This window comes from Flavobacterium rhamnosiphilum (assembly GCF_004349195.1).
Lineage (GTDB): Bacteria > Bacteroidota > Bacteroidia > Flavobacteriales > Flavobacteriaceae > Flavobacterium > Flavobacterium rhamnosiphilum.
This window is the reverse complement of record NZ_SMLG01000008.1, coordinates 57,672-173,014: the sequence shown is the minus strand read 5'-3', so window position 1 is coordinate 173,014 and position 115,343 is coordinate 57,672. Positions and strand designations below refer to the sequence as shown.

Genomic DNA, 115,343 nt, shown 5'->3' with positions numbered 1-115,343 from the left:
GTATGGATTATGCGAAAGCACAAATTGCAAAAAAAGGTTATCAAATATCAAACTATGGATCAGTAGGACAAACATTTCAAATATATACTGAACAGAATGGAGTTAATCAGACGAATCTTTTAAAAGGTTTAAATTATTTAAAGTATGCTTTAAATAATAATATACCTGTCGTTGTAGGAATTGATGATAATCCAGGGCACCCTGGTAATCCGGATAATTCAACCGATCATTTTGTAGTAATAGTAGGAATGGGAAGTAATAGCAATGGTAATTATTTTCAGTTTTATGATAATGCTTCTGGTAATATAAGTGAAGGGACTAGTCCCTTAAATCTACTATATTATAATTCATCAACCGGTAAAATTAGCGGAAAATCGCAATGTAATGGTTATTTTAGTTCTGTAGCCCACGATTATGTAATAACCCAAATTAGAAAAAGTAAAACTAAACTATAATGAAAAAAATATTTCTAATGTTGATAATCTTCAATAGTTGTTGTTCTCAAAGTAAAAAAATAATGGAGAAAAGAACAATTGAGGTTGTTTTAAGCAGTGTGGGGAAAACAAACATAGATAAAAAAACAACTTCTAAGTTAACAGGAATCAATGAAGGTAGTTTAACAACAAGCCTATATTACTATTCTGAAAAGTCTAAAAAAATTATTGGCTTACCAATAAATGATAAAACTTTTAATTATGATTATTTTAATTCAAAAATTTATAATAATCTTGAAAATAGAAGAGTTAAACTTTTTTTAGATATTTATAAAAATAAATCGAAAGAAATTTTGATTATTTATAAAATCGAATGATACTAAAAAAGTTTAAATTGTATGACTGTAAATCTCAACCGTGCTATTATTTCACCCCGAACGCTCGAATGTCTTAACGGTTCGATAGCGCGTAAATGCTGTCCGTTAGCCTTTAAATTAAGCTTAGCTTCTGATTCTGATGCTTACAATTGGCTTGTAAATACCGCAACTATTGATGAATATAATGTTTTAGGATCTTACCTTGAAAAAAATCTTTTCTCTGATGAAGCTAAAGCTTTTGCTTTGGAGATGATTAAGGCATTTATAAATAATCCACAACACACTTATTTTGATTTTGTAAAACCTCCATTTACATGGACATACACAGGAGATGATGGAAGTGCATTTACGGACTTAAATCCATTAAAGGAACCAGATTTTAAATTTAATTTCGCGGATAATTACGAAACACTTTATCCGAGATTTGTTAACATGGTTAAAAAACTGAAAACATTTGTGAAAAACAATCCAAAAGTATTGGCTGCACTGCAAACTTATTCAAATTTTAGGAAAGAAGAAATTTTAGACCATTTAACATTTGGTCAAGGTCCAATCATTAAAATCGAAGAAATGTATGGAAGATATGGGTTTTATAATAAGGAAAAAGGGATCAATACTTTACATATTAGTGCCAGTTATGTGAGAGGCTTGGAACAAGCATTTTTAGAAAGCACTCAAGAAGCAACAGCATTTTTATTAGCAGTAACCCTACTACATGAATATGTGCATTTGGCCACTCAACAAAATAAAATAAGTGAAGGGGTTTATGATTTTGGTAAAGGTTTTGAAAGAGATGCTTTTAATGTTATTATAGATTATGACAATGCAGGAAGTGTTGTGATTAAGTTTAGCAAATATTTTTAATTTTTTTTTATGAAAAAGTATATATATGGCTGTCTTGCCCTAATTACTATGTTGAGTTGCAAAAAAAGTCAAGATGATGTTTTTTATGCTATTTTGGACGATAATTTTCTGACGTTAACAGATACGATTGCCTATGAGTATCATACGTTTTTTTTAACCCCAAATGACACAACAAAACCAGACAAGAATACCTTTGATGGTTATAAAATTTGTATAGATAGAAAATTTGCAGAATCAAAAGAATTTCGAAATGGAGTAGTCGAAGTATTAAAGACTGGTAACTATAAAGAGTATTTAAAATTATTGCACGAACAACCAAATTTTGAATTAAAATTAATAGATTTAAATAGATTAAAACAAACTGGAAAGTATGAAATAGTTGATTTCATAAATTACAAGATGGATAGAATATCTAGAACTAAATATGTAGGAATATTAAAGTTTTATAAGCCCTATATTAATGACCATCATGCAATAATTTTTTTTTTAAAGCAATCTTCGCCAAAAGACGGAGTTGTTAATGCCTTTCTTTTCCACAAAGTAAATAATAAGTGGCAATTAGAAAAAAAAATAGAATTAATGCGCATTTAATGTAAAGGCAGCCCCATTTGATTGGAATGAATTTATAGAAAATCTATCATTAACTGGTTTACAAAATTGCGATTTTTTTAAAAATGAGATTGGGACTTTTAATAATGATGGAACTGTAAACAATATTATTGAAGCTACGAAAATGGCAAAATACAATCAATACAATATTATTAGGTAGAAAATCTTTACGTAATGTTTGTAATTAAAATTAAATCATTATGAAAAATATATTATTAACCATTATTACATTTACATTAAATACTATAAACGCTCAAAACATAGACAAAATCAAAAAAAGTGATACGCTTTATGTCTATTTTGAAAAAGATCATAAGCAATATCATAAAGTTGATATTAATCCTGAAAACAAAAGAAAAACAGAAAATTATTATTACATTTTTTATGGAAAAACTATAGCTGACAATGGTTATGTTGTATTTGGGAGGACAGAATTTAGCGAGACACGAAAAGAAAAAAAGTCATTTCTAAAATTGAATAAAGACACTATAATAACTTTCGAATTTCTTACACAATTTGATTTAATTCAAGCAATAAATATCATAAACCCTAACAGAAAAACTATATTTTTAATTGATAAAAAAGATATGAAATGCGGTAAAATTCTCTTAAAAGAAGTTAGGGCAGCGTCAACTTTACAACTTGAAGATTAATTTTAGATAGTTTGAATATCAATCCTGACCGCTCGGTATCTAAACGATTCGATAGCCCAATCTTATCCAAAGTTAACCCTGATAGGGTTAACTGTAGTAATTTTAAAAACAAAAAATGAACCAAATAATTCTCAAAACAGAACGATTAATTCTAAGACCAATTGTACTATTGGATTTGGATTATATTCACGAATTACATTCTTTGAAAGAAACAGATGAATTCAATACGTTAGGAATTCCGGCAGCTATCGAAGAAACAAAACTACTTTTAGAAAAGTGGATTTTTGAAAACAACAAAGCGCTTACGACCCATTTTACTTTTGCGGTCGAATTAAATACCGGAAACCAAATTATAGGATTAATAGGAATCAATTTGGGAAAAGTAAAATATAAAAATGCCGAAGTTTGGTTTAAATTCCGCAAAGACCATTGGAACAAAGGCTACGCTACAGAATCTTTGAAAGAAATTCTCCGTTTTGGTTTTAATGAACTGAATCTGCATCGTATTGAAGCAGGTTGTGCGGTGGAAAATATTGGTTCCATCAGTGTTTTGGAAAAAACAGGAATGACAAGAGAAGCCCACACCCGAAAATTATTGCCATTGTCATCCGGCTGGTCAGATAATTACGGTTACGCTATTTTAGCAACTGATTAATAAAATTAAACAAAAAGATAATATGAAATTTACCACAATCAATCTTGGAGACAACAAAATAGAAGTTTTTAATTCTTTTATGGCAAAAGAAACTATAGTATTAAACGGAAAAGTAGTTTCGGAGAAACGTTCCATAACAGGAGCAACGCATCATTTTAAAATGATTGAAAATGATCAAGAAGTAGCTTGTAAATTTATTCTAGGGTATGGTCAAAACGGAGTGGTAATGAGTTTATACAAAGATAACAAACCAGTAATTGAGTCTCAAAAAAGTATGTTCTTTGGATTCGTATTTATTACGCTTCTTATGTTTGGATTTGTATTTTTCTATAACTTAATCAGTAACTAAGGACGTTAAATGTAAAAAGCAACTTTTATATGATTCCAAGAATTGAAACACTATCGGAGAAAAAGCTAATTGGAAAAAGAATTACACTTTCGTTATCCAATAATAAAACAGCGGAACTATGGAAAAGCTTCATGCCAAGGCGAAAGGAAATTAAAAATAATATTGATACGGATTTATATTCCATACAAAAATACGACGCGTCGTATTTTAATACTTTTAATCCCAATACTGAATTCGAAAAATGGGCAGCCGTTGCTGTAACTGATTTCAATCAAATTCCAGAGGCAATGGAACCGATTACTTTGGCTGGAGGATTGTATGCGGTTTTTGTTCATAAAGGCGATGTGACGACTGCCTCAAAAACATTTCAGTATATTTTTGGAATCTGGTTGCCCAACTCTGAATACGTTTTGGATGATAGAATGCATTTTGAATTATTAGGAGAAAAATACAAGAATAACGATCCGAGTTCCGAAGAAGAAATTTGGATACCAATTCAACTGAAAGTATAAACCTTCTTATCAAAATTTGCTGCTTTTTTGGTCAAAAAAATGAACGATGAACCCAATACATTTTGAACTGCTGTTTTTACTTTGTAAAAAAAAGTATTAAATAATTGGTTTTCAGATAGTAACGATACTATTTTTAGCAAAATCTATAAATTTATTTATTAACTTTATATCTTGTTTCATTAATTAAATTAAAAAAATGGAAAAAGATATCAAAGGGTATGCCTACGGGCAAGTAGGGCAATCACCTGTAAGCATTGCCGATTTAGAGCTCCTTAAAAAAACGGTATTGTTTACAGAAGAAGATGAAAAAAATCTGCGTCTTGCAGGCGAAGTATTGAAAGACCAAACCAATGAGATACTTGACCTTTGGTATGATTTTGTTGGCGGTAACGAACACTTGGTTCATTATTTTTCTAAGAACGGACAGCCCAATATGGACTATCTCACAGCTGTTAGAGCAAGATTCGGACAATGGATTATGGACTTATGCAACAAACCGTATGACCAAACTTGGCTGAACTATCAACACGAAATTGCTTTGAGACATCACAGTAGTAAGAAAAATAAAACGGATGATGTGGACACCGTTCCTATTATTCACTACCGTTATATGGTAGCATTTATTTTTCCAATCACGGCAACGATCAAAGGATTTTTAACTAAAAAAGGACACGATGCCGAAACAGTGGAAGCAATGTATTCCGCTTGGTTTAAAGCCGTAACGCTTACTGTAATTCTTTGGACGTATCCTTATATCAACAAAAATGAATTCTAATTGAAAATCCTGTCTCGAAAAAATTGGAATAGCCGGATTTTTGTTTTTTCTCATCAAAAGACTAATCGGGTTATTTTTTTTGTTTTTCAATGAATACAAAATAAAGACAAAATCTCCCGACTTTAACTTCCTAATAAGTTAGATTAAATAATCTCTTAGAAGTGAAAAGCAAAAAAACATTATTTTAACAAGAGTAGTTTTGTTGTTTTATATATTTTTAGGATATTTTTCAGGATTTTGCGAAGTATGGAAAACGGCGTTGAGAAAAACGGTTTTCGAGGGTTCGTCAACTATAAAAAAGGCAATATACGGAAACTTCTTAAAAGGTAAAAAGCGGTAATTATTATCATGAAACTGATACAAGGGATTTTTTTGGAGTGCTTTGTATGTTGTCCTGAAATCCTCTAAAAAAGTAACAGCCACTTTTTTGCTTACTTTTTCTATATAATATTCAAGAGCATCTTCAATGTTTTTAGAAGCAATAGGAGAAATAATAATTTTATAATTCATATTTGCTTTTTAAATCCGCATATAACTTATCTGCATCAGTATATAATTTAGGATCTAAACCTATTTGACTATCGAGTGTTTCTTGTTGTTCAGTTGTTAAAGTATAGAATTCATTCGATGAACTCATTAAAGATTTTATCTTTTCAACAAGCGCATAATCCTGTAACTGGGTAATCCAGTTTATAATGTTTAGTTTATCGTTTTGCAATTGTTGTGCGTCCATGATTTCTTAATTTTAGCAGTACCTTATGGTGAACCTTTCTTTAGCAAATTTACGAAAAAAAGAGTTTTGATTTTTAAAAATCAAATTGCAGACATCTGTTCAAAAAAACCTTGTTTTTATTGTCTTTTAAACGATTCTGATTTTAAAATCTAATTTCATTATATTTGTTGACCAAAACAAGTTACAGTGAGTCAAATCAATAAGCTGAAAATATTCAATGATCCCATTTACGGGTTTATTACCATTCCTAACGCCTTAATTTACGATTTAATCCAGCATCCCTATTTTCAACGACTGCGACGTATTTCCCAGATGGGATTGTCGTATTTAGTCTATCCGGGAGCCAATCACACTCGTTTTCATCATGCTTTGGGTTGTATGCATTTGATGCAAAAAGCAGTCGAGGTATTGCGATTCAAAGGTATTTCGATATCTTCCGAAGAGGAAAATGCATTGTATATTGCGATTTTGTTGCACGATATTGGTCACGGTCCGTTTTCACATGCTATGGAAAAAAGCATTGTTGAAGATGTGCATCATGAAGAAATATCGCTATTATTCATGAACCAATTGAATGTAGAATTTAACGGTCAGTTAAGTTTAGCCATTCAGGTTTTTAAAGGAGAATACAATAGAAAATTCATGTTGCAATTGATTTCCAGTCAATTGGATATGGATCGAATGGATTATTTGAAACGCGATAGTTTTTATTCGGGAGTGGCAGAAGGAAATGTCAATTCGGAGCGATTGATTCAAATGATGAATGTGGTGGACGATTACTTGGTAATTGAAGAAAAAGGAATTTACTCTGTAGAGAAGTTTTTGATGTCCAGACGATTGATGTATTGGCAGGCGTATTTACACAAAACTAGTTTAGTGGCAGAGTTGATTTTGATGAAAATCTTAAAACGCGCCAAAGAATTGACGCTAAAAGGAGTACAATTGCCTTGCAGTGAACCATTATTATTTTTCATGCAAAACAAAGTGACTATAGAGACTTTTGACGCTGAAACGTTGGATTTGTTTGCTCAATTAGATGATTTTGATATTATTGGTGCTTTAAAATCTTGGCAAAAACAAGATGATTTTATTTTGTCATCATTAAGTAAAATGATTGTCAATCGAGATTTACTAAAAATAAAATTAACGAGTGACAAAGTGGCGATTGAAGAATTACAGCCGCTAAAAGAACGTTTTGCGATGGAGAATAATATTTCATTATTGGAGACCAATTATTTTATTTTTAAAGGTAAAATAAAAAACCAAGCTTACAGTAAAGAAGCCGAACCAATACGAATTTTGAAAAAAGACAGCACAATCGAAGACGTTATAGAATCTTCTGACCAGCTGAATTTAAAATCGTTATCTAAATTGGTGACCAAATATTATATTTGTTTCCCAAAACAACTGTTATAAAAAGGCCATTTAAAATCTATTTTTTTATATTTTTGTCGCAATGAAATTTACAGCAGAACAAATAGCAGGGATTTTAGAAGGAGAAGTTGTTGGGAATCCCATGGCAGAAGTTTTTAGATTGTCAAAAATCGAAGAAGGTGCTGAAGGATCACTTACTTTTTTATCAAATCCTAAATATCTTAATTATATATATTCCACAAAAGCGTCAGTAACAATTGTTAATGAGACTTTTGTGCCGGAATCACCTTTAACTACCACATTAATAAAAGTACAGGATGCGTATGCCGCATTTTCTAAATTATTAGAGTTTTACAATCAGGTGAAGTTGAATAAAAGTGGAATAGAGCAGCCTTCTTTCCTTTCGCAGAGTGTAAAATACGGAGATAATTTATATCTTGGTAGTTTTAGTTATGTGGGACAGAATGTAGTTTTGGGTGAAAATGTAAAAATATATCCTAATTGTTTCGTTGGAGATAATGTGGTAATAGGGGATAATGTAATTTTATTCGCTGGCGCAAAAATTTATTCGGAGACCGTAATCGGGAATAATTGTACAATACATTCCGGAGCTATAATAGGTGCTGATGGTTTTGGTTTTGCACCAAATCCGGACGGAACGTATACTAAAATTCCGCAAATAGGAAATGTGATTATTGAAGATAATGTAGATATTGGCTCTTGTACTACTATCGACAGGGCTACAATGGGTTCTACCATTATCAGAAAAGGAGTAAAGCTTGACAATCAAATTCAGATTGCGCATAATGTTGAAATTGGTGAGAACACCGTAATTGCCGCTCAAACCGGTGTCGCAGGTTCTACAAAAATTGGAAAAAGTGGCATGATTGGCGGACAAGTTGGAATCTCTGGACATTTAACTATTGGAAATAATGTTCGAATCCAAGCGCAATCAGGTGTGGGCCGAAATATAAAAGATGATGAAATCTTGCAAGGAAGTCCTGCATTTGGATACAATGATTTTAGTAAATCGTATGTTCATTTCAAAAATTTGCCTAAAATTGTTGCAGAAATAGAAGAATTAAAAAAACAAATATTAAACCAAAAAAATGGAAACAATGGTTAAACAGAAGACCATCAAAACAGAAATTTCGCTAACTGGAGTTGGATTACACACAGGAAAAGAAGTAAAAATGACTTTCAAACCTGCTCCAGTCAATAATGGTTTTACTTTTGTTCGAGTAGATCTGGAAGGACAACCTATTATTGAAGCTGATGCAAATTATGTTGTGAACACTCAAAGAGGAACCAATTTAGAGAAATTAGGGGTGAAAATTCAAACACCTGAGCATGTTTTGGCAGCACTAATTGGTTGTGATTTAGATAATGTTATTATAGAGCTAGATGCTTCAGAGCTGCCTATAATGGATGGTTCGTCTAAATATTTTGTTGAAGCGCTTGAAAAAGCAGAAATAGAAGAACAGAACGCTAAAAGAAATGTATATGTAGTAAAAGAAGTAATTTCTTTTACGGATGAAGCTTCTGGTAGCGAAATATTGGTAATGCCAAACGATTATTATTCAGTTACTGCAATGGTAGATTTTGGTACTAAAATACTAGGTACTCAAAATGCTACAATGAAAAGCATTGCTGATTTCAAAACTGAAATATCTGAGTCCAGAACCTTCAGTTTTTTACATGAATTAGAATCTCTTTTGGAAAACGGTTTGATAAAAGGAGGTGATTTAAATAATGCCATTGTTTATGTAGACAAAGAAATTTCTGCATCAACCATGGAGAGTTTAAAAGTAGCTTTTGGAAAAGACGAAATAACCGTTAAGCCAAATGGTATTTTAGACAACCTTACGTTGCATTATCCAAATGAAGCGGCAAGACACAAACTGCTTGATGTAGTGGGTGATTTAGCATTGATTGGAACAAGAATTCAAGGAAAGGTAATTGCTAATAAACCAGGTCATTTTGTGAATACACAATTCGCAAAAAAAATGGCTAAAATTATAAAAATAGAACAAAGAAATCATGTTCCTGTTTATGATTTACATCAAGAGCCTTTAATGGATATTCATAAAATAATGGCGGTTCTTCCTCACAGACCCCCATTTTTATTGATTGACAGAATCATTGAGATGTCTGAAACCCATGTTGTGGGTATGAAAAATGTAACAATGAATGAAAATTTCTTTGTTGGACATTTTCCGGAAGCTCCAGTTATGCCAGGCGTTTTAATTGTTGAAGCAATGGCACAAACAGGAGGAATTCTTGTATTGAGTACCGTTCCTGATCCAGAAAATTATTTGACTTATTTTATGAAAATAGACAATGTCAAATTCAAACATAAAGTGTTACCTGGTGATACTTTAATTTTTAAGTGTGATTTAATTACTCCTATCAGAAGAGGAATTTGTCACATGCAAGCAAATGCTTACGCAAATGGAAAACTAGTTGCTGAAGCAGAATTAATGGCTCAAATTGCCAAAAAACAATAGATTTAGATTAAAACTAAAATCCTCCATTTGAAAAAATGAGAGTAACGTTTGTATTCTGAAAAATAAAAAAATAAAAAAAGCAGATGAATCAACCACTAGCCTATGTTCATCCAGGCGCTAAAATCGCCAAAAATGTTGTCATCGAGCCATTTACCACCATTCACAATAATGTAGTTATTGGGGACGGAACTTGGATAGGTTCGAATGTTACCATTATGGAAGGCGCAAGAATTGGAAAAAATTGTAATATATTCCCTGGCGCAGTTATTTCGGCGGTTCCACAGGATTTAAAATTTGGTGGAGAAGATTCTTTAGCAATAATTGGAGACAATTGTACTATTAGAGAATGTGTAACGATCAATAGAGGAACAATAGCATCCGGACAAACTACTTTAGGTAATAATTGTTTGGTAATGGCAACGGCACACATTGCTCATGATTGTCACATTGGCGATAATGCTATTATTGTAAACGGAGTAGCCTTGGCTGGTCACGTGACAGTTGGAAATTTTGCTGTTATTGGCGGTTTGGCAGCAATCCATCAATTTATCCACATTGGAGATCACGCGATGATATCAGGTGGATCTTTAGTAAGAAAAGATGTTCCGCCTTTCACAAAAGCAGCAAAAGAGCCTTTGTCTTATGTTGGGATTAATTCTGTCGGATTAAGAAGACGCGGTTTTACAACTGAAAAAATAAGAGAAATTCAGGATATTTATAGAATTCTGTATCAAAAAAATTACAATACAACTCAAGCTTTAGGTATTATTGAAGCAGAGATGGAAGCGACACCGGAAAGAGATGAAATCATTGATTTTATTCGAAATTCATCAAGAGGAGTAATGAAAGGATATTCTGGGAACTACTAAAAAATTAAAGTAGTTTTCAGTTACCAAAAATAAAAATAGTAATAAAAATAAAAAAATAATGGCATCTACATCAGATATTAAAAACGGATTGTGTATTAAATACAACAACGATATTTACAAAATCATTGAATTTCTTCATGTAAAACCAGGAAAAGGTCCTGCTTTTGTTAGAACAAAACTTAGAAGTTTGACTAACGGAAAAGTATTGGATAACACCTTTTCGGCTGGTCATAAAATCGAAGAAGTTAGAGTAGAAAACCATAAATTTCAATTTTTATACCCAGAAGGAGATGAATTTCATTTTATGAATACTGAGACTTTCGAACAAATTACTTTGAATAAAAACATCTTGGATTCGCCAGATTTATTGAAAGAAGGAGAAAATGTAATGGTAAGTATCAATACAGAAACTGATTTACCGCTTTCTGTAGATATGCCGGCATCTGTTATTCTTGAAGTGACTTATGCAGAACCAGGAATTAAAGGAAATACTGCTACAAATGCAACTAAATCAGCAACTGTTGAAACTGGTGCAACTGTAAATGTCCCTTTGTTTATTAATGAAGGAGATAAAATTAAAATTGATACTGCATCAGGTTCTTACATGGAACGTGTAAAAGAGTAGATTACAATGTTCAGTATTCAGCTTGAAAATGGGCTGAATACTGAATATTGAAACCGAATATTAAATTTATGAAATTCCAAAAAGTTTACACTTTAGAAGAAATTGCAAGTATCATTGACTGTGAATATGTTGGTGATAAGAATTTTCCAGTGACTGGAATGAATGAAATTCATGTTGTTGAATCAGGCGATATTGTTTTTGTGGATCATCCTAAGTATTATGATAAAGCATTAAACTCAGCAGCAACTATTGTTTTAATCAATAAAAATGTAGCTTGTCCGGACGGAAAAGCGTTGTTGATTTCAGACGATCCTTTTAGGGATTTTAATAAATTAACAAATTATTTCAAGCCATTTCAATTTTCGAATGTTTCAATAGCTACTTCAGCTTCAATAGGTGAAGGAACTGTAATACAGCCCAATACATTTATAGGAAATCATGTTGTTATTGGAAAGAATTGTTTGATTCATTCTAATGTTTCGATTTATGATTATACTGTAATTGGCGATAATGTAATGATTCACGCGGGAACTATTCTTGGTGCTGATGCGTTTTATTATAAAAAACGTCCTGAAGGATACGATCAATTACTTTCCGGTGGGAGAGTTGTCATCAAAGATAATGTTGGTATTGGAGCTCTTTGTACGATTGATAAAGGAGTTACTGGCGATACCACTATTGGGGAAGGCACAAAAATTGACAATCAAGTGCATGTAGGTCATGACACCGTTATTGGAAAAAAATGTTTAATTGCTTCACAAACCGGAATTGCAGGTTGTGTTGTTATTGAAGACGAAGTTACTATTTGGGGACAAGTAGGAACGACCAGCGGAATCACGATAGGAGCAAAGGCAGTTATTCTTGGTCAAACCGGAGTTACAAAATCAGTAGAAGGAGGAAAGTCCTATTTTGGTACACCAATAGAAGAATCAAGAGAAAAATTGAAACAATTGGCTAATATCAAGAAGATACCAGAAATTCTAAATAAACTAAAATAATATGTCTGCTAAAGAAGTCGTTCAGAAATTTTACAAATCAGATGCTCTTATCGATAGCGAAGTCATAAAAGATTTTTTGCATCCTGAAGTAATCGTTGAATGGAACAGTAGTAAGGGATTTATCCAATTGGATTACGATTCTTTATTGAGCCTGTCTAATGATTTAAGTAAAGCCTATGTTCGTTCAAAGGTTAGAATTAGTCATATTATGTCTGAAAATGATTTAATTTCGGTACGGTACTCTCATTTTGTGAAAACGATTGAGAATCCAAGAGAAGAAATGTTATTGGCGCATTTTATGGTTATTTGGCAAATAAAAGACAATAAACTATTTCGAGGGTATCAAATGAGTCAATTATCATAATTTAGTATCAAAAAACTGAATACTGAATACTGATTACTGATTACTATTTTATACTTTTGCATTACAATTTTAAAAACTACATAAAAAATATATCATGAGTGTTTTAGTTAATAAAGATTCCAAAATAATTGTTCAAGGTTTTACAGGAAGCGAAGGAACTTTCCATGCTTCTCAAATGATTGAGTACGGTACTAACGTTGTTGGTGGTGTAACTCCAGGAAAAGGGGGAACAACTCACTTAGACAGACCAGTTTTCAATACTGTAAAAGATGCTGTAGAACAAGCAGGAGCTGATACAACTATCATTTTTGTACCGCCTGCTTTTGCTGCTGATGCAATTATGGAAGCTGCAGATGCTGGAATTAAAGTAATTATTGCAATTACTGAAGGAATTCCTGTTGCTGACATGATAAAAGCAAATAGTTATGTTAAAGAAAGAAATTCCAGATTAATAGGTCCAAACTGTCCGGGTGTAATTACTCCGGGTGAAGCTAAAGTTGGTATTATGCCAGGTTTTGTTTTCAAAAAAGGAACTGTTGGTATTGTTTCTAAATCGGGTACATTAACGTACGAAGCTGCTGACCAAGTTGTAAAACAAGGATTAGGAATCACTACTGCTATCGGTATTGGTGGAGACCCAATCATCGGAACTACTACAAAAGAAGCAGTTGAATTATTGATGAATGACCCTGAAACGGAATGTATCGTAATGATAGGTGAAATCGGTGGACAATTAGAAGCTGATGCTGCTCATTGGATTAAAGCGGATGGTAACCGTAAACCAGTTGTAGGATTCATTGCAGGAGTTACCGCTCCAGCAGGACGTACAATGGGACATGCAGGTGCTATCGTTGGTGGATCAGATGATACTGCTGAAGCTAAAAAACAAATTATGAGAGAATGTGGAATTCACGTGGTAGATTCTCCAGCTGAAATTGGTAAAAAAGTAAAAGAAGTTTTAGGTTAATCTAAACTCTAATTAAATATTTTAAAAGCCTCACAATTTGTGGGGCTTTTTTATTATAAATTGAATTAAAGAAATATCTTTGCACTTTATTAAATGCAGCTGTTTTTCAGATGTAATCCTAATAAGAACAAACATAAACGAATGGTTTCTAATGGGCCTCACGATTTTGTGGGGTATTTTTTTGCCGAAGCCAGTTCAAATAAAAATAAAATAATATGTACAAAGAGTTAAAAAAATTCAAAGTTACCAATCAGTTTTCATTTACTACAGAGGACAGTCTAGCAGAAGTTTGTAATGCTTCAGAAGGATCTGGAGTGTTTTTAGTGTATTCTGTAGGGGAGGAAAAAGAGTTGATTATGGTTGGTTCTACTGGAACTGTTCAAAATGATGGAACTTTGAAAATTAAAAATGGTGGTCTAAAAGAAAAAATTGTAGAAGGACACCAATTTGCAAAAACAGGAAGAAAATATTCTTGGCCAGCACAAATGAAAATCGAAGATATCAGCACGCTAGAAGTGGTTTGGTATGAGACATTCAACGATAAAACAAAAGCAATCCCAACATTTGTAGAAGGACAAGTTTTACAAAACTTCCTTGACGAAAATGGAAGATTGCCAAAATGGAATGTAGCTTTTTAATTATTTAAAGTCTGTTTTTCAATATCTTAATTATAATTGCGTCACATTTTTATGTGACGCTTTTTTTTGAATTATTATTTTTTTTGAATGAAATTCAAATTATTTCATAAATAATTAATTACTTTTGCACCCGTTATCACGAATCCTTTAATAGGATAGCAACCTGCAACAACAAGCAAGGTGCTAAAACGATAAGCCAAATCCTTTGGAAAAAATGTTGTTTTAATCATTTTTATATTTTGGGTTGTATTGTAGTCGTGGTAATGAATTCATTTTATACCATTATTTATGACAAAGAAAATTCAACAAAAAGGAAATGCATTGGCATTACTTCCGTTATTCATTTTTATTTTAACCTTTTTAGGAGCTGGAATTTGGCTTAATGATTTTTATGCATTCCCATCTCCAGTAGCAGTTTTATTAGGGATTATAGCTGCTTTTTTGCTTTTCAAACAATCAACAGAAGACAAAGTAAATACTCTGATTTCCGGTTGTGGCGAGAGTAAAATTGTCACGATGTGCTTAATTTATTTGCTTGCAGGCGCTTTTGCCACTGTCACTAAAGCCATGGGAGGTGTCGATTCAGTGGTGAATTTAGGAATCAACAATATTGATGTTGCTTATTTTCCATTAGGAATTTTCCTGATTGCTTCTTTTCTTTCGACTGCTACAGGAACTTCGGTTGGTGCAATTGTGGCTTTAGGACCAATTGCAGTGAGTCTTGCGGAAAAAAGCGGTTCTCCACTTGCATTAATTGCAGGTTCTTTATTGGGAGGCGCCATGTTAGGGGATAATCTATCGATGATTTCAGATACAACCATTGCGGCCACTCAGTCTTTGGGATGCGAAATGAAAGATAAATTTAAAATAAACCTGTTCATCGCTTTTCCGGCTTCGGTAATTACTATTTTTTTACTTTTCTATTTAGGATTGAATTCAGAAGTTACGGCAGTTGCTATTCCAAAATCGAGTTATGAACTAATTACTATTTTACCGTATTTGTTAGTGATTATCCTTGCTATAATTGGGATTAATGTTTTTACAACTTTAATAATCGGAATTGTGGTAGCAGGGATTATCGGAATTGTTGGCGCTGATTTTACCATTTTAGTTTTCGCACAAAAAATATACGAAGGATTTACGAGTATGACCGATATATTCTTGTTATCTATGCTTACTGGTGGTTTAGCTGCATTGGTAGAAAAAGCAGGTGGAATTGATTTTGTCATTCACAAAATTAAATCCAGAATAAAAAACAAGAAATCGGCTCAAATGGGAATTGGAACTTTAGTGAGTTTTACAAATATGGCTATCGCCAATAATACCGTTTCCATTGTTATTACAGGTGCCATTGCCAAAGAAATTAATGATGAATATAATTTAAGCTCCAAAAAAACGGCAACATTACTAGATATTTTTGCTTGTATTGTTCAGGGGATTTTGCCTTATGGTGCACAAGTATTATTAATTTTAAGTTTTGCTAATGGCAAACTGAACTTCTTAGATTTACTCAGTAACGCTTGGTATCTCTTATTTTTGTTTTTAGTTACTTTAATTGCCATTTACAGTAATTATTGGGATAAATCGATAAATAGATTTTTGAAAGTTTAAGCTTTTGACATAAAATTTTTGAATTGAATTGTTATATTTGTCTTATAAAAAAATATACAAACGAACGATAGAATATGAAATTACTAGAAGGAAAAGTAGCCATAATTACAGGTGCGAGTCGCGGAATTGGAAAAGGAATTGCTGAAGTTTTTGCAAAACATGGTGCAAATGTTGCATTTACATATAGCTCATCTGTAGAATCAGCTTTGGCATTAGAAAATGAATTGAATGCTCTTGGAATTAAAGCCAAAGGATATCAATCTAACGCAGCCGATTTTAATGAAGCGCAAACGTTTGTTGATGCGGTTTTAGCTGAATTTGGAACGGTTGATATTCTAATAAACAACGCCGGAATTACTAAAGACAACCTTTTGATGCGTATGTCTGAAGGAGATTTCGATCAAGTAATTGATGTCAACTTGAAATCGGTTTTTAATATGACCAAAGCAATTCAACGTACTTTCCTGAAACAACGTTCTGGTTCTATAATCAATATGAGTTCAGTTGTAGGAGTGAAAGGAAATGCAGGACAAACTAATTATGCTGCTTCTAAAGCAGGGGTTATCGGTTTTTCTAAATCCGTAGCATTGGAATTAGGATCTCGCAACATTCGTTGCAATGTAATTGCTCCAGGATTTATAGAAACAGAAATGACGGCTAAATTAAATGAAGATGTTGTAAAAGGATGGAGAGACGGAATTCCGTTGAAACGTGGCGGAACGACTGAAGATGTTGCCAATGCGTGTCTTTTCTTTGCTTCAGACATGAGTGCTTACGTAACGGGACAGGTTATGAATGTTTGTGGAGGAATGCTTACCTAAAAAAAATAGTGATCAGTCATCAGTGCTCAGTTGCTGAATACTGATGACTGAACACTACTAAAATATGACAACAAACACTTTACTATTATTACTTCTTTCTTTACTAATAGCTGGCGGTTTGTCATTTTTTCAATATATCTACAAAGCCAAAAACAAATCGAAAATCGGTTGGTTTTTGGCTTTTTTGCGCTTTTTATCCATTTTTGGAATTTTATTGTTATTGATTAATCCAATAATGACGAAAAACACCTTAGAAACCGTAAAAACGCCTTTACCGATTGTTGTTGACAATTCGAGTTCTATTTCGTTTTTGAATTCCAATGAAAAAGCATTGGAATTGTATAAAAAAATACAATCAAACTCAGATTTACAAGAGAAATTTGACGTGCAATCGTTTCAATTTTCAGATGATTTTGAACCTACAGAAACATTTGATTTTAAAGGAACCCAAACTAATATTGATGTTGTTGCCAAAAATCTAAAAAGCATTTATAAAAACACAATCTACCCAACAGTTTTAATTACGGATGGAAATCAAACTTCCGGAAATGACTATGTCTACAGTTTTGATGCTGCGAATAAAGTACATCCAGTAATTGTAGGTGATACAACAACTTTTTTAGATTTTAAAATCAATCAGCTGAATGTTAATAAATATGCTTTTCATAAAAATAAATTTCCTGTAGAAGCTTTTTTACAGTATTCAGGAACAAAAAGCGTAACAGCTGATTTCATCATTTCGCAAGGAAATTCGGTATTCAGTAAACAATCCATTACCTTTTCGCCTTCCAAAAAAACGGCAACTGTAAGTGTACTTTTACCGGCTGATAAAATAGGATTACAGGTTTTTAAAGCCTCTATTTCATCGAAAGAAAAGGAAAAAAATACGTATAATAATACCAAGAATTTTGCGGTTGAAGTTATAGATCAAAAAACAAATATTGCTATAGTATCTGCTATAAATCATCCTGATTTAGGGGCGCTAAAAAGGGCCATTGAATCCAATGCACAACGTAAAGTAATAATTGTTAAGCCAAATGAAATCAAAGCATTGCAAGATTTTAATGTTTTAATTTTATATCAGCCAACAACCGAATTTAAAACCATTTTTGAGAGTAATAAAGGTGCCGGAATCAATACGTTTATTATTACTGGAAATAATACTGATTTCAATTTTTTGAATCAATATCAGGATAATTTGAGCTTTAAAATGAGCGGACAAAAAGAAGATTATTTGTCGGTTTTTAATGCTCAGTTTAATTTGTTTGCAGTAGACAATATCGGGTTTGAAAATTTACCTCCTTTACAAAATGCTTTTGGAACCGTAACAACAAAAGGAGCGGTGTCTGTTTTGCTTTCATCGAAAATTAGAACAATAGATACTAATGCGCCTTTGCTGGCTTTTACAGAAAAACAAGGTAGGCGAGCCGCTTATCTTTTGGGAGAAAACACATGGAAATGGCGCTTGCAAACACATGTCAATAATCAATCTTTTGAAAAATATGATATTTTCATGGATAAGATTGTTCAATTTTTGGCTTCCAATAATTCTAAAAAATCATTAGTGGTGGAACATGAAAGTTTTTATAATTCAGGTGAAGCCATTGAAATAACTGCGCAATATTTCAATAAAAATTATGAGTTTGATGAAAAAGCCCGTTTGACTATTGCGGTAACAAATACCAAAACCAAGCAAACGAAAAACTACGATTTATTAAAAGGAAATAATTCCTATAAAGTTAATCTTGACGGATTGAAAGCCGGCCCTTATGCGTTTACGGTAAAAGAATTGAATTCTAAAACGACGTATTCCAGTAGTTTTGAAATTCTTGATTTTGATATTGAAAAGCAATTTGTCAATCCCGATGTAGAGAAATTGACACAATTAGCGACGCAAACACAAGGAAAAGCATTTTTCCCGGATCAAGTAGATGCATTGATTAAAACGCTTTTAGAAAATGAAGAATATAAAGCGATAGAAAAGAACATTGTTACAAAAACGCCTTTGATTGATTGGATTTGGTTATTGGTTTTGATTTCAATTTTACTGGCAACCGAATGGTTTGTTCGAAAATACAACGGATTACTGTAATACAATTAAACAACATGGATTTTAGACTGAAAGTATTTTATACCGTTGCCAATCGTTTGAGTTTCACTAAAGCTGCAACGGAATTGTTTATTACGCAACCTGCGATTTCCAAACATATTCAGGAATTAGAAGAACAATATAAAATCAAATTGTTTGATAGAAATGGTTCTAAAATCGCATTGACAACTGCCGGTGAAGTATTATTAAAACACACCAAAAACATTTTTGAAGTATACCGAGAAATTGATTTTGATATGAGCACGCTGATTAATCAACGTTCCGGATTGTTGCGATTAGGAGCCAGTACGACTATTTCTCAGTATATAATTCCGCCACTTTTAGCTCGTTTCCATCAAAAATTGCAAGATGTAAAAGTGAATTTACTGAATGGAAACACGGAACAAATAGAAAACGCTTTATTAAAACAGGAGATTGAAATAGGAATAGTTGAAGGACAATCAAAAAATAAGTCCATTAAATATACGGAGTTTTTAAAAGACGAATTGGTTTTAGTATGTAACAGTTCCAATCCATTAGTCAGTCTTGATGAAGTGACTCAGGAGGATCTTAAAAGGATGCATTTTTTAATGCGGGAACAAGGTTCTGGAACACTTGAAGTTATTGAACATGCGTTGAAACCATTTGAAATTAAACTATCAGAATTAATAATTGAAATGCAATTGGGAAGTACGGAAAGCATAAAATCCTATTTGATGAACTCTGATTGTGTGGCTTTTATATCCATTCATGCGGTAAAAAAAGAACTTCAAAACAATGAATTGACTATACTGGACATTAAAGACCTGATTATAGAACGTTTCTTTTATATCATTACGTTACAAGGAAAAACGGATTCACTATCGGATTTGTTTATCCAGAACATTTCGAATCATTATAATTTAAAGTTATAGCAGATTATAATTTTCGATTGGCATAAATAGATTTATCTCTCCACCTTTGTATTGTAATAATTCAACAACTTTACATTGGAAACGCATCAAAAAGTAATTCAAAAAGAATCTTTTATTTTTTTTAAAGTAAATGCCAAATGGCAGCAACTCATTTTTGTTACATTGTTATTGTTCTGCACATCAACTTTTGTTTCTCCGCCAATTGCTTTAGTGTTAGGATTGATTGTAGCCAACCTTTTTGGGCATCCTTTTTTAGAATTGAATCATAAGGCAACTCATTTTTTATTGCAGTTTTCGGTAATAGGACTGGGTTTTGGGATGAATGTCCACAGTGCTGTTTCTGCTGGTAAAGAAGGCTTTTTGTTTACTGTCATTTCTATTTTCAGTACTTTAGTTTTAGGGACTTTTCTGGGGAAATGGTTTAAAACGGAAAAGAAAACATCTCATTTAATTTCTTGCGGAACGGCAATTTGTGGCGGAAGTGCAATTGCAGCGATTGCGCCCGTAATCAAATCAAATGAAAAACAAACTTCAGTTGCTTTGGGAGTGATATTCATTCTGAATTCGGTGGCTTTATTTTTGTTTCCCGCCGTGGGTGATTGGTTGGATTTGTCTCAAAAAGAGTTTGGATTATGGTGCGCCATTGCCATTCATGATACGAGTTCTGTGGTAGGAGCAGCCAGTAAATATGGTCCGGAAGCATTACAAATTGCCACAACGGTAAAATTAGCCCGTGCGTTATGGATTATTCCTGTAGCATTGATTACTGCTTTTATTTTTAAAAATAAATCGGGGAAAATAAAAATTCCTTATTTTATCGGATTATTTATTATGGCGATGATTACCAATACATATCTGCCACAAATTAAGATAATAGCACCGCATTTGGTTTCTGTTGCCAAAATTGGTCTGACGGTGACTTTGTTTTTGATTGGAGCCGGATTAAATAGAACTGTTTTAAAATCGGTGGGATTGAAACCGCTTGTACAGGGAATTTTGCTTTGGACATTTATAGCAATCGCTACTTTGGTTTCGATTATTTATCTAAAATAGTTTTATGATGAAAGGTTTTTCGTTTGATAACATGAAATTGCAATCGGATGTAATCATACAAAAGCGCAATTAATAAAAAAGTTGCCGCAACAAAAAGGGTTTTCATTTCCAATAAATTATAAAGAAAACCTCCTGAAAAACAGCCGATAAAAAAGAACGCAATAATGGATAATCTCAGATAGATACTGGTTTTTAATTTTTTCTTTTCTTCTGGTTTTTTATAGAAAAACAATTGAGACAATTCGATTCCTAAATCAGTAAAAAGCCCCGTTAAATGGGTTGTTCTAACTGTTGATTGGGAAATTTTTGTCACCAAAGAGTTTTGTATTCCCATCGCAAAAAGCATCGAAAAAGCAATCCATTTTCCTTCAATGCTGGATAATGCTGATTGTGCTCCGAACATCCCAACACCAATCAAAACAATCATTTCCAGAGAAATAGGAATGAGATGAGATAAATTTGGATGTTTCTTGGAAATCAATTCTGCTAAAAAATTAGAGGTAAAAGCGCCAAACAAAAAGAAAATAGTGAATACAAAAAAGGTAATTGCGGCTGCATAATCCCGCTTCATGATTTCTTCGGCAAAGTAGGCGAAATGACCCGTAACATTGGTAGTTAATGTTTGTATCGATAAAACTCCGGTAACATTTACAATTCCGGCTACAAAAGATAATAAAGTGGCTAAACGAAGATTGTGAATAAAAGTTCTGTTTTTTCCTTGATGTCGAAACATATTTGTAGTTTTCTTTTTTAATTAACAGAATCTTAAACCCAATTTTTTCTAATAACGATTTAAAGAAATACATTTGCACTTCAAAAAAATAAATTTAATGAAAAATTTTAAAATTAGACCTACACTTATCGCGTTATCTACTCTTGGAGTTGCTTTTTTTATTTTGTCATGGGGAGTTATTGGACATGAACGAATCAATAGAGCGGCGGTAATGGCACTTCCAAAACCATTGCAGACTTTCTTTTACAATCATATTGATTTTATTACACAAGAATCTACGGTTCCTGATTTAAGAAGAAATGTTTTGAACGATAAAGCAGAGCCGCCTCGCCATTATTTTGACATGGAGAATTTTGGTGCTGTGGAGACTTTTCCTAAAAACATGGAAGAAGCGAAACTAAAATACGATGAGAGGTTTTTGACTAAAAACGGAATATTGCCTTGGTACATTCAGGATATGATGGTCAAATTGACTAAGGCTTTCAAGGACAAAAGAAAAAACGAAATATTATTTATTGCAGCTGATTTAGGTCATTACATTGCAGATGCGCACATGCCGTTGCATACATCAGACAACCATGATGGACAAAATACCAATCAAAAAGGAATTCATTCGTTGTGGGAAAGTCGCTTGCCGGAACTGTTTGCTAAAGATTATAAATTAAACGTAGCGCAAGGAAAATATTTAGAGAATGTGGATAAAGCAACTTGGGATATCATTTTTGATACACACAGTTTAGTGGAGCCTTTATTGGCCGCTGATAAAAAACTAAGAACTGCAACTGCTGAAAACAAAATGTATGTAACAGATGCAACTGGAAATATTGTAAAAAACAAATACGGTGGAATGTTATATTCTGATGAATATGCCGGTAAATTCCATACGGAGTTGAATGGTATGGTTGAAAAACAAATGAAAAAAGCCATTACTGCAACGGCAAGTTTTTGGTATACGGCTTGGGTAAATGCTGGAAAACCAGATTTAAGCAATCTTGACGCTACTGAACTTACAAAACGCAACAGCAAAACTTTGAAAAAGGATTTGAAAACTTTTGAAAAAGGAAATCTTTTTGGTTTGACAAACGAGAAAGAGTAACGTTATATTTTCAATTAAAAAACGGGTGAAATTTTAATTTCACCCGTTTTTTTTATGTTAATTAATTTTTTGATATTTCTTTTTCTTCAACATATCCGAGGCAGTTTGATAGTATGAAATCGTTTCGTTTACTAAATCTGTTCGTTCTTTTGTCAACGGTATTTGATCGTGAAAAATTTGGAAATCAGGAGCCACTTTCTGGTTTGGTCTCAAAGTCAATTGAAATTGCTTTACTTTTTGTTTTGGTGAAATAATCGTTAAAACATTATCTTTTATGAATCCTAAATCCTGATAGGTTGCAATCAAAGCTCGAGGTTTATAGTCTGGTTTTAAAACATCCTGTCCGTAAAATTTACTTTGGTAATCAAAATTCAATAGTCCAAATACCGTTGGCATAATATCTATTTGAGACATCAGATTAGTATAGTTTTTTGGCTGAACAAAACCAGGACTATAAATTAAGGCAGGAATCCTATATTTATCTGCTGGAAGCTCTGTTTTTCCTGCACTTGAAGCACAATGATCGGCAATAATTACAAAAACAGTATTGGCAAACCAAGGCTGTTTTTTTGCCATTTCAAAGAATTTTTTTATCGCAAAATCAGTATATTTTACCCCGCCATCGCGCGATTTGACATCACCCGGAATATCAATTTTATTATTCGGGTAGGTAAAAGGCCTGTGGTTGCTTACGGTCATCCAATGATTGAAAAATGGTTTTCCTTGTTTTGCTTCTTCATTCATCACCTTGATTGCTTTGTTGGCCATATCCTCGTCACAAACGCCCCATACATTCGAAAAAGTGATTTCTTCAGGAGTAAATGTTTTTTTGTCGACAATTTCATATCCATTTCCTGAAAAGAAATCTCCCATATTATCAAAAAAGGAATCGCCTCCATACATGAATTTTACATTGTATCCTTTTTGTTTGAAAATATTTCCTGTGGAGAACTTATTTTTATTGTCTTTTCTTTTCACAACGCTTTCGCCCGCAGTAGGAGGGAAACATAAAGTAACGGCTTCAAGACCTCGGACCGTTCTGTTTCCCACGGCATAGAGGTTTGTAAAAACTAAACTTTTGGTTGCCAAACTGTCTAAAAACGGAGTGATGTTTTTCTCACTACCATACATTTTCATAAACTCCGCACTATAACTTTCAATAGTTATCAGAACTACGTTTTTATGATTTTCAGCAGCTTCATTTTTTATTTGTCTCAAAGTTGTTTCTCCTGAAATGGAAGGAATTTGTTGTTTTAATTGAGCAAATGCTTCACTACTGGGAACTGTTTTGTAAAATTTGAAATAATCCAATTCACTATTCATAAATGCCAAGTAGAATCTGTAAATACCGTTGGCCTGAAGTTCATTTGCAAAAATATTTTGGGAATTTTCTTTAGCGGATAAAAATGGTATTGCGAATAAAGAAAGGCCAAACAACACTAAATAAATCCCGGACAATTTTATTTTTTCCACAAAAGCTGGAATACTTTCAATATAATTTTTTGATTTTTTTACAATTAGGTAGGTTACAATTCCAGCAATAATAAATAGTCCGGAAAATAGAGGAATGACAGGATAAGATTCCATGATATTTCCAATGACTTCATTGGTGTAAATCAAATAATTTACCGCTATAAAATTGTATTTCACGCCAAATTCATTCCAGAAAAAGTATTCACTGATTCCATTTTGTAAAATTAAAACCACGTAGAGAAAAATCACAAAGGAGAACAACCAAAATCTGATTTGGCTTCGATATTTTGGAAGGAAAAGTAATAATCCAAATAAAACTGTTTTGATTGCTATAAAAGTAATGCCAATTTTAGGTAAGGCGCCACCATATTCATTAAGAATAGTATTGCCAAATGAAACATAGAGTAATAAGGATAGTAATAAACCAAAAAGGATGTAACCGTATGGTTTAAAGTATTTCGAATTAGATATAAAAATGAGATATAGCCATAAAAAACCACTCATTAATACAAAAATAAAAATGTCAGATATAAACCCAAAAACAAATAAAGACAGCGTATCAATCCAAGTAAATGATGTTTGTGTTATGGGATGAAAAAAAAGAACAACTCTTAATACGAAGCTTACGGCAATATAGAAAAGTAATAAATAATTGAAGGGAGATGATTTTTTTAAGAAATTCATAGTGCTATTTTTAGATGCAAAAGTATATATAATTTTTAGTATTATTTTTTAAGAATTGCTTAATATTTTGTGAAAAATAGTAATAACTTAAAATTTTTCACAAATTGTGGCGTTTAATTATGAATGAATAGTTTTACACGTCCGATTCTGATTTAGCTACTTTTAATGTGATTCAATATGGTTTTGGTGTACATTACACGGATATTTATAAGAATATAAAATCTGAAAATTCTGTTTAAAAAATATTGACTTGAGGTTTAATCACTACAAAAGAAGTGGTAATTTAGCTGTACAAGTACTCCAATTGACACAAACAGAAAAACTGTAAAAATCTGTGAAATCGGGGGTAAAAAAATAAAGAAGCAGAGCTTCGAGGAATAAAACCTAAAGATATTAAACTTTAAATAAAAAAATTATGAATGATGCTCATTTACACATAGTCGTAAACCATTTTCCAATTATCGGAACCATTTTTGGAATTGGAATTTTAATCACAGGAATATTTTTAAAAAACAGTTCCGTAAAAAATACGGCTTATATTTTATTTGTTATTGCTGCCATTTTTGGGGCACTCAGTATGGGAACTGGTGAAGGAGCAGAGGAGATGGTTGAAGATTTTCCAAATATTGGTAAAGCAATTATCCATGAACATGAAGAATTAGCAGAGAGATTTGCTTTAGTCCTTTATATAACGGGAGTTTTTGCATTGATTTCATTTGTAGCCGCTATAAAAAAGTTTCGACTGGCCCAAATATTTTCATTTATTACGCTTGTTCTGGCTTTACTAGCTGGAATTATTTCAATAAACGTAGGAACTTCTGGCGGTGAAATTCGTCATACTGAAATCAGAGAAGATGGCAGTGCCAAAATTGTAAATGATACAGATTCTACTGAAACAGAATTGAATAAAAAATAAATCGTAACAATTTTACGTCATTAAGTTAAAATAAAAATAGTTTTTTAAATAATTTATCTCTTATATTTGCAAAAGAATTTAATTCTAAAATACACAAAAATGTTTACAAATCAATTGCATCATCATCATTTTCATTATTGCTCTCAAGCGATGTGTTAATGGTATGTGTGTAAATCATCATATTCTAAAAACCCGTTTGAGTACATCAAACGGGTTTTTTATTGCCCACTATTTGTACTCAATCAAAATATTTTAAACAAATACAAAAAAGACAAAATGAGTACATTAAAAATTGCAATTCAAAAATCAGGACGTTTAAACGAAGACAGCATTCAAATTCTTAAAGATGCAGGTATTTCAATCGATAACGGTATCGACCAATTAAAAGCTGAAGCATCCAATTTCCCTTTAGAGGTTTTATATTTAAGAAATTCGGATATTCCCCAATATCTAATAGATGGAGTTGTAGATATTGCTATTGTTGGCGATAATTTATTAGTTGAAAAAGGAAACAATATTGAAGTAATTCAAAAATTAGGTTTTTCAAAATGTAAAGTATCGGTGGCTGTCCCGAAAGCATTTAATTACAAATCAGTTCAAGATTTAGATGGTATGCGTATTGCAACTTCCTATCCTAAAACAGTACTTGATTTTTTTACTTCTAAAGGAGTAACAGTCGATATTCACCAGATATCAGGTTCGGTAGAAATAGCTCCAAACATTGGTTTAGCAGATGCCATTGTTGATATTGTATCTAGTGGGAGTACTTTGTTTAAAAATAATCTAAAAGAGGTTGAAGTTATTTTTAAAAGTGAAGCGGTTTTGGCTGTTTCTCCAAAAGTAAGTCCTGAATCTCAAAAAATAATCGATACATTAAAATTCAGAATCGAATCCGTTTTAAGGGCAAGAAAATCGAAGTATATCTTGATGAATATTCCAAATGACAAAATTGATGCTGTTGGAAAAATTCTTCCTGTATTAAGAAGTTTAACAGTTTTGCCACTGGCACAAGAAGGGTGGAGTAGCGTACACTCCGTAATCGACAAAGATACTTTCTGGGATGTAATTGATCAGTTGAAAGAAGTTGGAGCCGAAGGAATTTTGGTTTGTCCAATTGAAAAAATGGTGTTATAGAATAGTTAAGAATTATGTGTCCTAATCCATAATTTTTAACGATTAACAAAAAATAAAAAACAATGAATAAAATATACAATCCAAAACCGGAAACTTGGTCTTCTATTTTAGAAAGACCAACAAAAACTGTTGATGATATTGAAGCTACTGTAAAAGAAATTTTTAAGGAAGTTCAGAAAAAAGGAGATAGCGCTGTAGCAAAATATACGTCGATTTTTGATGGTGCTAAAATCGATACAATTGAAGTTTCTAAAGCTGAAATTGACCAAGCAATTGCATCAATTTCTATCGAGTTAAAAGAAGCGATTTCGCTTGCAAAATCAAATATTAAAAAATTCCATACTGCTCAAAAAACAAATAGAGTTTCTGTAGAAACAATCGAAGGAGTAAAGTGCTGGCAGGAAAAAAGACCAATCCAAAAAATTGGTTTATACATTCCTGGAGGAACTGCACCTTTATTTTCAACTGTATTGATGCTTGCTGTTCCGGCAAAAATCGCCGGTTGCAACGAAATTGTATTATGTTCTCCTCCAGATAAAAACGGAAATATTAATCCAGCTATTTTATATGCTGCAAATCTATGTGGTATAACCAAAATTTTAAAAGTAGGAGGAATTCAGGCTATTGCCGGAATGACTTTTGGAACGGAAACGATTCCTAAAGTATATAAAATTTTCGGTCCCGGAAATCAATTTGTGACCGTTGCTAAACAATTGGCAACACAATTTGGTGTGGCAATCGATATGCCAGCCGGTCCATCGGAATTATTGATTGTTGCTGATGACACTGCAATTCCAGCTTTTGTAGCTTCTGATTTATTGTCACAGGCAGAACACGGAGCGGACAGTCAGGTAATTTTAGTTTCTACTTCAAGAAAATTAATTGATGCTGTAGAAACAGAAATCCAAATACAGATGGATTTACTTCCAAGAAAAGCAATTGCCGAAAAAGCCATTGCCAATTCTAAATTGATTTTTGTAGAAAATGATACAATTGCTTTAGAATTAATCAACGAATACGGACCGGAACACTTTATTATCTGTTCGGAATATGATGATTTTTATAGTAACGGAGTTCAAAATGCCGGTTCTGTTTTTATTGGAAACTATACTCCAGAAAGCGCTGGAGATTATGCTTCAGGAACAAATCATACTTTACCAACCAACGGTTATGCCAAGAATTATAGTGGCGTGAATCTGAATAGTTTTACCAAAGCGATGACTTTTCAAAAAATAACTAAAATAGGAATACAAAATATTGGTAAAGCCATAGAAATCATGGCGGAAGCAGAAGGATTACAAGCACACAAAAATGCAGTTACATTACGATTAAAAGCGATTGAGGATGGAAAATAATTTTGATATAAATAATTTAGTCCGAGAAAACGTAAAGCAATTAAAACCCTATTCTTCTGCTCGCGATGAGTTTGAAGGTTTTGACACTGCTGATATGATTTTTCTGGATGCCAATGAAAATCCTTTTGAAAACGGTGTAAATCGGTATCCAGATCCACAACAAATGAGTGTAAAAGCAATTTTAGCTAAGCAAAGAAATGTAAAACCAAATCAAATTTTACTTGGAAACGGAAGTGATGAAGTATTGGATTTATTATTTAGAGCTTTTTGTGAACCAAAAACAGACAATGTAATCACTTTGCCGCCAACCTACGGAATGTATGGCGTTTTGGCTAATATCAATGCGGTAGAAAATAAAGAAGTCTTGCTTTCAGAGGATTTTCAACCACAAATTGAGAAAATTATGGAAGCTGTTGATTCAACTACTAAAATCATCTTTTTGTGTTCTCCAAATAACCCAACCGGGAATTCATTTTCGGATGAAAGTGTGGCGTATCTTTTGCAAAATTTTAAAGGTTTGGTTGTGATTGATGAAGCGTACATTGACTTTTCAAAAAAGGAAAGTTGGATTAATGAATTAGACGAATATCCAAATTTAGTGATTACTCAAACATTATCAAAAGCGTATGGTCTGGCAGGAATTCGATTGGGAATTTGTTATGCATCTGCGGAAGTAATTTCGGTTTTAAATAAAATAAAACCTCCTTATAATGTAAACGAATTAACACAACAAAGAGCTATTGTTCGTTTTAATGATTCGGATAAAATAAAAACTGAAATAGTATCAATTATTGAGCAAAGAGATAAATTACTTAAAGTATTACTTGACATAAATTTTGTCAAAAAAATCTATCCTACAGAAGCCAATTTTATTTTGGTAAAAGTGGATGATGCCAATAAAAGATACGACGAATTGATAGCAAAAGGAATCGTAATTCGAAACAGAACAACCCAACCCTTATGCGAAAATTGTTTGCGTTTGACCGTTGGAACCGAATTGGAAAATAAAAAATTAATAGCAGCATTACAAAGCCTTAACGCTTAGTTTAAATAATTATAGCATGAAAAAAATACTTTTTATAGATCGTGATGGAACAATGGTTGTGGAACCAAATGACTATCAATTAGACAGTTTTGAAAAATTAGAATTTTATCCAAACGCTTTTCAATATCTTGGAAAAATAGCTAAAGAATTGGATTTCGAATTGGTAATGGTTACAAATCAAGATGGTTTGGGAACGGATTCTCATCCCGAAATTAACTTTTGGCCAGTTCATAATTTAATTATGAAAGCTTTTGAAAACGAAGGAGTTGTTTTCAAAGAAGTATTAATTGACAAAACATTTCCACACGAAAATGCACCGACACGCAAACCTGCAACGGGTTTATTGACAAAATATATTGATAATCCCGAGTATGATTTAGCAAATTCATTCGTAATAGGCGACAGGATAACTGACGTGGAATTAGCAAAAAACTTAGGTTCAAAAGCGATTTTTATCAACACGGACGAAGGATTGGGAAGTGACGAAATTGCTTCAAAAAGAGAAGAGCTCGACTCCGTTATCGCTTTACAAACTACAGATTGGAAAGTAATTTATGAGTTTTTAAAATTAGAGGAGCGTTCGGCTTCAATTGAAAGAAAAACCAATGAAACGGATATTTACATCAAGTTGAACCTTGACGGAACCGGAAAAAGTAAAATCGATACCGGAATTGCCTTTTTTGATCACATGCTGGACCAAATTGCGCGCCACGGACAAATGGACTTGGAAATCCTAGTAAAAGGTGATTTGGAAGTGGATGAACACCACACGATTGAAGACACTGCGATTGCACTTGGAGAAGTTTTTGCAAAAACATTAGGAAATAAATTAGGAATAGAACGTTACGGTTTTTGTTTGCCAATGGACGATTGTTTAGCGCAAGTTGCGATTGATTTTGGAGGCAGAAACTGGTTGGTTTGGGAAACGGAATTCAAACGTGAAATGGTGGGTAAAATGCCAACCGAAATGTTTTATCATTTCTTTAAATCTTTCTCGGATGGTGCCAAAGCTAACATCAACATTAAAGCGGAAGGAACTAATGAACATCACAAGATTGAAGCGATTTTTAAAGCTTTTGCAAAAGCGATAAAAGTAGCGGTAAAACGTGATACCGAAAAGATGATTTTGCCTTCAACGAAAGGAATGCTTTAAAAAATTATGAATTATAAATTATGAATTATTAAGCGTTAAATCCTTAATGAAACTTAATTTATTAATGGTTAAAAAGAAATGAAAATTGTCATCATAAATTACGGATCAGGAAATATTCAAAGCATTATGTTTGCCATCGAAAGATTAGGATTCAAAGCCGTTTTGAGTAATAATTCTGACGAAATTAAGGCCGCTGATAAAGTTATTTTTCCAGGTGTTGGTGAGGCGAGTTATGCCATGAAAATGCTTCAGCAAAGCGGTTTGGACACTTTAATTCCAACCTTAAAACAACCCGTTTTGGGAATTTGTTTAGGCATGCAATTGATGTGCAACAAATCGGAGGAAGGGAATACAAAAGGTTTGGGAATTTTTGATGTTGATGTGATCAAATTTACGCCAAAAGTGAAAGTGCCACAAATGGGTTGGAACCAAATATACAATCTGAAATCGCCTTTATTTAGTGGGATTAATGAAAACGAATATATGTATTTAGTACATAGTTTTTATGCTCCGAGCTGTCCCGAAGCTATTGCTACAACAGATTATGAAGTTGAATATGCCTCAGCTTTGCAAAAGGATAATTTCTACGGAACACAATTTCATCCTGAAAAAAGTGGTGATGTTGGGGAACAAATCCTTGGAAATTTTTTAAAACTTTAAGTTGAGTCTTTAAGACTTTCGACTTTCAAACTTTAAGACTAATTAAAATGAGAATAATACCTGCAATAGATATCATAGACGGAAAATGTGTCCGCTTATCAAAAGGCGATTACAATACCAAAATCATATACAATGAAAATCCACTTGAAGTGGCGAAATCCTTTGAAGCACATGGAATAGAATATTTACATTTGGTCGATTTGGACGGTGCAAAATCAAGCCAAATTGTTAATTATAAAATATTGGAACAAATTGCCTCTAAAACCAAATTGAAAATTGATTTTGGTGGCGGATTAAAATCAGACTCCGATTTGAAAATTGCTTTTGAAAGTGGTGCAAATCAAATTACCGGCGGAAGTATTGCCGTGAAGAATAGGGACCTATTCGAAAAATGGATTGCGGAATATGGTTCTGATAAAATTATTTTGGGAGCAGATGCTAATAATGAAAAAGTAGCTGTTTCAGGTTGGTTGGAAGATTCAAATGAAGACTTGATTCCATTTATTCAAGACTACCAAGGCAAAGGAATTCAGTATGTGATTTGTACGGATATTGCCAAAGACGGTATGCTTGAAGGACCAAGTTTTGATTTATACGCTAAAATTTTGGCGGAAGCCAAAGGGATAAAACTAATTGCTTCAGGAGGAATTTCTACTTTTGATGAATTACCCAAAATAGCCGAATTGGGTTGCGAAGGAACCATAATCGGAAAGGCAATTTACGAAGGAAGAATTTCATTGAAACAATTAGAAAATTATATAATCAACAAATAATAAAACATGATAACTTGTTATTTAAAATATACGATCGATCCTTTTCAATTGGATGTTTTTGAAGATTATGGCAAAAGATGGATTAAGTTAGTTAATCGTTTTGGAGGACAACATCATGGTTATTTCATGCCTTCTGAAGGAGCAAATAACATAGCATTTGCCATGTTTTCGTTTCCTAACTTATCCGAATATGAAAATTACAGAAAACTAATTTTGGAAGATCAAGAATGTATAGAAGCTTTTAAAATTGCAGAAGATACAAGATGCATATTGAGCTATGAAAGAACCTTTTTGCGCCCAGTATTTGAATAAAAAAGACTTTTAACTACAAACAATATGCTTACAAAAAGAATTATTCCCTGTCTCGACATAAAAAACGGAAGAACCGTAAAAGGTGTTAATTTTGTGGACTTGCGTGATGCAGGTGACCCCGTGGAATTAGCCAAAATATACTCGGATGAAGGAGCCGATGAATTGGTTTTTTTGGATATTTCGGCAACGGAAGAAAGAAGAAAAACCTTGGTGGATTTGGTGCGAAAAGTGGCTTCGACGATTAATATTCCGTTTACCGTTGGCGGTGGAATTTCATCGATTGAAGATGTTGAAGTATTATTGCAAAACGGAGCTGACAAGGTTTCTATTAATTCATCTGCTGTGAAAAACCCGCAGCTGATTAATGATTTGGCACAGAAATTTGGAAGTCAATGTGTTGTTGTTGCCATAGATGCCAAACAAATTGACGGACAATGGATTGTTCATTTGGTGGGTGGAAAAGTTCCTACCGAATTGAACTTGTTTGATTGGGCAAAGGAAGTGGAGCAAAGAGGAGCCGGCGAAATCCTGTTTACCTCGATGGACAATGACGGAACCAAAAATGGATTTGCTAACGAAGCTTTGGCAAAACTTTCGGACTTAGTCAATATTCCTATTATAGCTTCTGGTGGTGCAGGTAACATACAGCATTTTATCGACACATTCAAAAAAGGAAAAGCTGATGCCGCATTGGCTGCAAGTGTATTTCATTTTAAAGAAATTGAAATCAAAACATTAAAAATAGCCCTTAAAAACAACAACATTGAGGTTAGAATTTAAGTCTTAATACTTAATTCTCACTACTTAATACTTAAAAAAAATGAACATAGATTTTTCAAAAAATACAGACGGATTAATTCCTGCCATAATTCAAGATAGTGAAACTAAAACGGTTTTGATGCTGGGTTTTATGAATGCCGAAGCGTATCAAAAAACGGTTGATACTAAAAAAGTAACTTTTTATAGTCGTACCAAACAAAGACTTTGGACAAAAGGAGAGGAAAGCGGTAATTTTCTCAATCTGATTGACATCAAAAACGACTGTGATAACGATACTTTATTGATACAGGTAAAACCAGAAGGGCCAATATGTCACAAAGGAACGGATACCTGCTGGAATGAAGAAAACAAAGCTGCTTATGGATTTATTTCAAATTTAGAAGATACCATCCAACTTCGAAGAGAAAATGTGGATTCTGAAAAAAGTTATGTTGCTTCCTTATTTAAACTAGGGATAAACAAAATTGCCCAAAAAGTAGGTGAGGAAGCGATTGAAGTGGTTATTGAAGCCAAAGATGACAATGATGATTTGTTTTTGAGCGAAAGTGCTGATTTGCTTTTTCATTACCTTATATTGTTGCAAGCCAAAGGATTTAAGCTGAATGATGTTGTTGAAGTCCTAAAAAGTCGCCAGAAGAAAAATTAGTTTACTTCATTTTCATATTTAAACCCAATAGTAAATAATATACTATTGGGTTTTCTTTTTTCTTTTATTTCAAATTGCAATCCACTATATTTACTATTATTTTAAAATTTAAAGTACCACAATGCAAGTGATGAATTTAGATAATACCACATTGACACAAGAATTAAACGATCCAATATTAAATACGGGACTATATATAATCCTTACAACTGACGAAGATGATGCAAGACCTGTTTATATTTCAGGGAATTTCAATAATTGGCGTACGCAGGACAAAGAGTTTATGATGGAAAAAATTGGCAATAACTTATACCATTATAAATTTTTACACGATTTTGATTATCCTGTCGCCCTTTTGTATAAATTTACTAAAGGGGATTGGAGTGAAGTTGAGATTGACAGCCACGGCAATCGTACCGAAAATCGTTCGACACTTAATCATACTGGTATTCAAAAAGAACATGTTGCCAGATGGCGAAAAAATTGGTTGCCTTTTAAACAATCATTTTTGCCGCAAGTTCAGCTGATATCGGATGAATTTGAAATCCCGCAACTTAATAAGACCAGAAAAATTTGGGCTTTGCTGCCACATGATTATGACAATTCAAGTGAAAGTTATCCCGTGATGTATTTGCAGGATGCCCAAAATTTATTCAATGAATCAGCCGAATTTGGAAATTGGGAAATTGATAAAAAACTGGCTGTTATGTCAGAATATAAAATTGGAAAAATTATCATTATTGCCATAGAGCACGCCGAAGAAGATCGTGTAAAAGAATACAATGTTGGGAAAACAGTTTTGGGAAAAGGACAAGGCAAGAAATACATCCGTTTTGTAACTGATACGCTAAAACCATTTGTTGACAGTAATTTTAGAACCAAAAAAGAACGGGAATTTACGGGAATAGGAGGAAGCTCAATGGGCGGATTGGTTAGTATTTTTAGCGGATTAAGAAATCCCGAAGTTTATGGTAAATTAATGATTTTTTCACCATCACTTTGGGTAGTTCCGGAATTAAAAATCAATTCTGATAAAGCTAATGCTGCCGATACCAAAATCTATTTGTATGCTGGTGGAGATGAAAGCGAAACCATGATTGAACTCATAAAAAGTTTTAAAAAGAATTTGATTTCAAGCGAATTTGTAAAAGACAAATCAAAGATTAATCTAAGCATTAACAGGCAAGGGAAACATAGCGAAACCTATTGGAGTGATGAATTTCCAAAAGCAATAGAATGGTTATTTTTTAATACAAAAGAGTCGTAGAGATGCGATTCATAGTGTCTTGAATTAATAAGGGAGAAAAAAAAGAAAAGAACAAATGAAAACAAATACATTACAGAACGCAACTGATTTTTCAGGAACAATTTTGATTCCGGTTTTTGAAACGTATTCAAAAAGTATTGTTCCTATAACTTATAATGGACTAGAAGTAACATCAAAAGTTTTTTTTGGAAAAAAAGACACTCATTATTTAGCCGAAAAAAATAACAATACGTATGTTTTTATTGGCTTGGGAAAAGAGACGGATTATAAATCATTAAAGACTATTTTTCGTCGTATTTCATCGAAACAAAAAGAAGATTTCAGTTCGAATGTAGCTTTAGTTATACCGGAACAATTTACTCAGGATCAGGTGGAAGCTATGATTTCGGGACTATTTTTAGGAACGTATGATTTAGGTCATTTTAAATCGGAGAAAAGCGGACATCCTTTTTTAGATCCTGATTTTACATTGAATTTACTTTCTGAAAAAGATCATTTGGCTACAGCCAAAAAAGCCATAAAAATTGCCAAAGCGCAACTGGCAATCCATAATTTAGTTGATTTACCCCCAAATACTGTTAATCCAAAATATCTAGCAAATTGGGCTAAAGAAACGGGTGAAAAATATGGATTTGATGTAGAAGTTTTAGGTCATGATGCTTCAAAAATAGTAGGTCTGGGAGCGTTTTTGGCGGTAGGGAAAGGAAGTGAAAATGAGCCACAATTTATCATTATGAATTACACTCCTGCAGCCGAAGTGAAACACATAAAACATGTTGGATTGGTGGGGAAAGGAATCACCTTTGATACCGGTGGATTAGATATAAAAACAACCGGAATGCTTCATATGAAATGTGATATGGCCGGAGCTGGAGCCGTTCTTGGAGCAATGCAACTCATTGCTGATTTACAATTACCCGTCAAAGTAACTGCAATTGTTCCTTGTGCCGAAAATTCAGTGGACGCCAAATCATTTTTACCCAGTGATGTAATTCACAGTTACAGCGGACATTCGATAGAAATTATTGACACAGACGCTGAAGGTAGGCTCATTTTAGCGGATGGATTATCGTATTTGATTAAAAATTTCAAACCAGAATACATTGTGGATATCGCCACACTTACCGGAAGCAGCGTTGGTACTTTTGGGTATGAATGTGGTGCTTTGTTTACTAATAATGCAGAAATGGCTAAGAAACTACAAGAAAACGGAGATGCAATTGGAGAGCGTTTGTGGCCTTTACCGCTTTGGGATGTTTATAAATCAGATATTGAAAGTGATATTGCCGATGTAAAAAATTATAGCGGGAAACCAGTTGCCGGAGCAATAAGCGCCGCTAAATTTTTAGAATATTTTACCCAAGAACACAAAGCTTGGGCGCATCTTGACGTTGCAGGTGTAGCATTTGGTGATGATGAATTTGCTAAAAGTAAACATGCAACAGGATATGGAGTTCATTTATTAACCAAATTCATTGAAAATTTGTAACCTATGGAAAACTCTAAAACCTTCCTTTGTATTTCAAATTATTTCAAAGGTGCCGATTTTTTAATTAATTTAAAAAAACTAGGCAACAAAGTCTATTTAGTGACGAGCGAAAAACTGAGAGACAAACCATGGCCACATCAACATATTGATGAGATTTTTTATATGGAAGGGCAAGATGTCGATTGGAATTTAGAACATCTGTTGTTAGGCGTTGGTAATTTTATGAAGTCAACTAAAGTTGATGCTATTGTTGCTTTGGATGATTATGATGTCGAAAAAGCTACGTATCTCAGGGAAAACCTCCGTATTGACGGGATGGGACAAACTACAGGACGCTATTTTAGAGATAAACTAGCGATGCGCATGAGAGCCAAAAGTTGTGGAATTCCTATTCCGGCTTTTTGTTCGTTATTTAATGATCATGATATTAATACTTTTGCAGATACTATTCAAGCTCCATGGGTTTTGAAACCACGATCAGAAGCTTCGGCTGCAGGAATTATAAAAATATTTGACAAAGAGAGTTTGTGGATCCATATCAATGAAATGGGGAATAACAGATTTAAATATTTATTAGAACAATTCAAACCCGGCGATGTGTATCATTGTGATAGTTTGATTTCGGATAGCAAAGTAATCTTTAGTTTGACTTCAAAATATTTAGCTACACCGATGGAAATTTCACAAGGTGGCGGCGTTTTTCGTTCGGCTACTATTAAATACGATTCAGAAGATGATAAAGCAATGAAAAAGTTAAATGAAGAAGTATTGAAAGGGTTCGGATTGAAACATGGTGCCGCACATACTGAATTCATAAAAAGCAATGAAGATGGTCAAATCTATTTTCTGGAGACTTCTTCAAGAGTAGGAGGAGCACATTTGGCTGAAATGGTAGTCGAAGCTTCTAATATTAATTTATGGAAGGAATGGGCGGCTATTGAAGACGCATTGGTAAAAGGAACAAAATACATTTTACCAAAAGTAAAAAAAGGATATGCCGGAATTGTTTTGACCTTATCAAAATTTCAGCATCCTAATTTATCTTCGTTTTCAGATCCGGAAGTTTGTTTCAGAGTTCCTTTAGAACATCATGCAGGACTTATTGTAAAATCAGATAATCAAGAAAGAGTTTTAGAATTATTAGAAGATTATGGGAATCGCTTAGCCAATGATTTTACTGCTATAATAGAACAAAATAAGGTAACCAACCTGCATTAATTTTTAATGCATAAAGTATAAAAAGCGACTATTTCAATAGAGATAGTCGCTTTTTATTTAAAGTTTACTTCATCAGTAAATGCATGAATGACAATCATTCCTCAGTTTGGATTCGGGGAAAAGAAAATAAATTTATACAAGAATATGTTCAGGTATATGCTGAAAAATAATTTTTTGGAGTCCTATATTTATAATATTATAAAGTTTATTTTTGTTCAAAATGATTAATTATGAAAAAACAGTTTAGTATTATTTTTATCACATTTCTATTTTTTAATGGTGTAAATGCACAAGGTTTACTAGGAAAATCGGAGCAAATATTTACCCGACAAGATACTTTGCGCGGTAGTATCACTAAAGAAAGAGCGTGGTGGGATGTGAAATACTATCATCTTAATATTAAAGTAAATCCTACAGACAGTACAATTTCAGGCTCTAACACCATTCGATATAAAGTGTTGGAAGAATACAATACTATGCAAATTGACTTGCAAAATCCAATGAATATTTATAAAGTTATTCAGGATGGCGTAGCTTTAAAATATAGAAGAGAAGGAAATGCATTTTTTATTGAATTAATTGCTCCTCAAACAAAAGGTACAATAAAAGAACTTACCATATTTTACGGAGGAAAGCCTAAAGTAGCTGTTAATCCGCCATGGGATGGTGGAATTACTTGGAAAAAGGATACTAATGGAAATCTATTTATTGCTTCTTCCTGTCAAGGATTGGGAGCCAGTGTTTGGTGGCCTAATAAAGATCACATGTATGACGAAGTGGATACTATGTTGATTAGCGTAAATGTCCCAAAAAATTTGATGGATGTTTCTAATGGTCGTTTGCTAAGTGTTAAACAATTAAAAGACGGAACCAAAACCTATAATTGGTATGTATCAAATCCTATCAATAATTATGGTGTAAATATCAATATTGGTGATTATGTTTCCTTTTCAGAAAAATATAAAGGCGAAAAAGGCGATTTAGATTGCAACTATTATGTTTTGAGAGATAATCTGGCGAAAGCCAAAAAACAATTTCAAGATGTTCCAAGGATGCTGAAAGCTTTTGAGCATTGGTTTGGACCGTATCCATTTTATGAAGACAGCTACAAGTTAATTGAAGCTCCGTATTTAGGAATGGAACATCAAAGTAGCGTAACGTACGGGAATGGTTTTCAAAACGGATATCGAGGTAGGGATTTAAGCGGAACAGGTTGGGGTTTAAAGTTTGATTTTATTATTATTCACGAATCTGGGCATGAGTGGTTTGCCAATAATATCACGTATAAAGATATTGCTGACATGTGGATTCACGAAAGTTTTACGAATTATTCTGAAAGTCTTTTTGTAGAATATTACTATGGAAAAGATGCCGGATTTGAATATGTGAGAGGGACAAGAAAAGGAATAAATAATGACAAGCCAATTATAGGGAACTACGGTGTAAACAACGAAGGTTCTGGTGATATGTATCCAAAAGGAGGGAACATGTTGCATACTTTACGTCAAATTGTAAATGATGATGAAAAATGGAGAGGAATGTTAAGAGGTTTGAACAGTACTTTTTATCACCAAACCGTTACTACAAAACAAATTGAAGATTATTTAAGTCAGCAAGTTGGAATCAATTTATCAACCGTTTTTAATCAATATTTAAGAGATACTCGAATTCCAACATTAGAATATTTTTTCAAGGATAATCAAGTGGGATACCGCTGGACAAATTGTATTTCTGGTTTTAATATGCCTGTCAAAGTAACTCTGAATGGAAAAGAAGAATTACTGAAACCCGAAACGGAATGGAAGAATCTTCCAACGATTACTGAAAATTCAAAACTGGAAATAGACAAAAATTTTTATGTTGCAGGATTTAATATAACGGAGTAAAATAAGGGATAGATTCAACTAAAAAAGATGCATTCTAATTATTAGAAATGCATCTTTTTTAGTTAAAGAATAGTATGGTTTACAACAAATATTTTTCTAGATAAGCACAACTTGTTTTTACAGATTCTATTGGATTTGGATAATAATTAGTTTCATGTTCCACAAAGAAGTGTTTCATTCCTGAAAGTTTCGCTTCAGCAAAAATGGCTTTAAAATCAATCGCGCCTTTCCCAATTTCTGTATTTAATTTTGAATCCGTTTTATCCATGTCTTTTACATGCCACATTGTAAAACGCCCTGGATTTTCTTTAAATAATTTTAACGGGTTATTTCCGGAACGAACCGCCCAATACAAATCCAATTCAAAATCAACTAATTTTTTATCAGTTTCATTCAACAGAATTTCATAGCCCGTTGTATTTCCAAAAGTCTTAAATTCAAAATCATGATTGTGGTAGGCTAATTTTAAACCTGCATCTTTACAAAGTATTGCGGCTTCATTTATCTTTAAAGCCGTTTTCTTGTAACCATCAGCATTAGTTCTCACGGACTCTGATAACCAAGGAATTGTTAGATATTCGCTTCCAAGGATATTCGCGGTTTCAATTGAAGCCTTTAAAAAATCGGAATTATTCTTATCTATGAAAGAACTAAAATCATAATGGCCGCTGGTTGCTTTTAATCCATTATCGGATAAAATTGCTTTAAAGTCTTTTGCAGACGTACCAAAAAAGCCATCCTTTGCAGAAAACCCATAGGTTTCAACCTCCTTATATCCTGCTTTTACCACTTGCTCCAAAACGCCTTTCACATCTTTTGGTAATGATTCTCTCAAAGAATAAAGCTGTAATCCGATATTTCGTTTTTTGATGCCAAAAGCAAATGTAGGCGCAATGGCTAATGCACCTAATGCTAAACTGGCATTAATTAAAAATTCTCTTCTTTTTATCATGAGTTATTTTTTAGATTCGTTAAATATCACATATTGCTATAGCCTGTTTCAATGAAGCTAGTTTATCCGGATTTTTAGGAATAAATTCTTGTCCTACAAATCCCTTAAAACCAGTTTTTGCAATCGCTTTCATGATTGCAGCATAATTGAGTTCCTGAGTTCCGTCAATTTCATTTCGCCCCGGAACGCCTGCAGTATGGTAATGTGCAATATATTGATGGTTATCTCTTATGCTTCTAATCACATCACCTTCATCAATTTGCATGTGATAAATATCATAAAGCAACTTGAAATTTTCAGAATTTAATCGTTTCGCTAATTCCACTCCCCATGAGGTTCTGTTGCATTGGTAATCTTTGTGGTCAATTTTGCTGTTTAGCAATTCCATGACAAGGATTATATTATGCTTTTCGGCCAAGGGAATTAGTTTTTGCAAACCAATAACACAATTATTCCAACCTTCTTCATCCGTTTTTCCTCTTCGGCTTCCGCTAAAGCAAATTAGATTCTTATAACCGGCTTTTGCGACAAGCGGAATCATTTCAGTGTATTTTTTTATCAGAGTCTCATGAAATTGAATGTCATTGAAACCATCTACTAAATTAATTTCGGCACCATTACACATTGTAGAAACCAAATCATATTTTTTTAGAGTAGGCCAATCTTTTGGTCCAACTAAATCAATCCCGGTAATCCCCATTTTTTTTGATTCGACGCATAACGTGTCTAAATCGATGTCACTAAAACACCAGCGGGAAACGGAATGGTTTATATTTCCTTTCAACATACCTAATTGTGTTTCTGTTTCATTTTTTTGCATAGCCAAAGCAGAAAATCCAGAAGGAATTCCAAAAGCAGCTGTTGTCGCAAGTAATCCTTTTATTGCTGATCTTCTATTCAAATTAGTGCTCATTTGTTTCTATTTAAATTACTCGAATTTATTCTTCGATCTTTATTTTATGTTTCTCTTTAAAAAATACAAAAAACAGTAACGAAATTCCTATTGCAAACAAACATGGAAAAATCCAAATTTTATTCCAATTGTGCATACCGGCTTCCATTGAATTTTGATCGACAATTAATCCGGCAACATAAAAACCAATATACATTCCAACACCATAAGTCGCTAATGTAATTAGACCTTGTGCAGAGGAACGTGATTCCTTACCTGCTTTTTGGTCTGTGTAAATTTGACCTGTTACGAAGAAAAAATCATAACAAATACCGTGTAAAGCAATGGCAACATATAACATCCAAATATTGCTTTCGGCATCGCCATAAGCAAACAATAAATAGCGTAAAACCCAAGCAAGCATTCCTATCAAAAGCATTTGTTTTATTCCAAATCTCAAAAAGAACAGTGGCATTAAGAACAAAAATAAAGTTTCAGACATTTGTCCTATAGTCATTTTTGCAGCAGCACTTTGCATACCAACTTCATTCAAAAATTGATTCGCCTGTCCATAATAAAATGCTAATGGAATACAGATTAATATCGATGCGATAAAGAAAATCAGATAGTTTTTGTCTGCCAAAACTTTGAGTGCATCCAGACCAATTGTTTCTGAAAAACTTACTTTTTTTCCTGCTTTTGGCGGTGGTGTGTTTGGTAAAAAGAAGCAATACACACCAAATCCGGCAGAAACTATAGCAGAAATCAAAAAGGTAATATTCAAGCTTTCTGGTGAAGATTCCCAAGCCATCCAGCCGATTATTAAACTCGCAGCAATCCAACCTATAGTTCCCCAAACTCTAATACTTGCGAATTCTTTTTCTGCATTAGTCATCTGATTTAAGGAAATTGAGTTAACTAAAGCCAAAGTTGGCATGAAAAGAATCATGTAAACTAATAGCAAGGAATAAAACGAATCAAAATCGGTTTGGATAGAAATCAGGTATAAAATAATGGCTCCCACAAGATGCAGAACACCTAAAATCTTTTGAGCGGCGAAAAATTTATCGGCAATCATACCTACAATAAATGGGGCTATTATTGCTCCTAAACATTGTGTACCGTATGCCAAACCTGTTTGTGTACCGGAAGCCATTATGCCGCCCTTGGTTAAATAGGTTCCCATAGTTACAAACCAAATTCCCCAAACGAAGAAATTGAAAAACATCATGGCCGATAGTTTAATTCTGACAGTAGTATTCATTTAATTATTGATTAAAAGATTGGTTGAAAATTATTTTTTTGGTGACTACTATTAGATACTACATACCGTTTTCACATCCAGTAGTTATTTCCATTGAATTCCATTCTTTAATCATAATGTTTCTGAACCACACATTATCTCCGTGGTCTTGCAATGCGATTTTACCTTTTTTGAATGCACCAAAACCTGGCCAAGTAGCAAATTTACTTCCTGCAACTAAAGTTTTAAAATTGGCATCCCAAAGCGTCGTTTCAACAACTTTTACTCCATTAAGTAACATGGTCAGTTTTCCATACTTACATACTAAATCAACAGAATTCCATTCTCCAACTGGTTTTACAGGCTCTGAAGAACTTTTGATCAAATCATACAAATTACCTGCTCGGTGTTTTTCAATTTTTCCGTCAGGGTGACCGTCATTGTCCAACACTTGCATCTCTAAACCCGTTTCATACGTGTTTTTGAATTTTGTCAGATCCTCGTTTACATAGAAAATAATACCGCTGTTTGCATTTGTTGCCACTTTCCATTCTAGTTTTAAATGAAAATTAGCGTATTCTACATCAGTTACTAAATCACCGCCTTGACCATCTTTTGCAGCGGTTGGGTCAAAATGCAAAACACCATCTGCTACTTTCCAAGCTGAACCGGCAGTTTTTTTTCCGTAAGAATGCCATCCGGTTGTGGTTTGTCCATCAAATATTGATTTAAATCCTTTTGGTAATGTTTGTGCATTTGCTGTTTGAATCAGTATCATTAGAAGTAATGAAGTACAAATATTTTTAATCATTTTTAGTGTTTTTAGTTTTTGAATTTATAACGTCAACGCTTTCCAGCCTTGGCGATAGTCTCGTTTTACAAATTGGTTCACTTCATCAAAATTGGTGATTTTCATGTTGTCATTATCCCACAATAATTTTGCAGAACGTCCCGGATAGACTTCTTCTCCAAGCTCTTCTCTCATCACATCGTACCCTCTGATAGCTAAATTAGCCATTAATAAAGCTTCCGTTAAAGGACCTGCAATTTCGAAAGGGGAGCTCAGCTCTTTCTTTCCGTAACCCGCAATTGCCGCTTCAACCCATTGCTTGTAATGTCCATTCGAACCATCTTTTACTCTGGTATATTTTTGAGCAATTTTAAGGTTTTCATTTTTGCTAAGAGGAAGCAAACGAGGATTTAAACCATACGTATCACACATCATTTTTCCTTTCGTACCTGTGAACAATGTTCCATTTCCGCCGTCTCCAAAAATTTCATTTGGACCTAATTCGGAAGGTCTTTCAGGTTGAATTCCTCCATCCATCCAGTGTACTTTTACGTCACCATTTGTTTTTTCTGTTTTTGGAAAAGTTAACGTTACATGACTTGAAGGGGGGCAACTTTCTGGGAAATACCCTCTTTTGAATTCATCTACATAAACAGAACCAACACTGCATTGAACATCTTTTGCATATTTTAAGTTTAATACACTAAAAGGAGCTTCAAGCAAGTGACAACCCATGTCTCCTAAAGCACCTGTTCCGTAATCCCACCATCCGCGCCAGTTGAATGGCACTAATTTATTTACGTATTCTTTTTTTGGAGCTGTACCCAACCATAAATCCCAATCTAATTCCATAGGAATTTGAGCTATATTAGTTGACCAAGGAATACCTTGAGGCCATACCGGACGGTCTGTCCAGGCATGAATAGTGTGTACATCACCAATTAAACCGGCTTCATACCATTCTTTCATGATTCGGGTACCATCATTTGAGGCACCTTGATTCCCCATTTGGGTGACCACTTTGTATTTCTTGGCTGCTTGAGTCAAAATGCGAGCTTCGTAAATGTCATGTGCCATTGGTTTTTGAACATACACATGTTTCCCTAACTGCATGGCTGCGAGAGCTTGAATCGCGTGATTATGATCCGGAGTAGACACTGAAACAGCATCGAAGTTTTTATGTTCTTTGTCTAACATTTCACGCCAATCCTTGTAAAATTTAGCTTTAGGAAATGCATTTACACTTGCAGCGGCTCTTCTGGTATCTACATCACATAAAAATGAAATGTCAGCTTTTCCACTGCTGGCAAACATAGCAATATCTGACTTTCCTTTTCCACCAACACCAATACCGGCAATTGATAAACGATCACTAGGGGCAACAAATCCTCTTCCTAAAACATGACGGGGAACAATCATAAAGGCAGCAGCTGCAATAGCAGTCGTTTTTATAAAATCACGACGGTTATTTGTGATTTTATTTTCTTCTTCTTTTTGTTTCATTTATTTTTAATACGGTTAGTTAATAGTAATAAATTAGGCAAACAAATGGGGTGTTCTGAAATGTTCTATAGTGAAACAGAAAAAACAGACATTTTTTTTATATTATTTTTTTATGGACAAAATATATTTTGCCATTGATTTTGCTTCTTCTTTTTTTAGAGATCCATGTGCTGCCATAGGGATTGTTCCCCAAACTCCAGAACCTCCTTTAATTATTTTACCAGATAAATAACTGACGTTTTTCTCATTGACAGGGTACTTTTTTGCAATATCTAAATAGGAGGGACCTATAAGTTTTTTATCTAATTTATGGCATCCAATACAATCTGATTTAGCAATTAATTTTTCACCATCCGATGTTTGAAAAATGGCGTTTGTTTTTTTAGTAGGTTTACTATATTTTGCATCTAAAGTATCATTGGTAAATGAGGTTAAGCTAATTAATGCTGCCCCAAAAAGCAAATATTTTAATTTCATTTTCATTGTATTTAAGTTTTATAATCCTAAGTTTTTTCTATTAAAAGCCTGATTTGTTTCGACAGCTGCAAAATCATCAAATGCTTTGTCAGTAACTTTTATAATATGATTTTTTATAAATTCAGCCCCTTCACGAGCTCCATCTTCTTGATTTTTAAGACAACATTCCCATTCCATAACAGCCCAACCTTTGAAATCATATTGTGCTAATTTGCTGAAAATAGTTTTAAAATCAATTTGACCATCTCCAGGGGAACGATAACGACCTGCGCGGTTTATCCAACTTTGGTATCCTCCAAAAGTTCCTTGTTTTCCTGTGGGGTTAAACTCGGCATCCTTGACATGAAAGGCTTTAATCCGTTCATGATAAAAATCAATGTATTGTATATAATCCAACTGTTGCAATACAAAATGGGACGGATCATATAAAATACAAGCTCTGGAATGATTATTCACCGCTTTCAAGAACATTTCATAGGTTTCCCCATCAAATAAATCTTCGCCGGGATGAATTTCATAACAAAGATCAACTCCATTTTGATCAAATTCATTTAAGATAGGCAACCAGCGTTTAGCCAATTCAGCAAAACCATCTTCAACTAAGCCCGGAGGCCTTTGTGGCCAAGGATGAAAATATTGCCAAAGTAAAGAACCGCTAAAGGTGGCATGTGCATTTAAACCTAAATTACGCGATGCTTTTGCTGCGTATTTCAACTGTTGCACCGCCCATTCTTGTCTTGCTTTAGAATTACCATGTACGTTTACCGGAGCGAAGGCATCAAAAAAATTGTCATAAGCAGGATGAACCGCAACCAACTGACCTTGTAAATGTGTTGATAATTCTGTGATTTCTAATCCGTAAGAAGCAATTGTACCTTTTAATTCATCTGCATACGTTTTACTTTCGGCTGCTTTTTGTAAATCAATGAATCGAGTATCTAATGTTGGCATTTGAATACCTTTAAATCCCAAGTCAGCAGCCCATTTACAAATTCCATCTAAGGAATTAAAAGGAGCTTCATCACTAATAAATTGAGCTAAAAATACCGCAGGACCTTGTATTGTTGTCATTTATTCTTTTTTAAATATTAAAATCAAACCATTTTTGATCTGATTTCCCCGAAGCTATTACATTCTCTATGAAAGCCATTCCACGAACACCATCATCAGCATTTGGAAAATCAAGCATTTCCTCGGTTGGTTCTTTTCCTTCTGATTTTGATAGTAATGTCAAAGCAAAATTCTTGTATAAATTAGCGAAAGCCTCCAGATAACCTTCCGGGTGACCGCTAGGTGTACGGGAATTAAAAGTGGCGATATTCGATAAATAGCCATTGCCTGCACGGTAAATTTGTGCTGGGGCATCCGACCATTTAACTAACAGAGTATTGGGCTCCATCTGATGCCATTCTAAACCTCCTTTTTCGCCGTAAATTTTAATTTTCAAGCTGTTCTCTTCTCCGGAAGCAATTTGTGAAGCCACCAAAATTCCATTGGCCCCATTATCAAATTTGAGTAATACATTACCGTCATCATCCAGATTTCTTCCTTCAACAACAATATTAATGTCTGCACACAACTTAGAAATTTTCAATCCTGAGATGTATTCTGCCAGTTGTGCAGCGTGGGTTCCAATATCTCCCATGCATCCGCTAATACCACTTTTTGAAGGGTCGGTACGCCAAAGCGCTTGTTTATTCCCCTCGCTTTCGCTTAAGGTACTCAACCAGCCTTGCGGGTATTCTACCATTACTTTTCTAATTTTTCCAAACTGGTTGTCAGCCACCATTTTTCGGGCTTGTTTTACCATTGGATAACCGGAATAGGTATGTGTAAGACACAAAATAAGTCCGGTTTCTTTCACTTTTTGTTGCAATTGTTTGGCTTCACCAAGACTTAACGTCATCGGTTTGTCTATAACAACATGAAAACCATACTCTAAAGCCATCATTGCCGGAGCAAAATGAGCAAAATTAGGAGTAACAATGGTTACAAAATCCATCCGTTGCTCTTTTGGAAGACCACTTTCGGTTGCAAACATTTCAGCATAAGAACCGTAACATTTTGATTCCGGCAGAAATAACTCTTTTCCTGATTCTTTTGATGTTTCTGGGTTGGAACTAAAAGCACCACAATGCAATTCGATTAATCCATCTATGTTGGCTGCAATGCGATGAATCGCTCCGATAAAAGCATGCTGCCCACCGCCAACCATACCCATTTTTAATTTTCTCATGCTTTTCAGGTGCTAAATATTGCCTTTTTTCAATTCTTTGACAGCATAATCACAGGCACGTGCTGTTAATGCCATAAATGTCAATGATGGATTTTGGCAGGCAATCGAAGGCATACAGGAACCGTCAGTGACAAATACATTATTTACTTCATGCATTTGATTCCATTTGTTTAAAACGGAAGTTTTAGGGTCGTTACCCATTCTGGCTGTTCCCATTTCGTGAATAGCCATACCAGGATAACAATCGTTATCATACGTTTTTACATTTTTGATTCCAGATGCTTCGAGCATTTCGGCTGCGTCATTCATCATATCTTCCCGCATTTTTGCCTCATTCTCTTTGTATTCGCAATCAATAGCTAAAACAGGTTGTCCCCATTTATCTTTTTTGGTATGATCGATGTAAACCTTATTTTCATAATAAGGCAACATTTCTCCAAAGCCACCCAATCCCATGCTCCAGGAATTTGCCGGAAGTGACATTGTATCTTTGAAATCACCACCAAAAGCCAATTCGGCAACTTCTTTATGCCATAATCCTCTACTGGCACCTCCTTGGTAACCAAAACCTCTTAAGTAATCTCGTTTATCATTACCTACATTTTGGTATCTTGGAATATAAATACCATTGGCTCTTCTTCCGTATGTATATTTATCTTCAAAACCTTCAGCAGTTCCTTCAGCACCACAACGGAAATGATGATCCATCAAATTATGACCCAATTGCCCACTAGCGTTACCCATTCCTTCCGGATGCGCTTCAGAAGTTGAATTCAATAAAATAAAAGTTGATCCTAAAGTGGAACCATTTACAAAAACAATTTTGGCATAAAACTCCATTGTTTCATTGGTTTCAGCATCAATTACCATTACCCCTTTTGCCTTTTTAGTGTCTTTATCATAAATGATATGATTCACAATAGAGTAGGGTCTTACCGTTAATCTATTAGTCGCCATAGCAGCAGGTAATGTAGAAGATTGCGTGCTGAAATAGGCTCCAAACGGACAACCACGACTGCATAAATTTCTATATTGACAGCTACCACGACCTTTGTGAGGTACGGTTAAGTTTGCCGTACGACCAATAGTAAGGATACGGGTTCTATTATAATGTTTTTCTAATCTTTCTTTAACTGATTTTTCTACACAATTTAAATCCATTGGAGGAAGAAATTTCCCATCCGGTAAAAGTGGCCAGTTTTCGACTTGTCCGCTAATTCCGGCAAATTTCTCTACATAATCATACCATTTCGTAAGATCTTTATAACGAATAGGCCAGTCATTTCCAAACCCATCTTTAGCATTATCTTCAAAATTATGGTCACTAAAACGGTAACTTTGACGACCCCACATTAAAGATTTTCCTCCAACATGAAATCCTCTGTACCAGTCAAATCGCTTGTCTTCTGTATACGGGCATTCCAAATCATTAACCCACCATTTTTCGGTAGCTTCATTGTATGGATAATCACGTGTTTGTACTGGATGCGTTCTTTTTTGTTCTACGGTAAGTTTACCTGCATGCTCCAATTCCCATGGGGCTTTCATGGCAGATTCATAATCTTTAATATGCTCAATGTTCATACCTCGCTCTAACATCAAAACTTTCAAACCTTTTTCAGTAAGCTCTTTTGCTGCCCAACTACCACTAATTCCTGATCCTATCACAATAGCATCATATGTATTTTGTTCTTTTAAATTGGTATTTATATTCACGTGTAGTATTTTTATATTTTAAAGATATTTTTAAAGTCAAAAGGGTTAATACCATTATGTTGCCCAAGCTTTTTGACCTGGGGTATACTCTACGTTTCCATCATATTTACCGGGAACGGGTAGGTATTCACGAGCTTGTGTACAACCTATTTCTGATGAAAAATATCCAAGAATGGTTAAATCTCTGGCAATCAAAAAGAAAGAAGGTGCTTTTTCTGTAGCAATTGCTTCGTCTTTTAATTCTCCCATTAATTTCTGACGCTCATCTATTGTCATAGTCATGAAATCTTTATTGAAGTCTTTCAAACATTTTGCTTGCATGTCTTTCATTCCGGATGCAAAAATCTGCTGCATTTTTGCCGGATAACAATCTCTAATTATCATAGGAATAAAAGCACCGAGTCCTGCAGCTTTTGCTCCTGGCGAAGATGCTGTTGTCGGTATAATGATATCGGCAAATTCAGCTAAAACTTCTTCATCAGTAGCCGAAAAAGGCACTTTATTTTTCTCCTTTTCTGGCAAAGTAAAATTTTCAAATAAAACGCCCATTGTAGTTGCTGAAATTGCGCTTCCCATCAAATACGCAACGCTCTTAAGTGCTTCTCTTCTATTCATTTGCTAAAATATTTAGTAGTTTTGAATTACATCCTTACAATAATAAATAAAAAAAAGACAGATTATTTTTTTAAATGTTAAATTATTATAGAATTAAATAATTTGTAAATTATTAAGAGTGTAGGTTTTAAAAATTCATTAAACACTATCCATAATCAGCTAAAACAAGAAAAAACTTAAATTTTAAAAATAAGAGTTCAGGTGAGTACTATTTTTATAATTGATTTTAATATTTTTTTAACACGTATTACGCTATAAAAAAGTGTTCGATTTTCACTTTTTCGTATTTCAATGCGTTAAAATGACATTATCGCCAAAAATTAAACTTAAAAATGAATTTTAATTAATGTACCTAAATATGGTATTGCAACAATAATAAGTAGTGTTTGTTTACAATAGAATAAAAGTTCAAAAAAATAGAATAAAAAGCTAAATAATTATACTCCAAATTAGAAATCAAATAAAAAATAGTTTTGAAAAAAGTACACATTAGAAAGTTTTAAACTTGATTTAATAAAAGGATTTACCTTTCAAATAATCCAAGTGTTCCGCCAACCCAATCTTTATCTTTATTGAATTTAACGCCAATCATTTCGCCACGACTCAATCGGACCAAGTTGCACAGTAGAGTAGGAGCTGCATCCTCTTTTTTCCAAACACAAAGCACACGCACTTCGGCTTTTACTTTTCCCTCCGGAGATTGTACAATAGGAATGTAGTTTACCTTTTTTTGAAGAATATAAAGCTCTTTATCAACTACAGCTTCGATATCTTCTTTTGTTACATGAAAAATAACGCCTGTTCCTGAGAAAGAAAATAGAGGTTTTAAAACGTAATTTTCTAAATCCTGAGGGATTTCTTTTAAGTCACTCAACAAAGTAGTTTCGATGAAATACTTTCCTTTTAGAAAAGGTAAAATAAATTTACTGATTCGAAAAAACCAATTGGGATGTCCAGCCCATTCTACATCAAGTTCATCTGAAAAATGGAAATTCAACTTTAAATCGGTTCGCAAATCCAATTCATCAAAAATAACCCGATTATAGATTCTTTTTACCCGAATTTCATCGCCTTTTTCGTTCAAATAGAACAGTTGTTTGTCTTTCTTTAGGAGTTCAGTAACGCAAACTATCGGTATACCGATATCTCTTCTGCAATAATAAAAATCAATCTTGGTATTTTGTTTTTCGGGTTCTATTTCAAGCAAAATAACATTTTCTTTCGGATGCTTATTGCAAATCGCTTCTTCCAAAATATCGAAATATTCTTGTGGTTCAATGTTGTTGATAAACGGCGTTAATTCGCTAAGAAAAGGGTAGTTATTCTTGAATTTCTCATACAAATTAATCTGATAATTGTACAAAGAAGGAAATCCCTGTACTTCAATTAGTTTAGGAATAACAGCTCCGTCTTCTTCACAAATTCCAAAATCAATTGCTAAAAAAGTAGTGTGTTCATCCTCATTTGGAACTTTATGGTTTAATTCTAATGATTTATTTGTAAGTATTTTAAAGTCTTCTTTTTGAACAAAAGCTATAACTTGATTACAGCCTTCAATCAATTGTGCTTTTAACTCATTTGAAATAAAAAAAGGGGTTTCACCTAATCGAAAAGTAGGCATGTAATTAAAATCGGAAGCAATATCATCTTTAAATTCCTGATATTTTTTTTCTGTAAATTGAGTATTAAATAACTCCCGATATTTTGAAATCATCTTAAAATAAATGTATTAATTAGAAAGCATTCTCTTGGTTTTCATCAAGTCATTAATCGCTATTCGAAGGAAATTAGGAATCAAAGTTTCATTGGTTCTGTATATTTTATCATCATCCAATAAATCTTCCAGCATGTTTCGAAACTTTCTTTTCCCTTTCATATTCCTGATTTTTTCTTTCGCCTGTTTGTTTCTCAAATGCGAGATAAAGCTTACCGGATCGGCTTCCGGGTGAAATTGTGTCCCTACAAAATAATCGGTAAAACGAACCGCCATAATTGCACGCTCGTATTGTACATTATCCCTTATTTTTTCTAACGAAATAATTTTAGCCCCTTTTTTAGAAAAAATACTAAGCTTAGGCTGTACCACTTGATAATCCCTGGAATCAATCCCATAAAAAGGATCTGCTAACCCTTCAAATAAAGGATCTGTAAGCCCTTCTTTGGTTTTATGAATTGTCATTACACCAAAAGAAGTATCATTTCTTCGGGTCACCGTGGCCAACCCAAAATGCAAGCAAGCCATTTGAAAAGAATGACAAATGAACAACACATGCTTTTTAATTGCATTTTCAGTATTCCATTTATGCAATGAATCAATAAACGCATAATATTTCACATCCCAATTTCCATCACCAATTAATGGATTTCCTGGACCTCCGGTTGAAATGTAAATATCAAACTCTTTGATATCCGGCAATTCACATTTTACCCGAACATCGAATATTTCAAAACTAACTACTGGACTAAACCTGTTTACAACATCAATTATACAGCGCATCCCTTGATTAGGTTCCCCTTTGTACATATCTAAAAGCGCTATTTTTATAATTTTATTCGACATAATTATTTAAAAAAAGATAATGCGTAAAGTTAATTTATATTTTATAATCCCTTGGTAAATTCGCCAGTTATAAAGTCTACCACTTTGGAAAGATCCCCTGTTTCTTCAAAAACAGTTAGTTGTTTGTCTGCTCCGGTTCCGTTTTTCAAAATTTCATGAACATAATTAATATCCTCGCGGCTTCCCAATTCATCAACAACATCATCGACAAAGTCTAACAATTCCAAGATAAGCATTTTGGTTTCCACTTCTTTTTGCAATCCAAAATCAATCATATTATTATCAATTCCATAACGAGCCGCACGAAATTTATTTTCCTTTACCAATGCCAATCGATAGATATTAAAACTCGTATTATTCATGTTAAGCTTGTAAAGTTTAGCCACAATTGCCTGAATAATTGCTACAATACAAATGGTTTCATCTACCGTTAAACACATATCACAAATCCTGAATTCAATCGTATTATAAAACGGATGCAAGCGTAGATCCCACCAGATTTTCTTAGGATTATCAATACAATTTGTTTTTACCAAAGTATCTAAATAATTCTCATAGGAACTTACCGAATCAAAATATTCCGGCAAACCCGTTCTAGGAAACTTGTCAAAAACTTTAGTTCTAAAGGACTTATAACCTGTTTTTCTGCCTTCCCAAAAAGGAGAATTTGTTGAAAGTGCAAATATGTGAGGTAGGAAATACGTGGCTTGATTCATCAATTGCAAGCCAATTTCACGGTTTTCAATACCCACATGACAATGCATTCCAAAAATCAAATTGGAACGTGCCGCATCCTGCAATTCATTGACAATATCGTGGTATCGAGGGTCGTCAGTTATGGGCTGATCCTGCCATTTTGAAAATGGATGCGTCCCGGCTCCACCAACAATAAGATCTTGTTTATCCGCTAATTCAACAATTTTAGACCGTAAAAATCGAATCTCATTTTTGGCATCATTGACATTACTGCAGATATTAGTACCCACTTCCACCACCGATTGATGCATTTCGGCTTTAACCTGCTCATTTAAAATTATTTTGGCACCATCCACAATTTTTGACAAATGCGACCGCAAATCTCTTGTTTCAGGATCTATAATTTGATATTCTTCTTCAACACCAAGTGTAAAAACGGGTAATTTTTTCATTAATTTATTTTTTTAGGAGCTATCCCGATAGCTATCGGGACCCGCTTTCCGTTGCAATCTTTTTTGTCCTGAACTTTTTCAGGACAAAAAAGGATTTTCACTTTAATCGGGGCTAGGGGATTTCGTAATCAACAAAACTTTTATTTAAAATTACATTTTTCTTCCCCTTTGTCATTCCGAGGAACGAGGAATCTCTGTTTGCTGTTCCTTATGGTTGAGATTCCTCGTTCCTCGGAATGACAAACTGAATACTGATTACTTTCCTCCGGCGGCATCTTTTATAAAAGTTCCCCAAGTCAAATTTATTTTCCCTGGTTTTTGTTTTTTTGCGGCAGCGATAGCCATTTTTGCGGCTTCTTCCACCACCCATTCAAAGTTCTCAGCACCCACAGAAGTCAACTCGGCATCAGGCGCTGGATTTCCAAAATCAATTGCGTACGGAATTCCGCCCCGAACGGCAAATTCGACCGTATTAAAGTCATATCCTAAACCTTCACAAAGACGTAAAGTATAGTCTTTTACTGTGGCTAATAACTTTTTATCAACTGGAGGCCCATCAATTACATACCGCAAATGATGCGGATTTCTTGGTTCATATTGCATAATTCGCACTGCTTTACAACCCAAACAATAGACCCTAAAATACTCCGTAAAAACAATTTCTTCTTGTAATATCATCACTAATTGTCCCGTTTCCTGATGTTTTTCCCAAAACTCTTCTTTGTTTTCTAATCGATACACGTTTTTCCAACCGCCACCAGCATACGGTTTCATATAAGCCGGAAAGCCAATGTAATCAAAGATTCCTTGCCAGTCCATTGGATATTTTAAATTTCGGAAAGATTTTTCGGTGGTATCAGTAGGATGTTCGGCCGAAGGAAGAATTACCGTATTAGGAAGCGGAACACCAAGAGTATCTGCCAAAGCATTATTGAAAAATTTATCATCAGCACTCCACCAAAAAGGATTATTAATTACATTGGTTCCTGTTAAAGCGGCATTTTTTAAATAAGCACGGTAAAAAGGGACATCTTGGGAAATTCGGTCAATAATTACCGCATATTCTCCGTCTTGATTTTGAACTACTTTATCAATAGCAACCGCTTCCGCAATGATTCCCTTTTCGTTTTTTGAGTTAACCCGATCAATAAATGCTTGCGGAAAGGTGTCTTCCATTCCAAATAAAATTCCAATTTTTTTCATCTTGATACGTTTGTAATTTTAAAAAAATTTAATTCTTGATAAATAATGCGGAAACATTTCTTTCCAGACCGGCCAGTCGTGCTTGCGTTCCTGACGAATATCTAACCAATGATGAATGTTCCTGTCGCTTAGAACTTTGCTTAATTTTAGATTGGCATCGAAACAAATATCCCAATTAGAAGTTCCTAAAACGATGTCCATATTCCATATTTCATAATCATTTAGACCGTATAAATAATCTTCAGGACTGTTGTAAAACACATCATCATTGTGAAAACCATCCATAAAACTTTTGATATTGAAAGCACCGCTCATCGAGAACATATGGCTGACATATCCCGGATGACGAAAGGCAAAATTAGCGGCATGATACCCGCCAAAACTACAACCTGCCACAACAACTTTTCCGGAAGAAGTGTTGTTTTTCACTTTTTCAACGATTTCATGACAAATCATTTTATCGTATCTGACGTGATTTTCTATGCGATGTATGGGATGAATATTTTTATTGTAAAAACTGTCTTTGTCAATACTATCGGGACAAAATATCTGGATTAAACCCTGCTCAATATACCATCTTGCGGAATCAATCAATCCCATGTCTTTATTTTCATGGTAACTGCCCATGGAAGTAGGAAATAAAATAATAGGGTATCCTGCGTGTCCAAAAACTAACATTTCAATATCCCTGTTAAGGTGGGGTGAATGCCATTTGAAATACTCTTCCTTCATGCCTTTATTTTTAACAATTATAATGAAAAAAATTAAGCAAAAAACATAAATAATCAAGGTTAACCAATAATTATTATAAAAAACAATACCGATTATTAAATAGTAATGAAATTGTAATATTTACATAAATAAGCACTCCTTTTTTAAATTATAAGCAAAACGCAGCCATTTATATTGTATCGTTTTCTTTGTCAAAAGCTCATAATAGTATTAAAAAGACTTCCATTTATTTGTGAATACGTTATTCCTGTCAGGAATCAATTTAATTTTACTTTTGAAAGGTAATTATTTTAAAGAATTATGAATTCACATTTATTTCAAATAATTGTACTTGACTTTTTAGTCTTTCAATGAGCATACCCATCATTCTTTTGTTGAGACTGGAAGAGTTTTGTATGTATACAGCATATTCATCTGAGGTAAATAACCCGATTATCATTCCTTTTAAAGCATTCCTGAATTTGATGTCTTTTTGAATTGCATTTTCTATTATCGACATTTTTTTTTCAACAGTATGGGTATAAAAATCAGCTTTGTATTTACCAATATAATTGATAAAAGAGGCCACAAACAAATCGTTTTGTAGTTTTAATATAGGCCTAAGTACTTCATTTTGAAACGATTCGTCAGAGGAAGATTGTGCGGTAACAGAGCCTATGGTCTGTCCACGGAATTCTTTTAAAAAAGTATCGCGCTCGTTCATGTTTTTTTTCTTTAAAAATAAAGAAAATAGCCATAAGAAAAGTTTATTTTTGCATATATAAAGAAAAATTATGCGATTTCACACTAGAAAATGGGTAAAACCAGAAGATTTAAACCCTAACGGAACTTTATTTGGAGGTAAATTATTGGCTTGGATCGATGAAGAATTGGCTTTATACACCATTATCCAATTAGAGAACACCAGAATTGTTACCAAGCACATGTCAGAAATTAACTTTAGAAGCTCAGCAAAACAGGGTGATATTATAGAAATTGGCATTGATGTTTTAAAATTTGGAAATACTTCGCTAACGCTAAAATGTGAAGCTAGAAATATGATGACACGCGAAACAATTATCACTATAGATCACACTACAATGGTAAATTTAGATGCTGAAGGAAAACCAAAAGCACACGGAAAAACAGCTATAGAATTTGTAAAGGACCGATTGTAATTTTTCTTGCATTTTTAAGAAAGTAAAAACAAAAAGTTGTTCTTATACTTTAAAATCATTTTCTGAAACAGTTTCAAAAATTTCCAAATCAAAATAGTGCACTGAAGCAATTATATGATCGAATATATCTGACATGATGTACTCGTAATTCTCGAATCGTTTGTCATGCGAAAAGGCATAAACTTCAAGCGGAACACCGTGTGAAGTGGATTGTAATTGACGACAAAGCATCAGCATCTCTTTATTTAATCCGGGATAATTGAATAAGTATTCCGTAATATACTTTCGAAACAAACCTAAATTTGTCAAATTTCGTCCGTTAATAGCAATTGATTTGTCAATTTTATTACTGAAATTATATTTGTCTATTTCTAGTTTTCGGGTGTCAATATAATCCGATATCAGATGGATTTTTTTCAAGTCGTTTAATTCTGCTTCTTCCAAAAATCGAATGCTGCTTGTTTTAATAAGAATGTGTCTTTTGATACGTCGTCCATCTGAATTCAGCATTCCGCGCCAGTTTTGAAACGAATCGGAGCTTAAACTGTACGTTGGAATAGTGGTAGTGGTATTGTCAAAATTTCGAACTTTCACTGTTGCCAGATTGATTTCAATCACATCACCATCGGCACCAAATTTATCCATCGTAATCCAGTCCCCGATGCGAACCATATCATTTATAGAGACTTGGACACTGGATACAAAACCTAAAATGGTATCTCTGAAAATCAAGATTATCACCGCAGAAACAGCTCCTAAAATGGTTAAGAGCTGTTTTTGATCAATATCAAATAATTTGGAAATAATAACCGTAATCCCAACAGCCCAAAGCACAATCATGATTACCTGAATGAAACTGTCAATAGGTTTGTCGCTGTATCTGGGCTTTAGCTTTAAATAATCACGTAATGCATTGAAAATAGTTCGGATAATCCATAAAACAAGCATTACAATATAAATCCCGACCAGCTTCCCAAAAACGCCTTCCCAATATTCATATTTATCAAGGATTATTGGCACTGATTTATAAATAAATAATAACGGAATTAAATGTGCAATGTATTTTGCCGTTTTATTGGTAACCAATAAATCATCAAATTTAGTTTTGGTTTTTTGGGCGATCACCGCCATAATCGTTACTAAAATAAGACGAAAGACCACATAAATAAAATACGCCAATACGCAAAGCACAACAATATTTATAATCAGACTCAGATAAGAAGCAAAACTGCTTCCCAATCCCCATTTTCTGAATACAGGATATAGAAAATTGAATATTTTTTCTATGTATTTATACATTTTTCAGATATTTTTTTTCTATATAAAAAGTCCCAAAAGGAACTACTGATGCCAGACAAATAATGCCAAATTTTTTCCAATCCCAATTTTGCTCAAATTTTAGCATTACAGCCAAAATAATATAGGTAACAAACAAAAGTCCGTGTGCCATTCCTATTGGGAATAATAATGTTTTATAAAGAGTGAGATTGGTAGGTTTTATAAAAAGCATATTCGAAAATAAAGCCAAATAAGAAACTCCTTCGAGTAAAGCGATAACCTTGAAAAATTTAAGCATGTTTTGGGAGTTAAGCGTTAAGAGTTAAAAGTCAAGGGTTAAGAGTTACTTCGTTTCTAAACTTATAACGTTTAACTTTTAACCTCTAACCTTGATTTTAAGCAAAATTAAGTATTATCATTGATTTTTGAAGTATTGCATCGTAAACTAATTTACTTTTGTAACTCTAAACCTTGATAATGAGCAAACGCGATTTAAAAAAATATTTAGCCGAACTTAATAAAGAGCAACTCGAAGAACAAATTATTGAATTGTACGAGAAATTCAGCCCCGTAAAAGTCTATTATAATTTTGTTTTCAATCCAAAGGAAGAAACACTTTTGCAGGAATGCAAACTCAAAATTTCGAATGAATACTATCCGATGAAAAAATTAGGAAGACGCAGCAAGCCAAAAATGAGGCGTTCCGTTGCCCAAAAATACATCAAGCATTTCACGCTTTTGGGAGTAGATCCTTTTATAATTGCCGATGTAATGCTCTATAATATCGAAATTGCACAGACATTCTCCTCTGAACATATCGTAAAGCAAGACTTGTTTTTTAAAAGTATGTTCAATTCTTTTGAGCAAGCTGTAATTTTCCTGATTGCAAATGGAATACTCAATGATTTCAAGCCAAGAATTATAGCCATACATAATCAAACCATTGTACAAAAGTGGTACAACGAACCAGAGTTTCATACCATTATGGAGCGATTTGAATATTGAATAGTTGCATAATTCAATTTTATTTAATCAATCGTTTTTTTTTTAATTAAAATTCACAATTAAACTGTTTTTTAGGTGTATTTTTGCAAAAATCCAATAATAAGCAATGTCCCAAAACACTTTAGAAATAGAAATCGAAGACAAAAAAGAACTTTATGCGTATCAACAAGGCGACATTGACGCCATATTTGAACGCATAGACAATGCACCTCCGCAACACCATTTGTTATACCAATTGCCTACTGGTGGTGGAAAAACAGTAGTGTTTTCAGAAATTGTGCGTCGTTATTTATCACAACACGATAAAAAAGTAGTTGTTTTAACACACCGAATTGAGTTGTGTAAACAAACTTCAAAAATGTTGAAGGGTTTTGATGTTAAAAACAAAATTATCAACAGTAAAGTAAAAGAACTTCCGGACCAAAACGATTATTCCTGTTTTGTGGCCATGGTAGAAACTTTGAAAAACCGTATCAATGATGAAAAACTACATTTGGATAATGTAGGATTGGTAATCATCGATGAGGCGCATTACAACTCCTTCCGAAAATTATTAAGCTCTTTCAAAAATGCCTTTATTTTAGGCGTAACAGCAACGCCTTTAAGTTCGAATATTAAATTACCAATGCATGAAAGCTACGATGAATTAATCGTAGGAGACACCATTAGTTCGTTGATTGAAAATGGATTTTTAGCAAAAGCAGTCACGTATAGCTATGATGTAGGTTTGACATCGTTAAAAGTTGGTATCAATGGTGATTACACCGTGAAATCATCTGATGATTTATATACCAATATGGCCATGCAGGAAAAATTATTGCATGCGTATACCGAGAAATCGTTAGGTAAGAAAACCTTGATTTTCAATAATGGTATCAATACATCTTTGTATGTATATGAAACTTTTAGAGAAGCCGGTTATGCGATTCGTCACTTGGATAACACCAGTAATAACGAGGAAAGAAAAGATATTCTACATTGGTTCAAGCATACGCCGGATGCCATTCTAACATCAGTTGGGATTCTTACTACCGGTTTTGATGAACCGACCGTAGAAACTATAATTTTAAATAGAGCAACAAAATCGTTGACATTATATTATCAAATGATTGGTCGTGGTTCCAGAAAACTACCTAACAAAGACACTTTTAATGTTATCGATTTAGGGAATAATGCAGCACGATTTGGATTGTGGAGTGAGCCGGTAAACTGGCAACACATCTTTAAATCACCTGAATTTTATTTAGAAAATTTACGTGATGATACCGAAATTGAATTGTATTTCAAATACAGCATGCCGCCTGATGTACGTGCTAAATTCAGCAAAACGGAAGTCGTAACTTTTGATGTCGATGAAGAGCATAAACTCATCATCAAACAAAATTTGCGTTCAAAAGAAGTGTTGGAAAAATCATTGAATCAGCATGCTGCCATGTGTGTTGATAATTCGGAGACTTTACAAGAAGCTAAAATATTAGGAAAACTGTTAGATGATGATATCGATTGTCGCATCAAACGCTATTCTAAATGTTTGAGTCAATGCAGTAAAAATTACCGCGAGTGGCTTGTTGACGATTACAAATTAAAACTGGTATTGTTAACCGGGAAAAAATATCGGGAAAAAATCATGAACGAACCGGATGAAGATTAAATAACCGTAATAGTTCCTGCTATCAGCGATTAATTTTAGGAGCTATTTCCCGCTATTCGTTACAATCTTTTATTTTTAAAGAAAAAATAAAAGGATTTTCACTGCTATCGGGGCTAAAAATTACGTTTACAAAACAACTTTTTTATAAAATTATAAAATCCAAAAAAATGCCAAAACAATTCTCTGATTTAGGAATTTCAGCACCCATATTAAAAGCGATTACCGAATTGAAAATTGTTGTGCCCACAGAGATTCAGCAAAAAACAATTCCGTTACTTTTATCAAATACTACGGATTTGGTTGGGCTTGCTAAAACCGGTACAGGAAAAACGGCGGCTTTTGGATTGCCTATTTTACAATTAATTGACACTAATTTGCCAGTTGTACAAGCTGTTATTTTGGTTCCAACGCGTGAATTAGGCCACCAGATTTTTAGAAATTTAGAAGATTTTTCAAAATATTTACCTCAAGTTTCTATTGCGGCAACTTGTGGAGGAATTCCAATCAAGCCGCAAATCGAAAGACTTTCATTGCCAACACATATCGTTGTGGCAACTCCCGGAAGATTGATTGATTTGATGCAGCGCAAAGCCATAAATCTAAAAGAAACCAAATTCCTTGTGCTCGATGAAGCCGATGAAATGGTGACTATATTAAAAGAAAGCTTAGACGAAATTGTAGCTGAATTACCTGCAACTCATAATACTTTTTTGTTTTCGGCAACCATGCCTGGAACCATAAAACAATTGATTCAAAACTATTTGAATAAAAATGTGGTGCAAGTTAGTGCCAACATGGAAACGATAGGAAATCAAGGAATTGACCATGAATATATTGTGGTGGATCCAATTGAAAAACTGGATGTTTTGATGCATTTCCTGAATTCTAAAGAAGGAGAACGCGGAATTATCTTTTGTAAAACGAAAGCTGCGGTCAATAAATTAGCCAAAAACTTAGCCATCAACCGATTTTCATCAGGAGCATTACACGGTAGTTTATCTCAAGGAATTCGTGACAGAATCATGGAGCAATTCCGTGAAGGATACATTAATATATTAGTAGCGACAGATTTAGCGGCAAGAGGAATTGACGTAAAGGAAATTTCTTACGTGGTTAATTATCATTTACCGGACGTTTATGAAGCATACGTGCATCGTAGCGGAAGAACAGCAAGAGCAGGAGCAAAGGGACTTTCTTTGACGGTTTTACAACCCGAAGAAGTAGTGGAAATTGCTGATTTTGAAAAAGAATTAGGAATTAAATTCACCCAGTTCAAAAAACCAACGGTTGCCAGCATCGAAGAAAATAACACCTTGTTATGGGCCAAGCAAATTTTTAAAACCAAACCCAATCATGATGTTGCTCCAGAATTAAAAGAAAAAATAAAAACTGTTTTTCATCATTTGACTAAAGATGAATTAATTGAAAAACTATTGGCTAATTATATGCTTCAAAACAAAAATGAACCTTTAGAAAAGCCCGTTAAAAAACTAAAAAAGAACTAATATTTAAAGTTTTTTTAATATTTTATATTGTAACAGCATCCGTAAATAGTGTATATTTATGGATGCTTTTTTATTTTAGACTATAAAATACGATATGGAAATTATAATAATAGGAGGAGGATTTGCAGGATTGAATCTTGCTAAAGAACTAGTAAATGAAAAAGGAATCAATGTAACGCTCGTTGACAAAAATAATTATAATTTCTTCCCGCCACTAATATATCAGGTTGCTACCGCTTTTTTAGAACCTTCAAGTATCAGTTACCCTTTTAGAAAGTTTTTTTCGGGTAAAAAAAATCTACAATTCCGTCTGGGAAACCTATTAAAAGTAAACCCTTCAGAAAACAAAATCATTCTTAACAATGGAGAATTAGAATACGATTACTTGGTTTTTGCCACAGGTGCCGAAACCAGTTATTTTGGAATGGAAAACGTAAAGAAAAATGCGATTCCTATGAAAACGCTCAATGATGCCATTGTAATGCGTAATACACTGCTTAAAAATTTAGAAAAAGCAGCCATTTGCAAAGACATTCGCGAACGCAGAAAATTATTAACAATTGTAGTTGCCGGCGGTGGACCTACAGGTGTTGAAGTTTCGGGAATGTTTGCTGAGATGCGTAAAAATATTTTGCTAAAAGAATACCCGGAATTAAGTACTACAGCGAGTAATATTTATCTGGTTGACGGTGCCAATGCCGTATTATCTCCAATGAGTAAAGCTTCGCAGGAAGATACACTGGAAGCGCTGACAAAATTAGGTGTTGTAGTGAAATTAAATACCACTGTTGTGGATTATATCGATGACACGGTATATTTTGCTGATGGTGAAACGATACAAACCAAAAATTTAATTTGGGCCGCGGGAGTTTCTGCAAAAGTTTTCGAAGGAATTCCAACTGAAAGTTATGGTCGCGGAAAAAGAATGGCAACTGATGCTTTTAATAAAGTTAACGGTACTGAAAATATCTTTGCAATCGGCGATACTTGTATTCAACTTACAGATTCCGATTTCCCTAATGGTCATCCGCAAGTGGCACAAGTTGCGATTCAACAAGGAATAAATTTGGCGAATAACTTTAAGCTACTGAACCAAAACAGGCCATTAAAACCCTTTAAATATAAAGATAAAGGATCTATGGCTATAATTGGTAAAAATAAGGCTGTGGTTGATTTACCAAAACCAAAAATGCATTTCAAAGGATTTTTTGCCTGGATAATATGGCTCTTTATTCACCTCATTTCATTGATAACGTATCGCAATAGGGTGAAAACATTCTTCAATTGGATGATTGCTTATTTTGCAAAAGATCAATCTTTACGTATGATTATCAGACCTGATAAAAAAATAAAAACAGAACCAAAACAATACTAAATCAAATCTACAATTAATGAACTATTGCAATTCCTTCATCGTGAGAAGTTACAATAGTTTTTTTTATGTTTCGTTTTCCAAAAATTAAAATGATTAATGCCAAAGTGGTTGAAACAGTCATAATCACAACCATTGGTAAAATAGAATTTTTCACAAAAACACCAACGGCAAATGAAGCTAAAGCACCTAATCCTAATTGAATAGCGCCCATTAATGCTGAGGCACTTCCTGCATTTCGAGCAAAAGGAGCCATGGTAAGCCCAGCTGTATTGGGATTAGAAATTCCCAAACAAGCTAAGAATAAGAATAGCATAGCAATAGTTTCATATAAGCCTAAAAGATTATTTATCGACAATATGAGGAATGAAACACTGATAATTGTCTGCGAAATCAAAGCGCCAAAAATCATTTGCTCACTTTTGAATCTATTTAACAATACCGAATTAAGCTGGCTGGAAATAATAAAACTCAAAGACATAAAGGCAAATATCCAACCGTAGGTTTTTGCGTCTACTTTGAAAATATCCATAAATAAAATGGGAGAGGCCGCCACATAAGTAAACAATCCGGAGAAAGCCACAGATCCTGTAAAAGCATACGTGTAAAACTGGGGTTCTTTTACAATTTTAATAAAATTGGAAATAATAGGTCTGGGTTTTAATGAAATTGAAGTGTCTGGTTTGTGCGTATTTGGCAAGCCAATTTGAGCAGCTAAAAGAATGACAATTCCAATGCACATTAATATAAAAAAGACAGTATGCCAACCATAATCTTCCGTGACATAACCACCAATAGTTGGCGCTAACATTGGCGAAAGCCCAACAACCAGCATCAATAAAGAAAATACTTTAGGAATATCTTTCACTGGAAATAAATCACGAACCATAGAAACCGAAGCCACAGTTGCCGCACAACTGCCCACAGCCTGAATGAATCGTAAACCGATGAAAGTATCAATGTCAGTTACAAAAACACAACCTAATGAAGCCAAGATATAAACTAACAAACCTATAAATAATGGCTTTTTTCGACCAAAACGGTCTAATAATGGTCCGTAAAGCAATTGTCCAGCAGAAATTCCAATGAAATAACTGGAAAGAGTCATGGAAACATTAGCAACTGAAGTATTCAAATCTTTAGCAATTCCTGCAAAACCAGGTAAATACATATCAATTGAAAAGGGTCCGAGCGCAGTCAGTGAACCTAAAATTAGAATTAATTTAATATATTTTGTTTTTGTCATTACGGTATCAGTCATGAAATTTTTTTTAATATTTTGCAAAGGTAAATATTTAAGATCCTAATCAAAGGCTAGAATCTGATTAGATTGCAATAAATTTATTGCCAGACCCAATAGTTGCTCATATCGTTGCTCATAATGTCTTTACATCAGAGGTTTTGATTCTTTACTATAATGTTATTATTTTGCACTATAATTTATATTATGTAAAATAGACTTTTTAGATACAACCAAAGAATCAATTTAAGTAAAACAAAAAAGCATCACCTATTGGTAATGCCTTTTAGAATTATAAAATAATTTTATTGTACAGCAATTGGTATGTTCCAGTTATCCCAACTTAAAGCAATACTGTTTTTATCAATTGTATAAACTAATTTTTCAGCTGTTGATTTTGCAATTTTCTGCTTAACAGTAACTCTTAACTGATCTTCTTTTTCTTTATATTTATAAGCTCCCCATTGTTTAGCTTCTTTATTAAAGATGATAATACATTCTTTTTCATTTGGTATAATAAAGAACGAATATTTCCCTGCTGGCAATTTAGATCCGTCAATAGTTAGCTCTTTGTCAGTTTCGAAAGTTGTGGCGTCGTTTGCACCAGCACGCCAAACTTGATTGAATGGCACTAATTTACCCCAGATTTCTCTGGCTCTGACAGATGGACTTCCATAATTGATACTAATGGTTGCGCCATTAATTTTCCCTGAAACAACCTCTTTTGTACTGGAAGGTTTCTCTTGAGCATTTAAAGAATTTACAATCAAAAATGCGATAAGTAAAAGATGTATTCTTTTTAGTAATTTCATGATTTAAAATGATTTAGTTTATCCTATAAAAATAAAAGAACTTCATTTAATTTAGCATAATTCTCTTTAATTTTAAGAAAAAATTAAGAACTTTATAAATTAGTTGTTTTACTACAATAATGACAGCATTATAATTTATTATTTTATTATTTTTACAAACAATACACCATTTATTTGACCAACTATGAATACAATTGCTGAGCACATTGCCGATTTTTTAAAGGAATATCCGCCATTTAATCACTTGACATTTGAAGAATTATCTCAAATAGCGATGAGTATTCGCGTTGTAAACTTAGAAAAACATAAAAACTTATTTCAAATTAATGATGTGTTGCATGACAGTTTTTATGTTGTTGCTTCAGGCACTATCAATTTATCTGTCATTTCAGATGCTGAAGAAACGTTATTAAATAAGTGTCATGAAGGTGATATTTTTGGTTTGCGTCCATTTTTTGCCAAGAATAATTATATGATGACGGCCAAAGCCAGAGAAGAAAGCATTGTTTACGCTATTCCAATCGCAACTTTCCGCCCATTTGTAGTCAATAATTCAGAAGTTTTGAATTTTTTGTTGGAGAGTTTTGCAACGAATACGCGAAATCCAAAAGACAAAGAAAATTTAAGAGGTAAACTTATCTCTGATAATGTTTTCTATTCTGACCAACAATCTGAAATGCAGTATTTTCAATCTTTATCCTATAATACTTCACCATTAAAGGCAACAATTACAGCAGTTGTACAGGATATTGCTCAGCAAATGACTGAAACATTAAAAAACAACATTATCATTTGTGACAATAACTTTCCTATCGGAATTGTGACTGACACTGATATGCGTTCCAAAATTGCAACCGGTCGATTTCCTGTAACAGTTTCGGTAGGAAAAATAATGTCATCACCAGTTATTACTGTTGTGGAGAACGTTTCCTTGGCTGAAGCTCAATTACTGATGCTGAAACATAATGTAACCCATTTATGCGTAACACATGATGGAACTGATAAATCTGATGTAAAAGGAGTCATTTCTGAACATGATTTGATAGTTGCCCAAGCAAATAATCCCGGTGTTTTAATTAAAGAGATTAAGCGTTCACAAAACCCTAAGGAATTAAAACAAATTCGAGAACGTTTAACGGATTTGATTCAAACCTCTATTTCTAAAAACATACCGCTTTCTCACGTTTTCAATATTGCCAGCGAAATTAATTTAGCCATTATTAAACGTTCTGTAGAATTATCTATTTTAGATTTAGGTTCCCCTCCTGCCCGTTTTGCTTGGTTGAGTATTGGAAGCCAAGGAAGAAAAGAACAGTTGTTGTTAACGGATCAGGATAGCATCTTGATTTTCGAAGATGTTTCGGCAGACAAGTATCGAGAGGTCAAAGATTACTTTCTTAAACTTGGAAAAAGAACAACTGCAACACTCGAAAAAATTGGTTATGAATTATGCCCTAACGGACACATGGGAAGCAACATGCTTTGGTGTAAATCACTGACAGACTGGTCTAAACAATACGACAGTTGGATGAATACTCCTGGTGAAAACAGCAATGATTTGAGTAGTATATTTTTTGATTATGAAATTATTTTTGGAGAACAAAAAATTGAAGATGCTATTGGAAACGTAGTCTTCAAAAATGCAAAAAATAATACTTTGTTCTTTGATTTCTTAGGAAATGATGCGTTGAGAAAAAACTCTCCTTTAAGTTTTTTCAAAAAATTCAATGTTGAGGAAGAAGGCCCTAATAAAGATAAATTTGATATAAAAACACGTGCTTTGATGCCATTGATTGATGGCGCCCGTTTATTTACCTTAAGTTTTGACATACGAGGAATCAACAACACCTTTCAGCGATTCAAGCAGTTAGCAATTGCAGATCCTAAACATGCTGAAATTTATCTTAATTCTGCGGAAGCCTTTTTGACTTTATCAAAATTTAGAGCATTAGAAGGTTTAAAAAATGATAATTCAGGCCAATTTATAAATTTGGAAGAATTATCAAAAATTGATAGAGAAAAATTAAAAAATGCTTTAGCTCCTATGAGAGAATTGGAAGAATTAGTAAAAAATAAATTTCAACTTACTCAATTTTCATAATTATGTTAGACTGGTTAAAAAACATTAATAAAGAATATCCAGAATTTTGGAAGACCTATCTTTCTAAATTTGAGAAGAAATCAACCCGATTTGTTGTTTTGTCAACAGAAACTTCCGGTTTGAATCCAGTCAAAGATGTTATTTTATCCATAGGTTCATTTGCCGTAATCGATAACAGTATTGTTATTGGCGATAGTTTTGAAGCGGTATTGCTACAATACAAGTTTCTTCATGATAACGGTCTTTCAAATGAATTTTTGGTGGAAAGTAAAATTAAAAAACTTGGTGAAGCCGAAGCTATAAAATTGTTGATAGAGTATCTTGGAAATTCGACTTTAGTGGGTCATCATATTGATTTTGATGTTGAAATGATTAACGCAGCATTAGAAAGACTGGACTGTGGAAGATTAAAAAACGAAGCTTTAGATGTTGATATTATGCATAGAAAACTGCATGATATTAATGATAAACAATTTTCTCTTGATGAACTTTGTACGGTATATAATATTTCTAAAAGTGACCGAAATTCCTCTGCTGAAGATGCTTATAAAACGTCGTTGCTATTCTTAAAATTAAAATCAAAACTGGGAATAAAATAATATTATTCTAATCAATCAAGGTAATTCCTTCCCAAAATCGCCCGTGATGGCTGATAGAAACCGGTTTAGTTATTTTAGTCTGTTCGTCAATTATAAAAGGAATTCCATCACTTTTACTAATTGTTTCGTTTGAATTTAATTTTCTGATCGTATCAAATTTTTCTTTTTTCACTACGGCAATCGTATGTATGAATGCATCAGAAATTGTAGTTTTTGTAAAATACGTATTCCCTTTTATTGAAACTGAGCCTGAAATTTCATTTTCATAGACACATTCTAATTGTAAAGGAAAATACCCTCTAATTCCCGTTTCTCTGTTGTAGATTTTATAAGCAGCTTCCTTTCTGCTCCATAAATTCCAAACCATTATTTCAGGGTTTTCGGTATCAGCAATGAGTAATTGTTCTTTTGCAGTAAAGATTTTGTCTAAAAACCGGTTCCGTTTCCAATTACTTTCTTTTCTGGCTAAAGCCAAATCTACTATGTCGTTTCCAATCATTTTTTACTGACTTTTTTACCGCTAATTCCCTAGTTTTTCTCTGCTAATTTGGTTTCAATAATTTCCAATGCCGATTTTACGTTAACCATACGCTCCATTGATTCATTATCGATTACAATATTATATTTCTCCTCAATATCTAAAATAACATCTACTAAATTAGCAGAATTGATCTTCAAGTCATTTATAAAATCAGTATCTTCCGTAAGCAGATCAAAAGCTTCTTGATTTTGAATATACGGCTTTACTATATTTTTTAATTCTTCAATTGTTAGTTCTTTATTCATAATTTTTTGCTTTTTGTTAATGTATTGAATTCAAAATTACCTGCCAATATATGACTAAATGTATTTCTTAAAAATTACACATCCATTCACATCTCCAAACCCAAAACTGGCTTTTGCAATTATATTTAATTCCTTTTCAATCAGTTGTTGTGGTATTCTCGATTCATCAATTATTGCCGTAATTTCAGGATGCAAATCGACACAATTGATATTCGGGAAAATAAATCCGTGATGCAATTGCAGTATAGAAGCCACACTTTCAATACTTCCCGCTCCCGATAAACAATGACCTACCATTGATTTCAAAGAGTTTATGTATGGAAATTCTTTTCCATTTCGTCCTAAAGCTTCACTCCAATTCTGAATTTCAAGACTATCTTTTGATGTGGCTGTCAAATGTCCGTTGATTGCATCGATATCATTGGCAGAAATTCCTGCATTTTTTAAAGCATTTTGAATGCATTTCTGTACAGCAATAGGGTTTGGAGCGGTCATGGTTCCTAGTCCGCGTTGTCCACCGGAATTGACATTTCCACCCAAAACTTCAGCATAAATTGTAGCGTCTCGTGCAATCGCACTTTCTAAATCTTCCAAAACCAAAGCTCCAGCTCCACTTCCGGGAACAAATCCTGAAGCACTTGCTGACATTGGCCTTGAGCCTTGTTCGGGATTTTCATTATGCTTAAAAGTACAGACTTTCATGGCATCAAAGCCACCCCAAATGTAAGGCCCGGAATCGCTGGTGCTTCCTGCTAAAATACGTTTGGCCTGACCTGACTTTATCCTTTCAAAAGCCATCAAAATACTCTCCGTGCCGGTCGTACACGCTGAGGAATTAGTTGAAACCTGGTTTCCTAATCCTAATTTTCCGCCCAGATAAGCGCTGACACCACTATTCATCGTTTGAGCAACGGCGGTGCTGCCTAATCTTCTCGTTTGAAAATCATCTATTTTATAAATGCTTTCACGAAATTTATCAATTCCAGAAGTTCCTGTACCAAAAATAGTTCCGCTGCCCCAATCCGGTTCTTCATTTATTTCTAAAGATAAACCAGCATCTTTCCATGCATCAATTCCTGCAATTACACCATATAAAATCCCAGTGGAATTGAAGTTTCTTAACTCCAATTCAGAAAAATATTTTAATGCTAATTCAGTAGAAATCTCCGGTTTTCCTGCTATTTGACAAGAAAATTGTAATCGTTCCAACTCAGCGTCGTGCTTAATTCCCGAAATTCCGTTTTTGATGGCATGCGTAAACGCATCAAGTCCTACTCCATTTGGAGCAACAACACCAAGACCTGTTATAACTACTCTTTTTTTCATTTATTTAGAAATTACCATACCTGCGATTATTCCTGTACAAACAACCTCTCCTATTTCATTTTTCATGATGACTTTACATTTTAATTTTCCGAATCTAAAATATATTTTTTCTGAAATTACCATTGCTTTTTCATTTGGAAAAACAGGTTTTAAAAATTCTATTTCTGTTGATGTTAAAGCAATTGAGGCATTTCTATTAAATGAATTATCTAATAAAAAAATCCCCAAACAAACTAATCCAATTTGCGCCATAACTTCCGTCAAAATCACTCCCGGAGTCACCGGATTATCTCTGAAATGACCTTTATAAAAATCAAGATTTTCATCAAAAGTGTAGGTTCCTTCCACCCCATTTTCATTGATTTGAAGAATTTCGTCCACAAACAAAAATGGCTTAGAATACGGTAATTGTGCTATAATTTCTTGGTTATTCATTTTCTTGTTTAAAACTGTAATAAAACTCGTTGCGCTGAAAAACCAGGGCCAAAACTCAACATTAATCCTTTCTCTCCTTTTTTGGGCTGATTATCCATGATTCGTTCCAAAACATATAAAACCGTTGCGCTTGACATGTTCCCATACAAACGCAAAACTTCTTTAGTATCGTCTATATTTTTACCCAAATTAGAAAACAAACCTTCAACCGTTTGAACAATTTTCTTTCCTCCGGGATGAAAAATTAAATGATCAATATCCTCCATTTTTAAATTGTTTTTTTCTAAAAAGGGGTGAATAATATCGGGAAAATGAGAAGCGATCGTTTCTGGAACTTCAATATCCAGAACCATTTGCAATCCAGAATTCGTGAGTTTAAAACCCATCATGTGAATAGTGTCATAGAAATGATACATTTCCTCCGCTACAATTTCCGGACCTTCATCGTCTTCATGTGAAGAAAGTAAAACGCAAGCCGCACCATCGCCAAAAATTGCCGCACTTACAATATTTGCCATCGAAAAATCATCCAATTGAAATGTTGCTGTTGGACTTTCAACTGCAATTACAGCAGCACGTTTCCCCGGATTGGCCTGCAAGAAATTTTTAGCATAAATAATTCCTGAAATTCCGGCAGCACAACCCATTTCGGTAACGGGAAGCCGAACGATATCCTGACGCAATTTTAATGTATTAATCAAATAAGCATCTAGTGACGGAATCATTATTCCAGTGCAACTTACCGTAATAATATAGTCTAAATCTTCAGGGTTCCAATTGGCTTTTTTTAGCGCTTTTTCTAACACTTTTTCGCCTAAATCAATGACTTCACGAACATAAATATCGTTTCTTTCTTCAAATGAAGTTTTGGTAAACACTTCAATTGGATCCATAATGGAATAGCGTTTATCAACAGCTGCTCCTTCAAAAATTTTCTTTACTTTTCTAATGAAACGTTCGTCTTGCCCCACTAACCATGCATCCAAAAAAGGAATGATTTCATCTGTATTTCTGGAATATTTTGGTAACTGTTTTGTTACGGTTTTGATTTTTACACTCATATTTTAGAAATTATCCATTGATAACGAAAAGCCCATTTCCAATGAATTTTATAGTTTTTAAAACTTAATTTTTTAGAAAATTCGATCAATTCTTCTTTTTTAAAACCTCTTAAAATTGAAGTTAATCCATCTTCTCGAGACATCTCATTCAATTGAAACACAAAACACAATGCCTGAAATAATCGGTATGCTATTGCATTTCTATGCAAGTCATTAATAACAATTCCAATATTCGAATTGGTATTAAATACGTTTAATAAATCAACAATTTCATTGTCTTTAAAATGATGTAATGTCAAAGTACACAAAACAATATCGTATTTTAATTCATTGAATGATTTAGAAAATACATCTTCACAACGATAGCTAATATTGAGGTAATTTTCAGATAATTTTTGCGCATGACTAATTGTAAAACGATTGGCATCGATGCCTATTAACTGGAATTTTAGCTTGTTTTTTAATCCAAAATCAGCTAAAGTTCGCAACATATCACCATTGCCACACCCAACGTCTACAATTACAATTTCATTTGATTTTGAAATACTACTTATCAAATCCTGAACGCCTTCTAAAGTTAGCTGGTTCCCTCCTAAAAGTTGATTGATTTTGGCAATTTTATCCAATGCATCACGCAAGATTTCTCCTTCCATGGCAAAATCATCCATCGTTTCAAGCGTATCGGTTCTGAATTTTGTATTTAGAAACATTTATGAATTTAAAGTTATTGGGGTTCCGTGCGTATTCTTTATAATTTTTGATAATAAAAATGGAAATATAATTAATATACGCATCAATACGGCTGAAAGTTTTTGCTTTTGCAAAAGATTCGATAACAATCGGCCCATTTTAAGCCTTTTCTTGAAATTTAAATTCCATTCCTGAGTGTATTTTTCTTCTAATTCATTTCGGGATTTAATTTCATTGGTATAATATTTCTCCACTAATTCTGAAACAATTTTTGCACTATGAATTGCCATTGCCATTCCATTTCCACACAAAGGATGAATTAGTCCTGCGGTATCGCCAATCATTAGAATATGATTTTCAACGGCTTGTTTTTTCTCAAAAGATATTTGGCTTATGGTTAAAGGTTTTTCAAAAAGCAAACTACTTTTTTCGAAAATTACTTTTAAATGAGGGTTTTTAGAAACTACACTATTTTGATATTCATCAATATTTTTAAACTGTTTAAAAGTCTCGTAATCTGCTAAATAACAGATATTAATTGTGTCCTTTTCTACTTTAGAAACACCACAATATCCACCTTTGAAATTATGAAGACCAACACTGTCATTTGGAAAATCTCCCGAATAATGCGCCTTAACAGCCAACCAATATGATTTTTTCTGGATGAAATCTCTATTTAATTTCTGGTCAATGTTAGAACGTTTTCCAAATGCACCAATAACTATTTCTGATTTTAAAATGTTTTTATTAGCAGTCGTAACTATAAATTGATTGACCTCAAATGCTATACTTTCTACATTGTTTTGAAGTATTTTGCATCCGTTTTTAAGTGCTTTTTTATACAAATATTCGTCTAAAACAAAACGACTAATTCCGAAACCACCAAGTGGCAAAACGCTTTTAATTGTTTTTCCGCTTGCTGTTGAAAACTCAAGTTTTGTGATATTTGTAGGATTTAAATCAGCTATGTTTAAATCCAACCAATTGAAATAAGGCAAGACTTCATTAGATATATATTCGCCGCAAACCTTATGCTTTGGGAATTCATTTTTTTCAATTACAGTAACCTGAAGTCCAATTTTAGACAAATGAATCGCAGCAGTCAATCCTGCTAAACCACCACCAATAATTAAAACTTCATTATTTTTCATAGAGAAGTAAATTTATGGATTTGTTTGAGAACGCAGCTATATTATTTAATATAAAACTTACATAATTATTTGATATAAAATAAGCGCTACTTTCCTGTTTTTATTCAAAAAAAAAGCCGTTTTGTTACAAACGGCTCCTAATTAATTATAGTTTTCCTTCTTTTATTTCCTCTACAATCTCAGGATTTAAAAGTGTTGAGATATCACCAAAATTAGAACAATCCCCTTCAGCTATTTTGCGAAGAATTCTACGCATGATTTTTCCGGAGCGTGTTTTTGGCAAACCAGAAACAAATTGAATTTTGTCTAACTTGGCAATTGGTCCTATATGGTCTGAAATATGTTGATTGATTTCCTTGCTTAGATTTTCTCGATCACGATATTCTCCGGTTTCTTTTAAAATCACAAAACCATACAAAGCATTTCCTTTTATGTCATGCGGGAAGCCTACAATAGCACTTTCTGCCACAGCCGGATGTTCATTTATGGCATCTTCAATTGGTGCAGTTCCTAAATTATGCCCCGAAACAATCACTACATCATCTACGCGTCCCGTAATTCTGTAATAACCTACTTCGTCACGCAAAGCACCGTCTCCAGTGAAATATTTGCCTGGGAAAGCACTAAAATAAGTGTCTTTATAACGTTGATGATCGCCCCAAATGGTTCTAGCAATTCCAGGCCAAGGAAATTTGATACAAAGACTTCCCGTAACCTGATTGCCTTCTATTTCATTGCGTTTATCATCCATCAAAACAGGTTGAATTCCGGGTAATGGCAAGGAAGCATAAGTAGGTTTTGTTGGAGTTACAAAGGCAATTGGAGAAATCATTATTCCGCCGGTTTCTGTCTGCCACCACGTATCAACAACAGGGCATCGCTTTCCTCCTACGTGATCATTGTACCAGTGCCATGCCTCTTCGTTAATAGGTTCTCCAACAGATCCTATCACTTTTAAAGACTTCATAGGATATTTTTGCACATAATCTAAACTCTCTTTTGCCAAGGCTCGGATTGCTGTTGGCGCCGTATAAAACTGCGTCACTTTATGCTTTTCGATGGTTTCCCAAAAACGGCTAAAATCTGGATAGGAAGGAACTCCTTCAAAAATAACGGTTGTTGCACCATTCAATAATGGGCCATAAAGAATGTAAGAATGTCCGGTTATCCAACCAATATCAGCGGTACACCAAAAAACATCGTTTTCTTCGTAATTAAATACATTTTTAAAAGTATAAGCGGTATACACCATGTAACCTGCTGTAGTATGCACCATTCCTTTTGGTTTTCCGGTAGAACCGGAAGTGTAAAGAATAAACAAAGGATCTTCGGCATCCATAATTTCGGCTACATTATTGTCCGAAGCTGCGTTTAAAAGTGGTTGTAACCATTGATCACGACCTTCTTGCATATTTATGGCAGTATTCGTTCTTTTGACAACCAATACATTTGAAACACCAGGACAGTTTACCAGTGCTTCGTCAATTATTCCTTTTAAATCGATAGTTTTATTACCGCGATAGCCACCATCTGATGTGATAACCATTTTACAATCACTGTCATTTATTCTTGTTGCCACTGCTGATGCCGAAAATCCCGCGAAAACAACGGAATGTATCGCTCCAATTCTGGCGCAAGCCAAAGTTGTAATGGCTAATTCAGGAATCATAGGTAAATAGATACAAACTCTATCTCCCTTTTTTATTCCTTGTTCACGCAGTACATTTGCCATTTTACAAACGCGTTGATGCAATTCATTATAGGTGATATGCAATGCTGTTTCTGATGGATCATTGGGTTCGAAAATAATGGCCGTTTTTTCTCCTCTTTTTGCAAGATGCCTGTCAATGCAGTTTTTAACGATATTTACTTTTGCTTCTGTAAACCATTTCACTTCGGCCTCCCCCATATTAAAATCAACAACTTTATCCCATTGTTGGTACCAGGTAAAGTTTTCTTCTGCTATTTTTCCCCAAAATTTTCTTGGTTCACGAACTGATTTATTATAATGTTTAAAATATTGTTCTAAATTTTGAATCTTATAGTAGCTCATGTTTTTATTTTTTATAAAAGTATTAAATCTCACGCTATTCTTAAAATTATTTAAATCATAAATACCCACAAAAAAAAATGAATTATCAAATAAAAAAGCGCTTTTATTAGTAATCCGTTTAATTCTTATCGTTTTTTACAAAATAAGTAAAATACAAAAAGGCAAGATAGATTTAAGTCCATCTCGCCTTTGTATCAACAAAATTTAACAACAATTATTTTAAGACTATAAGCGATAATTTTTTAAACTATAATTAACCAAAATAATTCAGTTCAAATCAAGAACTCATAGTGTTAAAATCTTCTGTACTGATTTATTTAAAAAAAATAACCATGGATATTTCTACTACTTCCCATCTGTTTCATAGGGATTACTTCACACAACTTTAAGCTCGTTTAAAGTTGTGTGAATGTAAAAGCATCCATATCCATTTATCTTTTTTAATAAGTTTTAACTAATTCAAAATATTATGAAATCAAATGATATAGTGCTAATCCCAACACACCCTCTTGTGTGGTAATTCCTATTTTATTATCCTATTTTTTTCATAGCGGTCATCGATTCTCTCAACCACTCACCTACTTCTTCAATTGGATGTTGACGAATGCTTTTATTTACAGCAATAAGAACCGCATTTTCTACTCCATTTGAAGTTGAAAAAGGTTTTCCTATTACATTAGCACCTACCTTTTTCATGAAATCCGTTAATAATGGTTTGCAGGCATGGTCAAATAAATAACAACCGTATTCCGCTGTATCCGAAATGATTCTGTTCATTTCATATAATTTTTTTCTGGCTACTGTATTTGCAATCAAAGGCAATTCGTGCAAAGATTCATAATATGCTGATTCTTCAATAATTCCTGTTTGAGTCATTGTTTCAAAAGCCAATTCTACACCTGCTTTTACCATGGCAATCATCAAAACACCATTATCAAAATACTCTTGTTCTGAAATATGCGCAGCTGTTGGCGCTGTTTTTTCGAAGTTGGTTTCTGCAGTTGCAGCTCTCCAAGTCAATAAATTGATATCATCATTAGCCCAGTCAATCATCATGTTTTTTGAAAATTCCCCTGAAATAATATCATCCATATGTTTTTGAAACAATGGGCGCATGATGTCTTTCAATTCATCTGCCAATTCATACGCTTCAATTTTTGCAGGATTTGAAAGACGATCCATCATATTAGTAATTCCACCGTGTTTCAAGGCTTCCGTTACTGTTTCCCAACCGTATTGAATTAATTTTGAAGCATACGCTGGCTCAATTCCTTTTTCGACCATTTTGTCAAAACATAAAATTGAACCTGTTTGTAACATTCCACAAAGAATGGTTTGTTCTCCCATTAAATCCGATTTTACTTCGGCAACAAATGAAGAGTTCAAAACTCCTGCTTTGTGACCACCAGTAGCGACTGCATACGCTTTTGCTTGTTCAAATCCTTCTCCATTTGGATTATTTTCAGGGTGAACCGCAATTAAAGTTGGCACACCAAAACCTCTTTTATATTCTTCACGCACTTCAGATCCCGGACATTTTGGCGCACACATAATTACAGTGATGTCTTTACGAATTTGCATTCCTTCTTCTACAATATTGAATCCGTGAGAATAAGCCAAAGTTGATCCGTTTTTCATCAAAGGTATAATCGCTGTAACTACAGCAGTATGTTGCTTGTCTGGTGTAAGGTTACAAACCAAATCAGCCATTGGGATTAATTCTTCATACGTTCCCACTTTGAATCCATTATCAGAAGCATTTTTAAACGAAGCTCTTTTTTCTGAAATTGCATCGGCACGCAATGCATAAGAAATATCTAAACCAGAATCTCTCATGTTCAAACCTTGGTTCAAACCTTGTGCTCCACACCCTACAATGACTACTTTTTTTCCTGCTAAAGCTTTAATTCCGTCTACAAATTCAGATTGGTCCATGAATTCGCATACGCCTAATTGTTCTAATTGTAATCTAAGTGGTAATGAATTGAAATAATTTGCCATTTTTTATTATTTAATGATTGTAAAATTTTATAATTGATAGGTTTAAAAATTAAACAGATTCCTGTTTAAGTTCTTCTAATAATGTTGAAATCTCCATTTTTGCTTTGGAAACCGATATTCTTCCGGAACGCACAAATTGCATGATTCCAAAAGGTTTTAATTTTTCGTATAACGATTCTATTTCAGCACGTTGTCCTGATTTTGAAATCACAAAAAAGTCTCTCGCAACCGTAACTATTTCGGAGTGGCTTTCTTTAATAATATTCTGAATTTGTTTTTCATCAAAAAGTAAGCTCGACTCAATTTTGAATAGTGCATTTTCCAAGAAAATAGTTTCTTCGTCAATATGATAAAATGCTTTGATGACTTCGATTTGTTTTTCGATTTGTCCAACTATATTTTGCACCCATTTTTCGGTTGTATTCACTACAATGATAAATCTTGAAACATTTTCAATTTCAGATTCGGATACATTTAAACTCAAAATATTGATATGGCGTTTCAAGAATATTCCAGATATTCTGTTTAATAAGCCAACGTTGTTTTCTGAATAAACAGAAATGGTGAATGTTTTATTTTCCATAATATTAACTTAATCGGATATCAGAAACTGATGCTCCTGTTGGAATCATTGGGAATACGTTATTTTCTTTTTCTACCATAACTTCAAGAAAATACGATTCTTTTGAAGCCATCATTTCGGCAACAGCCGCATCTAAATCTTCTCTTTTGGTTACTTTTTTCGCTTTGATATAATAGCCTTCGGCAATGGCTATAAAATTAGGATTGATCATTTCCGTAGAAGCATATCTTTTGTCAAAAAACAATTGTTGCCACTGACGTACCATTCCTAAAAATTCATTGTTTAGCACCACAATTTTCACAGGGACTTTGGTTTGAAAAATAGTTCCTAATTCCTGAATGGTCATTTGAAAACCGCCATCACCAATAATTGCTACTACTTCACGATCCGGCATTCCCATTTTAGCTCCAATTGCAGCAGGCAATGCAAATCCCATAGTTCCTAAACCACCAGATGTTACATTACTTTTTGTAGAATTGAATTTGGCATAACGACAAGCAAACATTTGGTGTTGTCCCACATCCGAAACCATAATGGCATCACCTTTTGAATGCTTGTTAATCATTTCAATAGTTTCTCCCATAGAAATTCCTTCTTTCTTTGGATTTAACTCGTCATTGATTACCGTTTCTAATTCAATTTCATATTTCTCTTTAAATTCATTATGCCAAGATTCATGAGAGTTGCTTTCGATTAAAGGAATTAAAGCCGTTAAAGACTCTTTTAAGTCAGCCAAAACAGCTACAGTAGTTTTTACATTCTTATCTACTTCGGCAGGATCAATTTCAAAGTGAATTACTTTGGCTTGCTTTGCATAAGTGGCTAAATTTCCTGTAACACGGTCGTCAAAACGCATTCCAAGCGCAATTAAAACATCACATTCATTTGTCAAAACATTAGGACCGTAATTTCCGTGCATTCCCACCATACCTACATTTAATGGATGATCTGTTGGCATTGCTGAAAGTCCTAAAATAGTCCAAGCAGCCGGAATTCCTGATTTTTCAACCAAAGCTTTCAACTCCGCTTCCGCTTCACTAAGAATTACTCCTTGTCCAAATATAATGTACGGTTTTTTGGCATTATTGATTAATTCCGCCGCTTCTGCCACTTTTTCAAGATTTAAAGTTGGCTTCGGATTGTAACTTCTAATACTGGTGCATTTTTTATAACTGAATTCAATTTCGTCAAACTGAGCATTTTTTGTAATATCAATTAATACTGGACCTGGTCGACCTGATTTAGCAATATAAAATGCTTTAGCAATGATTTCAGGAATTTCTGAAGCTTCCGTAATCTGGTAATTCCATTTGGTTACCGGAGTCGAAATTCCAATAATATCGGTTTCTTGAAATGCATCAGATCCCAATAAATGTTTCCCTACTTGTCCCGTGATACAAACCATAGGAGTCGAATCGATTTGCGCATCTGCAATTCCTGTAACTAAATTTGTTGCTCCCGGGCCCGAAGTTGCAATTGCAACTCCCACTTTTCCTGTTGCTCTTGCAAATCCCTGAGCCGCATGAGTTGCGCCTTGTTCGTGACGTACTAAAACATGCTGTAATTGATCTTGAAATTTATATAATTCGTCATAAACTGGCATTATAGCTCCACCGGGATAACCATAAACTAAGTCTACTCCTTCTTCTAATAAGCATCTAATAACGGCTTCGGCACCGGATATTTTATTATTTTTCATTTTTCATTTTTTTTCCTCCCCCCAACCCCCTCCGAAGGAGGGGGAGGGATAACGCAATGGGAGTGTTTTTTTTACTTCTGATATTTGAGCCTCGACTCCCCCTCCTTCGGAGGGGGTTGGGGGGAGGATTATTTATCGGTTACACATCCAGTGGATGCACTTGAGACGGATCTGGCATATTTTAACAAAACTCCTTTAGTAGCCTTTAAAGCCGGTTGAACCCAACTTGCTTTTCTGGCTGCAAATTCTTCATCAGAAATTTTGAGATTTATCGTATTGTGTTTTGCATCGATGGTAATTATATCTCCGTTCTTGACGAGTGCAATTCCACCACCATCATAAGCTTCCGGTGTTACGTGACCTACCACGAATCCATGTGAACCTCCAGAGAACCTACCATCAGTAATCAGGGCAACGCTACTTCCTAATCCGGCTCCAATAATGGCTGATGTTGGTTTTAGCATTTCAGGCATCCCAGGACCGCCTTTTGGTCCACAATATCGGATGACGACTACATCCCCTGGTTTTACCATTCCAGCTTGAATACCTGGAATTACATCGAATTCACTTTCAAAAACAACAGCAGTTCCTTCAAAATATTCTCCTTCTTTACCGCTTATTTTTGCAACAGCTCCTTCAGAAGCAAGGTTTCCATATAATATTTGAATATTTCCTGTTGGTTTTAATGCTTTTTGGATTTCATAAATTACGTCTTGTCCATCATTCAAATCAGGAACCGAAGCTAAATTTTCGGCAACTGTTTTTCCAGTTACGGTTAAACAGTCTCCATGAATAAATCCTTCTTTTAACAAATATTTCATTACTGCAGGAACACCTCCAACATCATGTAAATCCTCCATCATGTATTTACCACTCGGTTTTAAATCAGCAAGTACAGGAGTTTTATCACTTATTGCTTGAAAATCTTCCAAAGTAATTTCGACATCAACAGAATGTGCCATTGCAATTAAGTGCATTACTGCATTTGTAGAACCTCCTAAAACGGCTACCAGTGTAATCGCATTCTCAAAAGCTTTACGAGTCATAATATCTCTTGGCTTAATATCTTTTTCTAATAGTATCCTGATTGCTTTTCCAGCCTCAAGACATTCTTGTCTTTTTTCTTTGCTCAAAGCGGGATACGAGGAACTGTACGGTAAACTCATCCCCAGTGCTTCGATAGCTGATGACATGGTATTTGCTGTGTACATACCGCCACAAGCACCAGCACCTGGGCATGCATTTTGAATAACTCCTTTAAAATCTTCATCAGAAATAGTATTTTGGAATTTTTTTCCTAATGCTTCAAAAGCAGACACAATATTCAAAGATTCCCCTTTCCATTTTCCAGAGTGAATTGACCCTCCATAAACCATAATGGCTGGGCGATTTACTCTTCCCATAGCGATTAAGGCTCCTGGCATATTTTTATCACAACCTGGAATTGCAATCAAACTATCATACCATTGCGCTCCCATTACTGTCTCGATAGAATCCGCAATTACATCACGAGATACTAAAGAAAAGCGCATACCATCTGTACCATTCGAAATACCGTCACTGACACCAATTGTATTAAAAATCAAACCGACTAAATCAGCATTCCAAACCCCTTGTTTAACATCTTTTGCAAGATCATTTAAGTGCATGTTACACGTATTTCCTTCGTAACCCATGCTTACGATTCCTACCTGTGCTTTTTTTAAATCCTCTTCAGTTAAACCAATTCCGTAAAGCATCGCTTGTGCTGCCGGTTGCGTTTGGTCTTGAGTAATAGTCTTGCTGTATTTATTTAATTCCATTATATGATTGTTTCTGTATTTTAAATTTATTCCAAAAAAAAACCTCCCAAAATAATTGGGAGGTTTTAAATATTTTTTTAATTATATCTATACCATTCCCTCTGCACATGTGATAATCACATTGACATTAATAATTGAAGAAATAATAGATACGATTTGCATTTTTTTATTTTTATTTGCTTCAAAAGTATAAAAACAAATAGTACTAAAAAAATATAATCTCAATATTATATGCATTTTCAATTATTAAATGCATTTTTGATTATTGCTTGTTAAACAATAGTTGATTGTCCTATATAGACATTGTCACTTTTAAAATATAGGTCGTCTTTACTTAAAATGTAATTTGAAATAAAGTCTCCCACTTCATTTGTTCCAAATTTTGAATAGGGATTTAAATCTGCCGTGACGACATTCAATTCAATTGCTTTTTGTACTGCTTCGTATACTTTTTGCGATTCGACTTGAAGACCAAAATGTTCCAAAAGCATCGCCGCTGATACTATTGAAGCGATAGGATTAGCGATATTTTTTCTATTTGCTTCTGGATAGGAACCGTGAATAGGTTCAAAAAGAGCATTTGAATTTCCTAAAGATGCTGATGGTAATAATCCTATTGAACCCGTAATTACACTTGCTTCATCAGATAAAATATCGCCAAATAAATTTTCAGTCAGAATCACATCAAATTGTTTTGGATTAATGATTATTTGCATCGCAGCATTATCAACAAAAAGAAAATCTAAGGTTACATCAGGATATCCTTCTGCAATTTCTTTCACTACTTTTCTCCATAATCGTGACGTTTCAAGAATACTGGCTTTGTCAACCAAAGTCACCTTTTTTTGTCTTTTTTGAGCAGTTCTAAAAGCCAAATGACTGATTCTAATAATCTCTTCTTCTGAATATTCACATAAATCAGAAGCTAACGTTCCCTGTTCATTAATCTTTTTCTCACTAAAATAGGATCCTCCCGAAATTTCTCTGAAGATTATAAAATCAACGCCTTCAATTATTTTTCTTTTCAAAGGAGATAAATCCAATAAGTCATTATAAGGTTTTATAGGTCTTATATTCGCATACAATCCTAATGCTTGTCTCAATTTTAATAATCCTTGTATAGGACGTAATCTTGAATCTGAATTAGTATCGTATTTTGAATCATCAATAGCTCCAAACAATATAGCATCAGTGTTCAAACAAAGATTCAATGTTTGTTCCGGCAAAGGATTTCCTGTTTTTTCAATAGCAACAGCACCAATAAGAGCGTCTTCAAAAACAAACTCATGATCGAAAACCACACCAATTGCATACAACGCTTTTTTTGCTTGTAAGATTACCTCCGGACCTATTCCGTCTCCTGAAAGTACTGCTATTTTTAAGTTCATAATAGTAAGATTTAGATTTTAATAGAAATCAAAATATTTTAGTTAAGGATTAATTCCTTATTCATTTTACAAGCTTCAATTATTTGATGAATATCATCATCAAGAACTTCTTTCTTAATGTCGGCAAACTTTAAAAACTCTCCATAAACAACATCTAATTGCACTTTTGAAAGTTCGTACCCTACTTTTTTGGCTCTGTAGGCCAAAGCTGCTCTACCACTTCTGGCGGTAAGAACTATAGATGATTCATTGACTCCTACTTCTAAAGGATCCATGATTTCATAAGTCGCTCTATTTTTTATCACACCATCTTGATGAATTCCGGAGCTGTGCGCAAAAGCATTTGCACCAACAATTGCTTTATTGGGTTGTACCATCATTCCCATACTTTCAGAAACCAATCGGCTCATTTCATTCAGCTGACGTGTATTGATATTGGTATCCAAATTCAAATAAGGATGTTGTTTGAAAATCATCACTACTTCTTCCAGCGCTGTATTTCCGGCTCTTTCACCTATTCCATTTATCGTACATTCAATTTGTCTGGCGCCATTTACCGCTCCTGCAATTGAATTAGCTGTAGCCATTCCTAAATCATTATGGCAATGACAAGACAAGATTACATTTTCAATCCCTTTGACGTTTTCTTTTAAGTACTTAATTTTTGCACCATATTCTTCGGGTAAACAATAACCCGTTGTATCTGGAATATTAAGTACGGTAGCCCCTGATTTTATTACTTCTTCACAGACTCGAGCCAAAAATTCATTATCTGTTCTACCAGCGTCTTCAGCATAAAATTCCACATCTTCAACATACGATTTAGCATGTGAAACGGCAAATTTTGCTCTGGCAATAATATCTTCTCTGGTTGTGTTTAGTTTGTGTATTATATGCGAATCCGAAGTTCCTATTCCAGTATGTATACGAGGTCTTTTTGCATGCTTTAAAGCTTCTGCAGCAACATCAATATCATTTTTAACCGCTCTTGTTAATCCGCAGACAACTGCATTTTTAACCACCTTGCTTATTTCTGAAACAGATAAAAAATCACCTGGACTAGACACAGGAAAACCAGCTTCAATAATGTCAACACCCATTTCGTCCAGTCGATTTGCTATAACGAGTTTTTGATTGGTATCTAATTTACATCCTGGGACCTGTTCGCCGTCTCTTAAAGTGGTATCAAAAATTTGAACTTTCTCTCTATTCATTTTCATTTATTTAATGTAATTTCACAACTTGATAACAAAAATATCTTTCATTACTTTAATATAAAACTCAATTTAATGAAATATACTGCTTATAAAGCAAATAATAACTTTGTAAGATACTGAAAAACAACACATTAAGTTACTATATTTTACAATGGCTAACCATCAAAAAGATTTCTTATTTGTATTAATAAAATCCCTTTCAAAATCTGAAAAAAGACAATTCAAGATTTTTGCAAGCCGATTGGAAACCAGTTCCAATACAAAATTTATTGAATTATTCAATATTTTAGACAAATCAGAAGTCTATGATGAGAAACTGATTCTGAAAAGTGGTATCATTAAAAAAGTACAATTATCGAATCTAAAATCATACTTGTACAAACAAATTTTAGTGAGCATTCGATTGAATATTCCCAGCCAGAACATTAGGTATCAGCTTAGAGAACAAATTGATTTTGCTGCCATATTGTACAATAAAGGGTTATACAAACAGAGTTTAAAAATCTTGGATAAAACAAAGATTTTAGCCTTGGAGAATGACGAAAAACTCATGGCCTATGAAATCGTAGAATTCGAAAAACTTATTGAATCACAGTACATCACAAGAAGTATCCAAGGACGAGCTGATGAGTTAGTTATTCAGGCCAAAGAACTGAATTACCGCAATACCATTTCCAGTAAATTATCTAATTTATCGTTGCAACTGTACGGTATTATGCTTAAAACCGGTTATGTAAAAAGTGACGAAGAATACAAATACATTGACGACTATTTCAATAAACACATTTCTAAATTTGATGAGAAAAAGTTCGGTTTCAGAGAAAAATATTGGTTTTACAATGCCAATCTCTGGCGCAGTTTCTTAGTACAGGATTTTCTTTCCTGCTATAAATACGCTTTAAAATGGGTGACACTTTTTTATGACAACCCAAATATGATTTATTTGAATCCTGTATTTTTCCTAAAAGGAAACCATTATTTATTGGAATCACTATTTATGCTTAAATACAAATCAAAATTCAAAAGATATTTATTGCTTTTGGAGGACACTATAAAAGATCCGCGGTTCCCGGTGAATGACAATATAGCATCATTATCATTCCTGTATTTGTATAACAATAAGTTGAATTATCATATTCTGGAAGGTACGTTTGCCGAAAGCGAATACTTAATTCCTGAAATAGTAAACAAATTAAAAATTCATACAGATCATCTTGATGAACATCACGAAATGTTGTTTTACTATAAATTTGCGTCTATTTATTTTGGGAACGAAAAATATGCAGAATGTATATTCTATTTAGAAAAAATCATAAACAACAAAAATCTTTCGATGCGAGAAGATTTAATGTGTTTTGCCAGAATACTGTGTTTGATTGCTCATTATGAATTAGGAAAAGATTATTATCTGGAAAACCAGTTGAAAAACACTTATAAATTCCTCATCAAAATGAATGATTTACATGAAGTGCAAAAAGAAATCATTCGATTTTTGAAAAACTTAAACTCCATTTATCCAACAGATATCAAAAAGGAGTTTATAAAAATGAGAGCGCGATTTATCGAATTGGAAAAAAACACCTACGAAAAAAGGGCATTCCTTTATCTGGATATTATTTCTTGGCTCGAAAGCAAAATAGAGAACCGAAAAATCAGTGATATTATCAAGGAAAAAGCCAAGTTGATTAATCGATAGGTTTTCTAAATATTAAATGCAACTTATTTTAGACACTTACAACTAAACTAATTATCACAATATTAACAACTTAAACCACCATATTTATATGAATATTTTGCACATTACCGATTTACATTATAACTCTGAATCGTATGAAAAGAATACACAAAATAATATGATTATAAATTTTTTAAGCTATCTCAAAAATTTAGATAAAAAAATTGATTTAGTTATTTTTTCAGGAGATTTAGTGAATAAAGGCAATGATTTTAAAGAATTTTTAAATGCTAAAGATTTATTTTTAAATGAAATCTCAAAAATATTAAAAATTCCGTTGAATAATATTATATTATGTGCAGGAAATCATGATATGGATAGAAGTTTCAAATCAAAATCACTCGAAAATAGATTTGAAAATGAAATTACTGATTTAGAAAAATTATATTCATTTTTTAAAGAAAATGATAATGATTTTAAAAATAGTTTAAAAACAACCGAAAATTATAATTTATTTATTACTGACTTCTATGAAAACTCAGAAAATAATATTATTAATGAGCTTTGCACCGTCCATAAAAGAAAAATTGACAATAAAGATATTGGAATAATTTCTATAAATTCTTCCTGGCGATCCGTTGATGACACTTCAAATGGGAAATTATTATTTCCTACTCATTTACTCGAAGAAGCACTTTTTGAAGTAAAAAATTATAAATGCATATTTGTCGTATTACATCATCCAATTCATTGGTTCAAAGATTTTAACCAAAGTAAACTTCAAGAATTAATTTATAAAAATTGTAATATTATGTTCTCGGGTCATATACATGAATCTGAGATTACGACTCATTACAAGCAAAATAATGGCATTTTTGCGCATGTATCACCGGCATCTCTTACGTGGGATAAAAAACATGTTGGTTTTTCAATTATTGAGTATAATGCAGATTTTGAAGAGAATGCATTTGTAAACAAATATCATTTCAATATTGAAAAAGATTCATTCGAATTAATAGAGAAAGTTGAAGTCTTGATTCCTTGTGGGATTGAAAAATCTGAACAAAATAGAATCAGAGAGAAGGTAAATATAAAATTAACGACTGAGTTATTAAATGCTAAAGATTTATTATTATCAAATAATTTAGATAATGATAATGACAATTTATTCATGGATTTATTTAATAAGCCAAAAATAAAATTAAGCCCGAAACAAGAGATTAAAGAGAATACAACTTCGGATTCGAATAATTTTAATTTTGATACATTATTAATAAATGAAAATAATTATTTTATTTATGGTTATGATAAATCAGGAAAAACATCACTTTTAAAGTATATTCAGATTTATCATTTAAAAAACTACTCAAAAAATGGTAACATTCCTTTTTATATTGATTTCAAAGAAATAGATTCAAAAGATTTGATTGATGAAATTCGAAAGTATTATGGTTTAAGTAGAGAAAAAACAAAAGAGATAATTAAAAATCATAATTTTAGATTATTTATTGACAATTTTGATGTGAAGCATCCTTTTTGTAAACTACTTTCTAAATTCCTAGAAGAATTTCCAAATGTTAATTTTGTATTGACCTGCGATTATATTACATCAAGATTATATGATGAATACATTATTGATAGTAGGGAATATCAAAAAATATATTTGCATGATATATCTAGAAACGATGTAAGAACATATATCGAAAAAAATGATATCATAACAAATGAAAGTCAGGACAAATTATTGGAAAAAATAATTAGTTTTTGCAAACAAATTGAATTACCCCTAAGTTATTGGACAGTATCATTAATAATGCTGATTCATAAAAAATCAAAATTTGATATTTCAAAAAATATATATAATCTTTTAGATTTATGTGTAGATGAAATATTAGATAAGAAATTTAGGGTATTAAAAAATAGTAAAGTCTCATTTTCTCAAATAAAATCTATTTGTGGGCAATTAGCAAAATTTCTTTTATTTAATAATAGTGAAAATAATTATTCAAAGAAATATTCAGAAATATTAATAGAATTAGAAATTTATATTGATAATAACACCCGAATTAAAGCAGAAGCAAAAGAAATATTAGAGTATTTAATTAATTCCGGCGTTTTGAAAGTTAAAGAAGATGAAAGAATTTCATTTAGATTGAATGGTATATTTGAATTTTTCATAGCATATTACATGTCTGAACATAAAGAGTTTTTGGAAGAAGCACTTAATGACGATGTCTATCTTTCTTTTAAAAATGAATTTGAAATATATAGTGGTATTAAAAATGAAGATATTGATTTTTTAAAACTAATTTTTGAAAAAACTAATCAATATTTCAGTCCTATAAATAAAAGATACGAAGAAATGGGACGTTCAGATATTATTTTGATTTCAAAAGTTTCAGACAAAAATGATATTAATTTAGAGAATATCACCAAAGCTTTAAATCCTGTTGAACCTATTGAGAATGAGAAAAAAGATTTGTTAAAAGATAATTTTGACAGCGTATCGATCAACAGTGAAATTTCAATGAAAAAACAATATGATGTTTCAAAGCTCGATTTAGAAATTTATGAAAGATATATATCCGTTTTAGCTAGAGTTTTTAAAACTATGGATGGTGTTACTGATGCAAAATTATTATCAGAAATACTAGATTTTTTACTTGAAACATATATAAATTTCGGTTTCTATTTTATTGAAGAATTTGAGAAAGACTTAAAAGAAGTTGAAAATATTGATAACGAAAATATTTTAGAGACTATAAGTAAAATATTGCCATTTATATCTCAAATTAACATGACTGATAATATAGCGCAACATAATATTGAAAAAGTAATATTGTCAAAAATTGAAGAACTCAAAAAAAATTACAAAAATAATCAATACAAATTATTTATTTTATATCTAATTCTAATGGATACTGACGAAGAAAATATATATAAGTATTCCGATGAATTGATAAATTTTATGGAAATAGGAGTTTTAAAATATTCAACTATTCTAAAATTAAATTATTATTTTTCATTCAATGGAAATAACAATAGAAAATTGTCAGATTTTCTAAAGCAAAAAATAAAATATGCTCAATTAAAACTTGATAACAAAACAGATAAAGATAGACTTCAACAGCATCTGGATAAAAAAAGGTTTTGATATTATAGTTTAAACATCAAAAATGGCTTCCTGATTTTGGAAGCCATTTTTTGTATAAATTTTATTGAAAATATTAATATTCGATCAATTCCTGCAACGTTTGCTCAAACCTTGCTTTCGGCAAATATTGATCTTCCAATGCTTTTGTAAACGGAATTGGCGAGTCTAAACTTGCTACGCGTTTTACGGGAGCATCTAAGTATTTGAAACAATTTTCCATTATCATTGCCGAAATATCGCTGGCTATTCCGCCAAACATGCTGTCTTCCTGATAAATAATCACTCTTCCCGTTTTCTTCACAGAAGCAAAAATAGCTTCTGTATCTAAAGGCTGTAAGGTTCTTAAATCCAATAAATCAGCCGAAATTTCAGGTTTTTTTGCTAAAGTATCCAAAGCCCAATGCACCGCTGCTCCAAACGAAATAATAGTAACATCATTACCTTCTTTCAATAAAGCCGCTTTTCCTAATGGAATGGTATAATAATTTTTTGGTACGTCTTGGTAAACGCTTCTGTACAATTGTTTGTGTTCAAAAAACAGAACCGGATTTGGGTCGTTTATAGCAGTATTCAACAATCCTTTGGCATCATACGGAAATGCCGGGTAAACCACTTTTAAACCTGGTGTTTTGGTAAACCAAGCTTCATTGGTTTGCGAGTGAAAAGGTCCTGCTTGTGTTCCGCCACCGCATGGCATTCGGACCACAACATCGGCTTTTTCTAACCATCGGTAATGTGATTTGGCTAATAAATTCACAATTGGATTAAATCCTGTTGAAACAAAATCGGCAAACTGCATTTCCACAATCGCTTTGTATCCATTAATCGACAATCCCATTCCTGCCGAAACCACTGCACTTTCACAAATTGGCGTATTGATAACACGCTCTTTGCCAAACTGCGCTACAAAACCATCTGTAATTTTGAAAGCACCGCCATATTCAGCGATATCCTGACCCATGATTACTGAGTTTTCATGGCGTTCCATTGATTGTCTCAAACTGGTAGAAATCGCATCTATAAAACGAATATTTGCTTTTTCCTCTGAAGGATTAACTTGCTCGAATGCATACGGTTTGTAAACATCATTTAGTTCTTCACTTAAAGAAGCTTCAATCTCAGGTTCCGCATTGGCAATAGCCAGACTTTCATCAATTTCCTTCTTTATTTCAGTATGCAAAGCCGCATCAAAATCGACAGTAAGAACTCCGTTTTCGGTTAAGTATTTTCTATAATTTTCTACTGGATCTTTAATCGACCACATATCCATTAACTCTTGCGGAACGTATTTAGTACCACTCGCCTCTTCATGCCCGCGCATTCTGAAGGTTTTGAATTCCAATAAAACAGGGCGCGGATTTTCTTTCATCGAAGCTTTCAATTCAGATAATAAATTATAGACTTCCAAAATATTATTTCCATCGACAATATGACTTTCCATTCCGTATCCTTTTCCTTTATCGGCTAGGTTTTCGCAACGGTATTGTTCATTCGTTGGAGTCGAAAGTCCATAACCGTTATTCTCTATCACAAATAGAACCGGTAATTCCCAAACCGAAGCTATATTCAACGCTTCATGAAAATCACCTTCGCTTGTTGCTCCCTCGCCGGTAAAAACTGCCGTAACTTTTCCGTTTTTCTTGAGTTTATTGGCCAAAGCGATTCCGTCAGCAACGCCTAATTGTGGACCTAAATGCGAAATCATTCCTATAATCTTGTATTGTTGTGTTCCAAAGTGAAAACTTCGATCACGACCTTTGGTAAAACCATTGGCTTTACCTTGCCATTGCGAAAAAAGACGGTACAACGGAATGTCTCTTCCAGTGAAAACACCAAGATTTCTATGCATTGGCAAAATGTACTCATCCGAATCTAAAACTGCCGTAACACCTACAGAAATAGCCTCTTGGCCAATTCCAGAGAACCATTTTGATACTTTTCCCTGACGGATAAGAATCAACATTTTTTCTTCTATCAGTCTTGGTTTCAGGATTCTTTTATATAAATCTAATAATTGATCGTCAGTAAGATTTTTTCTGTCAAAGGTCATTTTTTCGGTTTTATTGTATGGTTCAAAGATAAAAAAATATAACAGTTTAGTGTTATTTTGTTATATTTTTTTATGTTGTTTATAAGTTTTAAAATTCAGATATAAAATTATTCTTTACATTTGTATCTGCAAGGTTTTTAACCTTACAAGTTATTAAAAAATATTTAAAAGTATGCAAAACATTCCTAGTGTTGACTTGCGTGATTTCCTTTCGGACGACCCGAAACGTAAACAAAAATTTGTAAATGAAATCGGAAGTGCATTTGAAGATATTGGCTTCGTAGCACTCAATGGGCATTTTTTAGATGACCAGTTGGTTGATGAATTGTATAGTGAAATCAGAAATTTTTTCGCTTTACCTTTAGAAACAAAACACAGTTATGAAATCCCTGGAATTGGCGGACAAAGAGGCTATGTTTCTTTTGGAACAGAACATGCCAAAGGCAGAAAAGAAGGCGATTTGAAGGAGTTTTGGCACTTTGGACAATATGTGTCAAAAGATTCAAAATACGCATCAGAGTACCCAGAAAACGTTGAAGTTAAAGAACTTCCCCGTTTTAATGTTGTAGGTAAAGAAGCCTACCAAATGCTGGAAAAAACAGGCGTTTATGTTTTGAGAGCTTTGGCTTTACACCTTGGTTTAGATGAATTTTATTTTGATCAGTATGCCAAAGACGGAAATTCAATTTTAAGACCTATTCATTATCCACCAATCACGTCAGAGCCGGCAAACGCTATTCGTGCTGCTGCTCATGGTGATATCAATTTGATTACTTTATTGATGGGTGCGCAAGGAAAAGGATTGCAAGTACAAAATCACGATGGAGAATGGATTGATGCCATTGCTGAACCGGATGAATTAGTGATCAATGTGGGTGATATGTTATCGCGTCATACCAATAACAAATTGAAATCGACCATTCATCAAGTGGTAAACCCACCGAGAGAATTATGGGGAACATCACGTTATTCTATTCCGTTTTTTATGCATCCGGTGAGTGATATGAAATTGGATTGTTTGGAAAACTGTATTGATACAGAACATCCAAAAAAATTCGAAGATATTACCGCGGGAGCCTATTTATACGAACGTTTAGTAGATTTAGGGCTAATCAAAAAATAAACTTAAGTTTACGTCAATTAGTGAAAGACATTAAGTTTATGCTTAATGTCTTTTGTTTTTTACCATTTAAATCTGCGGTAATCCGTAAAATCCGTGTTCAAAAAATATACATTATGGACTTACAAGACCAATTAAAAAATCTTTTTCCAGATCACGAACCATCACCTGAACAGCCAATTGAAGAAGTGGCACACGAATTATACGTTCAAAAAGAGCCTATGATTTGCAAATTTGAAAAGCGAAAAGGAAAAGCTACCACTATAATTGAGGGTTACGAAGGAACCGACGAAGATTTTAAAATTCTAGCCAAAGAAATCAAAACAAAATTGAGTGTTGGTGGAACTTTTAAAGATGATTCTATCATTATTCAAGGTGATTATCGCGATAAAATAATGATTATTTTAAAAGAAAAAGGTTTTAAAGTAAAACGTGTTGGAGGCTAGTGGTCATTGCGAGGAACGAAGCAATCTCATTCGGCTAAGCCACTGCTGTATCTGCAATGGTGCTCCAGTTAGTGTGATTGCTTCGTTCCTCGCAACGACTACTTAAACTCCTGTAATAACTTAATCAATTTAACAATGATACAATCATCAGAATTAATATTAAATCCAGACGGTAGCGTTTACCATTTGAATTTAAAACCAGAACATATTGCACACGATATCATCTTTGTAGGGGATCAAAATCGCGTGGAAAAAATCACACAGTTTTTTGATAGCATCGAATTTTCGACTCAAAAAAGAGAATTCAAAACCCAAACCGGGATTTTCAAAGGCAAGCGAATTACAGTAATGTCAACAGGAATTGGTCCTGACAATATTGACATCGTTATTAATGAACTGGATGCTTTGGTTAATATTGATTTGGAAACCCGACAACCAAAAGAAAATTTAACTTCTTTGAACATCATTCGTATTGGAACTTCAGGTTCTTTGCAAGCGGATATTCCTGTGGACAGTTTTGTGATGTCAAAATTTGGGTTAGGACTGGATAACATGCTCCGCTCCTATTTGATTGACGAAGTTTCGAATCTTGAAATGGAAGATGCTTTTGTGAAACACACCAATTGGGATTTGAGAAAAGGAAAACCATGCGTGATTGCTTGTTCCGAAAAATTGGAAAAAATGATAGAGAGCGACAAAATGCATAAAGGAATTACTGCAACAGCCGGTGGTTTTTACGGTCCGCAAGGACGTGTTTTGCGTTTGAATATTCAAGATGAGGAATTGAATGCTAAAATGGATAATTTTAAATTTGGTGGCAACCAAATCACAAATTTAGAAATGGAGACCGCAGCTATCTATGGGCTTTCGGCGCTTTTAGGACACAATGCATTGTCATTAAACGCCATCATTGCCAATCGTGCTTCGGGAACATTTAGCAAAGATCCATACAAAGCCGTTGATGAATTGATTGCGTATACGTTGGATAAATTGGTTAAAAATTAAATTCTGATTTTGATATCGTGACTAAAAAAATGGATGAAATTGAATTGACCTATAGAAAATGTTTAAACACAGATATTGAATATCTTCTTTGGTTAAGAAAAAAAACAATGAATGAGCATCTGATCTATTCAGGTATTGATATAAGCCATGAAAATCATTTAAAGAGAATTATGTTTCAATTTGAGCAAGCAAAAATTATTCTTTTAAAGGACCAAAAAATAGGTCTTTTAAAAATACTCGAACAACAGAGCAATATTGAAATAATACAAATTCAAATTGAGCCACTATATCAAGGTAAAGGTATTGGACAAAAAATCATCAAATCGGTCATTGAAAAATTATCTGATGAAAAATTGTCAGTTACATTAAGTGTCTTAAAGGAAAATAAGGCAAAAAAACTTTATGATTCTATTGGATTTAAAGTGATTAGCGAAAATAATGAATCATTTATAATGAAATATGAAAAAACATGAACTTACGGATTGCAAGACACACTAACAATTTAGAAAAAATAGAAGATTTTTATGTTAACATTCTTGGTTTTGAACGTATTGGAGGTTTTCAAAACCACAACAATTATGATGGTGTTTTTATTGGAAAACCAAAATTAGATTGGCATTTTGAATTTACACAATCTGATGCAAAAGCCAATCATACATTTGATGAAGACGATGTTACAGTGCTTTACTCAAAAACAATTTCAGAACATAACACCCTAATAAAAAGTGTTTTAGAAAGCAATATTTCAATCATAACTTCCAAAAATCCATATTGGAATGAAAACGGCAAAATGTTTCTTGATCCTGATGGATTTCGAATTGTCATTTCCGATTTGAAAGCAGATTGATAATTATCGATTTCAAAAACTCGATGCGACTTTAAACCTGAAATATTTAGTATTTAAAACTACCTTTGCCTTTACAACAAAACGATAATGAAAATAATACTTACAGGTGCAACAGGAGTTCTGGGATCTCATATTATGTATGAAATTCTGGAGCTTTTCATCAACACTAAAATTGATGGAAAACTCTTTATTATTGCACGAAATAAAGGAAAAAACTCCGCTTTAGATCGAATTAACGAACTTTTATCCAGCAGTTATACGCCTAAAATCATAAAAGACAAAGGAATAGCAAAACTGCACGAATACATTGAAATCATCGATACCGATTTGGCTGTCATTCAGGACACTTTTTCAAGCCAAATAAAAGGTGCTTATTTCATCCATTCGGCTGGATATGTGAATTTATCTACCGATGAAGAGCAACGGGAAAAGATTTTTGATGAAAACACTAAAATCACAAAATCCCTTTTCAATATATTTCATCCTTTTATAAAAAAGTTTATTTACATCAGCACCGCTTTTTCTTCGGGGGAACGAAAAGGAATGATTGACAATGATTTTCATAATTTAGATTTCATTCCAGAGCATCGCAATGCGTATGAAAACGCCAAATTCCACTCGGAAAACTTTGTTGCAACACAATGTAAATCTTTAGGGTTACCGTATCAAATCTTGCGTCCAAGCGTTATTGGAGGAAAAATGCTCGGAAAGGAAAGCAATTATTTTATTTCTAAATATATGGTTTTTTATCTTTTGGCCAAATTTTTTCACTTTACTGCCCAAAGAAAAAACGAACAGGAAAATGTACGTTTTATCATCAACGAAAAGACCGGATTAAACATAATTCCAGTCGATTATGTGGCAAAAGTGATTGTAAATACATTTGAAAGAGAAGACATTCAACAACTCAATATTGTGAATGATAAAAGTTTTAATATTGTAAAAGGATTGCAATTAATTATGAAGGAAGTGGGTTACACTAATTTCACATTAATTCAAAATTCTCTGGATTTCACATACAAAAACACCATCGAAAAACTCTATTACGAGAGCATTGGTAAACATTTAAAACCGTACCTCGTAACCGAAGCCAATGAATACGATACGACTTTATTGAACTCCATTCTGGAAATACCAAAACTGGATCAGGAGGCGTTCACCAATATGATTCGGTATGCGAGATTGAATAATTTTAAAGATATTAATGTGTAATTTTAGGAGCTATCCCGATACTTCGGGACGATCAGGGCTAAATTGTGTAACATCAAATTTTTAGAGAAAAATGAATCTTATTTTAGAAACCGACCGATTAATTTTAAGAGAAATGCTGCTTTCAGATGCCGAAGCTTTATTTGAAATGGACAGCAATCCTAAGGTGCATCAATATCTTTGGAACAAACCATTGACGGATATTAGCGAAGTACATTCCTATATAGAACTTGTTAGAGCACAATACGTCCAAAATAATATTGGACGATTTGTGGTTGTTTTGAAAGAAACCAATGAATTAATTGGTTGGGCCGGATTAAAATACAACACCGAAATGGTAAATAACAAAATTCATTTCTATGATATTGGCTATCGGTTAAACGAAAAATTCTGGGGCAAAGGATATGCCAGCGAGGCCAGTTTTGCTTGGCTGGATTATGGTTTTAATGTCATGAAAATCAAAATCATGGAAGCCGCAGCGCATACGGATAATATCGCTTCAAACAGAATACTACAAAAAATTGGACTGAAAATGACCGAACAATACTTGGAAGACGGCGTTTCTTGGAATTGGTTTGAACTTGAAAACGAAAGATTTAAGAATGATGATTAACTATTTTTGATTTAAGATTTAAAATGAATTTCCAAGAAACCATAAATTTTGTAAAACAAATTCCTTACGGAAGAAATGCCAATCGTTCCGATTTTTCATTGGTATTAACCGAAAAAAAAGGGACTTGCAGTTCAAAACATGCTTATTTAAAAAGTTTTGCAAATCAAAATAATATTCCAAATGTTAAATTGATAATTGGAATTTATAAAATGACCGAAGACAATACAAACATTGGAAACATTTTATCAGATAATAATATCAAATATATTCCGGAAGCACATTGTTACTTGAAAATTGATGGAAAAACGGTCGATGTAACTTCAAAAGAATCTAATTTTGATAAAATAAAATCAGAGATACTTGAAGAAATCGAGATTGAACCTTTTCAAGTAGCCGATTTTAAAGTAAATTATCATCAAAACTTTATTAAACGTTGGTTGAAAGAAACCGATTCAGAATTTACATTTGATGAAATCTGGGAAATTAGAGAACAATGCATACGTAATTTATCACTTTAAGAAACAAATTAAAGAGGATGAGATTGTTTCTTTCCTCACAAAGACAATATGAAGACAATTAAAATAGCTGGTGTTCCGGAACATTTCAATCTTCCTTGGCATTTGTCAATAGAAAATGGAGATTTCGAAAAAGAAAACATCGATTTACAATGGACTGACGTTCCCGAAGGAACCGGAAAAATGTGTCAAATGCTTCGTGATGGCGAGACTGATATTGCGGTAATTCTAACCGAAGGAATCTTAAAAGATATTGTTGCCGGAAACCCGAGTAAAATAGTTCAAGTGTATGTGGATAGTCCTTTAATTTGGGGAATTCATGTGGCTGCAAAATCAAATTATAAGACATTAGCTGACTTAGAAAATACTAAAGTAGCTATTTCTAGATTGGGTTCAGGTTCGCAATTAATGGCGTATGTAAATGCCGATAATCAAGGTTGGAAAACAGACAATCTTCAGTTTGAAATTGTAAATACAATCGATGGAGCTGTCGAGGCCTTGACGAATGGCACCGCTGATTATTTTATGTGGGAACGTTTTATGACCAAACCATTAGTCGATAAAGGTATTTTCCGAAGAATAGCTGACTGCCCAACGCCTTGGCCCTGTTTTGTTATTGCGGTTCGTGAGGAAGTTTTGGAAAAAAATCCAACAATTATTTCAAAAATTCTTGCCATCATTAATCAGACTACACAGGAATTCAAAGATATTCCATGTATTGACAAAACTTTGGCTTCAAATTACCATCAAAAAATTGAAGATATTCAAGAATGGTTGTCGTTAACGCAATGGTCACAAAAACCATTATTAGCAGAAATGTTAAACAAAGTTCAAAATCAACTTTTTCAACTTAAAATTATCGATAAAAAAGGTACTTTTGAGGATATTGTAAAAACAGTCTAGATTACTGTTTTTATTTTTGCTATGATAAAAATAAAAGAAATTAATTTTCAGGGTATAAAACAGCGATTTCAGGTCAAAAAACCCTGGGATGACGTTATTATTTTTATCCTGAACATATTAATTGCTATTCCGTTATTTATTATTGTACATCAAAATTTAATCAATCCCAATTGGTTTCTGAATATTGATCGAGTTGTTTTATTCTTGTTGATAATCGTAATTATTCAAATCATCCTTCGATTCTTGAGAACGATTATTCTCTTTTGTATCATTCTGTATTTGTTGGTTTTAGTTTACGGTTCTACCATTGGAAACTATGGTTTTAACAGCGTTTTTGAAGATTATAATTCAATAATGTACACGATGTCTGACAATCCATATCCACAAGATATCATCATTGCAAAGCTGCTTCCTTTTCCCAATAAATCAAAAATTATCAATGCCATCGAATATCAAAATCCTAAAATCAGGAATTTTGCGATTATGGCAACTTCAAAACATTTTAAAGACGTAAAAGGGTATTCTGATTACAGAACCATTATACAATGCTTTGCTGTTTTCAAGGAAATAAATAGTAGATGGAACTATGTAAGCGACCCAAAAGCAAGAGATTATATAGCTACGGCTACGGAATCACTGCTTTATTTTTCTGGTGATTGTGATGATCATTCGATAGTAATGGCTGCCAGTATCAAGTCTATCGGTGGAACTCCCCGATTAATCCATACTACAGGACATATTTATCCCGAAATACTGATAGGCTCTCTGACTGATTTAGAAAAAGTAAACTTTCTAATTAAAAATGTGCTATTTGTCAATGAGAGTAACGAAAATAAACTTCATTATCACGTTGATGAGCGTGGCCAAATCTGGATGAATCTGGATTATACGGCCAAATATCCCGGCGGACCTTTCCTGTCTGAAGAAATTTTAGGTGCCCTGACATTGGATTAATTTGATTTCATTTTTTGTTTAAGAAATCAAATTTTACTCCCTTCCGAATTTATAAGTATACCGTTACTCCTTCTCTTTAGTCATTAAATTTTCCTATCTTAACCAAACTTAAAATTTTTATTTTATTAAAAGTTTACTATGGAAAATTCAAAACTTAAAGCCTTTATTCCCCTTTTTTATCTGGTGTGGTCAGACGATCTCTTAACTCAAAAAGAATTCATTACGCTGCAAGATTTTATCCGTTCCCAGAGCTGGATTTCCGAAAAGGAAAAGGGATTTCTTTTTTCAAAAGTAGCCATTTCATCTCCGCCGTCCAGAGGACAGCTCGCTGATTGGAAAGCTGAAATCGAGCAAATTATTCAAGAAAAGCCTTCCATCAAATCCATTTTTGATATTTCAATTGTACTTTCAGAAAATGATGCAATTATTAAAGATCTTGCAACTGCTTTTATAAAACTGGAAAATGATCTGGGAATTTTAGGCGAAGAAGCTATTGGAAATTTTAAAACAAAGGTAAAAACCTTTACTTCAAATTATCAATCTGCCAACACATTCGAAATAGAAAAACTGACACAAATTCTGGATGGAGAACAATCTGCAATTATTAAGAAAGTAAAATCAATCATCAGCCGACCTGAATTTGCCTACGAAACTTCGACTGATACTGCCGTTTATCGTGAAAAAGTATACGATTGGTGCAAAATTCTGGCGAAAGAAAACTTAGGGAATATGGCCTATCCAAAGCAATACGGTGGTGGCGAAAACATTGGTGATTATTTTGCAATCATGGAAACATTGAGCTATCATGATTTAAGTCTGGTAATCAAATTTGGGGTACAATTCGGGCTTTGGGGTACAAGTATACAATCGCTCGGGACAAAAAAGCATTATAGTAAATACTTAAAAAATATTGGCTCTCTACAGTTACCCGGCTGTTTTGCAATGACTGAAACCAATCACGGTTCGAATGTAAAAGGAATGGAAACAACGGCGACATATAATCACGACAGCCAAACATTCACTATTCATACACCACATGAAAATGCGCAGAAAGAATATATTGGTAACGCCGCATTGCATGGTCAAATGGCTACGGTTTTTGCCAAATTAATCATTGATAAAATTGATTACGGGGTGAATGCCTTTATTGTTCCAATACGTGATGCGAATAGTAAAATCCTGAAAGGTATTACTATTGGGGACTGCGGACTTAAAATGGGACTTAATGGCGTTGATAACGGAACAATTCGTTTTGAAAATGTTGTCATCTCGAAAGAAAATATGTTGGATCGATTTGCATCGGTAAACGAAGAAGGGAAATTTGAAAGCCCGATCCCGAGTGACAATCGACGGTTTTTTACGATGCTTGGAACTTTGGTAGGCGGCAGAATTGGAATTCCGAGATCTGCTTTGGCCGCAGCCAAATCAGGATTAACAATAGCAATTAAATATAGTGACAAACGCAGGCAATTTGGACCAGAAGGCGGCTCAGAAGTCCCAATCTTGAATTACCGTATGCATCAACGCAGACTAATTCCACTATTAGCAAAAACATATGCGATACATTTTGCGCTACACTATTTGACTTCCCGTTTTATCAATAAAAAGGAATCTGAAATGCAGGAAATTGAAGCCCTCGCTGCCGGGATGAAAGCCTACTCAACCTGGAGTACTACCGATATTTTACAAGAATGTCGCGAAGCCTGCGGTGGCAAAGGATATCTATCCGAAAATCGTATTGATGCCTTGAAAAATGACACTGAAATCTACACTACTTTTGAAGGTGACAATACTGTATTGATGCAATTGGTAGCTAAGAATCGTTTATCAGAATTCCGTAAATCATTTGGTGAAATGGATGCAATGGGAATAATTAATTACGTTTATGAAAATGCCAAGATTGCAATTTCTGAAAAAAATCCAATTATAACCCGAATAACGGATGATGCCCATATACTCGATGATGAGTTTCATTTGAATGCCTTTCAGCACCGAGAAAAAACGACATTGGCTTCTGCAGCAAAACGATTGAAAAAGCTGATTGATAGCGGACTTGAACCTTATGATGCATTTAATGTGGTACAGCACCAAATGATAGATGTAGCTCAGGCTTATCTCGAACGAATTGTTCTGGAGCAGTTTCAAAAAGCCATAAAGAGTATCAAGGACAAAAAAAGTAAGGAAATTGTGTTGAAGTTGAGCCAATTGTATGCCCTTTCACAGATTGAAAAAAATAAAGGCTGGTATCTTGAAGATGGTTATATGGAAGCTGCAAAAACAAAAGCCATACGCAAGATGGTGAATCAGCTTTGCTGGGAAATCAGGCCGGATGCCGTTTCTTTAGTAAAAGCATTTGACATTCCTGAAAGTTGCCTTGCCGCTCCAATTGCATTGTAATAATCCAAGCTCTAACCATTTGGGTGTAATTATTCAAAACGTCAGTTCGAGTGTTTTTTGTGGAGTAAAACGGAACAAAAAATGTATCGAGAACCGTTTTTAATTCAAAATTTTCTTGTTCTCGATACAATTTTCTAACGAAAATCACTCGAACTGACGAAAATTATCATTAAAAACTAATTACACCCAACGGGTTATGCTCTAATGAAAAGTGATTTTATCAAATAAAACTCTTCAAATAAATGAGGAGTTTTTTTAAAGTCAAAGCAGAACTATTATTGTGAAAATTTTAAAATTCAGTCTTTCTTTTATAAACGATTATTTTTTAACAGATTTATTTTCAAGTCAATATATTGCAATTGAAGATTGTTTTTCAGCACTTCATATTCAGCCGAAAGTGACTGATTTTTTACTGAGGAATATAAAATCGCTTCCACTTTTCCGCTTATAAATTTAGCTTGCGTAGTGGCTAGAGAAGCTTTGGCATACTTTTGTTTCTCCATCAATTTGTTCTGAAGTTGCAAATAATTCCTTTTGTTTTGTTCTTCCAATACGATTTGTTTGTCCAAAAGTTGTTTTTCCTTTTCTATGGCAAGTTTTGTCTTATCACTTGCTATTTTCGATGCGCTGATTTTTTTATTGTTTCTAAAGCCATTAAAAACAGGAACGCTCAACTGCATACCAACTTGTTGACTTTTATTGTCTTCTAATTGATTGAAAAAAGAATCTGTGTTTGCATTTGCTTGTTTAATATTTTTATAATAAAAAGTAGAGTACCCATAATACGCTGACAATATGGGTAAATTACCGGCTCTTTCTAAACGAATCGACTTCAAACTGTTTTGATAATTGAGCTCTGCAAGTTTTATTTTAGGACTATACAGTTTAGTTTCAATATCTTCAGTTCGTTTATTTAAATAAGATTCTAACACAACTTCATCTGTTGCTACATCCGTAACATTTATCAACTGGAATAATTGTGTTTTTTTAATAGCGTACAATTGTTCGGTTTCCAGATTTCGGTTTTCTTCCTCCGAAAAACTCAATTGCATATCGTACAAATCGCTTTGAGGCTTACTCCCAATAGTCACTTCTTTAGTTACTCTGTCCAGGTTGAATGAAGCTTGCTTGAGTTGCTCTTTTTGAATTTTCAACAATTCTTGCGTGTAAAGTACTTGATAATAGCTTTCCAAAATTTGCAATTTATATTCGTTTTCTACAACTTCTTTCTCGGCTTTGGCTTGCTCAATATTGATTTTATCTTTTTGAGCATTCGCAAAAGCGCTGAAATCTATCAGGTTCGTTCTGGCATTTAGGTAGAAATTATCATTTTGAATATTAGAACTCACCCTTCCGTTAGTCGAAGGGTCAATGGTGGAACCAAAATTATATCCTTGTTCGCCATATAAATTGACAACAGGTAACATTCTATTTAAAACCGAATTTTGGGATTTCTGTGTTCTTTTTATTTCGAGTTGTCTGATTTTTATTTCGATATTATTCTGCAAAGCCGTTTCCATGCATTTTGTAAGCGACCAAGAATTTTCCTGGCCGCTGGCAAAAGCACTACATATTAAAAATAAAACTGTTATGACTGTTTTTCTATTCATATTTCAAATATTTCAAAACATCTGTTTTTGTCGCCTGATAGGCTTTTGACAGTACAATTATCAATGTTAAAACTAATAGTATTATGAATCCGAAAATGAATGGTAATACAGTCATGTCTATCCTAAAAGCGAAATTTTCGAGCCATTTGTTCAACAAATAATACACCGGAAACAATGCAAGCAGAAAACCAATTATGCAATACAAAATGTACTGTTTTGACAATTCTTTCAACAAAGTATTGGTTTCAGCTCCAAGCGTTTTTCGAATAGCGATTTCTTTCATACGTCTTTGTATCGAATAAGAAGCCAAAGCGAACAGACCGAAAAGCGCTATACCAATCACAACAATGTTCAGCAATGAAAAAAGGTTCTTTTGTTTTACGTAAGATTCATACGTTCTGGCATATTGTTTATCTACAAAATCATATTTAAATGGGTATTCCTTATCTACATTAGCTGTCCAAAATTTCTCGATATCTGCTATCGTATTTTCAACATTATCCGATTTTAGTTTTACGTAAACCTTGTCTATATTTTGAGCTATATCTACAGTTTTAAGATGATAAAAGTACATTGGCGGTACTTCGACTTCGGGACTCAATAAATTAAAATCTTTAATGATTCCTATTATTTTTAACTTTCGTTGTTTAACAATAATTTCTTGTCCAATTGGCTCTTTCATATTCATTAATTTTTGGGCCGTTTCATTAATTAGTACAGAAATAATGGTGTCAGAAGCATATTTCTCTTCAAGTCCCCTACCTTTTATGACTTTTATTTTCATCATTTCGAGCATACCGTAATCTACCGCAATTGTTCGTCCTTTAAAAAGCTCCTCTTTATACAATACTCCGCCTAATGAATCGTCTGAACCATTGAATGAAACCAAACCAGTAGAACTTTGTTCAACCCCTTTTATTTTAGCCAACTCGTGTTTGATAGTAGTGTATTTGTTGTAAATATTTTGTCCAACATTTTCTACTTCATAGTCCGAATTTGGAAGGTTTAAGGATATGGCAATCACTTGATCTCCTTTAAAACCAAGATCTTTATTGCTTAAATAGTTGACTTGCTGATACATAATATGAGATCCGATGATGAAAAATGCTGCAATTGCAAACTGAAAAATCAACATTCCGTTGCGCAACCAAACGCCACTTTTGCTTCTTCCAAAATTTCCTTTCAATACCTTTAAAGTTTCAAAATTAGAAACATAAACCGCTGGAAATATTCCTGCAACCAAAACTATAATGATGAAAATTAGAATTAATTGCATATAAAATTGACTACCCAAGATCATTAAGTTCTTGCCTAAAAAATCATTGTAATACGGCAACGCCAATTCTACAATGACCAAAGCCAATAAGATAGAAAATGAACTAATCAAGATAGTTTCGAAAATAAATTGCATAATAATATTACCTCTTGATGCGCCTATGATTTTGCGAACCCCAACTTCTTTGGCACGTTTTATGGCATTGGCTGTAGCCAAATTAATATAATTTACAATCGATAAAATGAGAATTAAAATGGATAGACCCATCATAATTAACAAAAATTGATAATTGCCTCTTCCTTCCGGGTAACCATCTGTTATAGAATGTAATCTAGCTTTTGAAAGTGGTTCCACAACTACTTTAAAATGCCCTATTTTCTTAGCCATATCCTCGGGAGTAAAACCCTCCTCCTTAGCTAATCTTGTTATGAAATCTTGATTGTATATTTTTTCAAGGCTTTGTCGCGTATGTTCAATTTTTGATGGATCTTTAATTTTCAGCAATAATTTCAAAACAAATGGAGCTGTCATGTTTGAAGTTACCAATTCCTTCATTTTATTGATAATGACATTTGGGGCAATTGATGAATTCCCCGGGATGTGATATACGGCACGCACAACAAACATTTGGTCAAGACATTTTATTTGTTTTCCGATTGGGTTTTCATTGCCAAAAACCCTTTTAGCAATAACATCAGAAATGGCTATACTAGAATCATCTTTTATTGCTGAAATAGCATCGCCATTAATAATTTTGAATGGAAAAAAAGAAAAGAAATTACTTTCTACATTGATGATTTTATCGACAAATTCTTTCTTTCCATTATAGCTAATTTTATCCTTTTGATACCAACTGTCAGCATATAGTATAGTTTCAACATTGGAATCTTTATCTAAAACAGGTTTTAGGAATAAGGAGCAATCTGAAAAAACTGGCATATCGCTCAATTGAACCAAAACTTGATAGACTTTTTCTTTTTCAGGATTCCATGCGTCATAGCTTTGTTCGTCGTTCCAATACAGCAAAGCGAAAATCAATCCTGCAATTCCTATGGCCAATCCTAAAACATTCAAAGCCGAAAACAGCTTGTTGTTTTTAAGGTGGTACGTAAATATATTAATCCAATTTTTTAGCATGGTTATTCGTATTTTAAATAGTGTAAAACATCAACTCTGGTTGCGGCATAAGCTCTTGAAAGTACTATAGCTAACGTTAAGCTCAACAAGACTATGAAACCAATGACAAAAGGAATAATTGAAATTGAAATTCTAAAAGCAAAATTTTCCAGCCATAAATTCAATAAATAGTACACCGGAAATACCGCAATCAGAAATCCAATTGCACAAAAAACGATATATTGTTTGGATAATTCTTTTAATAAAACATTGGTTTCTGCGCCTAGTGTTTTTCGTATCGCGATTTCTTTCATTCGTCTTTGAATCGAATAGGTTGCTAAGGCAAACAATCCGAACAAGGCAATACCAATAACTACAATATTTAGTAGTGAAAACAGGTTTTTTTGTTTCACATAACTGCTGTACGATCTTTTGTAATCTTTATCGACAAAATCATACGCAAATGGATAATCTGGATCTACATTTTTTATCCAAAATTTTTCAATATCTGTAAGCGTTTGCGACATAGTCTCAGGATTTGCTTCAACATAAATATTATTTAAAGTGCCTATAAACCAAGGAATTGTTTTGAAATGAAAAAAGGACATAGGTCGAATAGCTTCACTTGGATTTCCTAAATTAAAATCTTTAACAACACCTACAATAATTACTTCTTTTCCACCCCAATTGACTTTTTTACCTATTGGATCTTTTTCATTCAACATCTTCAATGCGGTTTCATTAATCAGCATCGTGTTGATGGTATCCTGTGCAAATTTTGGATTAACATACCTTCCTTTTACCATTTTGATTTGCATCATTTCGAGCATTCCAAAATCAATAGGGATATTATTCCCATCTATACTTCTATCTTTATAATGATACGTTATTGTTGATGGCGCACCAATACCAAAGACAAAAGCACCACCTGCAACTTGTTTTACTCCTTTTATTTTTAATAATTCATTTTTAATTGTTGTATATCGATCAAATCTAAACTTATCTGTTATTTGTTCTCCATATACATTTCTGTAGGATACGTTTAAGATTTGATTGGCTTTAAAACCTAAATCTTTTGTACTCATATAGTCTATTTGTTGGTAAACAATATAAGAGCCGATAATAAAAAAGCTTGCTATGGCAAACTGCAGTACTAACATGGAATTTCTTAACCAAATCCCTGCTTTGCTTCTATTGAAGTTTCCTTTCAATACCTTTAAAACTTCAAAATTTGCTACATAAATGGCGGGAGAAATTCCAGCAGTTACTATAATTAAAAGAAATAGTAGTACTAATTGAAAGAAAATCTGATCCAATTGAATACTCAAATTTTTCTCCAAAAACTCATTATAATAAGGCAAGGCTAATTCTACAATTACTAAAGAAAACAATAATGCAATCAAAACAACAATTATGGTTTCAAATAAAAATTGCGTGATGATATTTCGTTTTGACGCCCCTAAAACTTTACGCAAACCTACTTCTTTCGCTCTTTTTATAGCGCTCGCAGTTGCCATATTGACGTAATTAAATATGGATAGAAGCAAAATAAGAATACTCAACCCCATCATTATTTTTAAAAACAAATAATTCCCTTTAGCTTCTATTATTCCACTTGTTTTAGTATGCAAACGAACATCTGATAAAGGTTCTAAAAAAGGTTTTGTCGCTCCAAATTTTTCAATAAACTCTTCTGGTGTAATACCTTTTTGTTTTGCATAACGAACGGTCATGTTATCATAATACATTTGTCCTAAAGTTTTCTCTAAAGATTCTTTAGCACTAGCACTTTTTGCTTTAATTAATAACACAAATTGAAAATTCCCCCATTGATCAATAGCCTTTTTTACTCTAAAATCCATAAAATTAACCACACAGGAAGGATTATACGATGATTTTTTATCTAATTTATAAACCCCTCTTACAACCAGTTTTTTGTTTTCAAAAACCACTTCTTGATTTAAAGCGCGCTCATTCCCGAAGAGTTGCATCGCTGTTTCCTGTGATAAACAAATACTGTTTTCATCCGGTAAAGCTCCTTTTTGGTTTCCTTCGACAAATTCAAAAGGAAAAAAATCAAAGAAATTATCTTGCGCAATAAGTATTTTTTCAAATTGCTTTTTATTGTTTTTAAATCGTATTATATCGTTATTATAATCTCCGCTGATATAACAATAGGAAACTACATCATCTGATTTTTTTATTAAATTAGAACCTACCGGAGCAGAAGTAGTAGTCCAAAAAGAATTTTCATCCATTTGATTGACTAAAAAAAACACTTTCTCCTTATTTGGGTTCCAAGCATCATAACTTTGCTCCTCGTTCCAATATAAAATCGCGAAAATCAATCCCGCTATTCCAATACTCAAACCCAAAACATTCAAAGCCGTGAAAAGCTTGTTGTTTTTGATTTGGTATAAAAATATATTTATCCAATTTTTTAGCATGATCTTTAGATTTTCTCGCTTATCAGCACATCAACATTACGACTGTTTATTTTTTCGGAAAGTATTATTCCATCTTTCATCAAAATGGTTTTTTGAGAAAAGGATGCGTCATAATCAGAGTGTGTTACCATCAGGATTGTTGCGCCGTTGGTATGCAAATCGGTCAGCAATTCCATTACTTCGTTTCCGTTTTTACTGTCTAAATTTCCAGTAGGTTCATCGGCAAGGATTATTTTCGGGTCGTTAATTAAAGCTCTTGCCACCGCCACACGTTGTTGTTGTCCTCCGGAAAGTTGTTGTGGATAATGTTTTAATCGATGCGAGATTCCTAATTTTTCAGCGATTTTCTCAACCTTTTTCTTTCTTTCAGCCGAAGAAACCTTGTTGTAAATCAGCGGCAATTCGATATTGTCATAAACCGATAGTTCGTCAATCAGATTGAAATTCTGAAAAATGAAACCTATGTTTTCTTTTCTGGCTTTCGACTTTTCTTTCTCTTTCAATCCGATCATTTCCTGATTCAGCAATTGATAACTACCGCTGGAGGCGCTGTCCAGTAATCCTACAATATTCAACAAAGTTGATTTTCCGCTTCCCGAAGGCCCCATAATAGACACAAAATCCCCTTGCTTGATAGTTAATGAAATTTCACTTAATGCTTTGGTTTCCACTTCTTCGGTTCTGAATACTCTTGAAAGATTTTTAATTTTTATCATAATCGTTTTTTTTAATGATTTCTATTCTTGTATGTCTAATAATTCTATCTGTTTATAATCTTTATAAGACGAAGTAATTACTTTCTCGTCTGCTTTCAATCCGCCAAGGACTTCATAATACAGCGGATTTTCCCTTCCTAGTTTGATTGCTCTTCTTTCGGCTTTGTTTCCGTTCACAACAAAAATCCATTTTCCGTTGGTCTCTTCATAAAAACTTCCTTTGGAAAGCACTTTTGTTTTTGTTTTCTCCGACAGATTTAATTTCACTCCAAAACTCAATCCTTGTTTTAAATCCAGTTTTTCGGAGGAAACAAAATCCAATTCCACTTGAAACCTGCCGCTTTTGATTTCGGGGATTACTTTGGTTATTTGAACTTCGATGGTTTTGTTATCAAAACTCACTGTTCCTTTTTGCTTTTCTGCAATTTTGTCCAAATAAAACTCATCGACATCGGCTATCAATTTATAGCCTTTCATGTCATCGATAAAACCGATACTCGTGTTTTGCGAATAAGTTTTCCCCAGTATCGGCTCAAAAGAAGAAAGTCTTCCCGATATCGGTGCGGTTATTAAAAAATGCTGCTTGTTGGCTCTCAAAATGTCCAGACTTTTGTTCATTATGGCAATCGATTGGTTAAGTTGCCCAATCTGAATTTGATTCGCCAGTTTTTCCTTTTTGACGCTTTGCTTTATGATGTTCATACGCTCCTTTTGGAAACGATAATTCTCTTTGGTTTTTTCCCATTCGTTTTTAGCGAGTATTTCTTGTTCAAAAAGTTTCTTGTTCAAATCATACAGATTTTTGGCATCCAAATAATCATGTTCTATTGCGATCAAGTCTTTTGCTAAATTCAATTCTTGGTTTCTCAAATCGAGTTTGGCTTTATTCAAATTATTAATTTGCTCAATGATGGCGGTTTCCTGTTGCATATACGCCAATTCAGCATTAGGATTATACAATCTTGCCAGCGGTTGCCCTTTTATAACCCTATCTCCATTTTCGACAAATATTTCCTGAACCGCTCCACCTTCTATGATGTTAACCAACATTGAATTTAAAGGAACGGCTTTTGCCTGAAAAGACATAAAATCTTCAAAAAAATCATTTTCAACTGTCTTAATTGTGATTTCGGCTCTCTTTATGGTAAGACTTCTTTTTTTTGTTGCCGAAGTAAAGACAAAATACCCAAAGAGTAAGATAATTGGTAATGCGATTAAAAGATACTTATTTTTGTTAGTTTTACGTGCAATTATGGTGTCCATTGTTGATGATTTGGTAAGCTTAAAGGGATTTTCGTGCCAAAAATTTAAACATTGCAACAGCCTTATTTTTAAGTTTTTATTTTTAATAAAATTTAAAAGGTGTCCATTATCGAACACCTTTTGTCCGAAACCGAACAGTAATGAAATCGCTATGATTCCAAATTATAATCTAAAAATGAAGAATAGCGATACCATGTTCCTATAAAAAAAGCAAATATTAGCCTCACATGAAAAAAACCAACGCCTCTATTTTAGTCATAGACGACCAAGAAGACATTCTTTTTGCTTCCAAAATGCTCCTTAAAAAACATTTTGAAAACATTTATACGCTCAATAATCCGAAGAATGTAGTTGAATTATTGGCAAAAAATACCATAGATGTGGTTTTGCTCGACATGAATTACAGAATAGGATTTGAAGACGGCAAAGAGGGTTTGTATTTATTAAGAGAAATAAAAACACTTTCGCCAAAAACTGTCGTTATTTTAATGACTGCTTTTGGAAAGGTAGAAACGGCTGTAGAAGGATTAAAAGCGGGGGCTTTTGATTATATTTTAAAACCTTGGGAAAACGAAAAATTGCTCAGCGTTGTAAAACATGCTGTTGATAAAAGTCGGAAAGAGCAGAAGAGATCAAATAATATCGGGATTGTAGACGAATTCTTTGTTGGTAATTCAGAGGTTATCAAAAAGGCGTATTCACTGGCTGATAAAGTAGCAAAAACGGATGCCAATGTCTTAATCCTTGGCGAGAACGGAACTGGTAAATTTGTTTTATCACATCATATCTTTAGCCAATCGGAACGAAAAAACAGTCCTTTTATTCACGTTGATTTGGGTTCTTTGAATTCCAATATTTTTGAAAGCGAATTATTTGGTTATGCCAAAGGCGCTTTTACAGATGCCAAAGTCGACACTGCCGGACGTTTTGAAATGGCTCAAAACGGCACTATTTTTTTGGATGAAATTGGAAATGTGCCTTTGCATTTACAATCTAAACTCTTGCAAGTTATCCAAACCAAAACGGTAACCCGATTGGGAGAATCGAAAGCAAGACCTTTGAATGTTCGTATTATCACGGCTACCAACATGGATTTGAAACAGGAAGTTGCCGATAAAAACTTCCGAGAAGATTTGTATTATCGCATTAATACTATGGAAATCGTGTTGCCTCCATTACGAGAACGAAACGAAGACAAAATTCCCTTGGCATACTATCTTTTGCAAAAAATGATTGCTAAATACGGACGGGATGAAATCACTTTTGACGAAAAAGCATTGGAACAAATCGAAAAACACGCTTGGAACGGGAACATCCGTGAAATGGAGAACCGAATAGAACGTGCCGTTATTCTTTGTGAAAACAATCGAATTACTGTATCGGATTTGGATTTGGAACAAATAACAACTTACGAAGAAAGCCAGGACGATATTCAGCTTTCGGCTGTCGAAAAAACAGCCATTGAAAAAATCCTTTTCAAGAACAATAACAATATTAGTAAAACTGCTGAGGAATTGGGATTGTCCAGAGGCGCATTATACCGACGTTTAGAAAAATATAACATTAGCACCAACTAAATATGTTTAAATCCTGGAAAACCTACCAACTTCTTTTTGTCCGATTAATTTTTATTCTTTCCGCTACTGGAATTTCCATCTTTCTTTTTCAAAAAGGATTGGTTTTTACAGCCGCATTTGTTTTTTTTATAGCTTTCTTACTTTTAGCAGAAATGTATTTTTATGTTAAAAATGCTTTTTTGCTTTACGACAGAACAATAACTTCGATTTTGCAAAATGATTTTACATCGGATTTTTCCAAGCATAAATCCTATCAAAATTATTCCAACTTATTCAAGTTGTATGAAACACTAAAAAACAAAGAAAACGAGCAGGTTTCAAAAGATATTATTTACCGTTCTATTTTAAACAATATCGAATCAGGTATTATTATTCTGCAAAAGGAAGGAAATGACTGGAATATCTTTTTGATGAATGATTATTTTTCCAAACATTTTGATGTACCAAAAGTTTCCAAATGGAATTATCTGAAAAATCAGTTGCCTTCCTTATCTAAAATCATTGAGGAGCAGAATTTTCAGGAAATTAAAACATCATTAGAGATACGTGTTAATCAACAAGACACACAAACATTTGTGATGCAGACTTCAAGGAGTGAAATTTACAATCGGGACTATTTTGTTGTTTTGCTCGATTCGATTCAAAATGTAATCGAGAAAAAAGAGAAAGAAGCGTGGATCAATTTGATGAAGGTGATTTCGCATGAGCTTTTGAATTCGATCACTCCTATCCGGTCACTTTCCCAGAATCTACAGGAATTGGTTCAACAGGAAACCATTTCGTCGGAAGATTTGGATGATATGAAAAGTAGTGTTGCCACGATGTTAAGGCGAAGCGACCATTTGCAGCAATTTGTGGAAAGTTACCGAAAACTCGCTATGTTGCCTTCTCCGAAAAAAGAAAAAATAGAATTGTTTCAATGGATTGAAAACGGTTTGCAAATTATGTCAACCCTATTCAAGAAAGAACAAATAGAAGTCGTAAACACGATTGCTTTCGACCGTCGGCTAAATATTGACCCGCAACAAATGGAACAGGTATTGATTAATCTTCTTACGAATTGCATTTATGCTTTGAAAGATACTGTAAAGAAAGAGATTGTTATTTCGGCGGAAGTCAAAGAAAAGAGAACTTTTATCACGATTACCGATAATGGGAAAGGCATAGAAGAAGAAATAGAAAACAAAATATTCCTGCCGTTTTTTACCACCCGGAATGAAGGTGCCGGAATTGGATTGACGCTGTCCAAAAGCATTGTGGAAGCTCACGGAGGTTATCTGGCGTACAGAAATGACGAAGGAAAAACCACTTTTGTGATTTGTTTGGTTGATAATTAAAAGAGGTATAAAACATAAGGCATAAAAAACTCTATTATTTCTAATCGAGTTTTTTGTGATTCATATGGAACCACTTACGAACCATTTTTTTTAAGATTCGAAGAAACCACCTTTAAAATAATCACTTTCAAATTGTATTTACAGCTACATAATGAATTAAGAATAACCCGTTGGGTGTAATTAGTTTTTAATTATAATTTTCGTCAGTTCGAGTGATTTTCGTTAGAAAATTGTATCGAGAACAAGAAAATTTTGAATTAAAAACGGTTCTCGATACATTTTTTGTTCCGTTTTACTCCACAAAAAACACTCGAACTGACGTTTTGAATAATTACACCCAACGGGTTAAGAATAGAGTTTGTCATTTGCAACAGCAGCATCATTTTTCTTTTTTGTTTTTTTTCCCTTTTAAAATTTTCCCTTCCTTGGTAAATTCCAGATCAATATCGTTTGTTAAATCAACATCGAGATCTTTGTGTCCATAATCAATGTGCGTGATTTTTTCATTCGGATAATTTTTTGCCACGTAATCTTTGACTGATGCAGGAATGAATGCGGTTGGTATGGGTTTGTCGCCGCCATCTACCTCACGGTAGGAACCGTCTTTCCAAAATTCTACTTCGGTACCATCTTTAAGCTTGACTTCATATCCTTTTTCACCGTGTTCCGCATCTTTCTTGGCGATATTAACGGATGTATGACTAAAATATTTTTGCAGAAATTCCTGTGCTGCTTCTGGTAATTCAGTGATTTTTATTTTCTTTTGAGCATTGGTCGATAGTACAAAACCCAATAATAATGCTATAAAAGTGATTTTCCTTTTCATGGTTTGCATATTTAAGTTATCGTATTGCTAATTTACGATAAGTAAAAATGCATTCAAATCAATTTAAGAAACCTTTAATTTTTATGGTAATTTTTTTTGACGCTTACATCTAATAATCTATCAGAAATAAAAAAACTTCATTATTTCTAATGGAGTTTATCTTGTGGTTCTTACGAACCTGTTTACGATCATTTTTTTGCAGGATTTGAAGAAAATTTCAATAAAATAGCTCTGGAAAATCCTTTCTATTTCAATTTGAAAAAAGTAGTTTTGCGCTGCTAATCTTTTGTCTTAAAGTTACGCAACTGCCACAAGCGGCAAAAACGCTGAAAAATATAAATTTCTCACGTTAAATTATATAACAGTTAATAATTAGGACCAGCATTAGTTAAATAAAGAGAAAGTGAAAAATGAAGATGTAAGCTGGACTATGTGCTTAGAATGTCAGGGACGCGGCAAGAAAAGTAGAGGGCTAACCAAGAAAGTACGACTCCGCTACCAGATGGCATTCGATCAATTTGAAAAAATGAAAGGCGAAGGGACAGCTCCAGTTCGTCCTAAGGGCCACCTTCACTCCTGCTTAAAATGTTCCGGATCCGGGTTAATCCATTCTGCCAGTCCTCCTGTAGCTGATAAAAAAAACTACCCACACGTTGCTATTATTGGCGGTGGTATAGGCGGAGTGGCTCTAGCTGTGGCTTGTTTACACCGCGGAATCCCCTTTACCCTTTATGAGCGAGATAATAATTTCGAAGCCAGATCTCAGGGCTATGGACTCACATTGCAACAAGCTAGTAAAGCGATCGAGGGATTGGGCATTTTCTCATTGAAAGAAGGAGTGATTTCAACAAGACATTTAGTGCATACTACAGAAGGAAAAGTGATCGGTGAATGGGGAGTCAGAAAATGGATACAGTCAGATAAGAAAACGTCTTCGAAACGTACAAATGTGCATATCGCACGGCAATCTTTGCGCTTAGCGCTACTGGAGCAACTCGGCGGACATGATGCGGTACAGTGGGGACACCAGTTAGTAGATTTTGCGGCATGTGAGAATGAAGGTGTTGATTTAAGCTTTCAAGTGGACGGGAAAATCAAGAATGCCAAAGCGGATCTCGTAGTTGGAGCCGATGGTATTCGTAGTTCGGTGCGGAGATTGCTGATTAGTGAGGATATTACCCCTTTACGTTACCTAGGTTGTATTGTGATATTGGGTATTTGTCCTTTGAACGCTCTCGAAGGTGTTAATAGTTCTTTATTGGACTCGGCCACTGTATTTCAAACCGCCAATGGCAATGAGCGGATCTACATGATGCCTTATACTTCAGATTCGGTGATGTGGCAACTTAGCTTCCCAATGCCAGAAGAAGAGGCTAAGGCGTTAAGTGCTCAAGGACCTCAAGCACTCAAGGAAGAAGCGTGTCGCAGAACTCAGTGGCACGATCCCATTCCTCAAATTTTAGCGGCGACCCTGAAAGCTCAGATTTCTGGTTATCCCGTGTATGACCGGGAATTACTCGAGTCAGAATTGTTGGAGAAAATGGGTCAAGTGACTCTTATTGGAGATGCGGCTCACCCAATGAGTCCATTCAAAGGACAGGGGGCAAATCAAGCTCTGCTGGATGCACTAACACTGGCTCGGGGAATCTCAAGGGGATGTAGAGCTGCATCTCAATGGAGAAAAGCTGGAGTGAGGGAAAGTGTATTAACTGAGTTTGAATCAGAAATGTTAGAACGAAGTGCTACCAAAGTGAAAGATTCAGCAGAAGCCGCACAGTTCCTTCATTCCGAAATTGTGCTTCATGAGGGTGATGAGCCAAGAGGACGATGTTTAAAGAAAAAAGACGCATAACAAGGTGCTTTAACTAAACTTAAATCGTTGGTTAACAAATCGAAT

At 33.6% G+C, this 115,343-nt stretch carries 106 protein-coding genes and 1 riboswitch (1 of these 107 only partly in view); of the genes, 61 read left to right on the top strand and 45 right to left on the bottom strand.

Going from position 1 to position 115,343, the window contains the following annotated elements; genetic code table 11:
- From E0I26_RS16505 to E0I26_RS11810, 9 genes are all read left to right on the top strand, one after another.
- Positions 1–455 carry part of the coding region annotated (locus tag E0I26_RS16505) for a C1 family peptidase (RefSeq protein ID WP_165929442.1) on the top strand (this coding region is incomplete at its 5' end). Its footprint begins 745 nt before the window's first position, so 455 of the 1,200 annotated nt are shown.
- Positions 456–517: 62 nt separating this feature from the next.
- Positions 518–811 carry a hypothetical protein gene (locus tag E0I26_RS11845; protein ID WP_165929441.1) on the top strand — a complete coding sequence of 98 codons (294 nt, stop codon included), beginning with the start codon at positions 518–520 and terminating at the stop codon, positions 809–811.
- A gap of 21 nt (positions 812–832) precedes the next feature.
- Positions 833–1,675, top strand: a complete 843-nt coding sequence (locus E0I26_RS11840) for a hypothetical protein (RefSeq protein WP_131916686.1) — start codon at positions 833–835, stop codon at positions 1,673–1,675.
- Between the two features lie 9 nt (positions 1,676–1,684).
- A complete protein-coding gene (locus E0I26_RS11835; protein WP_131916685.1) occupies positions 1,685–2,266 on the top strand; it encodes a hypothetical protein in 582 nt (193 codons plus the stop codon).
- A 218-nt stretch (positions 2,267–2,484) separates the two neighbouring features.
- Positions 2,485–2,937: a hypothetical protein gene (locus E0I26_RS11830; RefSeq protein ID WP_131916684.1), complete on the top strand. Its 453-nt coding sequence runs from the start codon at positions 2,485–2,487 to the stop codon at positions 2,935–2,937.
- A gap of 115 nt (positions 2,938–3,052) precedes the next feature.
- The gene (locus tag E0I26_RS11825; RefSeq protein WP_131916683.1) at positions 3,053–3,592 is read left to right on the top strand and encodes a GNAT family N-acetyltransferase; all 540 of its coding nucleotides are present in this window, start codon (positions 3,053–3,055) and stop codon (positions 3,590–3,592) included.
- A gap of 22 nt (positions 3,593–3,614) precedes the next feature.
- Positions 3,615–3,941 (top strand): hypothetical protein, encoded by a 327-nt coding sequence (locus tag E0I26_RS11820; protein ID WP_131916682.1) that lies wholly within the window; start codon positions 3,615–3,617, stop codon positions 3,939–3,941.
- A 29-nt stretch (positions 3,942–3,970) separates the two neighbouring features.
- Positions 3,971–4,453, top strand: coding sequence for a GyrI-like domain-containing protein (locus tag E0I26_RS11815; protein WP_131916681.1), 483 nt, complete (start codon positions 3,971–3,973; stop codon positions 4,451–4,453).
- Between the two features lie 196 nt (positions 4,454–4,649).
- Positions 4,650–5,228 carry a protoglobin domain-containing protein gene (locus E0I26_RS11810; protein ID WP_131916680.1) on the top strand — a complete coding sequence of 193 codons (579 nt, stop codon included), beginning with the start codon at positions 4,650–4,652 and terminating at the stop codon, positions 5,226–5,228.
- A 207-nt stretch (positions 5,229–5,435) separates the two neighbouring features.
- Here E0I26_RS11810 and E0I26_RS11805 read toward each other — a convergent pair whose 3' ends face one another.
- Both E0I26_RS11805 and E0I26_RS11800 read right to left on the bottom strand, forming a co-directional pair.
- The gene (locus E0I26_RS11805; protein ID WP_131916679.1) at positions 5,436–5,738 is read right to left on the bottom strand and encodes a type II toxin-antitoxin system RelE/ParE family toxin; all 303 of its coding nucleotides are present in this window, start codon (positions 5,736–5,738) and stop codon (positions 5,436–5,438) included.
- Positions 5,728–5,961, bottom strand: coding sequence for a hypothetical protein (locus tag E0I26_RS11800; RefSeq protein ID WP_131916678.1), 234 nt, complete (start codon positions 5,959–5,961; stop codon positions 5,728–5,730). Before E0I26_RS11800 ends, E0I26_RS11805 begins: the two co-directional genes overlap by 11 nt.
- 186 nt (positions 5,962–6,147) lie before the next feature.
- Between E0I26_RS11800 and E0I26_RS11795 the strand changes: the two genes are divergently transcribed.
- The 14 genes from E0I26_RS11795 to E0I26_RS11730 all read left to right on the top strand — a co-directional run bounded on the left by E0I26_RS11795 (position 6,148) and on the right by E0I26_RS11730 (position 20,791).
- Positions 6,148–7,377 (top strand): HD domain-containing protein, encoded by a 1,230-nt coding sequence (locus tag E0I26_RS11795; RefSeq protein WP_131916677.1) that lies wholly within the window; start codon positions 6,148–6,150, stop codon positions 7,375–7,377.
- 40 nt (positions 7,378–7,417) lie between these two features.
- Positions 7,418–8,461, top strand: coding sequence for a UDP-3-O-(3-hydroxymyristoyl)glucosamine N-acyltransferase (lpxD, locus tag E0I26_RS11790; RefSeq protein ID WP_131916676.1), 1,044 nt, complete (start codon positions 7,418–7,420; stop codon positions 8,459–8,461).
- Positions 8,454–9,842, top strand: a complete 1,389-nt coding sequence (locus E0I26_RS11785; RefSeq protein WP_131916675.1) for a bifunctional UDP-3-O-[3-hydroxymyristoyl] N-acetylglucosamine deacetylase/3-hydroxyacyl-ACP dehydratase — start codon at positions 8,454–8,456, stop codon at positions 9,840–9,842. Before lpxD ends, E0I26_RS11785 begins: the two co-directional genes overlap by 8 nt.
- Positions 9,843–9,925: 83 nt before the next feature.
- The gene (gene lpxA / locus E0I26_RS11780; RefSeq protein ID WP_131916674.1) at positions 9,926–10,711 is read left to right on the top strand and encodes an acyl-ACP--UDP-N-acetylglucosamine O-acyltransferase; all 786 of its coding nucleotides are present in this window, start codon (positions 9,926–9,928) and stop codon (positions 10,709–10,711) included.
- Between the two features lie 58 nt (positions 10,712–10,769).
- Positions 10,770–11,336, top strand: coding sequence for an elongation factor P (efp, locus tag E0I26_RS11775; RefSeq protein WP_035672298.1), 567 nt, complete (start codon positions 10,770–10,772; stop codon positions 11,334–11,336).
- A 68-nt stretch (positions 11,337–11,404) separates the two neighbouring features.
- The gene (locus E0I26_RS11770; protein ID WP_131916673.1) at positions 11,405–12,334 is read left to right on the top strand and encodes a UDP-3-O-(3-hydroxymyristoyl)glucosamine N-acyltransferase; all 930 of its coding nucleotides are present in this window, start codon (positions 11,405–11,407) and stop codon (positions 12,332–12,334) included.
- 1 nt (position 12,335) lies between these two features.
- A complete protein-coding gene (locus E0I26_RS11765) occupies positions 12,336–12,698 on the top strand; it encodes a nuclear transport factor 2 family protein (RefSeq protein WP_131916672.1) in 363 nt (120 codons plus the stop codon).
- Between the two features lie 94 nt (positions 12,699–12,792).
- The gene (gene sucD, locus E0I26_RS11760; protein WP_131916671.1) at positions 12,793–13,665 is read left to right on the top strand and encodes a succinate--CoA ligase subunit alpha; all 873 of its coding nucleotides are present in this window, start codon (positions 12,793–12,795) and stop codon (positions 13,663–13,665) included.
- Positions 13,666–13,880: 215 nt separating this feature from the next.
- The gene (locus E0I26_RS11755) at positions 13,881–14,303 is read left to right on the top strand and encodes a hypothetical protein (RefSeq protein ID WP_131916670.1); all 423 of its coding nucleotides are present in this window, start codon (positions 13,881–13,883) and stop codon (positions 14,301–14,303) included.
- Between the two features lie 128 nt (positions 14,304–14,431).
- Positions 14,432–14,528: riboswitch (SAM-I-IV-variant riboswitch) on the top strand.
- 63 nt (positions 14,529–14,591) lie between these two features.
- Entirely contained in the window at positions 14,592–15,914 is a 1,323-nt protein-coding gene (locus tag E0I26_RS11750; RefSeq protein WP_131916669.1) for a Na+/H+ antiporter NhaC family protein, read from the top strand.
- Between the two features lie 74 nt (positions 15,915–15,988).
- Positions 15,989–16,735, top strand: coding sequence for a 3-oxoacyl-[acyl-carrier-protein] reductase (gene fabG / locus E0I26_RS11745; RefSeq protein ID WP_035672321.1), 747 nt, complete (start codon positions 15,989–15,991; stop codon positions 16,733–16,735).
- Between the two features lie 64 nt (positions 16,736–16,799).
- Positions 16,800–18,827, top strand: a complete 2,028-nt coding sequence (locus tag E0I26_RS11740) for a hypothetical protein (protein WP_131916668.1) — start codon at positions 16,800–16,802, stop codon at positions 18,825–18,827.
- A gap of 14 nt (positions 18,828–18,841) precedes the next feature.
- Positions 18,842–19,738, top strand: a complete 897-nt coding sequence (locus E0I26_RS11735; RefSeq protein WP_131916667.1) for a LysR family transcriptional regulator — start codon at positions 18,842–18,844, stop codon at positions 19,736–19,738.
- A 150-nt stretch (positions 19,739–19,888) separates the two neighbouring features.
- Positions 19,889–20,791, top strand: coding sequence for a YeiH family protein (locus E0I26_RS11730; RefSeq protein WP_394346101.1), 903 nt, complete (start codon positions 19,889–19,891; stop codon positions 20,789–20,791).
- Here the strand turns inward: E0I26_RS11730 and E0I26_RS11725 are convergent.
- On the bottom strand, positions 20,775–21,524 hold the full coding sequence (locus E0I26_RS11725) for a YoaK family protein (RefSeq protein ID WP_131916666.1): 750 nt from the start codon (positions 21,522–21,524) through the stop codon (positions 20,775–20,777). The genes E0I26_RS11730 and E0I26_RS11725 overlap by 17 nt on opposite strands.
- 97 nt (positions 21,525–21,621) lie before the next feature.
- On the opposite strand from E0I26_RS11725, the gene E0I26_RS11720 reads away from it, so the two are divergent.
- Positions 21,622–22,620: a zinc dependent phospholipase C family protein gene (locus tag E0I26_RS11720; protein WP_131916665.1), complete on the top strand. Its 999-nt coding sequence runs from the start codon at positions 21,622–21,624 to the stop codon at positions 22,618–22,620.
- Between the two features lie 57 nt (positions 22,621–22,677).
- Here the strand turns inward: E0I26_RS11720 and E0I26_RS11715 are convergent, their stop codons facing one another.
- Positions 22,678–24,777, bottom strand: a complete 2,100-nt coding sequence (locus tag E0I26_RS11715) for an LTA synthase family protein (protein WP_131916664.1) — start codon at positions 24,775–24,777, stop codon at positions 22,678–22,680.
- Between the two features lie 415 nt (positions 24,778–25,192).
- Between E0I26_RS11715 and E0I26_RS11710 the strand changes: the two genes are divergently transcribed.
- The 14 genes from E0I26_RS11710 (at position 25,193) to E0I26_RS11645 (ending at position 39,411) form a co-directional block, all read left to right on the top strand.
- Positions 25,193–25,693, top strand: a complete 501-nt coding sequence (locus E0I26_RS11710) for a hypothetical protein (protein ID WP_131916663.1) — start codon at positions 25,193–25,195, stop codon at positions 25,691–25,693.
- A gap of 276 nt (positions 25,694–25,969) precedes the next feature.
- A complete protein-coding gene (gene hisG / locus E0I26_RS11705) occupies positions 25,970–26,827 on the top strand; it encodes an ATP phosphoribosyltransferase (RefSeq protein ID WP_131916662.1) in 858 nt (285 codons plus the stop codon).
- A gap of 62 nt (positions 26,828–26,889) precedes the next feature.
- Entirely contained in the window at positions 26,890–28,182 is a 1,293-nt protein-coding gene (gene hisD, locus E0I26_RS11700; protein ID WP_131916661.1) for a histidinol dehydrogenase, read from the top strand.
- The gene (gene hisC / locus E0I26_RS11695) at positions 28,172–29,227 is read left to right on the top strand and encodes a histidinol-phosphate transaminase (protein WP_131916660.1); all 1,056 of its coding nucleotides are present in this window, start codon (positions 28,172–28,174) and stop codon (positions 29,225–29,227) included. The genes hisD and hisC overlap by 11 nt, the downstream gene beginning before the upstream one ends.
- Before the next feature lie 16 nt (positions 29,228–29,243).
- The gene (gene hisB / locus E0I26_RS11690; RefSeq protein WP_131916659.1) at positions 29,244–30,380 is read left to right on the top strand and encodes a bifunctional histidinol-phosphatase/imidazoleglycerol-phosphate dehydratase HisB; all 1,137 of its coding nucleotides are present in this window, start codon (positions 29,244–29,246) and stop codon (positions 30,378–30,380) included.
- Between the two features lie 78 nt (positions 30,381–30,458).
- Positions 30,459–31,040, top strand: a complete 582-nt coding sequence (gene hisH / locus E0I26_RS11685) for an imidazole glycerol phosphate synthase subunit HisH (protein ID WP_131916658.1) — start codon at positions 30,459–30,461, stop codon at positions 31,038–31,040.
- A 47-nt stretch (positions 31,041–31,087) separates the two neighbouring features.
- Positions 31,088–31,813, top strand: coding sequence for a 1-(5-phosphoribosyl)-5-[(5-phosphoribosylamino)methylideneamino]imidazole-4-carboxamide isomerase (hisA, locus tag E0I26_RS11680; protein ID WP_131916657.1), 726 nt, complete (start codon positions 31,088–31,090; stop codon positions 31,811–31,813).
- Between the two features lie 6 nt (positions 31,814–31,819).
- Positions 31,820–32,125, top strand: coding sequence for an NIPSNAP family protein (locus E0I26_RS11675; protein ID WP_131916656.1), 306 nt, complete (start codon positions 31,820–31,822; stop codon positions 32,123–32,125).
- A 24-nt stretch (positions 32,126–32,149) separates the two neighbouring features.
- The gene (gene hisF, locus E0I26_RS11670) at positions 32,150–32,905 is read left to right on the top strand and encodes an imidazole glycerol phosphate synthase subunit HisF (RefSeq protein WP_131916655.1); all 756 of its coding nucleotides are present in this window, start codon (positions 32,150–32,152) and stop codon (positions 32,903–32,905) included.
- A gap of 40 nt (positions 32,906–32,945) precedes the next feature.
- A complete protein-coding gene (gene hisIE / locus E0I26_RS11665; protein ID WP_131916654.1) occupies positions 32,946–33,551 on the top strand; it encodes a bifunctional phosphoribosyl-AMP cyclohydrolase/phosphoribosyl-ATP diphosphatase HisIE in 606 nt (201 codons plus the stop codon).
- A 130-nt stretch (positions 33,552–33,681) separates the two neighbouring features.
- Entirely contained in the window at positions 33,682–34,818 is a 1,137-nt protein-coding gene (locus E0I26_RS11660; protein WP_131916653.1) for an alpha/beta hydrolase, read from the top strand.
- Positions 34,819–34,873: 55 nt separating this feature from the next.
- Entirely contained in the window at positions 34,874–36,307 is a 1,434-nt protein-coding gene (locus E0I26_RS11655; protein WP_131916652.1) for a leucyl aminopeptidase family protein, read from the top strand.
- Positions 36,308–36,310: 3 nt separating this feature from the next.
- On the top strand, positions 36,311–37,525 hold the full coding sequence (locus E0I26_RS11650) for an ATP-grasp domain-containing protein (protein ID WP_131916651.1): 1,215 nt from the start codon (positions 36,311–36,313) through the stop codon (positions 37,523–37,525).
- 230 nt (positions 37,526–37,755) lie between these two features.
- Positions 37,756–39,411: a M1 family metallopeptidase gene (locus tag E0I26_RS11645; protein ID WP_131916650.1), complete on the top strand. Its 1,656-nt coding sequence runs from the start codon at positions 37,756–37,758 to the stop codon at positions 39,409–39,411.
- A 79-nt stretch (positions 39,412–39,490) separates the two neighbouring features.
- Here the strand turns inward: E0I26_RS11645 and E0I26_RS11640 are convergent, their stop codons facing one another.
- From E0I26_RS11640 to E0I26_RS11565, 16 genes are all read right to left on the bottom strand, one after another.
- Positions 39,491–40,363: a sugar phosphate isomerase/epimerase family protein gene (locus E0I26_RS11640; protein WP_131916649.1), complete on the bottom strand. Its 873-nt coding sequence runs from the start codon at positions 40,361–40,363 to the stop codon at positions 39,491–39,493.
- 19 nt (positions 40,364–40,382) lie between these two features.
- Positions 40,383–41,276 (bottom strand): hydroxypyruvate isomerase family protein, encoded by an 894-nt coding sequence (locus E0I26_RS11635; protein WP_131916648.1) that lies wholly within the window; start codon positions 41,274–41,276, stop codon positions 40,383–40,385.
- 25 nt (positions 41,277–41,301) lie between these two features.
- The gene (locus tag E0I26_RS11630; protein WP_131916647.1) at positions 41,302–42,519 is read right to left on the bottom strand and encodes a nucleoside permease; all 1,218 of its coding nucleotides are present in this window, start codon (positions 42,517–42,519) and stop codon (positions 41,302–41,304) included.
- A 58-nt stretch (positions 42,520–42,577) separates the two neighbouring features.
- Positions 42,578–43,309, bottom strand: coding sequence for a 3-keto-disaccharide hydrolase (locus E0I26_RS11625; protein ID WP_131916646.1), 732 nt, complete (start codon positions 43,307–43,309; stop codon positions 42,578–42,580).
- 24 nt (positions 43,310–43,333) lie between these two features.
- Positions 43,334–44,791, bottom strand: a complete 1,458-nt coding sequence (locus E0I26_RS11620) for a Gfo/Idh/MocA family protein (RefSeq protein ID WP_131916645.1) — start codon at positions 44,789–44,791, stop codon at positions 43,334–43,336.
- 102 nt (positions 44,792–44,893) lie between these two features.
- A complete protein-coding gene (locus tag E0I26_RS11615) occupies positions 44,894–45,268 on the bottom strand; it encodes a c-type cytochrome (RefSeq protein WP_131916644.1) in 375 nt (124 codons plus the stop codon).
- An 18-nt stretch (positions 45,269–45,286) separates the two neighbouring features.
- Complete coding sequence (locus tag E0I26_RS11610) at positions 45,287–46,339, bottom strand: sugar phosphate isomerase/epimerase family protein (protein WP_131916643.1); 1,053 nt, start codon at positions 46,337–46,339, stop codon at positions 45,287–45,289.
- A gap of 10 nt (positions 46,340–46,349) precedes the next feature.
- Positions 46,350–47,504 carry a Gfo/Idh/MocA family protein gene (locus tag E0I26_RS11605; RefSeq protein ID WP_235831762.1) on the bottom strand — a complete coding sequence of 385 codons (1,155 nt, stop codon included), beginning with the start codon at positions 47,502–47,504 and terminating at the stop codon, positions 46,350–46,352.
- 12 nt (positions 47,505–47,516) lie between these two features.
- Positions 47,517–49,220, bottom strand: a complete 1,704-nt coding sequence (locus E0I26_RS11600; protein WP_131916642.1) for a GMC oxidoreductase — start codon at positions 49,218–49,220, stop codon at positions 47,517–47,519.
- 54 nt (positions 49,221–49,274) lie between these two features.
- Positions 49,275–49,835, bottom strand: coding sequence for a gluconate 2-dehydrogenase subunit 3 family protein (locus E0I26_RS11595; RefSeq protein ID WP_131916641.1), 561 nt, complete (start codon positions 49,833–49,835; stop codon positions 49,275–49,277).
- Positions 49,836–50,358: 523 nt separating this feature from the next.
- Positions 50,359–51,549, bottom strand: a complete 1,191-nt coding sequence (locus E0I26_RS11590; protein WP_131916640.1) for a hypothetical protein — start codon at positions 51,547–51,549, stop codon at positions 50,359–50,361.
- A gap of 15 nt (positions 51,550–51,564) precedes the next feature.
- The gene (locus E0I26_RS11585; RefSeq protein WP_131916639.1) at positions 51,565–52,395 is read right to left on the bottom strand and encodes a type 1 glutamine amidotransferase; all 831 of its coding nucleotides are present in this window, start codon (positions 52,393–52,395) and stop codon (positions 51,565–51,567) included.
- 41 nt (positions 52,396–52,436) lie between these two features.
- Positions 52,437–53,543 (bottom strand): carboxylate-amine ligase, encoded by a 1,107-nt coding sequence (locus E0I26_RS11580; protein ID WP_131916638.1) that lies wholly within the window; start codon positions 53,541–53,543, stop codon positions 52,437–52,439.
- 255 nt (positions 53,544–53,798) lie between these two features.
- Positions 53,799–54,746 carry an ATP-grasp domain-containing protein gene (locus tag E0I26_RS11575; RefSeq protein WP_131916637.1) on the bottom strand — a complete coding sequence of 316 codons (948 nt, stop codon included), beginning with the start codon at positions 54,744–54,746 and terminating at the stop codon, positions 53,799–53,801.
- A gap of 18 nt (positions 54,747–54,764) precedes the next feature.
- Positions 54,765–55,478: an esterase family protein gene (locus E0I26_RS11570; protein ID WP_131916636.1), complete on the bottom strand. Its 714-nt coding sequence runs from the start codon at positions 55,476–55,478 to the stop codon at positions 54,765–54,767.
- A gap of 298 nt (positions 55,479–55,776) precedes the next feature.
- A complete protein-coding gene (locus E0I26_RS11565; protein WP_131916635.1) occupies positions 55,777–56,181 on the bottom strand; it encodes a glyoxalase in 405 nt (134 codons plus the stop codon).
- Positions 56,182–56,251: 70 nt separating this feature from the next.
- On the opposite strand from E0I26_RS11565, the gene E0I26_RS11560 reads away from it, so the two are divergent.
- Positions 56,252–56,635, top strand: coding sequence for an acyl-CoA thioesterase (locus tag E0I26_RS11560; protein WP_131916634.1), 384 nt, complete (start codon positions 56,252–56,254; stop codon positions 56,633–56,635).
- 42 nt (positions 56,636–56,677) lie between these two features.
- On the opposite strand, the gene E0I26_RS11555 is transcribed toward E0I26_RS11560, so the two are convergent.
- Complete coding sequence (locus E0I26_RS11555; protein WP_131916633.1) at positions 56,678–57,934, bottom strand: mechanosensitive ion channel family protein; 1,257 nt, start codon at positions 57,932–57,934, stop codon at positions 56,678–56,680.
- Positions 57,927–58,211, bottom strand: coding sequence for a DUF3817 domain-containing protein (locus tag E0I26_RS11550; RefSeq protein WP_131916632.1), 285 nt, complete (start codon positions 58,209–58,211; stop codon positions 57,927–57,929). Before E0I26_RS11550 ends, E0I26_RS11555 begins: the two co-directional genes overlap by 8 nt.
- A 179-nt stretch (positions 58,212–58,390) precedes the next feature.
- On the opposite strand from E0I26_RS11550, the gene E0I26_RS11545 reads away from it, so the two are divergent.
- From E0I26_RS11545 to E0I26_RS11530, 4 genes are all read left to right on the top strand, one after another.
- Complete coding sequence (locus tag E0I26_RS11545; protein WP_131916631.1) at positions 58,391–58,918, top strand: DUF6155 family protein; 528 nt, start codon at positions 58,391–58,393, stop codon at positions 58,916–58,918.
- A 106-nt stretch (positions 58,919–59,024) separates the two neighbouring features.
- Positions 59,025–60,569, top strand: a complete 1,545-nt coding sequence (locus E0I26_RS11540) for a DEAD/DEAH box helicase (RefSeq protein WP_131916630.1) — start codon at positions 59,025–59,027, stop codon at positions 60,567–60,569.
- Positions 60,570–60,736: 167 nt separating this feature from the next.
- A complete protein-coding gene (locus tag E0I26_RS11535) occupies positions 60,737–62,074 on the top strand; it encodes a DEAD/DEAH box helicase (RefSeq protein WP_131916629.1) in 1,338 nt (445 codons plus the stop codon).
- A gap of 94 nt (positions 62,075–62,168) precedes the next feature.
- Positions 62,169–63,449: an NAD(P)/FAD-dependent oxidoreductase gene (locus E0I26_RS11530; protein ID WP_131916628.1), complete on the top strand. Its 1,281-nt coding sequence runs from the start codon at positions 62,169–62,171 to the stop codon at positions 63,447–63,449.
- A 13-nt stretch (positions 63,450–63,462) separates the two neighbouring features.
- Here E0I26_RS11530 and E0I26_RS11525 read toward each other — a convergent pair whose 3' ends face one another.
- Together E0I26_RS11525 and E0I26_RS11520 are read right to left on the bottom strand one after the other, a co-directional pair.
- A complete protein-coding gene (locus E0I26_RS11525; protein WP_131916690.1) occupies positions 63,463–64,692 on the bottom strand; it encodes a multidrug effflux MFS transporter in 1,230 nt (409 codons plus the stop codon).
- Between the two features lie 299 nt (positions 64,693–64,991).
- Positions 64,992–65,498 carry a DUF2911 domain-containing protein gene (locus E0I26_RS11520; protein WP_131916627.1) on the bottom strand — a complete coding sequence of 169 codons (507 nt, stop codon included), beginning with the start codon at positions 65,496–65,498 and terminating at the stop codon, positions 64,992–64,994.
- A 184-nt stretch (positions 65,499–65,682) separates the two neighbouring features.
- On the opposite strand from E0I26_RS11520, the gene E0I26_RS11515 reads away from it, so the two are divergent.
- Together E0I26_RS11515 and E0I26_RS11510 are read left to right on the top strand one after the other, a co-directional pair.
- Entirely contained in the window at positions 65,683–67,599 is a 1,917-nt protein-coding gene (locus tag E0I26_RS11515) for a DUF294 nucleotidyltransferase-like domain-containing protein (protein ID WP_131916626.1), read from the top strand.
- A 2-nt stretch (positions 67,600–67,601) separates the two neighbouring features.
- A complete protein-coding gene (locus E0I26_RS11510; RefSeq protein WP_131916625.1) occupies positions 67,602–68,198 on the top strand; it encodes a 3'-5' exonuclease in 597 nt (198 codons plus the stop codon).
- Positions 68,199–68,205: 7 nt separating this feature from the next.
- Here the strand turns inward: E0I26_RS11510 and E0I26_RS11505 are convergent, their stop codons facing one another.
- The 14 genes from E0I26_RS11505 to E0I26_RS11440 form a co-directional block, all read right to left on the bottom strand.
- Positions 68,206–68,697: a 4'-phosphopantetheinyl transferase family protein gene (locus E0I26_RS11505; protein WP_131916624.1), complete on the bottom strand. Its 492-nt coding sequence runs from the start codon at positions 68,695–68,697 to the stop codon at positions 68,206–68,208.
- A 29-nt stretch (positions 68,698–68,726) separates the two neighbouring features.
- Entirely contained in the window at positions 68,727–68,984 is a 258-nt protein-coding gene (locus E0I26_RS11500; protein WP_131916623.1) for an acyl carrier protein, read from the bottom strand.
- 54 nt (positions 68,985–69,038) lie between these two features.
- A complete protein-coding gene (locus E0I26_RS11495) occupies positions 69,039–70,310 on the bottom strand; it encodes a beta-ketoacyl-[acyl-carrier-protein] synthase family protein (RefSeq protein ID WP_131916622.1) in 1,272 nt (423 codons plus the stop codon).
- Entirely contained in the window at positions 70,311–70,745 is a 435-nt protein-coding gene (locus tag E0I26_RS11490) for a 3-hydroxyacyl-ACP dehydratase FabZ family protein (protein WP_131916621.1), read from the bottom strand.
- Positions 70,746–70,753: 8 nt separating this feature from the next.
- Positions 70,754–71,806, bottom strand: a complete 1,053-nt coding sequence (locus E0I26_RS11485; RefSeq protein WP_131916620.1) for a type III polyketide synthase — start codon at positions 71,804–71,806, stop codon at positions 70,754–70,756.
- Positions 71,803–72,516, bottom strand: coding sequence for a methyltransferase domain-containing protein (locus E0I26_RS11480; protein ID WP_131916619.1), 714 nt, complete (start codon positions 72,514–72,516; stop codon positions 71,803–71,805). The genes E0I26_RS11485 and E0I26_RS11480 overlap by 4 nt, the downstream gene beginning before the upstream one ends.
- Entirely contained in the window at positions 72,517–73,647 is a 1,131-nt protein-coding gene (locus E0I26_RS11475; protein WP_131916618.1) for an NAD(P)/FAD-dependent oxidoreductase, read from the bottom strand. It lies immediately after the preceding gene.
- Between the two features lie 145 nt (positions 73,648–73,792).
- Complete coding sequence (acs, locus tag E0I26_RS11470) at positions 73,793–75,715, bottom strand: acetate--CoA ligase (protein ID WP_262712057.1); 1,923 nt, start codon at positions 75,713–75,715, stop codon at positions 73,793–73,795.
- Positions 75,716–76,231: 516 nt separating this feature from the next.
- Positions 76,232–77,701, bottom strand: a complete 1,470-nt coding sequence (gene ilvC / locus E0I26_RS11465; protein WP_131916616.1) for a ketol-acid reductoisomerase — start codon at positions 77,699–77,701, stop codon at positions 76,232–76,234.
- A 49-nt stretch (positions 77,702–77,750) separates the two neighbouring features.
- A complete protein-coding gene (gene ilvN, locus E0I26_RS11460) occupies positions 77,751–78,284 on the bottom strand; it encodes an acetolactate synthase small subunit (RefSeq protein ID WP_131916615.1) in 534 nt (177 codons plus the stop codon).
- A gap of 4 nt (positions 78,285–78,288) precedes the next feature.
- Positions 78,289–79,983 carry a biosynthetic-type acetolactate synthase large subunit gene (gene ilvB, locus E0I26_RS11455; protein ID WP_131916614.1) on the bottom strand — a complete coding sequence of 565 codons (1,695 nt, stop codon included), beginning with the start codon at positions 79,981–79,983 and terminating at the stop codon, positions 78,289–78,291.
- Between the two features lie 128 nt (positions 79,984–80,111).
- On the bottom strand, positions 80,112–81,785 hold the full coding sequence (ilvD, locus tag E0I26_RS11450) for a dihydroxy-acid dehydratase (protein WP_131916613.1): 1,674 nt from the start codon (positions 81,783–81,785) through the stop codon (positions 80,112–80,114).
- Between the two features lie 272 nt (positions 81,786–82,057).
- On the bottom strand, positions 82,058–83,173 hold the full coding sequence (leuB, locus tag E0I26_RS11445) for a 3-isopropylmalate dehydrogenase (RefSeq protein ID WP_131916612.1): 1,116 nt from the start codon (positions 83,171–83,173) through the stop codon (positions 82,058–82,060).
- Positions 83,174–83,211: 38 nt separating this feature from the next.
- Positions 83,212–84,387 carry a 2-isopropylmalate synthase gene (locus tag E0I26_RS11440; RefSeq protein WP_131916611.1) on the bottom strand — a complete coding sequence of 392 codons (1,176 nt, stop codon included), beginning with the start codon at positions 84,385–84,387 and terminating at the stop codon, positions 83,212–83,214.
- Positions 84,388–84,541: 154 nt separating this feature from the next.
- Between E0I26_RS11440 and E0I26_RS11435 the strand changes: the two genes are divergently transcribed.
- Both E0I26_RS11435 and E0I26_RS11430 read left to right on the top strand, forming a co-directional pair.
- Entirely contained in the window at positions 84,542–86,086 is a 1,545-nt protein-coding gene (locus E0I26_RS11435; RefSeq protein WP_131916610.1) for a hypothetical protein, read from the top strand.
- Between the two features lie 88 nt (positions 86,087–86,174).
- On the top strand, positions 86,175–89,219 hold the full coding sequence (locus E0I26_RS11430; protein ID WP_131916609.1) for a metallophosphoesterase: 3,045 nt from the start codon (positions 86,175–86,177) through the stop codon (positions 89,217–89,219).
- A 73-nt stretch (positions 89,220–89,292) separates the two neighbouring features.
- Here E0I26_RS11430 and E0I26_RS11425 read toward each other — a convergent pair whose 3' ends face one another.
- A complete protein-coding gene (locus tag E0I26_RS11425) occupies positions 89,293–91,269 on the bottom strand; it encodes an alpha-ketoacid dehydrogenase subunit alpha/beta (protein ID WP_131916608.1) in 1,977 nt (658 codons plus the stop codon).
- Between the two features lie 172 nt (positions 91,270–91,441).
- Here E0I26_RS11425 and E0I26_RS11420 point away from each other — a divergent pair, with 172 nt between their 5' ends.
- The 11 genes from E0I26_RS11420 (at position 91,442) to E0I26_RS11370 (ending at position 101,278) form a co-directional block, all read left to right on the top strand.
- Positions 91,442–92,392 carry an isopenicillin N synthase family dioxygenase gene (locus E0I26_RS11420; RefSeq protein WP_131916607.1) on the top strand — a complete coding sequence of 317 codons (951 nt, stop codon included), beginning with the start codon at positions 91,442–91,444 and terminating at the stop codon, positions 92,390–92,392.
- A 113-nt stretch (positions 92,393–92,505) separates the two neighbouring features.
- Positions 92,506–92,835, top strand: a complete 330-nt coding sequence (locus tag E0I26_RS11415) for a translation initiation factor (RefSeq protein ID WP_131916606.1) — start codon at positions 92,506–92,508, stop codon at positions 92,833–92,835.
- 135 nt (positions 92,836–92,970) lie between these two features.
- Positions 92,971–93,840 (top strand): nucleoside phosphorylase, encoded by an 870-nt coding sequence (locus tag E0I26_RS11410; protein WP_131916605.1) that lies wholly within the window; start codon positions 92,971–92,973, stop codon positions 93,838–93,840.
- Between the two features lie 29 nt (positions 93,841–93,869).
- Positions 93,870–94,313, top strand: a complete 444-nt coding sequence (locus tag E0I26_RS11405; protein WP_131916604.1) for a GNAT family N-acetyltransferase — start codon at positions 93,870–93,872, stop codon at positions 94,311–94,313.
- The gene (locus tag E0I26_RS11400; RefSeq protein ID WP_131916603.1) at positions 94,310–94,687 is read left to right on the top strand and encodes a VOC family protein; all 378 of its coding nucleotides are present in this window, start codon (positions 94,310–94,312) and stop codon (positions 94,685–94,687) included. The genes E0I26_RS11405 and E0I26_RS11400 overlap by 4 nt, the downstream gene beginning before the upstream one ends.
- Before the next feature lie 87 nt (positions 94,688–94,774).
- Positions 94,775–95,899 carry an SDR family oxidoreductase gene (locus tag E0I26_RS11395; protein ID WP_131916602.1) on the top strand — a complete coding sequence of 375 codons (1,125 nt, stop codon included), beginning with the start codon at positions 94,775–94,777 and terminating at the stop codon, positions 95,897–95,899.
- A 70-nt stretch (positions 95,900–95,969) separates the two neighbouring features.
- A complete protein-coding gene (locus E0I26_RS11390; protein WP_131916601.1) occupies positions 95,970–96,509 on the top strand; it encodes a GNAT family N-acetyltransferase in 540 nt (179 codons plus the stop codon).
- Positions 96,510–96,532: 23 nt separating this feature from the next.
- Positions 96,533–97,027, top strand: coding sequence for a hypothetical protein (locus E0I26_RS11385; RefSeq protein WP_131916600.1), 495 nt, complete (start codon positions 96,533–96,535; stop codon positions 97,025–97,027).
- Between the two features lie 48 nt (positions 97,028–97,075).
- Positions 97,076–97,927 carry a substrate-binding domain-containing protein gene (locus tag E0I26_RS11380; protein ID WP_131916599.1) on the top strand — a complete coding sequence of 284 codons (852 nt, stop codon included), beginning with the start codon at positions 97,076–97,078 and terminating at the stop codon, positions 97,925–97,927.
- A gap of 21 nt (positions 97,928–97,948) precedes the next feature.
- Positions 97,949–98,881, top strand: coding sequence for a transglutaminase (locus E0I26_RS11375; RefSeq protein ID WP_131916598.1), 933 nt, complete (start codon positions 97,949–97,951; stop codon positions 98,879–98,881).
- Positions 98,882–99,019: 138 nt separating this feature from the next.
- The gene (locus E0I26_RS11370; RefSeq protein ID WP_131916597.1) at positions 99,020–101,278 is read left to right on the top strand and encodes an acyl-CoA dehydrogenase family protein; all 2,259 of its coding nucleotides are present in this window, start codon (positions 99,020–99,022) and stop codon (positions 101,276–101,278) included.
- A 308-nt stretch (positions 101,279–101,586) separates the two neighbouring features.
- Here the strand turns inward: E0I26_RS11370 and E0I26_RS11365 are convergent, their stop codons facing one another.
- Genes E0I26_RS11365 through E0I26_RS11345 form a run of 5 tightly spaced genes read right to left on the bottom strand, consistent with a single transcriptional unit; the run spans position 101,587 to position 109,706 of the window.
- Positions 101,587–102,888 carry a TolC family protein gene (locus E0I26_RS11365; RefSeq protein WP_131916596.1) on the bottom strand — a complete coding sequence of 434 codons (1,302 nt, stop codon included), beginning with the start codon at positions 102,886–102,888 and terminating at the stop codon, positions 101,587–101,589.
- Entirely contained in the window at positions 102,881–105,301 is a 2,421-nt protein-coding gene (locus E0I26_RS11360; protein WP_131916595.1) for an ABC transporter permease, read from the bottom strand. Before E0I26_RS11360 ends, E0I26_RS11365 begins: the two co-directional genes overlap by 8 nt.
- A 2-nt stretch (positions 105,302–105,303) precedes the next feature.
- A complete protein-coding gene (locus E0I26_RS11355) occupies positions 105,304–107,727 on the bottom strand; it encodes an ABC transporter permease (protein ID WP_131916594.1) in 2,424 nt (807 codons plus the stop codon).
- 5 nt (positions 107,728–107,732) lie between these two features.
- Positions 107,733–108,443, bottom strand: coding sequence for an ABC transporter ATP-binding protein (locus E0I26_RS11350; protein WP_131916593.1), 711 nt, complete (start codon positions 108,441–108,443; stop codon positions 107,733–107,735).
- Between the two features lie 21 nt (positions 108,444–108,464).
- Positions 108,465–109,706, bottom strand: coding sequence for an efflux RND transporter periplasmic adaptor subunit (locus tag E0I26_RS11345; protein ID WP_131916592.1), 1,242 nt, complete (start codon positions 109,704–109,706; stop codon positions 108,465–108,467).
- Positions 109,707–109,933: 227 nt separating this feature from the next.
- Between E0I26_RS11345 and E0I26_RS11340 the strand changes: the two genes are divergently transcribed.
- Both E0I26_RS11340 and E0I26_RS11335 read left to right on the top strand, forming a co-directional pair.
- Positions 109,934–111,283 (top strand): sigma-54-dependent transcriptional regulator, encoded by a 1,350-nt coding sequence (locus E0I26_RS11340; RefSeq protein ID WP_131916591.1) that lies wholly within the window; start codon positions 109,934–109,936, stop codon positions 111,281–111,283.
- Between the two features lie 2 nt (positions 111,284–111,285).
- A complete protein-coding gene (locus E0I26_RS11335) occupies positions 111,286–112,620 on the top strand; it encodes a sensor histidine kinase (protein ID WP_131916590.1) in 1,335 nt (444 codons plus the stop codon).
- A gap of 379 nt (positions 112,621–112,999) precedes the next feature.
- Here E0I26_RS11335 and E0I26_RS11330 read toward each other — a convergent pair whose 3' ends face one another.
- The gene (locus tag E0I26_RS11330) at positions 113,000–113,446 is read right to left on the bottom strand and encodes a PepSY-like domain-containing protein (protein ID WP_131916589.1); all 447 of its coding nucleotides are present in this window, start codon (positions 113,444–113,446) and stop codon (positions 113,000–113,002) included.
- Positions 113,447–113,876: 430 nt separating this feature from the next.
- Here E0I26_RS11330 and E0I26_RS11325 point away from each other — a divergent pair, with 430 nt between their 5' ends.
- Positions 113,877–115,298, top strand: a complete 1,422-nt coding sequence (locus E0I26_RS11325) for an FAD-dependent oxidoreductase (protein ID WP_131916689.1) — start codon at positions 113,877–113,879, stop codon at positions 115,296–115,298.
- The last annotated feature ends 45 nt before the right edge of the window (positions 115,299–115,343 follow it).

What these genes read in the sequence shown, in the direction of transcription:
- E0I26_RS11845 (WP_165929441.1), top strand. Translation starts at nt 518, where the DNA reads ATGGAGAAAAGAACAATTGAGGTTGTTTTAAGCAGTGTGGGGAAAACA.
- E0I26_RS11840 (WP_131916686.1), top strand. Translation starts at nt 833, where the DNA reads ATGACTGTAAATCTCAACCGTGCTATTATTTCACCCCGAACGCTCGAA.
- E0I26_RS11835 (WP_131916685.1), top strand. Translation starts at nt 1,685, where the DNA reads ATGAAAAAGTATATATATGGCTGTCTTGCCCTAATTACTATGTTGAGT.
- E0I26_RS11830 (WP_131916684.1), top strand. Translation starts at nt 2,485, where the DNA reads ATGAAAAATATATTATTAACCATTATTACATTTACATTAAATACTATA.
- E0I26_RS11825 (WP_131916683.1), top strand. Translation starts at nt 3,053, where the DNA reads ATGAACCAAATAATTCTCAAAACAGAACGATTAATTCTAAGACCAATT.
- E0I26_RS11820 (WP_131916682.1), top strand. Translation starts at nt 3,615, where the DNA reads ATGAAATTTACCACAATCAATCTTGGAGACAACAAAATAGAAGTTTTT.
- E0I26_RS11815 (WP_131916681.1), top strand. Translation starts at nt 3,971, where the DNA reads ATGATTCCAAGAATTGAAACACTATCGGAGAAAAAGCTAATTGGAAAA.
- E0I26_RS11810 (WP_131916680.1), top strand. Translation starts at nt 4,650, where the DNA reads ATGGAAAAAGATATCAAAGGGTATGCCTACGGGCAAGTAGGGCAATCA.
- E0I26_RS11805 (WP_131916679.1), bottom strand. Translation starts at nt 5,738, where the DNA reads ATGAATTATAAAATTATTATTTCTCCTATTGCTTCTAAAAACATTGAA.
- E0I26_RS11800 (WP_131916678.1), bottom strand. Translation starts at nt 5,961, where the DNA reads ATGGACGCACAACAATTGCAAAACGATAAACTAAACATTATAAACTGG.
- lpxD (WP_131916676.1), top strand. Translation starts at nt 7,418, where the DNA reads ATGAAATTTACAGCAGAACAAATAGCAGGGATTTTAGAAGGAGAAGTT.
- E0I26_RS11785 (WP_131916675.1), top strand. Translation starts at nt 8,454, where the DNA reads ATGGTTAAACAGAAGACCATCAAAACAGAAATTTCGCTAACTGGAGTT.
- lpxA (WP_131916674.1), top strand. Translation starts at nt 9,926, where the DNA reads ATGAATCAACCACTAGCCTATGTTCATCCAGGCGCTAAAATCGCCAAA.
- efp (WP_035672298.1), top strand. Translation starts at nt 10,770, where the DNA reads ATGGCATCTACATCAGATATTAAAAACGGATTGTGTATTAAATACAAC.
- E0I26_RS11770 (WP_131916673.1), top strand. Translation starts at nt 11,405, where the DNA reads ATGAAATTCCAAAAAGTTTACACTTTAGAAGAAATTGCAAGTATCATT.
- E0I26_RS11765 (WP_131916672.1), top strand. Translation starts at nt 12,336, where the DNA reads ATGTCTGCTAAAGAAGTCGTTCAGAAATTTTACAAATCAGATGCTCTT.
- sucD (WP_131916671.1), top strand. Translation starts at nt 12,793, where the DNA reads ATGAGTGTTTTAGTTAATAAAGATTCCAAAATAATTGTTCAAGGTTTT.
- E0I26_RS11755 (WP_131916670.1), top strand. Translation starts at nt 13,881, where the DNA reads ATGTACAAAGAGTTAAAAAAATTCAAAGTTACCAATCAGTTTTCATTT.
- E0I26_RS11750 (WP_131916669.1), top strand. Translation starts at nt 14,592, where the DNA reads ATGACAAAGAAAATTCAACAAAAAGGAAATGCATTGGCATTACTTCCG.
- fabG (WP_035672321.1), top strand. Translation starts at nt 15,989, where the DNA reads ATGAAATTACTAGAAGGAAAAGTAGCCATAATTACAGGTGCGAGTCGC.
- E0I26_RS11740 (WP_131916668.1), top strand. Translation starts at nt 16,800, where the DNA reads ATGACAACAAACACTTTACTATTATTACTTCTTTCTTTACTAATAGCT.
- E0I26_RS11735 (WP_131916667.1), top strand. Translation starts at nt 18,842, where the DNA reads ATGGATTTTAGACTGAAAGTATTTTATACCGTTGCCAATCGTTTGAGT.
- E0I26_RS11725 (WP_131916666.1), bottom strand. Translation starts at nt 21,524, where the DNA reads ATGTTTCGACATCAAGGAAAAAACAGAACTTTTATTCACAATCTTCGT.
- E0I26_RS11720 (WP_131916665.1), top strand. Translation starts at nt 21,622, where the DNA reads ATGAAAAATTTTAAAATTAGACCTACACTTATCGCGTTATCTACTCTT.
- E0I26_RS11715 (WP_131916664.1), bottom strand. Translation starts at nt 24,777, where the DNA reads ATGAATTTCTTAAAAAAATCATCTCCCTTCAATTATTTATTACTTTTC.
- E0I26_RS11710 (WP_131916663.1), top strand. Translation starts at nt 25,193, where the DNA reads ATGAATGATGCTCATTTACACATAGTCGTAAACCATTTTCCAATTATC.
- hisG (WP_131916662.1), top strand. Translation starts at nt 25,970, where the DNA reads ATGAGTACATTAAAAATTGCAATTCAAAAATCAGGACGTTTAAACGAA.
- hisD (WP_131916661.1), top strand. Translation starts at nt 26,890, where the DNA reads ATGAATAAAATATACAATCCAAAACCGGAAACTTGGTCTTCTATTTTA.
- hisC (WP_131916660.1), top strand. Translation starts at nt 28,172, where the DNA reads ATGGAAAATAATTTTGATATAAATAATTTAGTCCGAGAAAACGTAAAG.
- hisB (WP_131916659.1), top strand. Translation starts at nt 29,244, where the DNA reads ATGAAAAAAATACTTTTTATAGATCGTGATGGAACAATGGTTGTGGAA.
- hisH (WP_131916658.1), top strand. Translation starts at nt 30,459, where the DNA reads ATGAAAATTGTCATCATAAATTACGGATCAGGAAATATTCAAAGCATT.
- hisA (WP_131916657.1), top strand. Translation starts at nt 31,088, where the DNA reads ATGAGAATAATACCTGCAATAGATATCATAGACGGAAAATGTGTCCGC.
- E0I26_RS11675 (WP_131916656.1), top strand. Translation starts at nt 31,820, where the DNA reads ATGATAACTTGTTATTTAAAATATACGATCGATCCTTTTCAATTGGAT.
- hisF (WP_131916655.1), top strand. Translation starts at nt 32,150, where the DNA reads ATGCTTACAAAAAGAATTATTCCCTGTCTCGACATAAAAAACGGAAGA.
- hisIE (WP_131916654.1), top strand. Translation starts at nt 32,946, where the DNA reads ATGAACATAGATTTTTCAAAAAATACAGACGGATTAATTCCTGCCATA.
- E0I26_RS11660 (WP_131916653.1), top strand. Translation starts at nt 33,682, where the DNA reads ATGAATTTAGATAATACCACATTGACACAAGAATTAAACGATCCAATA.
- E0I26_RS11655 (WP_131916652.1), top strand. Translation starts at nt 34,874, where the DNA reads ATGAAAACAAATACATTACAGAACGCAACTGATTTTTCAGGAACAATT.
- E0I26_RS11650 (WP_131916651.1), top strand. Translation starts at nt 36,311, where the DNA reads ATGGAAAACTCTAAAACCTTCCTTTGTATTTCAAATTATTTCAAAGGT.
- E0I26_RS11645 (WP_131916650.1), top strand. Translation starts at nt 37,756, where the DNA reads ATGAAAAAACAGTTTAGTATTATTTTTATCACATTTCTATTTTTTAAT.
- E0I26_RS11640 (WP_131916649.1), bottom strand. Translation starts at nt 40,363, where the DNA reads ATGATAAAAAGAAGAGAATTTTTAATTAATGCCAGTTTAGCATTAGGT.
- E0I26_RS11635 (WP_131916648.1), bottom strand. Translation starts at nt 41,276, where the DNA reads ATGAGCACTAATTTGAATAGAAGATCAGCAATAAAAGGATTACTTGCG.
- E0I26_RS11630 (WP_131916647.1), bottom strand. Translation starts at nt 42,519, where the DNA reads ATGAATACTACTGTCAGAATTAAACTATCGGCCATGATGTTTTTCAAT.
- E0I26_RS11625 (WP_131916646.1), bottom strand. Translation starts at nt 43,309, where the DNA reads ATGATTAAAAATATTTGTACTTCATTACTTCTAATGATACTGATTCAA.
- E0I26_RS11620 (WP_131916645.1), bottom strand. Translation starts at nt 44,791, where the DNA reads ATGAAACAAAAAGAAGAAGAAAATAAAATCACAAATAACCGTCGTGAT.
- E0I26_RS11615 (WP_131916644.1), bottom strand. Translation starts at nt 45,268, where the DNA reads ATGAAATTAAAATATTTGCTTTTTGGGGCAGCATTAATTAGCTTAACC.
- E0I26_RS11610 (WP_131916643.1), bottom strand. Translation starts at nt 46,339, where the DNA reads ATGACAACAATACAAGGTCCTGCGGTATTTTTAGCTCAATTTATTAGT.
- E0I26_RS11605 (WP_235831762.1), bottom strand. Translation starts at nt 47,504, where the DNA reads ATGAGAAAATTAAAAATGGGTATGGTTGGCGGTGGGCAGCATGCTTTT.
- E0I26_RS11595 (WP_131916641.1), bottom strand. Translation starts at nt 49,835, where the DNA reads ATGAATAGAAGAGAAGCACTTAAGAGCGTTGCGTATTTGATGGGAAGC.
- E0I26_RS11590 (WP_131916640.1), bottom strand. Translation starts at nt 51,549, where the DNA reads ATGATTTCAAAATATCGGGAGTTATTTAATACTCAATTTACAGAAAAA.
- E0I26_RS11585 (WP_131916639.1), bottom strand. Translation starts at nt 52,395, where the DNA reads ATGTCGAATAAAATTATAAAAATAGCGCTTTTAGATATGTACAAAGGG.
- E0I26_RS11580 (WP_131916638.1), bottom strand. Translation starts at nt 53,543, where the DNA reads ATGAAAAAATTACCCGTTTTTACACTTGGTGTTGAAGAAGAATATCAA.
- E0I26_RS11575 (WP_131916637.1), bottom strand. Translation starts at nt 54,746, where the DNA reads ATGAAAAAAATTGGAATTTTATTTGGAATGGAAGACACCTTTCCGCAA.
- E0I26_RS11570 (WP_131916636.1), bottom strand. Translation starts at nt 55,478, where the DNA reads ATGAAGGAAGAGTATTTCAAATGGCATTCACCCCACCTTAACAGGGAT.
- E0I26_RS11565 (WP_131916635.1), bottom strand. Translation starts at nt 56,181, where the DNA reads ATGAACGAGCGCGATACTTTTTTAAAAGAATTCCGTGGACAGACCATA.
- E0I26_RS11560 (WP_131916634.1), top strand. Translation starts at nt 56,252, where the DNA reads ATGCGATTTCACACTAGAAAATGGGTAAAACCAGAAGATTTAAACCCT.
- E0I26_RS11555 (WP_131916633.1), bottom strand. Translation starts at nt 57,934, where the DNA reads ATGTATAAATACATAGAAAAAATATTCAATTTTCTATATCCTGTATTC.
- E0I26_RS11550 (WP_131916632.1), bottom strand. Translation starts at nt 58,211, where the DNA reads ATGCTTAAATTTTTCAAGGTTATCGCTTTACTCGAAGGAGTTTCTTAT.
- E0I26_RS11545 (WP_131916631.1), top strand. Translation starts at nt 58,391, where the DNA reads ATGAGCAAACGCGATTTAAAAAAATATTTAGCCGAACTTAATAAAGAG.
- E0I26_RS11540 (WP_131916630.1), top strand. Translation starts at nt 59,025, where the DNA reads ATGTCCCAAAACACTTTAGAAATAGAAATCGAAGACAAAAAAGAACTT.
- E0I26_RS11535 (WP_131916629.1), top strand. Translation starts at nt 60,737, where the DNA reads ATGCCAAAACAATTCTCTGATTTAGGAATTTCAGCACCCATATTAAAA.
- E0I26_RS11530 (WP_131916628.1), top strand. Translation starts at nt 62,169, where the DNA reads ATGGAAATTATAATAATAGGAGGAGGATTTGCAGGATTGAATCTTGCT.
- E0I26_RS11525 (WP_131916690.1), bottom strand. Translation starts at nt 64,692, where the DNA reads ATGACAAAAACAAAATATATTAAATTAATTCTAATTTTAGGTTCACTG.
- E0I26_RS11520 (WP_131916627.1), bottom strand. Translation starts at nt 65,498, where the DNA reads ATGAAATTACTAAAAAGAATACATCTTTTACTTATCGCATTTTTGATT.
- E0I26_RS11515 (WP_131916626.1), top strand. Translation starts at nt 65,683, where the DNA reads ATGAATACAATTGCTGAGCACATTGCCGATTTTTTAAAGGAATATCCG.
- E0I26_RS11510 (WP_131916625.1), top strand. Translation starts at nt 67,602, where the DNA reads ATGTTAGACTGGTTAAAAAACATTAATAAAGAATATCCAGAATTTTGG.
- E0I26_RS11505 (WP_131916624.1), bottom strand. Translation starts at nt 68,697, where the DNA reads ATGATTGGAAACGACATAGTAGATTTGGCTTTAGCCAGAAAAGAAAGT.
- E0I26_RS11500 (WP_131916623.1), bottom strand. Translation starts at nt 68,984, where the DNA reads ATGAATAAAGAACTAACAATTGAAGAATTAAAAAATATAGTAAAGCCG.
- E0I26_RS11495 (WP_131916622.1), bottom strand. Translation starts at nt 70,310, where the DNA reads ATGAAAAAAAGAGTAGTTATAACAGGTCTTGGTGTTGTTGCTCCAAAT.
- E0I26_RS11490 (WP_131916621.1), bottom strand. Translation starts at nt 70,745, where the DNA reads ATGAATAACCAAGAAATTATAGCACAATTACCGTATTCTAAGCCATTT.
- E0I26_RS11485 (WP_131916620.1), bottom strand. Translation starts at nt 71,806, where the DNA reads ATGAGTGTAAAAATCAAAACCGTAACAAAACAGTTACCAAAATATTCC.
- E0I26_RS11480 (WP_131916619.1), bottom strand. Translation starts at nt 72,516, where the DNA reads ATGTTTCTAAATACAAAATTCAGAACCGATACGCTTGAAACGATGGAT.
- E0I26_RS11475 (WP_131916618.1), bottom strand. Translation starts at nt 73,647, where the DNA reads ATGAAAAATAATGAAGTTTTAATTATTGGTGGTGGTTTAGCAGGATTG.
- ilvC (WP_131916616.1), bottom strand. Translation starts at nt 77,701, where the DNA reads ATGGCAAATTATTTCAATTCATTACCACTTAGATTACAATTAGAACAA.
- ilvN (WP_131916615.1), bottom strand. Translation starts at nt 78,284, where the DNA reads ATGGAAAATAAAACATTCACCATTTCTGTTTATTCAGAAAACAACGTT.
- ilvB (WP_131916614.1), bottom strand. Translation starts at nt 79,983, where the DNA reads ATGAAAAATAATAAAATATCCGGTGCCGAAGCCGTTATTAGATGCTTA.
- ilvD (WP_131916613.1), bottom strand. Translation starts at nt 81,785, where the DNA reads ATGGAATTAAATAAATACAGCAAGACTATTACTCAAGACCAAACGCAA.
- leuB (WP_131916612.1), bottom strand. Translation starts at nt 83,173, where the DNA reads ATGAACTTAAAAATAGCAGTACTTTCAGGAGACGGAATAGGTCCGGAG.
- E0I26_RS11440 (WP_131916611.1), bottom strand. Translation starts at nt 84,387, where the DNA reads ATGAATAGAGAGAAAGTTCAAATTTTTGATACCACTTTAAGAGACGGC.
- E0I26_RS11435 (WP_131916610.1), top strand. Translation starts at nt 84,542, where the DNA reads ATGGCTAACCATCAAAAAGATTTCTTATTTGTATTAATAAAATCCCTT.
- E0I26_RS11430 (WP_131916609.1), top strand. Translation starts at nt 86,175, where the DNA reads ATGAATATTTTGCACATTACCGATTTACATTATAACTCTGAATCGTAT.
- E0I26_RS11425 (WP_131916608.1), bottom strand. Translation starts at nt 91,269, where the DNA reads ATGACCTTTGACAGAAAAAATCTTACTGACGATCAATTATTAGATTTA.
- E0I26_RS11420 (WP_131916607.1), top strand. Translation starts at nt 91,442, where the DNA reads ATGCAAAACATTCCTAGTGTTGACTTGCGTGATTTCCTTTCGGACGAC.
- E0I26_RS11415 (WP_131916606.1), top strand. Translation starts at nt 92,506, where the DNA reads ATGGACTTACAAGACCAATTAAAAAATCTTTTTCCAGATCACGAACCA.
- E0I26_RS11410 (WP_131916605.1), top strand. Translation starts at nt 92,971, where the DNA reads ATGATACAATCATCAGAATTAATATTAAATCCAGACGGTAGCGTTTAC.
- E0I26_RS11405 (WP_131916604.1), top strand. Translation starts at nt 93,870, where the DNA reads ATGGATGAAATTGAATTGACCTATAGAAAATGTTTAAACACAGATATT.
- E0I26_RS11400 (WP_131916603.1), top strand. Translation starts at nt 94,310, where the DNA reads ATGAACTTACGGATTGCAAGACACACTAACAATTTAGAAAAAATAGAA.
- E0I26_RS11395 (WP_131916602.1), top strand. Translation starts at nt 94,775, where the DNA reads ATGAAAATAATACTTACAGGTGCAACAGGAGTTCTGGGATCTCATATT.
- E0I26_RS11390 (WP_131916601.1), top strand. Translation starts at nt 95,970, where the DNA reads ATGAATCTTATTTTAGAAACCGACCGATTAATTTTAAGAGAAATGCTG.
- E0I26_RS11385 (WP_131916600.1), top strand. Translation starts at nt 96,533, where the DNA reads ATGAATTTCCAAGAAACCATAAATTTTGTAAAACAAATTCCTTACGGA.
- E0I26_RS11380 (WP_131916599.1), top strand. Translation starts at nt 97,076, where the DNA reads ATGAAGACAATTAAAATAGCTGGTGTTCCGGAACATTTCAATCTTCCT.
- E0I26_RS11375 (WP_131916598.1), top strand. Translation starts at nt 97,949, where the DNA reads ATGATAAAAATAAAAGAAATTAATTTTCAGGGTATAAAACAGCGATTT.
- E0I26_RS11370 (WP_131916597.1), top strand. Translation starts at nt 99,020, where the DNA reads ATGGAAAATTCAAAACTTAAAGCCTTTATTCCCCTTTTTTATCTGGTG.
- E0I26_RS11365 (WP_131916596.1), bottom strand. Translation starts at nt 102,888, where the DNA reads ATGAATAGAAAAACAGTCATAACAGTTTTATTTTTAATATGTAGTGCT.
- E0I26_RS11360 (WP_131916595.1), bottom strand. Translation starts at nt 105,301, where the DNA reads ATGCTAAAAAATTGGATTAATATATTTACGTACCACCTTAAAAACAAC.
- E0I26_RS11355 (WP_131916594.1), bottom strand. Translation starts at nt 107,727, where the DNA reads ATGCTAAAAAATTGGATAAATATATTTTTATACCAAATCAAAAACAAC.
- E0I26_RS11350 (WP_131916593.1), bottom strand. Translation starts at nt 108,443, where the DNA reads ATGATAAAAATTAAAAATCTTTCAAGAGTATTCAGAACCGAAGAAGTG.
- E0I26_RS11345 (WP_131916592.1), bottom strand. Translation starts at nt 109,706, where the DNA reads ATGGACACCATAATTGCACGTAAAACTAACAAAAATAAGTATCTTTTA.
- E0I26_RS11340 (WP_131916591.1), top strand. Translation starts at nt 109,934, where the DNA reads ATGAAAAAAACCAACGCCTCTATTTTAGTCATAGACGACCAAGAAGAC.
- E0I26_RS11335 (WP_131916590.1), top strand. Translation starts at nt 111,286, where the DNA reads ATGTTTAAATCCTGGAAAACCTACCAACTTCTTTTTGTCCGATTAATT.
- E0I26_RS11330 (WP_131916589.1), bottom strand. Translation starts at nt 113,446, where the DNA reads ATGAAAAGGAAAATCACTTTTATAGCATTATTATTGGGTTTTGTACTA.
- E0I26_RS11325 (WP_131916689.1), top strand. Translation starts at nt 113,877, where the DNA reads ATGTGCTTAGAATGTCAGGGACGCGGCAAGAAAAGTAGAGGGCTAACC.